The organism is Mesorhizobium sp. M1078 (assembly GCF_040318615.1).
In the GTDB taxonomy this organism is placed as follows: Bacteria; Pseudomonadota; Alphaproteobacteria; order Rhizobiales; family Rhizobiaceae; genus Mesorhizobium.
Map to the genome: position 1 here is coordinate 673,461 of NZ_JAMYMP010000001.1, position 112,643 is coordinate 786,103.

The 112,643-nt window shown below is 62.1% G+C and carries 116 protein-coding genes and 1 tRNA gene (2 of these 117 cut by a window edge); 71 read left to right on the forward strand and 46 right to left on the reverse strand.

Going from position 1 to position 112,643, the window contains the following annotated elements; translation table 11 throughout:
• The 7 genes in view from NKH38_RS03395 to NKH38_RS03425 are tightly spaced (each overlapping or abutting the next) and all read left to right on the forward strand, a layout consistent with a single transcriptional unit that may run on beyond the window.
• A protein-coding gene (locus NKH38_RS03395; protein WP_023833686.1) for a hypothetical protein crosses the window boundary here: on the forward strand, nt 1-629 show its 3' portion. Its footprint begins 232 nt before the window's first position; the window shows 629 of its 861 coding nt (coding positions 233-861); its start codon lies off the left edge, out of view; it ends in the stop codon at nt 627-629.
• The gene (locus tag NKH38_RS03400; RefSeq protein WP_023831672.1) at nt 622-975 is read left to right on the forward strand and encodes a hypothetical protein; all 354 of its coding nucleotides are present in this window, start codon (nt 622-624) and stop codon (nt 973-975) included. The genes NKH38_RS03395 and NKH38_RS03400 overlap by 8 nt, the downstream gene beginning before the upstream one ends.
• Nucleotides 972-2,558, forward strand: coding sequence for a DEAD/DEAH box helicase (locus tag NKH38_RS03405; protein WP_352759088.1), 1,587 nt, complete (start codon nt 972-974; stop codon nt 2,556-2,558). Before NKH38_RS03400 ends, NKH38_RS03405 begins: the two co-directional genes overlap by 4 nt.
• Nucleotides 2,555-3,484 carry a primase/helicase family protein gene (locus NKH38_RS03410; RefSeq protein WP_023807208.1) on the forward strand — a complete coding sequence of 310 codons (930 nt, stop codon included), beginning with the start codon at nt 2,555-2,557 and terminating at the stop codon, nt 3,482-3,484. The genes NKH38_RS03405 and NKH38_RS03410 overlap by 4 nt, the downstream gene beginning before the upstream one ends.
• Nucleotides 3,481-4,074 (forward strand): hypothetical protein, encoded by a 594-nt coding sequence (locus tag NKH38_RS03415; protein ID WP_023807207.1) that lies wholly within the window; start codon nt 3,481-3,483, stop codon nt 4,072-4,074. Before NKH38_RS03410 ends, NKH38_RS03415 begins: the two co-directional genes overlap by 4 nt.
• Nucleotides 4,071-4,358, forward strand: a complete 288-nt coding sequence (locus tag NKH38_RS03420) for a hypothetical protein (protein ID WP_023831670.1) — start codon at nt 4,071-4,073, stop codon at nt 4,356-4,358. The genes NKH38_RS03415 and NKH38_RS03420 overlap by 4 nt, the downstream gene beginning before the upstream one ends.
• Nucleotides 4,325-4,957 (forward strand): DUF6456 domain-containing protein, encoded by a 633-nt coding sequence (locus tag NKH38_RS03425; RefSeq protein ID WP_245266145.1) that lies wholly within the window; start codon nt 4,325-4,327, stop codon nt 4,955-4,957. The genes NKH38_RS03420 and NKH38_RS03425 overlap by 34 nt, the downstream gene beginning before the upstream one ends.
• Nucleotides 4,958-5,054: 97 nt before the next feature.
• Here the strand turns inward: NKH38_RS03425 and NKH38_RS03430 are convergent, their stop codons facing one another.
• Together NKH38_RS03430 and NKH38_RS03435 are read right to left on the reverse strand one after the other, a co-directional pair.
• The gene (locus tag NKH38_RS03430) at nt 5,055-5,339 is read right to left on the reverse strand and encodes a helix-turn-helix domain-containing protein (RefSeq protein WP_031195517.1); all 285 of its coding nucleotides are present in this window, start codon (nt 5,337-5,339) and stop codon (nt 5,055-5,057) included.
• A 292-nt stretch (nt 5,340-5,631) separates the two neighbouring features.
• Nucleotides 5,632-5,832 (reverse strand): hypothetical protein, encoded by a 201-nt coding sequence (locus tag NKH38_RS03435; protein ID WP_245266144.1) that lies wholly within the window; start codon nt 5,830-5,832, stop codon nt 5,632-5,634.
• Nucleotides 5,833-5,977: 145 nt separating this feature from the next.
• Between NKH38_RS03435 and NKH38_RS03440 the strand changes: the two genes are divergently transcribed.
• From NKH38_RS03440 to NKH38_RS03535, 20 genes are all read left to right on the forward strand, one after another.
• Entirely contained in the window at nt 5,978-6,484 is a 507-nt protein-coding gene (locus tag NKH38_RS03440) for a terminase small subunit (protein WP_245274121.1), read from the forward strand.
• Nucleotides 6,459-7,991 (forward strand): terminase large subunit domain-containing protein, encoded by a 1,533-nt coding sequence (locus NKH38_RS03445; RefSeq protein WP_031195513.1) that lies wholly within the window; start codon nt 6,459-6,461, stop codon nt 7,989-7,991. The genes NKH38_RS03440 and NKH38_RS03445 overlap by 26 nt, the downstream gene beginning before the upstream one ends.
• Nucleotides 7,988-10,219, forward strand: a complete 2,232-nt coding sequence (locus NKH38_RS03450; protein ID WP_023831666.1) for a hypothetical protein — start codon at nt 7,988-7,990, stop codon at nt 10,217-10,219. Before NKH38_RS03445 ends, NKH38_RS03450 begins: the two co-directional genes overlap by 4 nt.
• A gap of 13 nt (nt 10,220-10,232) precedes the next feature.
• The gene (locus NKH38_RS03455; protein WP_023833692.1) at nt 10,233-10,484 is read left to right on the forward strand and encodes a hypothetical protein; all 252 of its coding nucleotides are present in this window, start codon (nt 10,233-10,235) and stop codon (nt 10,482-10,484) included.
• Nucleotides 10,485-10,534: 50 nt separating this feature from the next.
• On the forward strand, nt 10,535-10,810 hold the full coding sequence (locus tag NKH38_RS03460) for a hypothetical protein (protein ID WP_352759096.1): 276 nt from the start codon (nt 10,535-10,537) through the stop codon (nt 10,808-10,810).
• A complete protein-coding gene (locus NKH38_RS03465; RefSeq protein WP_023831663.1) occupies nt 10,807-11,028 on the forward strand; it encodes a hypothetical protein in 222 nt (73 codons plus the stop codon). The genes NKH38_RS03460 and NKH38_RS03465 overlap by 4 nt, the downstream gene beginning before the upstream one ends.
• Nucleotides 11,029-11,056: 28 nt before the next feature.
• Nucleotides 11,057-12,220, forward strand: a complete 1,164-nt coding sequence (locus NKH38_RS03470) for a hypothetical protein (RefSeq protein ID WP_023831662.1) — start codon at nt 11,057-11,059, stop codon at nt 12,218-12,220.
• Between the two features lie 24 nt (nt 12,221-12,244).
• Nucleotides 12,245-13,261 carry a phage major capsid protein gene (locus NKH38_RS03475; RefSeq protein ID WP_023831661.1) on the forward strand — a complete coding sequence of 339 codons (1,017 nt, stop codon included), beginning with the start codon at nt 12,245-12,247 and terminating at the stop codon, nt 13,259-13,261.
• Nucleotides 13,262-13,277: 16 nt separating this feature from the next.
• Nucleotides 13,278-13,793 (forward strand): hypothetical protein, encoded by a 516-nt coding sequence (locus tag NKH38_RS03480; protein WP_023831660.1) that lies wholly within the window; start codon nt 13,278-13,280, stop codon nt 13,791-13,793.
• An 81-nt stretch (nt 13,794-13,874) separates the two neighbouring features.
• A complete protein-coding gene (locus NKH38_RS03485; RefSeq protein ID WP_023833693.1) occupies nt 13,875-14,696 on the forward strand; it encodes a hypothetical protein in 822 nt (273 codons plus the stop codon).
• A gap of 5 nt (nt 14,697-14,701) precedes the next feature.
• Nucleotides 14,702-15,403: a phage adaptor protein gene (locus tag NKH38_RS03490; protein WP_023807195.1), complete on the forward strand. Its 702-nt coding sequence runs from the start codon at nt 14,702-14,704 to the stop codon at nt 15,401-15,403.
• On the forward strand, nt 15,400-16,983 hold the full coding sequence (locus NKH38_RS03495; protein ID WP_023831658.1) for a hypothetical protein: 1,584 nt from the start codon (nt 15,400-15,402) through the stop codon (nt 16,981-16,983). The genes NKH38_RS03490 and NKH38_RS03495 overlap by 4 nt, the downstream gene beginning before the upstream one ends.
• Nucleotides 16,980-17,423, forward strand: coding sequence for a GNAT family N-acetyltransferase (locus NKH38_RS03500; RefSeq protein ID WP_031195509.1), 444 nt, complete (start codon nt 16,980-16,982; stop codon nt 17,421-17,423). The genes NKH38_RS03495 and NKH38_RS03500 overlap by 4 nt, the downstream gene beginning before the upstream one ends.
• Nucleotides 17,416-18,429 carry a hypothetical protein gene (locus tag NKH38_RS03505; protein ID WP_352759104.1) on the forward strand — a complete coding sequence of 338 codons (1,014 nt, stop codon included), beginning with the start codon at nt 17,416-17,418 and terminating at the stop codon, nt 18,427-18,429. The genes NKH38_RS03500 and NKH38_RS03505 overlap by 8 nt, the downstream gene beginning before the upstream one ends.
• Nucleotides 18,430-18,432: 3 nt before the next feature.
• Nucleotides 18,433-18,630: a hypothetical protein gene (locus NKH38_RS03510; RefSeq protein WP_352759107.1), complete on the forward strand. Its 198-nt coding sequence runs from the start codon at nt 18,433-18,435 to the stop codon at nt 18,628-18,630.
• A 27-nt stretch (nt 18,631-18,657) separates the two neighbouring features.
• Nucleotides 18,658-20,958: a glycoside hydrolase family 24 protein gene (locus NKH38_RS03515; protein WP_352759110.1), complete on the forward strand. Its 2,301-nt coding sequence runs from the start codon at nt 18,658-18,660 to the stop codon at nt 20,956-20,958.
• Complete coding sequence (locus NKH38_RS03520; RefSeq protein ID WP_352759113.1) at nt 20,958-23,078, forward strand: hypothetical protein; 2,121 nt, start codon at nt 20,958-20,960, stop codon at nt 23,076-23,078. The genes NKH38_RS03515 and NKH38_RS03520 overlap by 1 nt, the downstream gene beginning before the upstream one ends.
• A gap of 206 nt (nt 23,079-23,284) precedes the next feature.
• A complete protein-coding gene (locus tag NKH38_RS03525; protein ID WP_155923523.1) occupies nt 23,285-24,439 on the forward strand; it encodes a pyocin knob domain-containing protein in 1,155 nt (384 codons plus the stop codon).
• Nucleotides 24,440-24,487: 48 nt separating this feature from the next.
• Entirely contained in the window at nt 24,488-25,411 is a 924-nt protein-coding gene (locus NKH38_RS03530; protein ID WP_348524518.1) for a glycosyltransferase, read from the forward strand.
• A 295-nt stretch (nt 25,412-25,706) separates the two neighbouring features.
• Nucleotides 25,707-26,069 carry a hypothetical protein gene (locus NKH38_RS03535; protein WP_023831649.1) on the forward strand — a complete coding sequence of 121 codons (363 nt, stop codon included), beginning with the start codon at nt 25,707-25,709 and terminating at the stop codon, nt 26,067-26,069.
• Here NKH38_RS03535 and NKH38_RS03540 read toward each other — a convergent pair.
• Together NKH38_RS03540 and NKH38_RS03545 are read right to left on the reverse strand one after the other, a co-directional pair.
• On the reverse strand, nt 26,053-26,838 hold the full coding sequence (locus tag NKH38_RS03540) for a hypothetical protein (protein ID WP_023833699.1): 786 nt from the start codon (nt 26,836-26,838) through the stop codon (nt 26,053-26,055). The genes NKH38_RS03535 and NKH38_RS03540 overlap by 17 nt on opposite strands.
• Nucleotides 26,835-27,401 (reverse strand): CatB-related O-acetyltransferase, encoded by a 567-nt coding sequence (locus tag NKH38_RS03545; RefSeq protein WP_023807183.1) that lies wholly within the window; start codon nt 27,399-27,401, stop codon nt 26,835-26,837. Before NKH38_RS03545 ends, NKH38_RS03540 begins: the two co-directional genes overlap by 4 nt.
• Before the next feature lie 68 nt (nt 27,402-27,469).
• Between NKH38_RS03545 and NKH38_RS03550 the strand changes: the two genes are divergently transcribed.
• The 5 genes from NKH38_RS03550 to NKH38_RS03570 all read left to right on the forward strand — a co-directional run bounded on the left by NKH38_RS03550 (nt 27,470) and on the right by NKH38_RS03570 (nt 31,390).
• Complete coding sequence (locus tag NKH38_RS03550; RefSeq protein WP_352759119.1) at nt 27,470-28,282, forward strand: glycoside hydrolase family 108 protein; 813 nt, start codon at nt 27,470-27,472, stop codon at nt 28,280-28,282.
• Between the two features lie 112 nt (nt 28,283-28,394).
• On the forward strand, nt 28,395-28,637 hold the full coding sequence (locus NKH38_RS03555) for a hypothetical protein (protein ID WP_023831646.1): 243 nt from the start codon (nt 28,395-28,397) through the stop codon (nt 28,635-28,637).
• A complete protein-coding gene (locus tag NKH38_RS03560; protein ID WP_031195501.1) occupies nt 28,619-28,813 on the forward strand; it encodes a hypothetical protein in 195 nt (64 codons plus the stop codon). The genes NKH38_RS03555 and NKH38_RS03560 overlap by 19 nt, the downstream gene beginning before the upstream one ends.
• A 1-nt stretch (nt 28,814) precedes the next feature.
• A complete protein-coding gene (locus NKH38_RS03565) occupies nt 28,815-29,216 on the forward strand; it encodes a DUF1515 family protein (RefSeq protein ID WP_023831644.1) in 402 nt (133 codons plus the stop codon).
• A gap of 170 nt (nt 29,217-29,386) precedes the next feature.
• Nucleotides 29,387-31,390 (forward strand): acyltransferase family protein, encoded by a 2,004-nt coding sequence (locus tag NKH38_RS03570; protein WP_352759121.1) that lies wholly within the window; start codon nt 29,387-29,389, stop codon nt 31,388-31,390.
• 17 nt (nt 31,391-31,407) lie between these two features.
• Here NKH38_RS03570 and NKH38_RS03575 read toward each other — a convergent pair whose 3' ends face one another.
• Nucleotides 31,408-31,581, reverse strand: coding sequence for a hypothetical protein (locus NKH38_RS03575; protein ID WP_023833702.1), 174 nt, complete (start codon nt 31,579-31,581; stop codon nt 31,408-31,410).
• Between the two features lie 197 nt (nt 31,582-31,778).
• Here NKH38_RS03575 and NKH38_RS03580 point away from each other — a divergent pair, with 197 nt between their 5' ends.
• The 5 genes from NKH38_RS03580 to NKH38_RS03600 all read left to right on the forward strand — a co-directional run bounded on the left by NKH38_RS03580 (nt 31,779) and on the right by NKH38_RS03600 (nt 34,180).
• Complete coding sequence (locus tag NKH38_RS03580; protein ID WP_023831641.1) at nt 31,779-32,039, forward strand: metal-sensing transcriptional repressor; 261 nt, start codon at nt 31,779-31,781, stop codon at nt 32,037-32,039.
• Nucleotides 32,040-32,064: 25 nt separating this feature from the next.
• Nucleotides 32,065-32,751: a cation diffusion facilitator family transporter gene (locus tag NKH38_RS03585; protein ID WP_352759125.1), complete on the forward strand. Its 687-nt coding sequence runs from the start codon at nt 32,065-32,067 to the stop codon at nt 32,749-32,751.
• A gap of 39 nt (nt 32,752-32,790) precedes the next feature.
• Nucleotides 32,791-33,504 carry a HoxN/HupN/NixA family nickel/cobalt transporter gene (locus tag NKH38_RS03590; RefSeq protein WP_023833703.1) on the forward strand — a complete coding sequence of 238 codons (714 nt, stop codon included), beginning with the start codon at nt 32,791-32,793 and terminating at the stop codon, nt 33,502-33,504.
• Between the two features lie 95 nt (nt 33,505-33,599).
• Entirely contained in the window at nt 33,600-33,833 is a 234-nt protein-coding gene (locus NKH38_RS03595) for a hypothetical protein (protein ID WP_023670915.1), read from the forward strand.
• A 98-nt stretch (nt 33,834-33,931) separates the two neighbouring features.
• On the forward strand, nt 33,932-34,180 hold the full coding sequence (locus NKH38_RS03600) for a hypothetical protein (RefSeq protein WP_023831638.1): 249 nt from the start codon (nt 33,932-33,934) through the stop codon (nt 34,178-34,180).
• 43 nt (nt 34,181-34,223) lie between these two features.
• Here NKH38_RS03600 and NKH38_RS03605 read toward each other — a convergent pair whose 3' ends face one another.
• From NKH38_RS03605 to NKH38_RS03615, 3 genes are all read right to left on the reverse strand, one after another.
• A complete protein-coding gene (locus tag NKH38_RS03605) occupies nt 34,224-34,445 on the reverse strand; it encodes a hypothetical protein (protein WP_348625636.1) in 222 nt (73 codons plus the stop codon).
• A 392-nt stretch (nt 34,446-34,837) separates the two neighbouring features.
• Nucleotides 34,838-34,928 (reverse strand) — tRNA-Ser (locus tag NKH38_RS03610).
• A 111-nt stretch (nt 34,929-35,039) separates the two neighbouring features.
• A complete protein-coding gene (locus tag NKH38_RS03615) occupies nt 35,040-36,233 on the reverse strand; it encodes a porin (protein WP_352759130.1) in 1,194 nt (397 codons plus the stop codon).
• Between the two features lie 326 nt (nt 36,234-36,559).
• Here NKH38_RS03615 and NKH38_RS03620 point away from each other — a divergent pair, with 326 nt between their 5' ends.
• Nucleotides 36,560-37,282, forward strand: coding sequence for an antitoxin Xre/MbcA/ParS-like domain-containing protein (locus NKH38_RS03620; protein ID WP_155923608.1), 723 nt, complete (start codon nt 36,560-36,562; stop codon nt 37,280-37,282).
• A gap of 345 nt (nt 37,283-37,627) precedes the next feature.
• Here NKH38_RS03620 and NKH38_RS03625 read toward each other — a convergent pair whose 3' ends face one another.
• The 5 genes from NKH38_RS03625 to NKH38_RS03645 all read right to left on the reverse strand — a co-directional run bounded on the left by NKH38_RS03625 (nt 37,628) and on the right by NKH38_RS03645 (nt 40,559).
• On the reverse strand, nt 37,628-37,774 hold the full coding sequence (locus NKH38_RS03625) for a hypothetical protein (RefSeq protein WP_023686592.1): 147 nt from the start codon (nt 37,772-37,774) through the stop codon (nt 37,628-37,630).
• Nucleotides 37,775-37,828: 54 nt separating this feature from the next.
• Nucleotides 37,829-38,083 carry a GlsB/YeaQ/YmgE family stress response membrane protein gene (locus tag NKH38_RS03630; RefSeq protein WP_023704219.1) on the reverse strand — a complete coding sequence of 85 codons (255 nt, stop codon included), beginning with the start codon at nt 38,081-38,083 and terminating at the stop codon, nt 37,829-37,831.
• 105 nt (nt 38,084-38,188) lie between these two features.
• Entirely contained in the window at nt 38,189-38,395 is a 207-nt protein-coding gene (locus NKH38_RS03635; RefSeq protein ID WP_023683046.1) for a hypothetical protein, read from the reverse strand.
• An 80-nt stretch (nt 38,396-38,475) separates the two neighbouring features.
• Nucleotides 38,476-39,096 (reverse strand): ribonuclease D, encoded by a 621-nt coding sequence (locus NKH38_RS03640; protein WP_023698188.1) that lies wholly within the window; start codon nt 39,094-39,096, stop codon nt 38,476-38,478.
• 77 nt (nt 39,097-39,173) lie between these two features.
• Complete coding sequence (locus tag NKH38_RS03645; RefSeq protein ID WP_023728545.1) at nt 39,174-40,559, reverse strand: M20/M25/M40 family metallo-hydrolase; 1,386 nt, start codon at nt 40,557-40,559, stop codon at nt 39,174-39,176.
• 444 nt (nt 40,560-41,003) lie between these two features.
• On the opposite strand from NKH38_RS03645, the gene polA reads away from it, so the two are divergent.
• Together polA and NKH38_RS03655 are read left to right on the forward strand one after the other, a co-directional pair.
• Nucleotides 41,004-43,931, forward strand: a complete 2,928-nt coding sequence (polA, locus tag NKH38_RS03650) for a DNA polymerase I (protein ID WP_352759301.1) — start codon at nt 41,004-41,006, stop codon at nt 43,929-43,931.
• 7 nt (nt 43,932-43,938) lie between these two features.
• Entirely contained in the window at nt 43,939-44,427 is a 489-nt protein-coding gene (locus NKH38_RS03655) for a macro domain-containing protein (protein ID WP_023728547.1), read from the forward strand.
• A gap of 8 nt (nt 44,428-44,435) precedes the next feature.
• Here the strand turns inward: NKH38_RS03655 and NKH38_RS03660 are convergent, their stop codons facing one another.
• Complete coding sequence (locus NKH38_RS03660; protein WP_023669789.1) at nt 44,436-44,840, reverse strand: Fur family transcriptional regulator; 405 nt, start codon at nt 44,838-44,840, stop codon at nt 44,436-44,438.
• Between the two features lie 295 nt (nt 44,841-45,135).
• On the opposite strand from NKH38_RS03660, the gene NKH38_RS03665 reads away from it, so the two are divergent.
• The 5 genes from NKH38_RS03665 to amrB all read left to right on the forward strand — a co-directional run bounded on the left by NKH38_RS03665 (nt 45,136) and on the right by amrB (nt 53,448).
• Nucleotides 45,136-47,355, forward strand: coding sequence for a caspase family protein (locus tag NKH38_RS03665; RefSeq protein WP_023728548.1), 2,220 nt, complete (start codon nt 45,136-45,138; stop codon nt 47,353-47,355).
• An 89-nt stretch (nt 47,356-47,444) separates the two neighbouring features.
• The gene (locus tag NKH38_RS03670; RefSeq protein WP_031202409.1) at nt 47,445-47,837 is read left to right on the forward strand and encodes a hypothetical protein; all 393 of its coding nucleotides are present in this window, start codon (nt 47,445-47,447) and stop codon (nt 47,835-47,837) included.
• Nucleotides 47,834-48,547 carry a DUF4760 domain-containing protein gene (locus tag NKH38_RS03675; protein ID WP_023728549.1) on the forward strand — a complete coding sequence of 238 codons (714 nt, stop codon included), beginning with the start codon at nt 47,834-47,836 and terminating at the stop codon, nt 48,545-48,547. The genes NKH38_RS03670 and NKH38_RS03675 overlap by 4 nt, the downstream gene beginning before the upstream one ends.
• A 12-nt stretch (nt 48,548-48,559) precedes the next feature.
• Nucleotides 48,560-51,583: a hypothetical protein gene (locus tag NKH38_RS03680; RefSeq protein ID WP_352759141.1), complete on the forward strand. Its 3,024-nt coding sequence runs from the start codon at nt 48,560-48,562 to the stop codon at nt 51,581-51,583.
• A gap of 149 nt (nt 51,584-51,732) precedes the next feature.
• Nucleotides 51,733-53,448 carry an AmmeMemoRadiSam system protein B gene (amrB, locus tag NKH38_RS03685; RefSeq protein ID WP_352759144.1) on the forward strand — a complete coding sequence of 572 codons (1,716 nt, stop codon included), beginning with the start codon at nt 51,733-51,735 and terminating at the stop codon, nt 53,446-53,448.
• A gap of 29 nt (nt 53,449-53,477) precedes the next feature.
• Here the strand turns inward: amrB and NKH38_RS03690 are convergent, their stop codons facing one another.
• Complete coding sequence (locus tag NKH38_RS03690; protein WP_352759147.1) at nt 53,478-55,280, reverse strand: MORN repeat-containing protein; 1,803 nt, start codon at nt 55,278-55,280, stop codon at nt 53,478-53,480.
• 188 nt (nt 55,281-55,468) lie between these two features.
• Nucleotides 55,469-56,548, reverse strand: a complete 1,080-nt coding sequence (locus tag NKH38_RS03695) for a trypsin-like serine peptidase (RefSeq protein ID WP_023691993.1) — start codon at nt 56,546-56,548, stop codon at nt 55,469-55,471.
• A 402-nt stretch (nt 56,549-56,950) separates the two neighbouring features.
• Between NKH38_RS03695 and NKH38_RS03700 the strand changes: the two genes are divergently transcribed.
• The gene (locus NKH38_RS03700) at nt 56,951-58,042 is read left to right on the forward strand and encodes a S1 family serine peptidase (protein ID WP_352759150.1); all 1,092 of its coding nucleotides are present in this window, start codon (nt 56,951-56,953) and stop codon (nt 58,040-58,042) included.
• A gap of 80 nt (nt 58,043-58,122) precedes the next feature.
• Here the strand turns inward: NKH38_RS03700 and mgrA are convergent, their stop codons facing one another.
• The 8 genes from mgrA to NKH38_RS03740 all read right to left on the reverse strand — a co-directional run bounded on the left by mgrA (nt 58,123) and on the right by NKH38_RS03740 (nt 65,823).
• On the reverse strand, nt 58,123-59,169 hold the full coding sequence (gene mgrA / locus NKH38_RS03705) for an L-glyceraldehyde 3-phosphate reductase (protein ID WP_023691995.1): 1,047 nt from the start codon (nt 59,167-59,169) through the stop codon (nt 58,123-58,125).
• A 114-nt stretch (nt 59,170-59,283) separates the two neighbouring features.
• Nucleotides 59,284-60,369 (reverse strand): Gfo/Idh/MocA family protein, encoded by a 1,086-nt coding sequence (locus NKH38_RS03710; RefSeq protein ID WP_352904329.1) that lies wholly within the window; start codon nt 60,367-60,369, stop codon nt 59,284-59,286.
• A gap of 11 nt (nt 60,370-60,380) precedes the next feature.
• Nucleotides 60,381-61,127, reverse strand: a complete 747-nt coding sequence (locus NKH38_RS03715) for a sugar phosphate isomerase/epimerase family protein (RefSeq protein ID WP_352759153.1) — start codon at nt 61,125-61,127, stop codon at nt 60,381-60,383.
• Between the two features lie 118 nt (nt 61,128-61,245).
• Nucleotides 61,246-62,346: an ABC transporter ATP-binding protein gene (locus tag NKH38_RS03720; protein ID WP_352759156.1), complete on the reverse strand. Its 1,101-nt coding sequence runs from the start codon at nt 62,344-62,346 to the stop codon at nt 61,246-61,248.
• Between the two features lie 5 nt (nt 62,347-62,351).
• Nucleotides 62,352-63,287, reverse strand: coding sequence for a carbohydrate ABC transporter permease (locus NKH38_RS03725; protein ID WP_023669802.1), 936 nt, complete (start codon nt 63,285-63,287; stop codon nt 62,352-62,354).
• Complete coding sequence (locus tag NKH38_RS03730) at nt 63,280-64,173, reverse strand: carbohydrate ABC transporter permease (RefSeq protein ID WP_023704232.1); 894 nt, start codon at nt 64,171-64,173, stop codon at nt 63,280-63,282. The genes NKH38_RS03725 and NKH38_RS03730 overlap by 8 nt, the downstream gene beginning before the upstream one ends.
• A gap of 81 nt (nt 64,174-64,254) precedes the next feature.
• Nucleotides 64,255-65,493: an ABC transporter substrate-binding protein gene (locus tag NKH38_RS03735; protein ID WP_352759161.1), complete on the reverse strand. Its 1,239-nt coding sequence runs from the start codon at nt 65,491-65,493 to the stop codon at nt 64,255-64,257.
• Between the two features lie 48 nt (nt 65,494-65,541).
• Complete coding sequence (locus NKH38_RS03740; RefSeq protein ID WP_352759163.1) at nt 65,542-65,823, reverse strand: hypothetical protein; 282 nt, start codon at nt 65,821-65,823, stop codon at nt 65,542-65,544.
• Between the two features lie 63 nt (nt 65,824-65,886).
• Here NKH38_RS03740 and NKH38_RS03745 point away from each other — a divergent pair, with 63 nt between their 5' ends.
• Complete coding sequence (locus tag NKH38_RS03745; RefSeq protein WP_352759166.1) at nt 65,887-66,930, forward strand: LacI family transcriptional regulator; 1,044 nt, start codon at nt 65,887-65,889, stop codon at nt 66,928-66,930.
• A gap of 33 nt (nt 66,931-66,963) precedes the next feature.
• Here NKH38_RS03745 and gnd read toward each other — a convergent pair whose 3' ends face one another.
• A complete protein-coding gene (gnd, locus tag NKH38_RS03750; protein ID WP_352759169.1) occupies nt 66,964-68,391 on the reverse strand; it encodes an NADP-dependent phosphogluconate dehydrogenase in 1,428 nt (475 codons plus the stop codon).
• Nucleotides 68,392-68,597: 206 nt separating this feature from the next.
• Here gnd and NKH38_RS03755 point away from each other — a divergent pair, with 206 nt between their 5' ends.
• Nucleotides 68,598-69,035 carry a VOC family protein gene (locus NKH38_RS03755; protein ID WP_023692002.1) on the forward strand — a complete coding sequence of 146 codons (438 nt, stop codon included), beginning with the start codon at nt 68,598-68,600 and terminating at the stop codon, nt 69,033-69,035.
• Nucleotides 69,036-69,060: 25 nt separating this feature from the next.
• On the opposite strand, the gene NKH38_RS03760 is transcribed toward NKH38_RS03755, so the two are convergent.
• The 5 genes from NKH38_RS03760 to NKH38_RS03780 all read right to left on the reverse strand — a co-directional run bounded on the left by NKH38_RS03760 (nt 69,061) and on the right by NKH38_RS03780 (nt 73,409).
• Complete coding sequence (locus NKH38_RS03760) at nt 69,061-70,686, reverse strand: copper resistance CopC/CopD family protein (protein ID WP_352759172.1); 1,626 nt, start codon at nt 70,684-70,686, stop codon at nt 69,061-69,063.
• Nucleotides 70,687-70,739: 53 nt separating this feature from the next.
• Entirely contained in the window at nt 70,740-71,258 is a 519-nt protein-coding gene (locus NKH38_RS03765) for a YcnI family copper-binding membrane protein (protein ID WP_352759175.1), read from the reverse strand.
• 36 nt (nt 71,259-71,294) lie between these two features.
• Nucleotides 71,295-71,834, reverse strand: coding sequence for a copper chaperone PCu(A)C (locus NKH38_RS03770; protein WP_023728561.1), 540 nt, complete (start codon nt 71,832-71,834; stop codon nt 71,295-71,297).
• Nucleotides 71,835-71,939: 105 nt separating this feature from the next.
• The gene (locus NKH38_RS03775) at nt 71,940-72,296 is read right to left on the reverse strand and encodes a DUF2946 family protein (RefSeq protein ID WP_352759178.1); all 357 of its coding nucleotides are present in this window, start codon (nt 72,294-72,296) and stop codon (nt 71,940-71,942) included.
• Between the two features lie 210 nt (nt 72,297-72,506).
• Nucleotides 72,507-73,409, reverse strand: coding sequence for a GntR family transcriptional regulator (locus NKH38_RS03780; RefSeq protein ID WP_023700141.1), 903 nt, complete (start codon nt 73,407-73,409; stop codon nt 72,507-72,509).
• Between the two features lie 255 nt (nt 73,410-73,664).
• Between NKH38_RS03780 and NKH38_RS03785 the strand changes: the two genes are divergently transcribed.
• From NKH38_RS03785 to NKH38_RS03815, 7 genes are all read left to right on the forward strand, one after another.
• On the forward strand, nt 73,665-75,170 hold the full coding sequence (locus tag NKH38_RS03785) for a UxaA family hydrolase (RefSeq protein WP_023728563.1): 1,506 nt from the start codon (nt 73,665-73,667) through the stop codon (nt 75,168-75,170).
• Between the two features lie 52 nt (nt 75,171-75,222).
• Nucleotides 75,223-76,221, forward strand: a complete 999-nt coding sequence (locus NKH38_RS03790) for an aldo/keto reductase (protein ID WP_023714138.1) — start codon at nt 75,223-75,225, stop codon at nt 76,219-76,221.
• A 73-nt stretch (nt 76,222-76,294) separates the two neighbouring features.
• Nucleotides 76,295-76,510: a hypothetical protein gene (locus NKH38_RS03795; protein ID WP_023733620.1), complete on the forward strand. Its 216-nt coding sequence runs from the start codon at nt 76,295-76,297 to the stop codon at nt 76,508-76,510.
• 12 nt (nt 76,511-76,522) lie between these two features.
• Entirely contained in the window at nt 76,523-77,515 is a 993-nt protein-coding gene (locus tag NKH38_RS03800; RefSeq protein ID WP_023728566.1) for an ABC transporter substrate-binding protein, read from the forward strand.
• A gap of 147 nt (nt 77,516-77,662) precedes the next feature.
• Nucleotides 77,663-79,186 (forward strand): sugar ABC transporter ATP-binding protein, encoded by a 1,524-nt coding sequence (locus NKH38_RS03805; RefSeq protein ID WP_023700145.1) that lies wholly within the window; start codon nt 77,663-77,665, stop codon nt 79,184-79,186.
• A 23-nt stretch (nt 79,187-79,209) separates the two neighbouring features.
• Entirely contained in the window at nt 79,210-80,175 is a 966-nt protein-coding gene (locus NKH38_RS03810) for an ABC transporter permease (RefSeq protein ID WP_023692012.1), read from the forward strand.
• A 70-nt stretch (nt 80,176-80,245) separates the two neighbouring features.
• Nucleotides 80,246-81,262: a zinc-binding alcohol dehydrogenase family protein gene (locus NKH38_RS03815; protein WP_023704240.1), complete on the forward strand. Its 1,017-nt coding sequence runs from the start codon at nt 80,246-80,248 to the stop codon at nt 81,260-81,262.
• Between the two features lie 288 nt (nt 81,263-81,550).
• On the opposite strand, the gene NKH38_RS03820 is transcribed toward NKH38_RS03815, so the two are convergent.
• From NKH38_RS03820 to NKH38_RS03830, 3 genes are all read right to left on the reverse strand, one after another.
• Nucleotides 81,551-82,402, reverse strand: a complete 852-nt coding sequence (locus tag NKH38_RS03820) for a sugar phosphate isomerase/epimerase family protein (RefSeq protein ID WP_352759183.1) — start codon at nt 82,400-82,402, stop codon at nt 81,551-81,553.
• 126 nt (nt 82,403-82,528) lie between these two features.
• Entirely contained in the window at nt 82,529-83,716 is a 1,188-nt protein-coding gene (locus NKH38_RS03825; RefSeq protein ID WP_352759186.1) for a Gfo/Idh/MocA family protein, read from the reverse strand.
• Nucleotides 83,717-83,734: 18 nt separating this feature from the next.
• Entirely contained in the window at nt 83,735-84,790 is a 1,056-nt protein-coding gene (locus tag NKH38_RS03830) for a sugar phosphate isomerase/epimerase family protein (protein ID WP_023683011.1), read from the reverse strand.
• 399 nt (nt 84,791-85,189) lie between these two features.
• On the opposite strand from NKH38_RS03830, the gene NKH38_RS03835 reads away from it, so the two are divergent.
• The 5 genes from NKH38_RS03835 (at nt 85,190) to NKH38_RS03855 (ending at nt 89,475) form a co-directional block, all read left to right on the forward strand.
• The gene (locus tag NKH38_RS03835) at nt 85,190-86,077 is read left to right on the forward strand and encodes a sugar phosphate isomerase/epimerase family protein (protein WP_023692016.1); all 888 of its coding nucleotides are present in this window, start codon (nt 85,190-85,192) and stop codon (nt 86,075-86,077) included.
• Nucleotides 86,078-86,086: 9 nt separating this feature from the next.
• On the forward strand, nt 86,087-87,256 hold the full coding sequence (locus NKH38_RS03840; protein WP_023700157.1) for a mandelate racemase/muconate lactonizing enzyme family protein: 1,170 nt from the start codon (nt 86,087-86,089) through the stop codon (nt 87,254-87,256).
• Nucleotides 87,257-87,258: 2 nt separating this feature from the next.
• Complete coding sequence (locus tag NKH38_RS03845) at nt 87,259-87,975, forward strand: FadR/GntR family transcriptional regulator (RefSeq protein ID WP_023740800.1); 717 nt, start codon at nt 87,259-87,261, stop codon at nt 87,973-87,975.
• Nucleotides 87,976-88,060: 85 nt separating this feature from the next.
• Nucleotides 88,061-89,038, forward strand: coding sequence for an NAD(P)-dependent oxidoreductase (locus NKH38_RS03850; protein WP_023669839.1), 978 nt, complete (start codon nt 88,061-88,063; stop codon nt 89,036-89,038).
• 68 nt (nt 89,039-89,106) lie between these two features.
• Nucleotides 89,107-89,475 carry a hypothetical protein gene (locus NKH38_RS03855; RefSeq protein WP_245260504.1) on the forward strand — a complete coding sequence of 123 codons (369 nt, stop codon included), beginning with the start codon at nt 89,107-89,109 and terminating at the stop codon, nt 89,473-89,475.
• 3 nt (nt 89,476-89,478) lie between these two features.
• On the opposite strand, the gene NKH38_RS03860 is transcribed toward NKH38_RS03855, so the two are convergent.
• The gene (locus tag NKH38_RS03860) at nt 89,479-90,777 is read right to left on the reverse strand and encodes an amidase (RefSeq protein ID WP_023820498.1); all 1,299 of its coding nucleotides are present in this window, start codon (nt 90,775-90,777) and stop codon (nt 89,479-89,481) included.
• Between the two features lie 116 nt (nt 90,778-90,893).
• Between NKH38_RS03860 and NKH38_RS03865 the strand changes: the two genes are divergently transcribed.
• Both NKH38_RS03865 and NKH38_RS03870 read left to right on the forward strand, forming a co-directional pair.
• Entirely contained in the window at nt 90,894-91,241 is a 348-nt protein-coding gene (locus tag NKH38_RS03865; protein WP_023735150.1) for a GFA family protein, read from the forward strand.
• 218 nt (nt 91,242-91,459) lie between these two features.
• Nucleotides 91,460-91,870: a DUF4437 domain-containing protein gene (locus NKH38_RS03870; protein WP_031249035.1), complete on the forward strand. Its 411-nt coding sequence runs from the start codon at nt 91,460-91,462 to the stop codon at nt 91,868-91,870.
• 27 nt (nt 91,871-91,897) lie between these two features.
• Here the strand turns inward: NKH38_RS03870 and NKH38_RS03875 are convergent, their stop codons facing one another.
• The 8 genes from NKH38_RS03875 to NKH38_RS03910 all read right to left on the reverse strand — a co-directional run bounded on the left by NKH38_RS03875 (nt 91,898) and on the right by NKH38_RS03910 (nt 99,959).
• The gene (locus NKH38_RS03875; protein WP_084023725.1) at nt 91,898-92,716 is read right to left on the reverse strand and encodes an ABC transporter ATP-binding protein; all 819 of its coding nucleotides are present in this window, start codon (nt 92,714-92,716) and stop codon (nt 91,898-91,900) included.
• A gap of 53 nt (nt 92,717-92,769) precedes the next feature.
• Nucleotides 92,770-93,210, reverse strand: coding sequence for a hypothetical protein (locus NKH38_RS03880; protein ID WP_352759192.1), 441 nt, complete (start codon nt 93,208-93,210; stop codon nt 92,770-92,772).
• A complete protein-coding gene (locus tag NKH38_RS03885) occupies nt 93,207-94,295 on the reverse strand; it encodes an ABC transporter ATP-binding protein (protein WP_352759194.1) in 1,089 nt (362 codons plus the stop codon). Before NKH38_RS03885 ends, NKH38_RS03880 begins: the two co-directional genes overlap by 4 nt.
• A 1-nt stretch (nt 94,296) precedes the next feature.
• Entirely contained in the window at nt 94,297-95,235 is a 939-nt protein-coding gene (locus NKH38_RS03890) for a carbohydrate ABC transporter permease (RefSeq protein ID WP_023728572.1), read from the reverse strand.
• Nucleotides 95,236-95,238: 3 nt separating this feature from the next.
• Entirely contained in the window at nt 95,239-96,300 is a 1,062-nt protein-coding gene (locus NKH38_RS03895) for a carbohydrate ABC transporter permease (protein WP_023835039.1), read from the reverse strand.
• Between the two features lie 80 nt (nt 96,301-96,380).
• The gene (locus NKH38_RS03900; RefSeq protein WP_023728574.1) at nt 96,381-97,814 is read right to left on the reverse strand and encodes an ABC transporter substrate-binding protein; all 1,434 of its coding nucleotides are present in this window, start codon (nt 97,812-97,814) and stop codon (nt 96,381-96,383) included.
• Between the two features lie 46 nt (nt 97,815-97,860).
• A complete protein-coding gene (locus NKH38_RS03905; RefSeq protein ID WP_031237758.1) occupies nt 97,861-98,973 on the reverse strand; it encodes an ABC transporter ATP-binding protein in 1,113 nt (370 codons plus the stop codon).
• Between the two features lie 302 nt (nt 98,974-99,275).
• Nucleotides 99,276-99,959 (reverse strand): TetR/AcrR family transcriptional regulator, encoded by a 684-nt coding sequence (locus NKH38_RS03910; RefSeq protein ID WP_023704248.1) that lies wholly within the window; start codon nt 99,957-99,959, stop codon nt 99,276-99,278.
• A 111-nt stretch (nt 99,960-100,070) separates the two neighbouring features.
• On the opposite strand from NKH38_RS03910, the gene NKH38_RS03915 reads away from it, so the two are divergent.
• The 3 genes from NKH38_RS03915 to NKH38_RS03925 are packed head-to-tail and all read left to right on the forward strand — an operon-like array spanning nt 100,071 to nt 102,554.
• Entirely contained in the window at nt 100,071-101,264 is a 1,194-nt protein-coding gene (locus NKH38_RS03915) for a Tm-1-like ATP-binding domain-containing protein (protein WP_023728576.1), read from the forward strand.
• A 13-nt stretch (nt 101,265-101,277) separates the two neighbouring features.
• A complete protein-coding gene (locus NKH38_RS03920) occupies nt 101,278-102,141 on the forward strand; it encodes a phosphoenolpyruvate hydrolase family protein (RefSeq protein ID WP_023728577.1) in 864 nt (287 codons plus the stop codon).
• A complete protein-coding gene (locus NKH38_RS03925) occupies nt 102,138-102,554 on the forward strand; it encodes a cupin domain-containing protein (protein WP_023669853.1) in 417 nt (138 codons plus the stop codon). Before NKH38_RS03920 ends, NKH38_RS03925 begins: the two co-directional genes overlap by 4 nt.
• Nucleotides 102,555-102,724: 170 nt before the next feature.
• Here the strand turns inward: NKH38_RS03925 and NKH38_RS03930 are convergent, their stop codons facing one another.
• Nucleotides 102,725-103,915, reverse strand: coding sequence for a M24 family metallopeptidase (locus tag NKH38_RS03930; protein ID WP_023820487.1), 1,191 nt, complete (start codon nt 103,913-103,915; stop codon nt 102,725-102,727).
• A 361-nt stretch (nt 103,916-104,276) separates the two neighbouring features.
• Between NKH38_RS03930 and NKH38_RS03935 the strand changes: the two genes are divergently transcribed.
• From NKH38_RS03935 to NKH38_RS03960, 6 genes are all read left to right on the forward strand, one after another.
• Nucleotides 104,277-105,881 carry an ABC transporter substrate-binding protein gene (locus tag NKH38_RS03935; protein ID WP_081731209.1) on the forward strand — a complete coding sequence of 535 codons (1,605 nt, stop codon included), beginning with the start codon at nt 104,277-104,279 and terminating at the stop codon, nt 105,879-105,881.
• Between the two features lie 110 nt (nt 105,882-105,991).
• Entirely contained in the window at nt 105,992-106,978 is a 987-nt protein-coding gene (locus tag NKH38_RS03940) for an ABC transporter permease (protein ID WP_352759202.1), read from the forward strand.
• Nucleotides 106,975-107,805 carry an ABC transporter permease gene (locus NKH38_RS03945; RefSeq protein ID WP_352759204.1) on the forward strand — a complete coding sequence of 277 codons (831 nt, stop codon included), beginning with the start codon at nt 106,975-106,977 and terminating at the stop codon, nt 107,803-107,805. Before NKH38_RS03940 ends, NKH38_RS03945 begins: the two co-directional genes overlap by 4 nt.
• Entirely contained in the window at nt 107,802-108,803 is a 1,002-nt protein-coding gene (locus tag NKH38_RS03950) for an ABC transporter ATP-binding protein (RefSeq protein WP_023830117.1), read from the forward strand. Before NKH38_RS03945 ends, NKH38_RS03950 begins: the two co-directional genes overlap by 4 nt.
• Nucleotides 108,800-109,585 carry an ATP-binding cassette domain-containing protein gene (locus NKH38_RS03955; RefSeq protein ID WP_352759207.1) on the forward strand — a complete coding sequence of 262 codons (786 nt, stop codon included), beginning with the start codon at nt 108,800-108,802 and terminating at the stop codon, nt 109,583-109,585. The genes NKH38_RS03950 and NKH38_RS03955 overlap by 4 nt, the downstream gene beginning before the upstream one ends.
• A complete protein-coding gene (locus NKH38_RS03960; protein ID WP_023712283.1) occupies nt 109,582-110,091 on the forward strand; it encodes an L-2-amino-thiazoline-4-carboxylic acid hydrolase in 510 nt (169 codons plus the stop codon). The genes NKH38_RS03955 and NKH38_RS03960 overlap by 4 nt, the downstream gene beginning before the upstream one ends.
• Before the next feature lie 10 nt (nt 110,092-110,101).
• Here the strand turns inward: NKH38_RS03960 and NKH38_RS03965 are convergent, their stop codons facing one another.
• The 3 genes in view from NKH38_RS03965 to NKH38_RS03975 are tightly spaced (at most 7 nt apart) and all read right to left on the reverse strand, a layout consistent with a single transcriptional unit that may run on beyond the window.
• On the reverse strand, nt 110,102-110,884 hold the full coding sequence (locus NKH38_RS03965; protein ID WP_023712282.1) for a DeoR/GlpR family DNA-binding transcription regulator: 783 nt from the start codon (nt 110,882-110,884) through the stop codon (nt 110,102-110,104).
• A 2-nt stretch (nt 110,885-110,886) separates the two neighbouring features.
• Complete coding sequence (locus tag NKH38_RS03970) at nt 110,887-111,690, reverse strand: HAD-IIB family hydrolase (RefSeq protein WP_023830118.1); 804 nt, start codon at nt 111,688-111,690, stop codon at nt 110,887-110,889.
• Nucleotides 111,691-111,697: 7 nt separating this feature from the next.
• On the reverse strand, nt 111,698-112,643 hold the 3' portion of the coding sequence (locus tag NKH38_RS03975) for an iron-containing alcohol dehydrogenase (protein WP_352759211.1). Its footprint extends 347 nt past the window's final position; 946 of the gene's 1,293 nt are visible here — the last part of the coding sequence; the start codon falls outside the window, past its right edge — the gene reads right to left on this strand; the stop codon is at nt 111,698-111,700.

Consider the following 112,643-nt stretch of genomic DNA (forward strand, 5'->3'; position numbering starts at 1 on the left):
GCCGCGTCGTCCGCGAGATCGAAGATTTTGTGCCGCATGCGGCACAAATCACGCAGCGCGACGCCGCTGCGATCAAGGACGATTTGCCGGCTGTGAAGGCCGAGATAGTCGCACGCATCGATAGGGGTGCTGAGCCTGCAAAGGCCGCCACCGATGTCATAGCGGAGAAGCGCGCCGCGAAGGATAAAGCGAAGGTCGACCATGACCGCCAACGGGAACAATCCCGCGCTGCCCTGCCCGATGCAGTCAAGCAGCACGTTACCACTCGCGGAGTCGCTAAGACCAAAGCCGACGGCTCGAATGTCGAGACTGTAGACCGTGTGTCTGAACTGGAAGAACGGGTGCGCGGCCTGGAAGCGGACAACGCATCGCTCAAGGCTGAAAACGCAAAGTTCGCCGACATGTGGGTGCAGTATCAGCAAGGCGGCTTCGAAGCTGTGATCGCTGGGAAGGACGAAGAAATTCGCACCCTCAACGCCCGGCTGATCCAGGAGAGCGAAGACAAGGCCGGATGGATGAAGCGGGCAAAGGGGTGGCAGAAGCGCGCCACTGATCTCGGCTGGTCCGGCGACGTGGTCATTCCCCTTGATCCGCGATCTTCGGATGATGAGGTCATTTCCCTTGGCTGACGTGGCCGATCTCTTCAGCAGAGTGCGGTCGTTTGGCGCAAACATCGTGCTGGACGGCAACTCCCTGCGGATCGTGAACCCGAAGAAGCTGCCTGCATCCGCGAAAACGTACATCACCAAGAACAGTCAGGCCGTCGCCGAATATCTGCGCTCGGACGAGAACATCGAATTCGAAGAGCGTGCCGCGATCGTCGAGTTTGAAGCTGGCGCGCCTCGCGAATGGGCCGAACAGTTCGCCCGCTATCTGTCCCTGACCAAGCCGGCCGGGGTTTCGGAAATGGACTGGTCCTGGTTCCTGACGACGTGCGGTCGCATGATCGACGAAGCGCCGGGGGTAGCGGTATGAACGCGCTTCCGCCAGCCCATCACCAGATATCGCTCCGTCCTCACCAGATCAGAACGGAAGAGCTTTTGCGGCAGCGTATCCGCGAAGGCGCACGCCGGATCATCTTGGTGGCGCCGACGGCGTTCGGGAAGACAGAGACCGCAATCGATCTCGTGACCAAAAACCAAGCCAAGAATTCTCGAGCCTGGTTCATCGTGGATCGCGTCACGCTGATCGACCAGACCAGCGAGCGCTTCGCAAAATACGGCATCGACCACGGCATTATCCAGGCCGATCACTGGCTGACCGATCCGACGAAGCCTGTGCAGGTGGCATCGGCGCAAACGCTAGGACGGCGCAAATATCTGGACAGCGAGCTGCCGAAGCTCATCATCATTGATGAGGCTCATTGCGAATACCAATCCAATCTTGAGCTGGTCGAACGCGCCAAAGACGCCATCGTCGTCGGTTTGACCGCGACGCCTTTCACCGACGGTATGGCCGACCACTGGGACGCCCTCGTCAACGGCGCGACGACAAATCAGCTTCTCGCGGATGGTTGGCTGACCCCGCTCAAGATCAAAGCGTGCGTCGCGCCTGACATGAAGGGCGCGAAGAAGGCGTTCACCGGCGAGTACGACGAAACCGACGCCGGCCAACGCGGGATAACAATCATTGGCGACGTGATCCATACATGGGTTCAACAGACACAAAAGCATTTCGGGGGTCCGGTGAAGACCCTCGTTTTCTCACCGTCCGTTGCCCACGGTGAAGAGCTTTGCCGGCAGTTCGCCGCGGCTGGCTTCAACTTTCAACAAATCAGCTACCTGGACGCCTCGGACAAAGAGCGGCGCGACAAAATCGAAGAATTCCGCAAGCCGGACAGCGCGATCCACGGGCTCGTTTCCTGCGCGGTACTGACCAAGGGCTTCGACGTGCCGGACGTGATGTGCGGCATCTCCTGCAGGCCCTACAGAAAATCCTTCTCGTCCCATATCCAAGAGCTTGGGCGCGTGATGCGCATTTCCGAAGGCAAAGATTTCGGGCTGTGGCTGGATCACTCCGGCAACTGCGTCACGTTCGCTGAAGACACTGCCTGGCTGTTCGAACATGGCGTCCACAGCCTGTCGAGCGCTCAAAAGAAAGACGACGAGGCTCGGGAGCCCAACCAGAAAGTCAAACAGAAATACTTTTGCGGCGAGTGCGGGCTTCAAATGGAGCCCCACCACGCTGCTTGCGTTTCCTGCGGCTGGCAGCGGCCGAAGTATGGCGAAATTCAAGTCGTTGAAGGCGAGCTGATCGATGTCGATTTCAGCATCAAGAACGCCTTCACGCCGCGCAAAGGTCTGCGCGCGAAATGCCTGGAAGATCCGAAGTCGATCTGGAACACGGCGCTGGCCTATTGCCTGTCCAATGGGCGCAAGGGGGAGGAATCGTCTCGCAAGTGGGCCTATGGCGTTTGGCGCGGCATCTACCCCGGCAGCAAGCTGCCCTATGGCCTGTTCGATGCGGCCTGCGAACACAGCCAGGTGAAGGTTGACGAGTGGCAGCTTGTCGAACGCGAAATCAAACGGTTCCGCAACAAGCCGAGGCGCGCCGCATGAGCATCGAAGACGCGATCGACGACGCATGCTCTTCGGTCGGCATCATTCCGCCAAAGGAACGCAGCTACGGCAAGTGGCTTCACACCGACACGCTGTCCGGGAAGAACGGCAAGGGCGACGGGCGCGTCATCATCAACGAAACACACGTCACGGCCTTCAACTGGCAAACCGGTGAGACTGTAACCGTCGGGATGGGTGGGGAGGTCGAGAAACGCGATCGGCAGAAAATCGCAAAGCAAATCGAGTTTTCAAAGCGCAAGAAGCAGGCCGACGCGGCACGCGCTGCCCGACTAGCGTCGGACATGATCGCCACGGCCAAGATCGCCGCGCACCCCTACCTGGCCGCGAAAGGGTTTCGTGACGAAAAGGCCATGGTGATCCGGGTGGAAGATGTGCGTCGGATCGGCGGCGATTACCTCGTGCCCGATGCCGGCTGTTCTTCCGCGATGGTCATACCGGCCCGCATCGGCGGCCAAGTGGCGTCTGCACAATTGATCTGGGAAGACGGCACCAAGAAGTTTCTTTTCGGCGGGGCCACATGGGGCGCTGCCCACCGGATCAGCACCGGCGTCGATACCTGGCTCTGTGAAGGCTATGCAACGGGCCTCTCCGTCCGCGCCGCTCTGCAGGGGATGAAGATCAAACCGACCGTCCTCTGCTGCTTCTCGGCCGCCAATATCGTCACTGTAGCTGGCCACAGCGGCGGGCGGGTTTTCATCGCGGCTGAGAATGACAAGCCGCTGAAGCAGTTCGATGGCCTCGGCGCCAGCGAATACTACGCCCGCAAAACGTCGCTGCCCTTTGGCATGCCGCCCGATATCGGGACGGACTTCAACGACCTTCACCAACGATCAAGCATCTTTGCCGTGCAGCGAGCCCTGACAGCCGTCATGGCGAACGCAGCGCGCAAGAAAGGCACTTCATGAAAAAGGAACTCGACACCTCGAAAGCTTCTTTCAAACTTGACCTCATCGAGACAGCCAACGCGGACCCGGTGATGACTGCTGCCGACTTGAAACTGTTGGCGGCATATATGTCGGTCATGGAATGGCCTTCGGGTAAAGCATGGCTTTCCATCACGCTGGGTTGCGCAAAAACCGGACTGAGCGAACGGCAATATTGGACAAGCCGAACGCGTCTCGCCGGCAAGAATGAAGCCAAAAGGCCGTACATGATCGCTGCCGGCGGCTCCGGCACCGTTGACGCGTTCAAGCTGATCAATCCCTGGCGGGATGAAGCAATCGAGCACGTCGCGGCCATGACGGCTTTCCATCGAGAGCGCTTGAGGCAACAAAAGGCCAAATCTCGGCTGAAGAAGATAACGTCGCAAACAAGCGATGTGTCACTGCAACCATTGCAGGGACATAACCCCGGTTGTCACTGCAAAATTTGCAGTCCTGTCACTGCAACCATTGCAGACAAGTACCCCTCAGATAGTACCCCAAGGAAAGAAGGGGCCGGTAAGAATAATCCTGGCTCGAACGTTCTGCCCTTCGGCAAGCGGAAGGCGTCATGATGCAAACGCTCTCCCAGGCTGAACTTGATGACGCGTACCATCACGCGATCTTCGACTGTGACCAGGCGCTGTCCGATTACATCCGTCGCGCCTTCAAGCTGCGGCAAGAGCAAATGGCATGGAAGGGTGTAAGCCCGATCCTCTGGGACACGATCCGCAACGATCTGCACGAGATGCTGGCGCAAGCTTTCCACGAATGTGAGTTCAAGCACCTCGGGCCGGAGCGGTACGATCAACTGATGGACAGACTATGGAAGCGCAACCCGGAGCAACAACCAGTATGACGAAAAGCAGGAACAGCAAGCTGACCGTTCCGAAGATGCGGAAAGGCGAAGCGGAACAGGCGAAGATTCGGCGAGACCTTGGCCATGACTTCGCTGTCCAGAAGGACGATCACGGTCGCGACCGGCTCATTGCCGGCACCGCCGACGCAAGGCGCGTCTACGATGTCAGCAATGGCGGCTATATCAGCACGGGTGGCATAGCCCGGGTTCGCAATGTCGATCCCCTCAAGGGCATTTCGAGCCTGACATACAAGCAGCGGGACGCGGGTACTCGCTATCGCGCTGACTTCGAATTGGCGACGCGCGAGGGCCTGAAGACCATGGGCATGGGCGAGCGCGTCGACGGCGGCCGATCCGGTGCGAGTGTCCCGGCCAAGCTGATCGACAACCACGCGGTGATGGCGCGGGCGCGGCAAGCTCTGGTCTATCCCGAGATCCTGGCTGTAATCGATGCGGTATGCGGTCTCGGGATGTCGATCAAGGAAGTGGCGCAGCGGGAGAACGTGGTCCGAGACATTCCGGCCCAGCTCTTGCGCATGGGTCTGGAACGTCTCGTTTTTCACTACGGGTCGCAGTCCGCAACCCGTCACAACAGTTGAAACGTGCCGTCACGTATGGTAGAGATTTGGGCACGGTGACGATTTGCGCCGGAACCCGCCCGAATGAGGCGGGTTTTTTGTTGCGCATCGGTTTTTATCACACAAGCGGATCGGTAAAGGCCTTCGCGTCTGCCATCAGCTGTTCATACCAGTCGAATGACACAATATCCGACATCGATCCTTCCCCGATCTTTCCTTTCGCGCCGTGCGCCAATGCAACCCGTTCTGCAGCAAGGATATGCATCCTACGAAGGGTCGCCTTGCCCCCCTCGATTTCTTGGTAGGCACGCAGTTTCAAACCCAACTCTTCGGCCATCTGTGTTTGCGTCAAGCCAAGATCATTGCGGAGCCATTCCAATTGTTGTGCGTTCATCGCTTCCATTGAATTGAGCCCTGCGTTGCGCTATATCGGGACCGGGTGAGGTTTGGACCCCCACCCGGCTCCGGTGTTACCGGCCTATGGAGAGAGCCAATCTCCATCTGCCGAACCGGACGTGGAAGGTGAGCTTGAAGCTCATGGTGTCCTCCAGTCCGTTGCCGAAGCGGGATTGCTTCGGCGAAATGAATATACGCAGAAACTGCGCATCGCGCAACCGAAAAGCGCAGAAACTGCATATTATTTAGAGCCGCTTCGGGTCCAACCGGGCGGCTTTCGCTTTAGAGGTGCGGCGCACCTACGAATCGCTGGGTAGCTCCTGCCTGCGCTTTGGCTGGATAGGCGGGGAGTTAAGCCTTATCAGCTGACCGGCCGCAAAATTCCTGGCAAATTCTTCGTTCTCGAAAAGATGCTGGGTGGTTTCGCCGTTCTCAAAGATCTGCACCGCCCATTGGCCGTCGATCCTTTCGACACGAACACCATTTGTACTCTCGTCCACGGTCGCCACTCCCAAACACGAGCCCCAACGAACCATTTCAGTCGCAAGGTTCAAACGTATAATTCCGCATGCGCTCAGACCGCAAGGTGCCTCAATGCCCGCAACAGAGCTGACCCCGAAGCAAGCGCGCTTCATCGAAGAATTCATGATCGACCTGAACGCCACACAGGCGGCAAAGCGGGCCGGCTACAGCGAATTGACAGCCCAGGTGCAAGGATCGCGCCTATTATCGAATGTTATGGTTGGCGAGGCCATCGCAGCGCGGCAAGCAGCCATCGCTGAAAAGCTCGGCGTCACTCAGGAACGCATCGTGGCCGAGCTGGCGAAGATTGCCTTTTCCGATATTCGCAAGGCGGTGCAGTGGGGCCGCAGCCCGATCGACACGGAATCGGAGAACGCCAAGCCGAATGGTCTCGGCATCTATCCGGTCGAGTTGGTCGGCAGCGACAAGATTGACGACGACACGGCCGCCGCGGTCTCTGAAGTCTCGCTTACCCAGACGGGCATCAAGATCAAGATGCACGACAAGAAATCGGCGCTGGTCGACCTGGGCAAGCATTTTGGCATGTTCAAGGAACGCGTCGAGCTCACTGGCAAGGACGGCGCCGCGCTCGTCCCGGTGGTCAATGTCCGCCTCCGCAGCCGCAGCTGAAATCAATCTCGACCTGCACGACAAGCAGGCGCTGGCATTCGAGACGGAAGCAACCGAAGCGCTCTATGGCGGTGCTGCCGGCGGTGGCAAGTCGCACCTGATGCGCGCGGCCGCCATAACCTGGTGCGCGGAAATCCCAGGCCTTCAGGTCTATCTCTTCCGCCGCATCCGCGACGACCTGATCAAGAACCACATGGAAGGCCCCCAAGGCTTTCGCCAGATGCTCGCCGGCTGGGTGGAATGCGGGTTCGTCACCATCGTAGAGGATGAAATTCGGTTCTGGAACGGATCGAGGATCTATCTCTGCCACTGCAAAGACGAGAAGGACCGTTTCAAATATCAGGGCGCTGAAATCCATGTGCTGCTGATCGACGAGCTGACCCACTTCACCGAAGTGATTTACCGGTTCCTCCGCAACCGCGTGCGCATGGTCGGGATCAAGGTTCCGCCGCAATACGCCGGCCGCTTCCCGCGCATCCTCTGTGGAGCCAATCCGGGCGGGATCGGTCACCAGTTCGTCAAGGCAACGTTCATTGACGGCGTCCTGCCGCTGAAGGTGTACAAGGCCGAAGTCAGCGAAGGCGGCATGCAGCGGCAGTTCATCCCTGCGCAGCTCGAAGACAACCCATCAATGAACGACAACGATCCCGGCTATGAAAGCCGGCTGATGGGTCTCGGTTCGGAGAGCCTGGTGCGCGCAATGCGCTATGGCGACTGGGACGTTGTTGAGGGCGCCTATTTCGACAACTTCGAACGACGCCGGCACGTCGTCAAACCATTCGCCATTCCAGACCACTGGACACGCTTCAGGGCGGGCGACTGGGGCAGCGCCAAGCCGTTCTCTTTTGGTTGGTATGCGGTGGCGTCCGACGATACGATTGTGCCGTCTGGCGTGGCTGGCGCGCCCGGCATCGTCATTCCACGCGGCGCGCTCATCAAGTACCGCGAATGGTATGGCGTGAAGATCGACAAATCGGGTCGCTATCTGCCCAACACTGGTCTGAAGCTGCATGCAGAAGCGGTCGGGGCCGGTGTCCGCCAGCGCGATTATGACGACACGATCAGTTACGGCGTCCTTGACCCTGCTGCGTTCAGCCAGGACGGCGGGCCATCGCTGGCCGAGAGGATGGCGAACGGGACGAACGCTAACGGATCGACCTTCCGGCGCGCGGACAACAAGCGAACGGCTGGACGCGGCGCAATGGGCGGCTGGGATCAGTTGCGCGGCCGACTGACTGGCGACGAGGACGGCCGGGCGATGCTGTTCTTCTTCGAAACCTGCATACACACGATTCGGACCCTGCCGGCGCTGCAGCACGACGAGGCGAACCCGGAAGACCTCAACAGCGACCAGGAAGACCATGCGGCCGACGAGACGCGCTACGCGTGCATGTCGCGGCCATGGGCGGCCAAGACCAAGACGCCGGCTCCCAAGGTGCCCCAGGGCCATGTCCAGCTTCCCGGCGTGCCTGACGACGGCAACGGGCGTCGAAGGATTCGCATATGATCAACGACACTGAAGACGAGATCGACAACACCGCAGATGATGCGGTCGACCCGTCGCTGAAGCCGAAGGCCTCCAAGGGCTGGCTGAAGCTGATCACGGATCAGGAGAAGGCCGGCTTTGCCGACTATCAGACACGGTGCACCAACATCCAGAAGCGGTATGCCGATCTGGAGCGCCTGGCGAACGTCACCCGCGACCGCGAGTTTCAAATCTTCTGGGCCAATATCGAAGTCCTGAAGCCTTCCATGTATTCCCGCCCACCGGTTCCGGTGGTCGCGCCGCGCTTTCAGGACAGTCGGCCGCTCCCGCGCACGGCATCGGAGCTTGTCGAGCGCTCGACGGCGGTGACGTTCGATCGGCAGAACATTGACGGCGTGATGCGGCTGGTGCGAGACGACCTGGCCACGATTGCGCGCGGCTGCATGTGGATCCGGTACGAGACCAAGAGCCGAGAGAACGGCTACACCGAAACCGTCTGCATCGAGCACAAGAACCGTCGCGACTTCGTGCATGATCCCGCCCGAAACTGGAAGGAAGTGGACTGGGTCGCGGGCGGCGCATGGATGACGCGCAAAGAGATGCGCAAGCGCTTCAAGGCGACGTCAGGCAACGCCTATCAGGATGCCGAGTTCGCCAAGCGCAAGGACGACAAGAACAATACCGACGGCAAGCTGAAGGCGCGGGTCTGGGAACTGTGGTCGAAGTCCGAAAACAAGGTGGTGTGGCTGTCACCGGGCGTTGATGTCGTGCTGGACGAGGGCGCGCCGCACCTCACGTTGGAAAACTTCTTCCCGTGTCCGCAGCCGGCCTATGGCACGTTGCAGCCGGAGAGCCTTATCCCGGTTCCCGATTACGTCTTCTACAAAGACCAGATCGAGGAAATCAACGACATCACCAACCGCATTTCGGCATTGACCGAAGCGCTTCAGGTGCGTGGTTTCTATCCGGCCGGCGCCGGCGAAATCGGCGATGCGATCGAGGCCGCGGTTAAGACGCGCGATCCGCGCCAGATCATGGTCCCGGTCAGCAATTGGGCCGCGTTCGGCAATGGATCGGCCAAGGACACGGTTGTCTGGCTGCCGACCGACATGGTGGCGTCGACCATCACGCAGCTGATCGCGCTTCGCAAGCAGCTCATCGAGGACATTTACCAGATCAGCGGCCTGTCGGACATCATGCGGGGCGAGAGCAACCCGAACGAAACGCTCGGCGCGCAGCAGATCAAGACGCAATACGGCTCTGTCCGCATTCGCGACCGGCAGAACGAGCTGGTGCGCATCGCTCGCGACGCGGCGCGCATCATCGCCGAGGTCATGGCAGAGAATTTCCAGTCGAAGACGCTGCTGGAAATGAGCCAGATGGAACTGCCGAGCGAGGCCGATATCGCCAAGCAGGTAAAGCCGCTGGAGGCCCAAGCCAAAAGCATCGAGAAGGAATTGCAGGGCGCGTCGCGTGATCCCGAAATCGCCGCGATGGCGAAGCAGAACCCGGAAGCCGCGCAGCAGATAATGCAGCAGGCTCAGGGCCAGATTGCCGAGATCACGAAGCAGATCGAGGAGCTGAAAAAGACCGTCACCATCGACCAGGTGATGGACTTCCTGCACGATCAGAAAATCCGGCCGTTCAGTCTCGACATCGAGACCGACAGCACCATCCAGCCCGACGAAAATGCCGAGAAGCAGCGCCGCAGCGAGTTCCTGACTGCGCTTGCTGGCACGCTCGCCCAGCTTGGCCCGATGGTGCAGGCACAACCTGAGACGGCTCCCTTCGCTGCCGAGGTGCTGAAATTCGCCATGGCGCCGTTCCGTCCCGGTCGCAGCATGGATGCGACGATTGACGAGTTTGCGGAGCAGATGAAGGCGATGGGTTCCCAGCCTAGGCCAGATCCCAGTGCCGGCAGAGCGGAAGCTGACGCCAAGGCCAACGAAGGCAAGATGGCGGTGGAAAAGGCCAAGTCTGACGCCGCAATGGCCAAGTCACAAAGCGACGCGGAAATCGCCAGAACCAAGGCGGAGGCCGATATCGCCCGGATCAACGCTGATGCCGCGCAAAAGCAGCGCGAGGCCGATATCCGCATCCGCGAGATCGAGGCCAACGCGGCCGCCGCAGCTCAGAAGCACGAGCAGGACATGCAGAAGGGTCAGCTCGAAATCGAAAAGCTGCGCCTTCAGGTGCTCGGCCAAGCACAGAAGAACGCCGCGCCTCAGCCAGCTGCTGCTCAACTTTGAAAAGGACAATGCCATGCCAGTCAGTGCTGATGAACTCTGCCGGGGCGGCATGAGCTATCCGGTGGCAATCGAGGTTGCCCGCCAGATGAACGCGGGCCTCACCAATGGCAACGTCGACCGGCTTATGTCCGTTGGGGTGCCTGGCGAGCAGGCAAAGGAACTGGCCAAGCAGATCAACGCCGGTGTCTTCGATGCGCACAAGCTTGCTTTAAGCAATGTGAACCCGGGCGTTGCAACTCTGCTGAAGCGGACCAGCGGCCTGTGATGGCTTACACGTGGATCAATCTCGGCGACGGCCGGCAGGTTTTCCACAAGGTGGATACCGCCAAGCCGAAGCGCTCGCATCTATCGGCGCCAATGATCAATTCGGACACCATGTCCGAAGTCCAGTCGATGCACGACGGCAAGGTCTACACCTCGAAATCGGCTCTTCGCGCGACTTACCGCGCCGCCGGGCTCGAGGAAGTTGGCAACGATCCGGCACGGCTGCGGCCCCGCAAGCGTCCGAAGATCGACCGTAAGGCGATCAAGGAAACAGTGCTGAAAGCAAAAGCCCGATTTGACCGCGGCGAACGGGTCCGGGCGCCGTGATTAGCGCCGGCCTCGCCAACGCGATCGAGGCATCATTCAAAGCCAGTCGCCTCGATATTGGCCAGCAGGCTGTCTTGTGTGTCGCCATGCTTGAGGGCGCGCTGTCCCTCATCATCCCGAACGACATTCGGGCGAAGATGGAAGAGAAATTGCTGCGCGGAATCACGCGCGAGCACATCGACCAGGCGCTGGAATTGATGCGCCAGGACCACCAGTAACCAGCAATCCCTCAGACGGAGCAATCCCATGGAAGACTTGAACGGAGGCGCTTCGGCGCCCGCCGAAATCTCGACTGTTGCCGACGACGCGCAGACGCCGAATCCGATCAGCACCGAACCCAACACCGCCGAGCCCAAGCCCGAACCGGAAGCAAAGAAGGCGCCGACCGCTCGCGAAGCGCTGAAGGCTGCGGCCGAAAAGGTCAATGAGAAGGCCAAGGCCGAAGAGACCGACACCGGCAAGAAACCAGTGGAGGCCCAGCCCAAGCCGGGCGAGAAGGCTGCTGACAAGACCGACAAGACGCTTCCCGATCCGAAGCCGACCAAGGACCCGAACACCACCCAGCAGCCTGCCAAGACGGCAGAGACGGCCAAGACTGAGCCCGGCAAGCCTGCCACTCAAACCAGCCATGCCGAGGCTCCCGCGCGCTTCAAGAGCGACGCCGCTGCGATGGCCGAATGGGAGAAGGCTCCCGACCCGGTCAAGGCGGCCGTTCACCGCTCGATCCGCGAGCTTGAAGCCGGCATCGAAAAGCACCGCGTGCCAGCGGAGGAATTCGAGAAGGTCCGGGACTTCCACGAACTGGCCACCAAGAACAACACGACCATGCGCGATGCGATGACGCGCTACACCAATCTGGAGCGGACGCTACTCTCGGACCCGCTGAAGGGCATTGAGGCCGTCTGCGACTATGCAGGCATCTCGCTTCGCCAGCTCGCTGCGCATGTCATGGGCCAGAAGCCCGACGAGGTGCAGGGCCAGAATGACGCGACGATCCAGCAGCTCAAGCGCGAGATCGAGACGCTGAAGCATAGCGTCGGCGGCGTCACCAACACGATGCAACAGCAGCACGTCGCAACGATCGATGCGCAGGTGCAGAAGTTCGCGGCTGACAATCCCCGTTTCGAGGACCTGGCCGAAGACATCGCCTTTTTCCTGAAATCAGGCAAAACCGCCGATCTGGCCGAAGCTTACAAGCTTGCGGAAATGCTCAATCCCGACCCGGCCGCATCGACCACCACAGTTTCAGCAGCGCCTCAGACGCGCACCGCTCAAGACCCCCAGGCTCAGACCCTGAAGGGCCAGAAATCAATCACAGGCGCGCCCTCGGCTGGCTCAGACCCGGCAACGAAGCGGGCTTCAACCTCAATCAAGGATTCGCTCCGCCGAGCTGTCGCTCAGGCCGGGTGATCCCCGTCATAAAGGAGGGCCGACATGGCTCTTACTTCCGTAGAAAAGAACCAGGAGATTTTGTCTCTGGCGCTTGAGGATCGAGCCTCGGGCTACCAGGACCTGGTCTCCAATTCCAACGCCTTGCTCAACGTGCTGAAGCGCAAGGGCAAGTTCAAGGAATACTCCGGCCCGAAGATCCGCCAGCGCCTGCTCTATACCAAGACGGGTTCGGCGGTCTGGTATAACGGCTTCGACTTCCTCAACCCGGTTCCGGCCGAGTTGTTCAACGACGCCGAATACTCGCCGAAAATGTGCGCCGTCGCCGTCACTCTCGCAAACGAGGACATCCTCAACAACGAGGGCGAAAACCAGCTCATGGACATTCTGGAGTCTCATATCGAGGCTGCGGAAGGTGAGCTGCAGGACGAGGTCGACATCTCGCTCCACGGCAACGGCACCCGCTTCGGCGGCAAGGAACTGGGCGGCCTCCAGCTGGCGGTTCCGACTGTGGTCAATTCCGGCGTCTATGCCGGTATCGATCGCGGCGCCAATGCGATCTGGCGCACTTCGGTGTTCGACGCGAATTCTGCCTTCCCGGCTATCGGAACGCAGGTCACGGCGACCACCATCCGCCCGATGCTCAACTCGATCATGACGCAGCGCTCGCGTGGCACCAGGGCCGCCGATCTCCTGCTGATGTCGCCGGAGCATTACGCGGCCTATGATGCGGCCACCGTGGCAATCCAGCGCGTCAACGATGTCTCTGGGCTCGGCAAGCTCGGCTTTACGTCGCTGAAATACTTCGGCGCCGGTCGCTCCGCTGAAATCGTCCAGGAAGGCGGCATCGGCTCCAACATGCCGGCGAACACGACCTATGGTCTGGACACCGACACGCTCTGGCTCCGCTACCACCCGGAACGCAACTTCAACAAGATCGGCAAATCCATGATGCCGATCAATCAGGACGCGAATGTCCAGTACATCGGCTTCATGGGCGAACTGACGATGAACAATCCGCTGTTCCAGTGGAAGCTCATCGACAGCAACCCGGCCGCGTAAAGGAGGATCCAGAAAAATGGCTTACGTTCCTCACACTCCGCATCTCGGCCTTCCGCCGATCGCCGCAACGCTGCCGGCCTCTACGGCGGCCGGGCGCTCCACTCCTGGCCCTTGGCTTGGTCAGATCATCCAGGCGCAAGATCCGGTCTACGGCGTCGGCGAGTTCATCTATCTCGCTGGCGTCGCCACCACCGGTCTCGGCTCGTGGGTGCTCTACAATCCTGACGATTGGTCGACGGTGCTCCTCGGCCCCGACATGATCGGTTCCGTTGCTGTCGCCATGTCCGCGAATGTCGCCAGCCAGTTCGGGTGGTATCAGATCAAGGGCAAGGCGATCGGCAAGGCTCTGGTCGGCTTCCTCGACAATGCCAACGTCTACGCCACGGCAACCGCCGGCAGCGTTGACGATGCTGTTGTCGCGGGGGACCGCGTCAAGAACGCCAAGGGCGCTTCTGCGGTCGGCGTACCGTCTGCCGGTCTCGCCGAGTTCGAGATCGATCGACCGTACGTGGACGACGCTCTGGCCGCGTAACCCGGCCAATTCCAACAGGACACTGAAACGGGGGCTTCGGCTCCCGTTTTTCTTTGCACCCTCTCAGACAGGAGTTTCGCCATGAGCGCGAACCAGAACATCGTCAACGTCGTTTTCCGAAATCACGTCATTCCCAACGAACAGGCCAGCAGGTCCGCCGGCCGGCCGATCTTCACCGATATGGAGGTCTGCGACCTTTCATTCCCGGCAAACCGCCAGACCAAGGCGACCTATCCGGCACATGATGCCGAACCGAACGCCACGCGCGAGAGCATCGCGGCCGGCGGCGGTCTCATCACCTATGCGCAGCTCTACAACAAGCAGTATCTCGCCTTCAAAGACGGCACCTCTCAGCCGCTTTCCGGCACGCCGCTTTCCGAAGCGCCGTTCCTGAAGGAAGGCAAGCGCCGCGAACTGAAGGCTCTCGGCGTCCACACAGTCGAGCAGCTGGCTTCGCTGGACGGCACCCCGCTCAAGCAGCTCGGCATGGGCGGCCGCGAACTGAAGAACCAGGCGCAGGCCTATCTCGACAATGCGGCCGGCAGCGCCGACATCGTCAACCTTGCGGCCCAGGTCGCGGCCCTGACCCAGCAGTTGGCGGATGAACGCCGGCTGCGCGAGGAGTTCATGCAGGCAGGAAAGCCACTGGAGGGCGCCACTGCGACGGCCAAAGATACCGCCGCCGACGATGAACCCGGCGACGAGGATGAGGAAACCAGCGAGGACGAGGACGGCGACGAAGAGACCGAGCAGACCACGCCGCCAACCGCTGCCGAGATCGAGGCGATGGATGATGAAGCCCTGAAGGTCTACATCGCCAAGGAAACCGGCTCCCGGCCACGCGGCAATCCGAACCACGACACCTTGGTCGCTGCGGCCAAGGAACTGGCGATGGTGGACTGATCGCAATGACGATCCTCAGCGTCATCAAGGATGTCTGCACGGTCATCGGCTTGACCGTGCCGACCGCCGTCTTTTCGTCGACCGACCGCGAGCATATCGAATTGCAGTCGCTCGCGAACGAGATGGCGCAGAGGATCGCATTCGACACACGGGACTGGACGAAACTCAAGACGCTTGCCACGCTCACTGGCGACGGCGTTTCGACCGGCCTCAATCTCCCGGCCGATTACCAGCGCATGCTGAAGAAAGCGCGTGTCTGGCCGTCGGCAAGCCCTTACACGTCGCTCACGCACTATCCCGACAGCGACGAGTGGCTGGGCCTGGCGGTGCAGAATTTTCAAATCCTTGTTGGCGCATGGACGATGATCGGGGATCAGATCCAGATCAAGCCCGCCACCCCCAACCTGGCCACGGCGCAATTCTATTACCTGACCAACAAAATCGTGAAGGACAAGGACGGCGCCACAAAGGCAGCTTTCACGGCTGACGATGACGTGTTCCGCCTCGATGAGCGCGTTTTGAAGCTCGGCATCATTTGGCAATGGAAGGCCAACAAAGGGCAAGCCTATTCCGAGGACATGGCGACCTACGAGGATGCCATCGCGGTCTCAGCTGGCGCCGACAAGGGCTCCAACATCCTGGCCGTCGGTCGGCGCCGCTCGACGATTGACGCCGACTTTGCCTTTCCGGGAGTAATCACGCCATGAGGGCCGGCTTCAGGCGCGTTCCTGTTGCTGCCCAATCGCAGCAGCGTCACAGCACGCTTACATTTCCGGCACCGATCCGGGGCAAGATTTCGAACGAAAACCTCGCTGCGTCGAAGCCGCAGGGTGCCCGCGTCCTCGAGAACTGGTTTCCTACGACAACCGGCATCCGATTGCGTGGCGGCGAGAAGAAGAAGGCGACGATCGGCACTACCGCAGTGGTCAGCATGATGTCCTATGACGCGTCGCCGGGCCGCTTCATGTTCGCGGCGGATGGCACGAAGATTTTCGATGTCACGAACCCTGCCAACCCCAATGTAGCGCCGGCTCCCGTCGTTTCCGGGCTGACCAGCGGCTATTTCTCCTATGTGCAGTTCGAGACCGCTGGCGGCGACTATCTGTCGGCGGTGAACGGCACGGACAGCATGCGCCAATTCGACGGCACGGCATGGACCACGGTGGCCGCGCTGGGCACCATTGCCACGAACAAGCTCTCGCACGTCTGGACCTATCGCAACCGCGAATTTTTCATCCAAAAAAACAGCCTTACGGCGTGGTTCCTACCAGTCGATACCATTGCCGGCGCCGCCGTCGATCTCTCACTTGCCGGTGTCTTCCAGAAGGGCGGATCGCTGCTTTTTGGCGGCACCTGGTCGCTTGATGCCGGCGACGGCGTCGACGACAAATGCGTATTCGTTTCAACCAAGGGCGAGGTAGCGGTCTACGAGGGTGCAAACCCCGCCGATCCGAATGGCTGGTCGCTCGTCGGCCGCTATGACATGTCGCCGCCTCGCGGCAAGCGCGCAGTGATGCAAGCCGGTGGCGAACTGCTGATCGGCATGGATGATGGTATCATTCCGATTTCCCAAGCTATCCAGAAAGACCGTGCGGCGCTTTCGATGATCAGCGTTTCGCGCAACATCGAGCCGGACTGGCGCAGGGAAGCTGCAGCTCGCGCCAACCTGCCTTGGGAAATCCTGAAGTGGCCGCTGTTCAACATGGCAATCGTCTCGCTGCCGGCGGATGTCGGACAGGATGCGAGGTGCTTCGTCGTCAACCTGCAAACCGGTGCATGGGCGGACTACACAGGCTGGGATACGCGATGCCTAGTCCTGCATGACGGCTGGGCGTATTTCGGGACGTCGGACGGCAAGATCATGCAGTGCGAGGTCAGCGGCAGTGATGATGGCTCGCCTTATACCTGCACCTATGTTGGCCTGTTCGATCACATGAAGTCGCCGGCGCGGAGCAAGATCGTTCACATGGCGCGGACGGTCTTTCTGGCCAGCCGCAAATTCATCGCCAAGCTTTCAGTCTCGAAGGACTATCAGGTCTCGCTGCCGTCGGCGCCGTCGTCGGTTGCCGACGATGTCGTTTTCGATGAATGGGATCTGGGCCTCTGGGATGTTGCGAAGTGGGACGCCAGCGCAACGAAGACGGTTTCCACGAAATGGGTCTCTGTCGGCCTGACGGGCTTTGCCATCGCGCCTCAGGTGCAGGTCACATGCGGTATCACTCCGACCCCTGATGCCGAGCTCGTCGCGATCGACATGACCTATGAAGTCGGTTCGGTGGTCGTTTGAAACTGATTTTCGGCCATAGCGAAGCGATCGCTCGGTTCGTGGCCGACATGACGCCGGGCTGCGAAACCGGCTTCGGCAAATGCCAGGCGATCGGCGTGGGCGATGACGAAACCGGCGAACTAGTCGCCGGCATGGTGTTTCATGACTTTCAACCAGGACCGGGCCTGATCCAGATTTCGAGCGCTTCGAAAACGCCGCGATGGCTGACGGCGGATGTCCGCCACATCATGTTTTCGTATCCGTTCGACCAGATCGGTTGCCAGATGGTCGTTCTGCAGGTTTCCGCAAAGAACGAGCGCATGGTTCGGATCGCGAAGGCCTTCGGCTTCACCCCTTACCTGATCAAGCGCATGCGCGGCCGCGACGAAGACGGCTACGTTTTCACGCTCACTGAAGAAGACTGGCGCAACGGCCGTTTCACGAGGAAGACAAATGGGTAAAGCCTCAGCACCTAAGCCGCCAGATCCCAAGGAAACTTCCGCGGCGTCGACCGGGACGAACATCTCGACCGCTATTGCCAACTCATATTTGAACAATGCCAATCAGGTCGGGCCTGATGGCACGATCACCTATACGAACAGCGGCACGCAATCGATCACTGACCCCTATACGGGCAAGACCTATCAAATCCCGACGCGCACCGCGACGACGACGCTTTCCGCCGCGCAGCAGGCGATCAAGGATCAAACCGACAAGGCCCAGCTGAACCTTGGGACGCTGGCCAATACTCAATCCGCGTTCCTGCAAGACTATATGTCGAAGCCGTTCGACGGCTCGAACGACGCCACCGAAGCACGGCTGCTGCAGCTTGGGAAAGCGCGCCTCGATCCGATCTTGGCTCAACAACAGGATGCCTTGGCAACAAAGCTCTCAAATCAGGGCATCAAGCTCGGCTCGGCCGCCTATGACCGTGCGATGGCCCAGCAGGGCCAGAACGTCAATGACGCCAACAACCAGCTAATCCTTTCGGGGCATGGGCAGGCGTTCGCGGAGGGCCAGGCAATCCGCAACCAGCCGATCAACGAAATCACGGCGCTGCTTTCCGGATCGCAGGTCAGTTCGCCACAGGCCGCCGGCTATACCGGCAGCACCATTCCGACAACCGACAACGCTGGGCTGATCAACCAGAATTACCAGCAGCGCGTCGACGCAGTGAATGCAAAAAACGCGCAGACCGGAAGCTTGGTCGGTGGTCTTTTTGGTCTCGGCAGCAACCTCATCGGACTGTCCGACGACGACGCAAAAAAGGACAAGGAACGGCTCGCCGACATCACCCCGGAAATGGGGCTGTGGAAGTTCCACTACAAAGGCGAGGCGAAGGGCGCTCCGATGCGGCTTGGGCTCATGGCCAGCGAAGTCGAGAAGGTCCGACCCGATGCTGTTTCGCGCCGGCCTGACGGTTATCGCCAGGTCGACTACGGCAAAGCTCTGTCGCTGGGGGCCTGAGACATGGCGTTGTCATTCATCTTCGATGCCGAGAAGGGCGAGACGCCTGCGTCAGTCGCCAAGAAGCGGGCAATTGTCCAGGCGCTGATGTCTTCTCAGCGCGCGCCGCAGAACATCGGCGAGGGCTTGAATGCGCTCGGCGATGGCATCGTGCAGAATGTGCTCAACAGGCGCGCCGACGCGGCAGAGACCGCTGGATAAGCCCATGCGACCGATGCTTTTGGCGGCATGATCAACGCTGGCACATTCCCGGCGGCTCCGGGCTCTCCAGTTGCGGCCTCCGCGAGCGGCGCGGCCGACTACGGCGGCGACCAACTCGCATGGCAGGACGCAAAGCCTTACCAGAAGGCGCTGCTCAACACGATTTCCGGCCCAGAAAGCGGCGGTCGCTACAACGTCATCTATGGCGGCGGAAAATTCGATGATTTCTCCCACCATCCGAACCAGGCGGTGCGCATCCAAACAGGGCCGAATGCTGGCCGCACCTCGTCGGCCGCTGGCAAATATCAGTTTCTGGGCTCCACATGGGACGATGAGGCGAAGGAACTTGGCTTGCCCGACTTCTCGCCAGTCAACCAGGACAAGGCGGCATGGAACCTCGCCGCCAAGACCTACAAGGCCAAGACGGGCCAAGTGCTTGATGACGTTCTTCAGTCCGGCGATCCTGACGCAATCGCCAACGTCGGCCAGGTCTTAAGCGGGACGTGGACGAGCCTTCCCGGTGGTATCGAACAGGGGACAAACACGAACAGGTTCGTTGCGACCTATCAGAAGGCGCTTGGCGCCGGCGCTACGCCCGCACAGGCAACGCAGGCGGCCCAGCAGGAGCAGTCACAAGACCCAGTTCAGGTTGCCTCGCTCGATCGCTCCGCTGGTATGACACCGGCCCCGAGCCTCGCCACCATGTCGCCCGGCACCACGGCTCCTGCGTATGATCCCAGCGGCCTTCCTCCGCTCGATCCTAACGACCCGATGGCACCCGCAACGCGTCCGACTTATCCCGGCGCTCCGCAAGGATCTGGAAAAGCTGGTGAAGTTCGCCGCGGCGCCGACGGCAAGACCTATCAGTTTGTCGAAACGACCGGCATGGCCGGCGCGACTGGTGATCAGGGATGGATCCCGGTCAATGCCGATGCGCCGCTGCCCAATCCCGGCCCCGGTGATCCTGCCGCGACCACGCCGGCCGGCCAGCGCGTCCTGTCAACGATGATGAGCTCGGAGCCCCTCAGCGGTCGCGGTGGCGTCGTGCAGGCCCTCAGCGCGGCTCAGCAGCCCGGTCCGGCGGCAGCGGCCCCGTCGCCGGTCGTTGCGGCTCTCGCCGGCGCTCAGCAGCCCCAGCAGGCTGCACCAGCCTCTCCCGGCGTCCAGAAGGTCGCTCAGGCGATGTCTCCGCAGGAAGACCTGTCCAGCATCCCGGTAGAGGCTGGCGGCACTGGCGGCGCTATCCAGCCCGGTCAGGGCGGTCCGTCTTTTCAGCAGATCATGCAGGTTGCCGCTGACCCTTGGGCATCGCCCGAACAAAAGGCGATGGCCAACATGATGCTCCAGCAGAAAATGCAGGATGCCGATCCTCTGCGGCAGCTGCAAATTCAGGCTGCGCGCAAGTCTCTGGCCGTTCCGCCGAAGCAGTGGCAGAAGCTGGACGACGACACTCTGTTCGATGCGGCCAGCGGCGAGACGAAAAGCATTTCAGGCGGCGGCCCGACGAAGTTCGAAGGCAACGGCCTCGATGCCCAGGCTTGGAACATCCTCTCGACCGCCGATCCCGCTTCGCGAGAATATGCGACTGCCTACGCCATCATTTCGCAGCCAAAGACGCAGATGGTGCAGACGCCTGATGGCATGGTGCCTATTCAGGTGCCGCCCAACCTTCCGGCATGGCTACAGGCTCCCGGTGGTGGTGCCGTGCCTGCCGCACCAGCCGCACCAGGAGTGACTTCGCCCGCTCAGGTAGCGCCTCCTGCTGCTGGGGCACCGGCTCCCGCCGTCGCTGCGCCGCCTTCGGCCGCTCCTTCTGCAGGAGCCGTCATCCCCGGCACAATGAAGCCGACAGAAACACAGCGGAACCGGGTTTCCTCGGTCAACCAGGCGTTCGATGCCATCACCGGCGAACTCGACCGCTATTCGGAGCTGGTCGCCAAGACCGGCATCGAGGTAATGCCCGGCGCGTCCAAGGACAATCTGAACACCGTCCGTCAGGGCATCATGTTGCAGATGAAGGAACTCTTCAATCTGGGCGTCCTCAACGGGCCTGATCTCCAGTTGATGGAAAACATGATCTACGACCCGGTTGTCGACGTGACCAAGGACGGCGGCGCATGGAACCTTCCGAGCCAGGTCTACACCGCCGCAATTGGCGGTGCTGGTGATAGGGCGGCCAACAGCGTCAAAGAGCTGAAGCGCATGCTGGAAGGCATCAAGGCTTCCGTCGACCGGACGACGGCCGAGCCGAACGCTCCGGCACCATCGTCAAATCCGGATGGCTGGAAAGATGTAGGAAACGGCGTGCGGATCAGGGTGAAACCATAATGGCAACATTCGAAATTCAAGGCGCAGACGGCAAGACTTACGAAGTCGATGCGCCCGACGAGAAGACCGCACTGAGCGCCCTCGGACAGGCGGGCGCATCCTCGGGTCCGGATGCCCGCGCTCAAGCGGGCATTGGGCTCGCCCAACAGATGCATGCGCTGTCACCCGAGCAAAAGCGCGCGATTGCCGGGGTCGATCAAGAGACGTTGCAGCCGAACCGCGTTCCTGCCTTCGCACCACCTGGCTACAATGCGCTCACCGACAGGATCGAGGGCGACGATGCTCTGAGCAAACTGCGCACCACCTCGGGCGGGATTCTGGAGGGCATCCCGATCTTGGGCCCAATGATCCGGGGCGGCGTCGATCGTGCAGCTGCTGCGACAATCGCGGGAGCGTCTGACGAGACCTATGACCAAGTTCTGAAGCGCATCCAAGCGGGCACCGTCGCCGAAAAGTCGATGAACCCAAACCTCGACAAGGCGTCACAAGTCACGGGCGCTGTCGCGGGCACTATCCCGGCGATGGCGGCAGCGCCTGGGGCCTTCGGTATTGGCGTGGCGTCGGCGCCGTTGCGCTTCGGCGCCAGTGCCTTGACCGGCGGACTTATCAACGGAACCGATGCGGCAATCCGTTCTGGTGGAGATCCTACGGCAACAGGCATTGGCGCGGTTACTGGAGCCGGCCTCGGTGTGCTCGCCCCGGCTATCGGGCCTCTCGTCGGCCGAGGCGTCAAGTATGTTGCCGATGGCTGGAACCTCGGCGGTGCAGCCAAGGAACTTGGCATCGACAAGGTTGCCGCGGCGATGCTGTCAAGGGCGGCAGGGCGCGACGCGCTCGATGCCGGCGCGCTGGGTCAGATGGACAAGCTCGGCCCCGGCGGAATGATCATGGATCTGGGCGAAAATCTTCGTTCGCAGGCCGGCGGCTTGGCAGCGTTGCCCGGAGAAGGCAAAGCCATTGTTCGCGGGGCCGTCGACGCGCGCAATGCCGGTGCAAACCAGCGCATCACCAGCACGATCGACCAGGAACTTGGCCCAGCCCCTATCCCATCGCGCATCAATGCCGGCATCGACGTGAACCAGGCCAACCTGTCACCGGAATATCGGGCGGCCTTTGCCAACGCTTCGCCGGTCAATCCGCGACCGATCGCCACCTATCTTGATCGGGAACTCCAGACCCTTCGCGGTGAGGCGCAGCGCGGTCTACAGCGTGTTCGCACGATGCTGAACCGCACCGGCACCCAAGAACTGGAAAGCAATCCCGTTACGTTGCTTGAAACCCGCAAGGCTATTGATGGCATGCTGGAAACGACGGTGGAAACGAACGCCCGCAACGCGCTTCAGACGGCCAGACAGGCTGTTGATGACGAGTTGCGCGCTTCCGTGCCCGGCATCAAAGAAGTCGACAGCAAATTTGCCGAGCTGGCCCGCCAGCGGGAGGCGGTCGGACGCGGCCAACAGGTGCTGTCCAGCGGCCGGGAAGCGCCGAGGCCCGCCGAGCTCGCCCAAGAAGTGCAGGAAGGTGCGTTGCCGCAAGGCATGCAGATCGGCCCGTCTGCTGTCCCTATGCGGCTGCGCGAGGGGGCGCGTGCCGAGATTGAGCGCATCGTGGGGACTAACGCAAATGACCGCGTTGCCCTTCAGCGCCTCATCAAGGGCGAAGGCGATTGGAACCGCAGTCGTCTTGCAACGCTTTTCGGTAAGGACCGAGCCGACCGCATCATCGGTCTTCTCGATCGCGAGAAACACTTCGCCGATACCACGGACATCGTGACGCGGAATTCACTCACCGCCGCCCGCCAGGCTTCCCAGCAAGAGCTTACCGGCTCAGGTGCCGAAGCCTTTGGCGTGCCGCAAGCATTCATGGCTGGCGGAGTAGCGGGAGCGACCCGGGCCACTGCCATGAAGGGTGTTGATGCCGTTGTCGAAGCTCTTCGAGGAATAAAGGATGAGTCTATGCGCACCGCCATGGCCCGCATCCTGACCAGCAACAATCCGGATGTGCTTGAAGCCCTTCTTCGTGCTGGGCGTGGTTCCGGTGTGTCAGGCTCAGAGGTCGATAAGGTCGCGCGCTCTCTGCTCCTCTCGCAAGGCCAGCGATCGGCGCTCCCACAGCAATAGCGCAACGAAAACCGCCGTCGTTCCCATAACGCCAACGGCAAGACCGATGACGAATTGGGGCTCCAAGCTTCGGAGAAACCCTCCAATCACGTCGTGCAGCACGACCATAATGCCGATCGTGACGACGGCGGCGATGATCTGAAGAATTCTGACGCGCATAGGCGCGGAACATACGAGCAAACCCCAAATATTAAAAGGTGCTGCCAATGCCTATGAATGGAGCCGGCGTCACGTCATGGCCGCCGAACACAACGGCGATTCCGAACACGACGATCGAGAGCGGGAAGTACAACGCCTTCTTGGCCGATCTTCTGTCGATCATGAACACGCCGCGCCCAATCACGATGGGCGGCACGGGCGCGAGCTCGGCGGTCGGTGGCAATGATGCTCTGCACACGACCAGCAGTGTCATCGCATCAGCTGCGACGACTGATCTGGCCGCGGCAACCGGTGTCTCCGTCACGGTGTCGGGCGCGGCGGTGATCACCGCTTTGGGCGTGCTGCCCAGCGGCGTCTTGCGTTTCCTGACCTTCTCCGGAGCGGCGACGCTTACCCATAATGCCGCCACGCTCATCCTGCCGGGGGCCGCCAACATCGTTGCCGCAGCCGGTGATACCGCCGTGGCGCAGTCCCTGGGTGGTGGCAACTGGCGTGTTCGATCCTACATCCGCGCGTCTGGCCAACCAGTCGCAGTAATCTCTGATGCCAACCTCCCCGCGCGCCTCGGTGTGGTGGCTAAGACGATCACCGACTGGAACACTGCGCTCGACAACGGCTGGTATATGGGCAGTGGGGCGGCCAACGCCCCTGCGGCAAACACCGGGTGGAATATCGGCACGGTCGAGGCACACGGGGCGGCCGGCTACCGAACCCAAACGGTTTACGATTTTGTGAATGCCACGGCGGCCAACACCACCATCTGGCGCCGTTACCAGAACGGCGGCGTGTGGGGTGCTTGGTTTAAAATCCAGTGGTCTCAGGCCGAGCAAGACGCCCGCTACGTTCAGTCGAGCACGGCGCTTCTGCAGAAAGCCTACGAGAGCGCCCAGCAGACCATCACGGCCGGCGGCACATTGACGCTGGCGCATGGGCTAGGGGTGAAGCCGAAGCTCTACATCGCCGTCATCCAGTGCACGACTGCGGACTTGGCGTATTCGATCGGCGATGAAGTCGCCATCAATCCTATGCTGAACACTACTGACGCTACCGTGCAGGCCATCAGCATGGTTCCGGATACAACCAATTTGAATGTTCGAATTGGCGCCAATTCCAGTTCACTTCGAATTATGGCCAAAAGCGGAGCAAGCCTTACCAACATAACGAACACAAGCTGGAGGCTGGTATTCAGGGCGTGGGCCTAGCTTGCTGAATAGGAATCCGTCTAAACCTGCGAAATGCATGCTACTGTCGTGGTTCAAGGCGAAATACCCTGCAAAGGCTACGGTGGCACTCAGCGCCAAGTAGACTGGCTGGCCACCACGCTGGTCGGTCTGGGGCATCGGGTCACGCTGATTGCCGCCCATGGCTCTACACATCCCCTCTGTGAGGTTCGACACGCTGCATCTGCGCCCGAAAGCGTGGCGGCAATCCCGCCAGATACCGACATTGTGCACTTCAACGGCTGGTACGAGGCCGAGACCAGTCACCGAGCGCTCTACACGCTGCACGGCTATGTGCCGAATACGCCAAGGGAAGGGCTGAACTGGAGTTTCGTTAGCGCCAGCCACGCCCGGCACCAGGGCCGGCAGACATTCGTCTACAACGGGTTCCCGGTGGATGCCTACCGGCTCACCGACAAGAAGACCGGTCGGCTGTTGTTTCTCGGCGGTATCGCAAGAGCGGGAAAGGGTCTCGGTCGCGCCGTCGACCTCGCCAAGAGATTTGACTTCGATCTCGACGTTGCCGGCGGCTCTCGCTGGAAGTTGCTCGGGCGTAGCAAGACTCGGGGCGTGTTCCTCAAAAGCCTTTCGCGTCGTTTCAATTTCACGGGGACTGTCGACGGTGACGAAAAGCTGCGGCTGTTGGGCGAGGCAAAAGCCTTCCTCAACCCGATTTCTTGGGATGAGCCGTTCGGCATGGCGCCGGTCGAGGCAATGCTATGCGGAACTCCAGTACTGACTACTCGACGCGGCGCGCTACCTGAAACAGTTAACGCAGAGACCGGACGCTTTTTCGACAGTAACGATGAATTCGCGACCGGCCTGAACGAGATCAGCGGGATGTCCGCACTCCGCTGCCGCGAATCGGCTGCTGACCGATTCCCAATCGAAAAGACCACTAAAGCCTACCTGGCCCTCTACCAGCGCGTTCTTGACGGCGAAACGCTTCCGTAAGTTTCCGGACGGGCGGCAATGCCCAAACCGGAGGTTTCCCATGACAAAATACTTCGCCAAAGCTCAAGGCGTGCGCCGCTAGCCGGCGGAAGGCCTATGCTGCTAACGCTCTTCCCCCCGCCTGATCTCAAAATCATCATGGTGCGTCCAATAATAAACGGCAGCTGACATTGCCACGATGCCCAACGCAAAGCCGACCGCCAACCCCAAATAAAACATCTCTGCCTCACGGCGAAAACCATGCTTGGCGAAGGCATACACCTATCACAAATTCTGAGTAAAGGGATCGGCAGATATGACCAAATTCTTCGTCGACGCGGATGGCGTCTATCTCGGCGGCTTTGACGGTGAAAACGTCGGTCTGCCTCAAAATGGCATTGAGGTCTTGGAGGCCCCGGCAGATGCCCGCCAACTCTGGGATGGCAAAGCGTGGAGCGCGCCGCCTGCTGAGCGTCGCATGGTGCCAAAATCGGTTGTGCAGGCTCGGATTATTGAGGCTGGCAAGATGTCGCAGGCCTATGCCGCCCTGGCGGGCAACCCAATCTATTTTGCCCGCTGGTTCGCGCCGGATCGGCCGGAAGTTTACAGCGACGATCCTGACGCAGTCGGGCTAGTCCGTGCTCTTGGGCTTGATCCTGCAGTCATCCTCGCGCCTTGAGTTTTTGGCGAATGATATCCACCGGCGTCCGCCACACTCGATATCGGCCAGCTTCGACGATTTGCCGTGCAACGGGCTCGGCAGCGTATGCATCGAAGAAGCGATGTACACGAGGTTCTGCGAACGCCTTCTTCCCTCGCGTATTATAGTCCCTGATCTTGAGCTTATGCGGGCTGATCGTCCGCCCCCCCAAGGACAAGGCTATGCCGATGCAGAACTGCTCCGCAGCGTCAATTTTCGATATCTGATGCACAGCAAGCATCGGTGGATACGCGTCCATCAGAGCGGGAAGATTGTCTCGATGCACTCCGAGAATGCCACTTTGCCACATAGGTTCGCGGCCCGTGATAACATGTTCGCCGATTCGAAGGCCTTCCCCTTCCAGCACAGGCGTCCATTTGTGGGGTTTCTCTAGGCGTCGCATCACTGAATGCTTAGGCGAAATGCTTTCGAAGCCAAGGGATAGAAATCCTGCTGGGTAGTGGTCTGAGTCCATGAAGATGAGGCGGTCGGTCATCCTCAGCAGTTTGATCAGCGCCCGGGCCTTGATGCCAAAATGATATTGACCGCTGAAGGACCAAGCCTCTTTCTGCATGTCAGTCAGAAGCAACGTCTCCATGGGATAGCCGACAAACAATTCGGGCCTATCCGTCGCAACAATGATCTTTGCTTCTGGACAATGATACAAAAGCTTGAGTGCGCTCAGCAACGCGCCGCGATGGTACAATTCGTTTTCGCCATACGCGATATAACCGAAAACGTCCCTCATCGAGTGGCGTGCTTTGCAATGAAAGTCTCGATCGGACCGCTGAGAGTAGCTGCCTCGCTCTTGATCTTATCGTCGTCCCACAACCACCACTGTATTTCCAGCAATTGCACAACGGTATCAGCAGGGAACCGGCTGCGGACAACTTGCGCGCGATTGCCGGCCACTATCGCATAGGGCTCGACAGACTTGGCGACGACGGAGCCGGCACCCACAACAGCGCCGTCGCCGACTGTCACGCCTGGCAATATGATGGCACCGTGGCCAATCCAAACATCGTTGCCGATCGTGATGCCCCCAGGCTTCCCAGCGTTGGGTAAAGGCTCAGGCTGCTTCAGGACGCGGCTATAGATCGGGAATGAAGTGGCACTCTTCGTCTGGTGTTGGCCGGTGCACATGAACAGCACTTGGCCAGCAACAGAGCAGAAGCTACCGACATTTAGGGGGGCTTCATTAGTCGGGAAAAGCACCTTCCGCCAAGTGACGCCATAGGTGTGGCGGCCGACGGACACATTATCGGGCAGTTTCGCGCGCGCGTCTTTGAACCACTTAGAAAATACTGACATTTAGACATCCCGCCCTGCCGCTAAATAGCGGTTACCTTCTTTCAAATGCAACCTCAAGAGGCTTACACATGGACCGCAATTTCGCGCGGGCGCTTACGCTCGTCCTAAAATCCGAAGGCGGCTGGTCGGACAATCCGGCCGATCCGGGCGGCGCCACCATGAAGGGCGTGACGCTGGCGACCTTCCGCGCCTACATCAAACCCGCCGGCACCAAGGCCGACCTGAAGATTATCACCGATGCCCAGATAGCGACGGTCTACCGCCGGCAGTTCTGGGATGCGGTGCACGGATCCGAGCTTCCGGGCGGTGTCGACTATGCCGCATTTGACTTCGCGGTGAATTCCGGCCCTAAGCGCGCCGCCGAATACTTGCAGCGCGTGGCTGGTGCAACGGTTGACGGCCGACTGGGACCAGACAGCCTCAAGGCGATCAGCGCCAAGCCCGCCGGCGTCATCATCGACGCCTATTGCGATGCGCGTCTGGCCTTCATGAGGCGGGCCAAGAACAAGAAGACCGGCAAACTGCTGTGGCCGACCTTCGGCAAAGGCTGGACGGCCCGCATGGCAGCCGTGCGTCGCGATGCAATGCTGATCTCTTCACTGCCCGCAGCGCCGCCGCCGATCAGGGTGCCGGTAGAGGTCCCTAAGCCTGTTGTCCCCGAAAAGGTGGAGCAGAAGGTCAAGGAGAAATCCGGATTCCTGTCCTGGCTGACTGGCCTCTTTGGCTCCGGTGCGCTTGGTCTTGGCTGGCTTGCCGGCATCGACTGGAAGGCCGTTCTTGCGGGCGGCGGCGTCCTCATCGTCTTCATCCTGATCTTGCTCCTGCTGCGCTCCCAGATCGTCGCGGCGGTGCGCCAGATCAAGGAAGAGGTGGCTGAGTGATGGAGGGCTTCCGCGAACTGCTCATCCCGGCATTCGATCGGCTGCTGCGCACCGTCGGCGCTGTCAGCCTAGCTATCATCGCCGGGTTTGCCGTCTGGTTCTGGTGGCCGCTATGAGCGCGGTCATCGCATGGTTCCTGAGCAACCCGACCGTCCTAGCCATTGGCGCGGCCATCATCGGCGCGCTTGCCTTCGGCTTTCAACAGCGGCTTGCCGGCGCCAAGGCCGAACGCAACAAGCAGGCGGCCGACAACGCAGCTGCGGCAACCGAAGGCCAGAAGATCGATGATGCTGTCGCCGGCCGCGCGCCGGACGTCAACCGGGAGAGGCTGGGCAAATGGTCACCAAAGCAATAGCTCTTGCGGTTTTCATGGCGATTGCCGGCTGCACGACGATAGGCGGCTCGTTTTGCGCGGTCGAGCACCCGATCCGCCTGTCCGCCGAAGCAATCGCGGCGCTTTCGGACGGCGAGGTGAATCAGGTCTTGGCCCACAACGAAAAGGGCGCCCAGCTCTGCGGCTGGAAAGCCTGACATGCCAACATCGGCGACGAAGAGCCTAGAGATGATGGTAGGCGGCCTCGTCGCCGCTATGGAGGGCGTCCAGCGGGACGTCACCGAGATCCGGCGCGATATCAAAGATAGCGACGCCCGGGCCGCGCTGAGCTACGAGCAATCCGAACAGCGCGCCGCCGCCAGCCGATCGAAGATGTACGCCAAGACCGACGAGTTGGTGGAGCGTCTTTCCCAGACCGAAGGCGCGGTGAAATCCCTCAGTGAAGACATGACCGAGGTGAAGGCCGTGACAGCGGAGGTCACCCGGTGGAAGCTGATGGGGCTCGGGGCGCTTGGTGTGACCGGCATGGCCGCAGCGGCGCTAGCCTCCCTTGTCACCGCGTACTGGTCGGATATCTGGCGGGCGCTGCGCGGCGGCTGATTGGCGACGACATGAAACCAATATCCGACTTCGCCCCGGCGCCTAACGGTGTCCGGGGCTTTTCGCTTTTCTGGTCCCAGCCGATGCCATGAGGTTGTTATTGGGGGCTACTTGTTCCATTCGTTTCATTCTGTATAAGCGCGAGCCTAGCAGCAACCGGAAGCAAGTATTTGAGCAAGTCGAATTTCCGGCCTGAGATCCAGGGGCTGCGTGCTATCGCTGTCTGCTCAGTCGCTTTGTTCCATGTCTGGCCGTGGCTGGTCCCCGGCGGCTATGTCGGCGTTGACGTGTTTTTTGTCATTTCTGGGTTCTTGATCACCGGCGTCTTGCTGCGGGAGGTGGAGGACACCGGAAGAATCGACCTACTTGGTTTCTATGTTCGCCGGGCGCGGCGCCTCTTGCCTGCCGCGATGCTTGTGCTTCTGCTGGTGGGCTTGGCGACCCCGCTCTATCTACCCTCCGCGCTATGGAGGGACGGCACGAATGAACTGGTGCATAGCGCCTTTCAATTGGAGAACTGGCGGCTCGCAGCGAAGGCGATTGATTACCTGGCGATGACGAGCGCGCCGAGCCCCGTCCAACATTACTGGTCGTTGTCGATCGAAGAACAGTTCTACGTTGTCTGGCCGGGACTGATCATCGGCGTCCTGTGGCTTTCTCGAAAGTTCCGCAGGCCCTGGCGGCCCTTGCTCGTCGCCGTCCTAGGCGCAATCTTCATCATCTCGATTGCCGCCTCGGTATGGCTCACGCTTGTCGACCCGGCGCGGGCTTATTTTGTCACCCACACCCGCATATGGGAGCTGGCGCTGGGCGCTCTGCTGTGTGTCATGGTGCTGGGATCAGCCGACACACGGATCGGGGAACGAGCGCGGCGATTGCTTGGGTTTGCCGGCGTCGGCTCGATTCTCGCAGCCGCCTTTCTGTTCTCGACCAAGACACCCTTCCCCGGCTATGCGGCGCTGTTGCCGACCGTTGGTACCGCGTTGGTGATCGTCTCTGGTCAAAGCCAGTCGTCGTTCAGCGCCTTTGCTTTGCTCAAGTCACGACCGTTCCAATTCCTCGGCGACATCTCTTACTCGCTCTATCTTTGGCATTGGCCAATCATCGTTTTTTTCACCCAGCAAAGTGGCGAAGCGATCGGCCTTTGGGGCGGCCTGGCCATCCTTGCAGCAAGCGTCGGTCTAGCCGCCATCACCAAGGTTCATGTCGAGGATCGTTTCCGCCACCGCGCATCGTTGCCATCACGCGCCCGACTGGTCGAGTGGCTGGCCGTTTTTGCCCCGGTTCCCTTGGTGCCTCTAATCGCATTTTGCGCTGTCTCGATAGAAATTGCCCGGCAACAAGCATTGATCTCGGAAAACCCGAATGACTATCCAGGGGCTAGATCGTTGTTCACCAACAGGCCGGTGCCGACCGTAGCGGCCTATGCTCCTTCGCTGCCGACAATAAAGCAGGATAAGCCACAAACGGACATCTGCCGCCCGCCTCGTGAAAACGGCGAACCTGTCGGTTGCCAGTTTGGCGATCCAAATGGGCGGCTCAAGGTGTTCCTGGTTGGCGATTCGCACGCAGAGCACTGGCTTCCGGCGTTTCAGGTGGCGGCGTCGGATCGAGGTTGGAATGCGGAGAGTTTTACCAAGCCCGGATGCCCGCTATTTCCTACCATGATCATGGTGTCTGACAGCGACCGTCCGTTTCCAGATTGCCTGACCTGGGGTCAGCATATGCTGCGAATTATTCAACAACAAAGGCCAGACATCATCATTTTCGGGCAGAGAGATGTTTTACGTGCTTATCCCGACGACGGAAGCCAGATGCCCGTGAGCGATACGTTGGTGCAGCTATGGCGCCGCATCGAGGCATTGGGCATTAAGGTGGTGGTAATAGCCGACACACCAGCTTGGGGAACGAACCCGGAGCGATGCATGGCTCGGGACCGCCACTGCTCCGTTCCATATAAATCGGTACGTGATCGGGATCCCGTGGTAGTTGCCCAGCGCCTCTACCCGCATGTGCCGCTCGTGGACTTCAGCGACATTGTATGCCCCGGGGACGTATGCCCCGCGGTTATCGGCAATGTTTTTGTCTGGCGCGACACGGACCACCTGACCGCCACGTATTCGCGTTCAATGGCCGACATTTTCGGCAAACGCATCGACGCGGCAATCAATTAGCCGCGTGCGGCCGGCGCTCATTGGTCGAACTGCAGGGGCTCGTGGTCCGGTTTCTCGTGCCACATCACCTGACGGAAGTCGCGCCGGTCGACCTGCTGGCGGCAGATGGGGCACACATAGAAATGCTCCTGCCAGTCAGGGTCATGAGGTTTGCCGGGGATAGCTGGCCCAAGGTCCGCAATTCTGGTCATGATTTCCGCAGCGCCTTCGCTTCCCGCTCCAGCGTCTCGCGTTGGTTGCCGTGCTTCGCGATCAATTCCTTCATCTGCTGCGGGGTGATGGACGATTTCAGCGCCATGGATACACGTCCTGCGGGGTGGCTGATCAAGAGCCGATCTGCGCTCACATCATACTTGACGCATCCTACCGGGGGGGATACCGGTGGGGCATGTCCGAAGGCATCCATAGTTCTCATCCGGCTATCGTGAAGCGCTTAAAGCGCGCACAGGGGCATCTAGCATCCGTGCTTGGCATGTTCGAGGCGCAGCGATCCTGCGTCGACCTAGCGCAGCAACTCCATGCAGTGGAGAGCGCCATCAGCAGCGCAAAGCGAGAACTGATCCACGATCATATCGAACATTGTCTGACCGACACGAAAGCGGGAGGCAACTCGCTGGCAGAGCTCAAGCAACTGGCGAAATACCTATGACCAGTATCGGCGCACGCGTCCTGGGTTGGTTCTGGCCGGTATCATTATCGTGCTGATCATTCTGTTCAGCGCCATCGTCGCCGGGTACCAGGCTATCGAGCGCTTGGTCAATCCGCAGGCAGTGACTCATCTCGGTTGGCTGACCGCGGCGGGCATTGTCGGCTTCCTCGGGAATGAGGCCGTCGCGGTGTTTCGCATCCGTATCGGCAGGGAAATCAACAGTGCGGCCCTCGTCGCCGACGGCTACCATGCCCGCACCGACGGGCTTACCAGCCTTGCAGTGGTCATCGGCGCCATCGGCGTCTGGCTCGGATTTCCGCTGGCCGACCCGATCATCGGGCTTCTCATCACGGTCGCTATATTCGGTATCGTCTGGCAATCGGCGCGCTCAGTGCTCACCCGCATGCTCGACGGCGTCGAGCCGGGCGTGATGGCCGAAATTCAGCATGCCGCTGCGCATGTGCAGGGTGCTCGCATCGTCGACGCCAAGGCCCGCTGGATTGGCCACAAGTTGCATGCCGATATCGCTATTGCGGCCGACGGAACCTTGCCTCTCTCAGAGGCGAACAAGATCACGGCGGCGCTGGAGAACGAACTGTTCGAACACATGCCGGCGCTCGCAGCTGCCAATATCCGGTTTTCGACCGACCAAGGTGAGCACGAGCATCCGCACTCTCATGATCATGGCGAACATCACGGCCACCAGCACTGACAGCTGCCGGAAACCACTCGCTTCTGCCGGTCTCGGCTGATGTTCCAGGCGCTTGTCGAATTTCAGCGCTCCATATACCTGGCGCTCGCAGATCAGATAAAGCTGCTTTCAGTTGGCGGTGATTGGCTTGCGTTCCTTGCCTTTCTGCCGATGGGCGTCCTGTTCGGTGCGGCACATGCTCTAACGCCCGGCCACAGTAAGGCTGTCTTGGCGACGTACCTTGCAGGTTCGGATGCGAAGGTTTCGCGCGGCCTCCTGGTGTCGATTACGCTGTCCTTCACTCACGTGGCGACAGCGGTGCTGATCGCCGTATTCTCCCTGCCGCTCGTCTCGATTGCATTGGGCAGCGTTGGACGCGCACCACTGCTTGAGGGTGTGAGTCGCGGTCTGCTCGGGCTGATCGGCGTCTGGATGCTTTGGCGTTCGGTGAGCCACGGCCATCATCACAAGCATGAGGGCGAGGCCGTTGGAGTCATGGCCGGTTTGATTCCGTGCCCGCTGACCCTTTTTGTCATGACCTTCGCGATTTCCAGAGGGGTGCTGGGAGCTGGCATTCTGTTCGCAATCACCATGATGGTGGGCGTGGCCCTAACGCTGTCCAGCGTGGCGGTACTGTCGATCTTGTTTCGGGAGCGCCTGGTGCATTTTTTCGACAGCAGGCCACGGCTGTTCGATACCATATCGCGAGCAATCGAAGGCGCAGCGGGCCTTGCCCTCGCCAGCGTAGCGGTCTGGCAACTTACAGCCGGATAGAGCCACAGCTGTCCACAGACCCTCTCCTTTCTTAGGAAAAGGCGATGAGAAGCTGCGGCACGCAAGGCTGCTGGATTTCCGGGAGGATGATGCAAATGGCCATGCCTAAGAAAGATCAGGAACGCGCCACCTACGCCTGGATGTACGGCGCCCAAGCGCGCAAGGATGGCAAGGAGCGTGAGGTGCCAGCTTACTGGCAGGAACATGCCGACGCGTGGCTGCAGGGCTTTGACGGTGTGGCGATGGACGGTTTTGGCAAGACCAAAACCGTCAACAACGAGATGGAGGCCGAGGTCGACGAAGCTGCCGTCGAGCGCCCCGACGAATAGCCATTTTGCCGTATGCCGTATGGTTGTTTTTAATTGGAGAAGTGTTTCGTTGGGCCTATAAAGATTGCGTTTACCATTGCCTTTTTAGGGAGAATGCGATGGTTGCAACGCCCATAGAAATCGCTCAAGCCGCTACTGCGACTACGGCCACCTTGCTGAAGTGGCAGAAGTCCATGGAGGAACGCGCCACGTTTCGCCAGAACATGGATCAATCGCGCAGGGCGATTCAAGCCTCACGCGATCTGCTGAAGCGCCTTCGCCAACGTCATCGCGACGACATGGCGGAAAGTTGGGAAGATGCCGACCCATCGCCGGCAGCTAGCGCGAGGCGACCAGAGCCGATGTGAAGGGGAAAGTTTCAGTGGCCTGTGCCTTGGGTCGGCAGTGCCGTTAGGCTTTGCCAACAAGCGGCCTTTTCCGCTTCGGCGCCACATAGCTCTCAACCAGCCGCACATGCTCGGCGTCCACAGTCACCAATGGCCGGAGGCTCACGGTCACTTTGTCGCCGTCGATGCGCGTGACCGGGCCGATTAATTCCATATGCTGGCCGATCACGGCCTTCGAAGTCGAATCGACAACCGAATGCGGGAAGTCATAGGAGGGGATCGTCACGCTTATGCGGTCGCGTGACACGCGATCGCGCACAACCGCCGTGACGGCGACCTCGTCGCCAACTTTGATATTGCCCCGAGCTATGTGCAAGACTCTGGAGCGGGCGGCTGCGGCGTCAAGATGAGAGGTTGCTAATTAATGAGCACACGCGGCCTGAAGTTTCTCGATAAGTGGGTGGCCAAGCAACTGCCTATCATAGCGAGGGGAGATCCGATCGCCGCCAGCGACTTGGCGGAGGACTTGATGACAGCAGCAGAGAGTGGGTATCGGCGAGCATGAAATCGCTGGCGAGGCCGCAAGCGTCTTCGACCTGCTCTTGGAGGTGATGCGGAGGCGAGAGGTGCGCGAGACCGGGCATTATGGCCGGACAAAACGTCTCTCAGAAGGGCAATTGGCGGAGAGGATGGGATTCGAACCCACGAGAAGCTTTTGACCTCTACTCCCTTAGCAGGGGAGCGCCTTCGACCACTCGGCCACCTCTCCATAACGCCGCAGCTACAGCGACTTCTGCACCCAATGGGGCTTGGGTAAGGTTTGATAAAAATGCGAAACCCGGCGGTTGCCCGCCGGGTTCCATTTCCAATCGAGCGCCTATTAGAACGAGCGCTGGAAGCGGAGCATGCCGCCGATGGCGTCGTCGCCATCAGTGATACCGGTCCAGTTGTGGTTCGTGCCAAGGGTGTCGACATCGTCGATCTTGCCTGCATTGACGTAGTCAACTTCGGCAGTGATCGTGAACCCGGGAACGACGTCGTAGGCGATGTTGGCGGCGATGCCGAGGTTCTCACCTTCGTCATACGAGACCTGGGCGTTGAACGAGGTCTTCTCGTTGATGGTGTAGGTGCCACCACCCCAGACTGCCCAGTTGCCGTCCCACTGCTTGTAGAAGCCGCGACCGCCGGCCGGGAACGCGTAGGTCACGTCCGTGTAATTGTCGTCGGTTCCATAGCCGCCCATGATGAACAGCGACAGGTTCTGCATCGGGGTGATGTCCAAACGAACCTTGCCGGCGACTTCTTCATAGTTGCTGTCGTAAGCGATGACGCCGGTGATGGCGCCCCAGCCCTGCGTGTACTTCAAGCCGCCGACGACATGCGGAACGTAGCTGTCGATCGTGCCCACGCCGTAGGAACCGACCGTGGAGCCGCCCGCGCCCGAGCCTTCTTCGAGAGAGATCACGGCCGAGAAGCCGTTGCCCGCGTCGAAGTAGTACTGGATGACGTTGGTGTCGAAATCGCCGTAGGGAACGAGCGTATCCTGGATGACGTTGCCGGCGTAGCCGATGAACGTGTTGAAGGCCGATTCGTCCTTACCGACGCGCAGACCACCAAGCTGGATCCAGGCGAAGTTCAGCGAAGCACCGGTGTTGCCGGCAGGATTGACGTCACCAAGCGCGCCCGCATCACGGTTGTTGTTCTGGAAGTTGAAGCGGGTCTCAGTGTAGGTCTTCAAGGTGCCGAGCTCGGTTTCCTGGCCGGTCCAGGTCTTCAGCGAGAAACGGGCCTTTTTGAACCAGGTGTCGTTGCTGCCGCCGTCCTCAACGTCGGCGGACGTCGCGCCGTCGAACGAGCCGACATCACCACCGCCGATGTCGTAGCGGACATAGCCGCCGATGCGCAGGCAGGTTTCGGTGCCGGGGATGTAGAAGTAGCCCGAGCCGTAAACGTCGCAAATCTTGACGTATTCAGCCGGTTCCGGCTCGGCGACGACGACGGCGTCGGCGGCGCGCGCACCGGAAACTGCGATCAGGGCCGCAGCGGAGCCGAGAAGAAGGCTCTTAATGTTCATTTTCTGACCTCCAGTCAAAAGTTAAAAAACGGGTCTGGGTATTCTTTAGCTGAAGGACAGCGTTCCCTGCCCCATCCCCACTACCGAAAAAGATGCGCACCGCGCCGCTCCTTCGAAATCGACATTACGCATCGGACTGCGGTGAGCAACCAAGATCGTCGCGCCAAAAGGCCAATCTGGCTTCTATGACAGCCCCGTGTTGCAGAAACGTCACGTTTTTGCCACTTGAGAAACAATTTGGTAACGAATTGGCGTTGCCTCGGCCCGCCTTTATGATCTTTGTATGGCGCTGGGATGCCTTGCTTAGCAATAGAATCGAGAGCGCAATGACAACCAAAAGACGTTTTTCCAAACTGCGGCACAGGGAAAAGCTTGAAAGCCGCGAAGGCCTGCAGGAGACCCTCTACCTAGCCATTGAGAGCGTGCTCCAAACGGATGGACCGAAGATTCGACTGCCGGCGATGAGGGCTGCGTCTGAGATAGCGGCCATCATCGTATCCCAGATAGTATGTCAGCCAGACGCTATTCAGAGGGCCTTCAAAACCATTGAGGAAGACATTCCAAATTACGCGACGGAGTTTGCGACCGAGTTGACACAGATCGCCTTGGGACAAGTTTCTAGGCGCCTCGTTCGTCTCAAAGCCAGCCGTTCCGAACCGGCAGCAACTCTGAAACTGGCGGACGATTGGGCCGGGCCGGTGGCTGGCCCAACGGAGATCGAGCGTTTCTTCGGAATTCCGCGCTCCACATTATATCGTTGGCAGAAACGAAATGAAGCCGTCGCTCTAAATACCCGGAGCAGCAGCAAGCCCGTATTCCCTTTAAGGCAGTTTGCTGATGGACGGCCGGTCCCTGGCATCGCCGAGGTAATCTCGATCGTTGGTAGTCCACGTCAAGCATGGGAATGGCTCATATCGCCAAACTTTCAACTTAAGGAACAAAGTCCAATCGATGTTCTTCACGCTGGCGACATAAAGGGGGTGGTTTCGGCTGCTCGGAACCTCGCACCGAACGACACCACAGTTATCCCGTTCAAAATCTCAACGTAAGTTTTGGTGGTGCCAACACGAGACTTGGTTGGTCGCGAACAGCTCGCACTCGCCCTCGCCCCTGAGTGCGTTTCGCACAGCGCGCTCCATCGCGACCTGGAATTCATTGGGGTGTAGTTTTTTACTAAATTTCTCTCCCCAACGCCCCGAACGATCGCAACCAACGGTAACCACTTCAAGCAAAATCAAGGGCTTAGTCTTAAGGGCGCGTTAAAGCAGGGTTTATGCACCCTTCTGAAATTCCTTAAGAATTTCTAAAATACGCTGCCGCCAACTGGGTCCGAAAGCCGCATCCTCGCGGCCTGTCTGCCGCAAAAGGCAGAGGCCCTGGCTACCCCGAATATTTCAATTCTGCTGGATCGAAATGCCCTTGTCGTCGATCTTCAGTTCGACGCCCTTGGGCTTGGTCTGTTCGTGATAGACATATGCACCGAGCGCGATGACCACGACAACGAGCGCGCCGACAAGGAGATAGAGAGTGTTCTGTTTCACGGCGCGCTCCTGTGGCAGCAATTCCGGAATTGCGTTGAATGAAAACTTAGAGCGTCAAGCTCGCTTCAGAACCTTGACCAGCACCAGCAGGATGACGGCGCCGATCGTGGCGTTGATGATGGCAGCCAGAATGCCGCCGCCGATAGCGAAGCCGAGCCTTGGAAATAGCCAGCCGGCGATCAGGGCGCCGATAATGCCGACGATGATGTTGCCGATGAGGCCGAAGCCGAAGCCCGAGACGATGAGGCCGGCGAGCCAGCCGGCAATGGCGCCGATGATGATGAAGATGAGAAGGCTTTCGATGCCCATGACGCGTTCCTCCAGGAAGAGAGGCTACGGAGCGGAAGGCCCCGAATCGGCCTCGATATCAACGACTTCAGGCTATGCGAAAGCAGTTGCACCCGCCAGCGACGCTCATTGGTCGTCGTCATCGTCGCTGGAGACTGGCCGCCAGCTGGTCGGGTCGACCTTTTTCTGGGTATCGCTGTCGGTGTAGACCCACCAGGCGCCGTCGCGATATTGCCCGACGGATTCGCTGACGACGCCGGCGCCGTCCTTCCACAGGACAGTGACCTTGGATCCATCCGTCGGGGCGGTCGCTATCGGTTTGCGGTCTGCCACGTCATCCCCCTCATTGAGTCGACAGAACGCCACGACGCGTGTCTGGTTGCAAGGCTGCCGGAAGAGTTATCCGAAGGCCATCAGCTGTGGGCAAAAATATCCTCTTCGTCCCAACCCATCAAATCGAGCTTGGCACGCGTCGGCAGGAAGCGGAAGCAGGCGTCGGCTTCCTTGGTGCGCCCGTCCCGCGCCAGGCGTCCAGCCAGCACCTCGCGCAGACGGTGCAGATAGAGAACGTCGGAAGCGGCATATTCGAGCTGTTCGGGCGACAGGGTCTCGGCCGCCCAGTCCGACGATTGCTGCGCCTTCGACAGGCCGACGCCAAGCAGTTCGAAGCAGATGTCCTTCAAGCCGTGCCGGTCGGTATAAGTGCGGGTCAGCCGCGAGGCGATCTTGGTGCAGAACACCGGCTCCGGCATGACGCCGAAGGCGTTGTAGAGCACGGCGAGGTCGAAACGGCCGTAGTGGAACAGTTTCGATATGCCGCGGTTGCGGAGCAGGCTGACGAGGTTCGGCGCTTTCTTCTGGCCGGGCGCGATCTGGATCACGTCGGCGGAGCCATCGCCCGGAGAGATCTGCACCACGCACAGCCGGTCGCGGTGCGGGTTCAAGCCCAGCGTCTCGGTATCTATGGCCACCGCGTCGACATTGTAGTGGGCGAGGTCGGGCAGATCGTTCTTGTGGAAGCGGATGTCGGGCATAGTTGTCTCCGGATCGCGGCGTAACTCGTCCTCGCCGCGATCCGCTGAAAAATCAACAAGAAAACTTCCCAGCCTCCTCAGCGCGTCAGCGCATCGAGAATGCGCGCCCAGGAGCGCTGGCCCTTGTGGAAGGAGGTCAGCTCGTATTTCTCGTTGGGCGAGTGGATGCGGTCGTCGTCGAGGCCGAACCCGACCAGCAGCGATTCCATGCCGAGATAGGTCTGGAAGTCGCCGACCACCGGTATCGAGCCGCCGCTGCCCGTCGTCACCGCTGGCTTCGGCCATTCATCCGACAGCGCAGTCTTGGCCTTGGCCAGGAATGGCGAGTCGTAGGAAAGCTGAATTGCCGGCCCGCCGCCATGCGGGTGGAATTCGACCGAACAGTCCCCGGGAATGCGCGCCTTGACGAATTTCCGGAAAGCCGCGCGGATCTTCTCGGGGTCCTGCTTGTGGACGAGGCGGAAGGAGATTTTGGACGACGCTTCCGCCGCGATCACCGTCTTGAACCCCTTGCCGGTATAGCCGCCGATGATGCCGTTGAACTCGGCCGTCGGCCGCGCCCAGGTCAGTTCCATCACCGAGCGGCCTTTTTCGCCCGACGGGATCGAGAGGCCGATCGGTCCGAGGAAGGTCTCGGCTGTCTCGCCCAATGTCTCCCAGGATTTCAGGATCTGCGACGGCGTCTCCTCGACCCCGTCATAGAAGCCGGGAATGGTGATGTGGCCGTTCTCGTCATGGATGTCGGCGAGGATTTTCGCCAGGATGCGGATCGGGTTGGCGGCGGCGCCGCCATAGAGGCCCGAATGCAGGTCGCGATCGGCGGCCTTGACGGTGACCTCCTCGCCGACCATTCCGCGCAGCGAAACGCAGATCGACGGCGTCTCGCGGTCCCACATGCCGGTGTCGCAGACCAGCGCGAAATCGGCCTTCAGCTCATCGGCATTGGCCTCGAGGAACGGCTTCAGCGACGGCGAACCGGACTCCTCCTCGCCCTCGAACAGGATGGTGATGCGGCAGGGCAGATTGCCATGCACCTGCTTCCAGGCGCGGCAGGCCTCGACGAAGGTCATCAGCTGCCCCTTGTCGTCGGCCGAGCCGCGGCCGGTGATTACCTTGTGACCGGGCTCGATCTCATTGACCGCCGGCGCAAACGGGTCGTTCTCCCAAAGCTCGATCGGATCGACCGGCTGCACGTCGTAATGGCCGTAAAACAGCACATGCGGCGAACCGGCGGGGCCTTCATGGTGCGCAACCACCATCGGGTGTCCCGGCGTGTCGCGCACCGAAGCGTCGAAGCCGATCAGCTTGAGGTCCGCCACCAGCCATTCGGCGGCCTTGCGGCAGTCGGCGGCATAGTCTGAATCGGTGGAGATCGACTTGATGCGGAGCAGGCCGAACAGGCGCTCCAGGCTCTGGTCGAGATTTTTGTCGAGACGGTCGAGGACGGAGGAAATGGTGGACATTACTGCGGGCCTTTCTTTTCGGTGCCGGGACCGTAAAGGCAGCGCATCAAAACGAAAAGCCCGCGATCGTTGGACCACGGACCGTAAACACTTGTCAGAAGGCAAAAAAGAACCGCCGTGGTGGAGGGGAACCACGGCGGTCTTTTACTCGAAACGATGCGGCAGCCCGGAGAGGGGGGATAGGCTGCCGCAATTGTCCGGGATAGGCGGGGGACGGGCCTTGCTCCGGACTCGGCGAAAACTGCCGATGACCTTTATCTGTGTCTCGGATCGTGGCGTTTCAAGGGCACAAAAATTACACTTTTGTAACATAGCCGTGAGCGCCGAGGCAAACAGCAGCAGGACCTATCGGCAGGCAGGCTCTGTCAGCATGTCGCCGCAACACCTGTTGGAAGCCCGCCTTTGCCATGGACCGCGCCGTCCTGCCGCGCTATCCCTGCCGGCATGAAAAAAGGCGACCATCTCTTCCTTATCGACGGCTCCGGCTACATCTTTCGCGCCTATCATGCGCTGCCGCCGCTGACCCGCAAATCCGATGGGCTGCCGGTCGGCGCGGTCTCCGGCTTCTGCAACATGCTGTGGAAGCTGATGCAGGACGCCCGCAACACCGATGTAGGAATTGTACCGACGCATTTAGCGGTCATTTTCGATTATTCGTCGAAAACCTTCCGCAATGATCTCTACCCGGAATACAAGGCCAACCGCAACGCACCGCCCGAAGACCTGATCCCGCAATTCGGTCTGATCCGCCAGGCAACCGTGGCCTTCAACCTGCCTTGCATCGAGATCGAAGGCTACGAGGCCGACGACCTCATCGCCACTTATGCCAGGCTGGCGTGCGAGGCCGGCGGCGACACCACTATCATCTCCTCCGACAAGGATCTGATGCAGCTGGTCGGACCCACGGTCGGCATGTACGACCCGATGAAGGACCGCCAGATCGGCATCCCCGAAGTCATCGAGAAATGGGGCGTGCCGCCGGAAAAGATGATAGACCTGCAGGCGCTGACCGGCGACTCCGTCGACAATGTGCCGGGCGTACCCGGCATCGGGCCGAAAACGGCGGCGCAGCTTCTGGAACAGTTCGGCGACCTTGACGGGCTGCTCGCCCGGGCCAGCGAGATCAAGCAGGACAAGAGGCGCGAATCCATCATCGCCAATGCCGACAAGGCGCGCATATCGCGCCAGCTGGTGACGCTGAAGAACGACGTGCCGGTGACCGACGGGCTCGACGATTTCGTGCTGCATGCGCCGGATGGGCCGAAGCTGATCGGCTTTCTCAAAACCATGGAATTCACCTCGCTGACCCGCCGTGTGGCCGAGGCGACCAGCACCGAAGCCGGCGATGTGCAGGCTGTCGCAGTCACCGTCGAGCGCGCCGACACCGCGCACGGCCCCGATGTCGGCTCCGGCACACCGGTGCCTGCGGCAACACAGGATGAAGCCAAAACCGAAACCGCCAGGGCCGGGGACGCGCCTTCGCTGCTTGCCGCACTTCGCCTGGAAACGGCCGCCGCGGCCAAAATCGATCCTGCCGCCTATGTCGCCATCCGCGACACGGCAAGGCTCAAGACCTGGCTGGCCCAAGCCAAGGAGACCGGAACCGTCGCCTTCGACACCGAAACCACGTCTTCCGATCCGATGCTGGCCGACCTCATCGGTTTCTCCCTGGCGATCGGCCCCGGCCGCGCCGCCTATGTGCCGCTCGCCCACAAGAGCGGCGCCGGCGACCTGCTCGGCGGCGGCACGCTGGAGAACCAGATTCCGGTCCGCGAGGCGCTGGCGCTGCTGAAGCCGCTGCTGGAAGACAAATCGGTGCTCAAGATCGCCCAGGACGCCAAATACGACATCGTCGTCATGAGCCGCCACGGCATCGATATCGCACCCTTCGACGACACGATGTTGATTTCCTATGTGCTCGACGCCGGCACCGGCCACCACACTTTGTCCTCGCTTGCCGACAAATGGCTCGGCCATGCCACGACGCCGCTCAAGGATCTCGCCGGTTCAGGCAGAAGCTCGGTCGGCTTCGACCAGGTCGACATCGACCGGGCGACCGCCTACGCCGCCGGCCATGCCGACGTGACGCTGCGGCTATGGCAGGTGCTGAAGCCGCGGCTGGCCGCCAAGGGCCTGGTCTCGGTCTATGAGCGGCTGGAGCGTCCGCTGGTGCCGGTTCTGGCGCGTATGGAGCAGCGCGGCATCTCGGTCGACCGCCAGATTCTGTCGCGGCTCTCCGGCGAGCTGGCGCAAGGCGCGGCACGGCTGGAAGAGGAAATCTACGGCCTTGTCGGCGAGCGCATCAACATCGGGTCGCCAAAGCAACTCGGCGACATCCTGTTCGGCCGCATGGGCCTGCCCGGCGGCTCCAAGACCAAGACCGGGCAATGGTCGACCTCCGCGCAGCTTCTGGAAGACCTCGCCGCCGAAGGCCACGAACTGCCGCGCAAGATCGTCGACTGGCGTCAGCTGACCAAGCTGAAATCGACCTACACCGACGCGCTGCCCGGTTTCATCCATCCCGACACCAGGCGCGTGCACACATCTTATGCGCTGGCCGCAACGACGACGGGCCGGCTGTCCTCCTCCGATCCCAATCTGCAGAACATCCCGGTGCGCACCGCGGAGGGACGCAAGATCAGGACGGCCTTCATCGCCGACAAGGGCCAGAAACTGGTCTCGGCCGACTACAGCCAGATCGAACTGCGCGTGCTTGCCCACGTCGCCGAGATCCCGCAGTTGAAGCAGGCCTTCGCCGATGGCGCCGACATCCACGCCATCACCGCCTCGGAAATGTTCAACGTGCCGGTCGAAGGCATGCCGTCCGAAGTGCGCCGCCGCGCCAAGGCGATCAATTTCGGCATCATCTACGGCATCTCGGCCTTTGGGCTCGCCAACCAGCTGTCGATCCCGCGCGAGGAGGCCGGCGCCTACATCAAGAAGTATTTCGAGCGTTTCCCCGGCATCCGCGACTATATCGAGGCAACAAAGGCCTATGCGCGCGAACATGGCTTCGTCGAAACCATCTTCGGCCGCCGCATCCACTATCCTGAGATCCGGTCGTCAAACCCGTCGATCCGTGCCTTCAACGAGCGCGCCTCGATCAACGCCAGGCTGCAAGGCACCGCTGCCGATATCATCCGCCGCGCCATGGTGCATATGGACGAGGCGCTGGAAAAGGCCGGCCTGTCCGCCCGCATGCTCTTGCAGGTGCATGACGAATTGATCTTCGAGACGGTTGAAGCGGAAGTCGAGGCGACGATCCCCGTGGTGCGCAGGGTGATGGAGAACGCGCCGATGCCGGCCATATCGATGTCGGTGCCGCTGCATGTCGATGCGCGGGCGGCGAACAACTGGGACGAGGCGCATTGAAGGTGCGATGATTGTCTTTGTCACGGGAGACCTGCTGGCCGCCAAGGAAAGCTATATCGCTCAAGGCGTGGCAGAGGGCAATCAAGAGGGCCTTGGCACCGGACTTGCGCTGAAGATTTCGAAAAAGTGGCCGAATGTGCAGGCTGCGTTCAAGAAATATGCTCGGACCGGCAGGTTTATTGGCGGTCATATCTGGACATTGGAGCCAGACGGCAATCGGCCGGGCTTCATTTATCTGGCAACCCAGCCAGATATGTATCACGCCACGCTTCCCTATTTACGGAAAGCAGTTCGCGGGCTTGTGAAATGGGCCGACAAAAACCGGGTAGAATCCATCGCCTTGCCAAAAATCGGGTCTGGCCTTGGCAAATTATCTTGGCTCGACGAGGTGAAACCCCTGCTTATGGAGCAGCTAACACCTGGGCCTACGCGGTACGTCGTCTATGAGACATTCTTGAACGAATTCGAGAATAGCGCACCGCCTCGGCTCAAGTAGGAAGCAAGCTAAGCCGCCTCAGCCAGGCACTTGGCACACGTCCCTCGAAACTCGATCACCGCCTTCTTCGCAGCAAACCCGGTCGAGCGCACCCATTCGTCCAGCCGATGGTCGACGTCATGGTCGGACATCTCCATCACCTGCCCGCATGTGTCGCAGATAGCGAAGGCTGTCATCGAATGCGTATGGTCGTGCGGTTCGGCGCAGGCGACGAAGGAGTTGAGGCTTTCCAACCGGTGCACGAAGCCTGACTTCACCAGGCTGTCGAGCGCCCGGTAAACCTGTAGCGGCGCGCGGAAACCGCGCTCGCGCAGCTGGTCGAGAAGCGTATAGGCGCTGAGCGGTCCGCTGGCGGCCTCGAGCTTTTCGAGCACGCTCAGCTGATTCTTCGTCAGCACATCCCTTGCCGCCATGATCCCGTTTTCCGATCGTTTAGAGCATGATGCCGAAAAGTGTGGAGCGGTTCTCGGACGACATCACGTTCCATCTGTTTGATCCAGCGCCGCTCGCAAATCATTTCTGCCATGCGACGGTCTCAATTCCCTTGAGATAGCGATGAAGCAGGCTTTTTGCCACTGTTTCCGTTATCGCCATCGACACCATGACCACCACCGCCGATTGACGGCACCGACCACATTCAAAATACTGACAAAATTCGCGACGAAAGGTGCCGCACTTGCAAATTCGATCGGGCTTGGGGAAGCAATTATGATCAAACTGACACGACGGACGCTGCTCGTCGGCACGTCGGCGCTTGTGGCTGCCGGTACGGTTTCGTTCCGCGCTCTCGCCGCCTCACGCACCTATCACGCGCTGCTGGTTGCCTGCACCGACTATCCGAACCTGCCGCAGAAGAACTGGCTGATCGGGCCGAAGAACGATGCCGGCCTGGTGCGCGACTATCTCCTGAAGAACACGCCCGATCCGGTGAAGTTCTCGGCCGAGAATGTGATCCTGCTCGCCAAGGACGTCGAAGGCGCCAACGGCCCGCCGACGCATGCGGCGATCAAGGCCGCCCTTGCCGACCTCGCCGGCAAGGTGCAACGCGACGATTTCGTCTATCTGCATCTGTCGGGCCACGGCGCCCAGCAGCCGCAGGCCAAGGCCGGCGACGAGACCGACGGCCTCGACGAGATTTTCCTGCCCTCCGATATCGACAAATGGATCAACCGCGAAGAGGGCGTGCCGAACGCGCTGGTCGACAACGAAGTCGGCGCCGCACTCGACGCCATCCGCGACAAGGGCGCCTTTGTCTGGGTGGTGTTCGACTGCTGCCATTCCGGCACCGCGACGCGAGCCGCGGAAGTCGATGACGAACTGGAGCGCAAGGTCGAGTTCGCCGACCTCGTCGGCGGCGACGACGCGGCGAGAGCAGCCGCGGTGAAGGCCTATGACGACATCTCGGCAAGCGCATCGCGCGGTTTCGACGAGAATGGCGGCCGCAAGCCGGCCTTCAACCTGACGCCGACCGGCGCAGAGCCAATCGCCCGGGGCAAGCTGGTCGCCTTCTATGCCGCGCAGACGGTCGAGACGACGCCGGAAATGCCGCTACCCAAGGGCACGCCCGACGCGCCGCGCTTCGGCCTGTTCACCTTCACGATCCTCTCGAAATTGGCCGAGAACCCCAACGTCACCTATCGCCAGCTCGGCCAGGCCGTGCTGCAGCAATATTCGGCCGATGGCCGCACAAGGCCGACGCCCCTGTTCGAGGGCGAACTGGACGCCCGCGTGTTCGGCACCGACAAGACCGACGCCGTCATGCAATGGCCGATTGCCGTCAAGGACGGCGATGCCGCGATCGGCGCCGGGCTGCTGCAGGGTCTGACCCCCGGCAGCAAGCTCGCCATTTTGCCTTCGGCGCTGTCGAATCTCTCCGACGCCGTCGGCTATCTCGAAGTGAAATCGGCAAAAAACCTCGAAAGCCAGCTCGCACCGGTCGAATTCGACGGCAAGCCGGCGCTTGCGCCGACGGCGGTGCCCGCCGGCGCCTATGCGCGCGTTGCCGAACTCGCAGTCGACTACAAGCTGCTGGTGGCAAAGCCGGCGCCGACCGCAGGGCTCGAAAAAGAAACCGAGCTGGTCAATTCGGTTCTGGACGAATTGGTGGCGAAGCCGAAGTCCGGCTTTCACATCGCGCTGGTCGAGCCCGGCAAGAGCGCCGATCTGCGGCTTGCGGTGCTGCGCGAAAAATCCATGGACGGCGCTGCCGCCAACGCCAGCGACGAACCGGCGCTGTGGTTCCTGCCGGCGTCCGGCGACATCAGCTTGAAGGACGGCAGCAAGCCGCCGCGCGTCGTCATCCATCAGGATGGCCGCGACAAGCTTGCGGAAAACACAGCCAAGACCCTGACCACGATCTTCCGCGCCACCGGCCTGTCGCGGCTCGCCGCGGCGTCCGACTACCGGCCGGACGAGGTCAGCGTCCAGTTCCTGATCAAGCGCCAGGACAGCGATGCGCTGGAGCCGATCGAATCGTCAACGGTGCCGCGCGTTTCGCCGGGCGATCAGGTACACATTGCGGCCAAGAACGGGTCCGACGAGTTCGTCGACATCAACGTGCTATATATCGGCAGCGACTATTCGATCACCCACATCGTCGCCGAGCGGCTGGCCCCGATCAATCAGCAGGCCGATCAGGGCCTGAAGGAAGGGCTGCTCGCCTTCACCGACACCAGCTTCGGCATGGAGCGAATGATTGCCGTGCTGACCGAGGCGCCGCCGCAAAGCGAGAAAGAGGATCTGAGCTTTCTTGCCCAGGAAGGCGTGCGCGCCGTGACGCGTGCCGCATCGGGAACGCCTGGTTTTTCCGACATGCTGGCCGACATCGGCATGGCGCCGGCGACGCGCTCGGTGATGCGGCTTGCCGACGAGAGCGGTCCCAAAGGCGCGGTGATGATCTTCCCGATGGAGACGGTGCCCCGCGCCTGACCTGACATCGCTTCGCCGGCTCTTGCCGGCGTGATATATGAACATTCCCGGCTCGCGACACTTCTATGCGCCGCGGCTGGATGCAACAGATGAGGACATCAGTGACTATCCCCGTGCTCTCCTGGCGTGCAGCGACGGTCGGCCTTGCCGGCAGCCTGTTGCTGGTTGCCAGCGCCTCGGCGGACGAGAATTGCGGCCTGTGCGCCAAGCAGATCGTCACCAATTCCGAGCTCGCCACCTGCTTTCTCGACCAGTACGACCAGATCGCCAAGACCGGCAACACGGCCGTTGTCGTCGATCTCTCCAGCTGCGCCTCGCGCGGCGTGGTCGAGCCCTTGCCGTCACCCAGCAAGGCGGCTGCCGAACCGGACGTGCAGTTCATGATTTCGCGCACGCAGCTCGATTGCCTGAAAAAGAAGCTGGAGACACCCGGCATCGTGCTCGACCCCACCGCCACCATCCAACTGGACAGCTGCGGATGAAAAAGCCGGGGGGCACTGCAACGCAGAAATCGCCGGCCACATCGGCGCCTCCGCCGGCCAAGAAGCCGGCGACCTTGCCCGAAACCACCGAAGGCTTTCCGTGGCCGAGCAGTCACGAGATCAAGAAGGAAGCCAACCCCTTCACCGAACGCGACTGGCGCATGCTGATCTACGCCTGGTCGGGTCTCGCCGTGCGCCTGGCGATCATCTTCACCCTGGCCTTCTCGGTCTTCCAGTTTCTCGCAAACCAGGAACAGAAGCGCGTCGAGCAGACGATGTCGCTGGTCGAGCTTTGGGAAAGCAAGGATTTTCAGCAGGCGCAGCGCGCGCTCAAGGAGCGCCTCTCGTCGCTCAACGCCAAATACGACAATCTGCTCAGCGCCACGCCGTCGCCGACCGAGGAACGGGTCTTCCGGCAACGCATTGGCATTCAGGCGATGACTGCCGGCGGCGGCACAATGCCGATCGCCGATTTCAACGACAATTTTGATCGCATCGTCTATTTCCTCAATCGTCTCTCCATCTGCGTTGAGGGCAAGCTCTGTTCGCGCGATGTCGCCGATGCCTATTTCCGCGACTATGCGGTGTCGTTCTGGAGCTATTTTGCCGGCTACATCGAAAAAGAGCGCAAGGCCGGTTCCGCCAGTTATGCCCAGGCGATCGAGAATTATGTGCGTCACGGGTCGCCGCCGCCCGCCGACTCCAAATAGCGGCGCAACAAGGTGCCGGGCAGCTCCCATCCCTTGCGTGCTATCCGGTGGCTAATCCTGGTCGGTCTTCTGGCGTTAACGTCAACCGCCGGTGCCGAGGACCTCGATTTCCACCTCGATCTCAACACCGGCGGCCACAGCGCCAGGGTCACCGACCTTGCCTTCACGCCGGACGGCGAGGAACTGGTCTCCGCATCTGACGACAAGACCATCCGCATCTGGGACTGGCAGAGCGGGGTGACGCTCCGCACCATCCGCGGTTATCTTGGCAATGGCAATGACGGCAAGGTCTTTGCGATTGCCGTGTCGCCGGATGGCAAGACGATCGCCGCCGGCGGTTATTTCGGCGCCGGCATCGGCGACAAGCCCCCTTATGGCGATGTCAGGCTGTTCGATTTCACCACCGGCAAGATCAAAACCGTGCTCAAGGCCGCCGACTATGCCATCTATGATGTCGCCTTTTCACCCGACGGAAACACGCTCGCCGCCGGCGGTGGCGATGGTTTCGTCTACCTCTGGCGGGCGGACGACAAATCCGCGTCGGGCTGGACGCTGACGGAAAAACTCGATGCCGATTCCTGGCGTGTGGAAAAGCTCGCCTTCGCCGCTGCGGGAACCCGGCTGGTGGCGACGACCACCGACAACGGCATAAGGCTCTGGGACATCGCCAAGTCAGAGGAAATCGCTTTACCCGCCGAGGCCGAACCGCTGCGCGATGTCGGCGTCGCCGCACTCGCCGTGTCATTGGATGGCAGCCTGTTCGCCACCGGCAGCAAGGACGGCGACGTCCAGCTCTGGCAGGCCAGCACCGGCAAATTCGTCCGCGCCATGCCGAAGCAGGATTTCCAGATCGGCGCTCTGAGCTTCGCCACGGGTTCGCGGCTTGTTGCGTCATGCAGCTATCGCTGCGCCGACAAGCATCGCTCGGCGGTCTGGAATACCGACAGCGGCGAGCAACTGCTCGATTATAACGGCCATGACGGCACGGTCTTTGCTGGCGCCGGCAATGCCGACGGCTCGCTGGTGGCGACAGCCGGCGGCACCCGCAACGCCATCCAGGTCTGGAACCCCATGACCGGCGAGCGCAAGGCGCTGCTGCAAGGGGTCGGCGAACCGGTGACGGCGATCGGGATCGATGCGGCGAGCAGCTCCATCGCTTGGGGCAACACCAACCCCTGCCCTGAACGCGTGTCCTGTCCCGAGCTGCAGGGCACGCTGGACAAGGTGCTGGCGCTACCGACGGCCGAGCGGTTCTTCGAGGACCCGGTGGCGTTTGCGGAACAGGGCGCCTATGCCCGCGCGGCACTCGCAGAGGGTGAGTGGTCGCTCCGTGCTGCCCCCGGCGGCAAGGACGGCCTGGAGAATGCCGTGCTCGAAATCGCGAGCGGCGGAAAGGTGATGCGCAGCATCGAGAATTCCGCCACCAATGGCTTCGTCCATTCGGCTTACACGCTGATCGGCAATGGGCTTGGCCTGATCACCGGCGGCAGCGACGGCACGCTGTTGGAATACAAAACCGCGACCGCCGAGCTATCGGGTGAATTCACCGGCCACACCGGCGAGATCAACGCCATGGTTGCCGCCGAGAAGGAAGGGCTGTTGGTCACCGGCAGCGCCGACCAGACCGTGCGGCTGTGGAATTTGAAGACACACAAACTGATAGTGTCGATGTTCTTCGCCGGCTCCGAATGGATCGCCTGGATGCCGCAGGGCTACTATTATTCCTCCGCCGACGGCGACAAGTTGATCGGCTGGCACGTCAATCAGGGTCGCGACCACGAAGGGCGTTTCATCAGCGCCGGCCAGCTGAAAAAATATCTCTGGAGCCCGGAAATGGTGCGCCGGGCCATCATCCTGCGCAGCGCCGAACAGGCGGTTCAGGAAATGCGCCCCGGCGTCGACCGCGAGCTGGAAAAGCTGCTCGAGCGCAAACCGCCGGAATTCGGCATCAAGCTTGCCGCCGACCAGAGCAACGTCCGCGAGGGCTATGTCGCCGTCGAGATTTCGGGCGCGCAGGAAGCCGGCGCCGATGTCGCCGGATTTTCGATCCTGTCGGACAGCCGCAATGTCGGCGATGTCACCGCTCGGTCAATCGATGGCGGCAAGAGCACCATCGTCGAAGTGCCGGTCGAGAATGGCGAAAATACCATTCGCATCACCGGCACCAACGAGTTCGGCTATCTGACCGAGCGCAGTGTCACAGCACTTGCCAGGAAAACCGAAAATCCAGCCAACAAGGGCAAGCTCTACGTCGCCGTGATCGGCGTCGACAAATATCCTTTCCTCACCGATGCATGCGCCGGCCACGCCTGCGATCTGCGCTATCCCGTCGATGACGCCACCGAATTCCTCAAGGTGATCTCGCAGAAATCCGCGCCCTTGTTTTCGGCGATGGAGACGCTGGTTCTGGTCAACCGCGAAGCGCTGGATGAGGCGCCCGATTCCGGCAAGGACGTGTTCAAGGTCGCCAGCGCCGACACCATCCTGGAACCGGATTCCGACACCATCGACGACCAGCTCGCCGATTTCCTCGACAAACCCGGCGAGAACGACACCACCATCATTTTCGTCGCCGGTCACGGCATCAACATCGACGAAGACTATTATTTCATCCCCACGGACGGCCGCAAACAGGATCCCGACCGCTGGAAGCGCTCCTCGCTGGTCGACTGGGGCGACATCCAGAAATCGGTTGAGCGGGCCAAGGGCATGCGCTTCATGCTGCTCGACACCTGCCACGCCGCCAACGCCTTCAACCCGCGCCTGGAAAAAGACGCGCAGGACGCACGCATCGTCGTCTTCTCGGCCACCGCTGCCAACAACACCGCCGCCGAACTGCCCGAGCTCGGCCATGGCGTCTTCACCTATTCGATCCTCGAAGGCCTGCGCGGCCGGGCCAAGACCTCCGACGGCGGCGTGACGCTGTTCGGCCTCGCCGACTACATTTCGCGCGAAGTGCTGCGGCTGACCGCGTCCAAGCAGAAGCCGTTCTACTATGTCGGCGGCGTGGAGAACATTGTGCTGGCTGAGCCGTGAGAGGTCGGCGCCCAGGCACCCCCCTCTGTCCTGCCGGCCATCTCCCCCTCAAGGGGGGAGATCAGCTGTCATCAGCGACTTCGCCAATTGTCAGCGTTTTAAACGAAGAGCCGGCGACCAAGCTGCCAATCTCCCCCCTTGAGGGGGAGATGTCCGGCAGGACAGAGGGGGGCGCCTTGGCGCGGACCATCATTCTGCTGGTCTTTGCAGTTGCCTTCCTATTTCCGCTTCATGCATCCGCCGCCCCCATCACCTGCCCGCGGGGGGACACAAATTTCTCCTCCTTCTACGACGACCCCACACTCTTCACCGACGCCATCGCCGCCGTCGCCAAAATCGAGCCGTCCAACCAACGCCTCACCGGCATCACGGTCCCCCACCACCTGCTCGTCGCAGATCTCATCGCACTCGGTTTCCACGCCGCGTCCAGCTTCCGCTACAAGCGCATCGTCATCCTGTCGCCGGACCATTTCCACAAGACGCAGAAACTCTTCGCCACCACGACGCGCGGCTTCGACACTGTGCTTGGCCCGGTCCTCGCCGACACGGCAGCCCTGCGCCTTATCCAGGCGAACAGCGACATGGTCGAGGACTCCTGCCTCTTCGCCAAGGAGCACGGCGTTCAAGCCATGCTGCCCTTCCTGCACCATTATTTTCCGGAGGCAACCATCGTGCCGGTGGCGATGTCGGTCAAGGCGAAGCGCGGCGACTGGGACCGGCTGGCGCAGGCGCTGAAAGCGATCGTCGACAAGGACACGCTGATCGTCGAATCCACCGATTTCTCGCATTATCTGCCGCAGCACGAAGCCAGGCGTTTCGACCAGCAGACGCTGAACATGCTCGCCGCCGGTTCGCTCGACGGCATCGCGGCGCTGCGCCAGCCGGATCACGCCGATTCGGTCGGTGCGCTCTACATCCAGACCAGGCTGCAGCGCGAACTGTTCGGTGCTGCGCCCCTGGTCGTCGCCAACGAGAACTCGCAGGCGCATTCGAGCGACTATGTCGAGCGCACCACCAGCTATGTCGTGGCGCTGTTCGGCGCCTTCGGCCCCGGCTTGAACAATCCTGCCCGTCCCGACGACAAGCTCTATTATTTCGCCGGCGACGTGAATTTCGGTCGCGCCATGATGAGGATCCTGGTCCGCGACGGTGTTGCCGAGAAGATCGTCGACAGCGTGCTGGCCCTGACCCGCTCGCGGCCGCTGATCGTCAATCTCGAAGGCGTCATCCTGCCCAACGTCCCTGAAGCGATCGGCGACATGACGCTGGCGATGCCAACCGATCTCGCCATCGGCATGCTGAAGAAATTGCATGTCGCCGCTGTCAGCCTTGCCAACAATCACGCCTATGACCTCGGCCCGTCAGGCTATGCCGAGACGCTGGCCGCTCTGGACGCCGCCGGCATCGCCCATTTCGGGCAGGGCGAGACGCTGGCGCTTGCCGATCTCGACCTGGTCGGGCTGACCGACATCGATACCAACGGCTCCAGGAACACCGACCTTCTGACGCCTGCTTTGCTCGACCGGCTGCTGCACGACAATGCCGAGCGGCCGGTGATTGCCTTCGTCCATTGGGGCCGCGAGTACAAGACGGAGCCGTCGCCGCGCGAGGAGATGCTTGCCGACCAGATGCGGCTGCGCGGTGTCACGGCAATCGTCGGCGGTCATCCACATGTATCGAGCGAGGCGATCCTGCCGCTCGGCGGCGGCGATGTTGCGGAGATCTATTCGCTCGGCAATTTCCTGTTCGACCAGAAAGCCGAACGATCGTCCGGGTCGATGCTGGAACTCAGGGTGTTCAGCCAGGGCACGATCTTTGCCCGGCTGATCCCGCTGCCCAATTTTTTCGAGATGGGCTCGAAATGACGCGATTCCCGAAAGGACGTGACAGGACCTCAACAGCCTTGCAGATCTTCCGGCAGATAGCAGACCGCCGGCTTGGTGCTGGTTTCGAACAGCGACTGCTTCGGCCTGAAATAGAAGAACGTGGCCGGCTTGCTCTCGCGTGTGCTGCCATCGGCGAAATGGGCGGCGATGCTGAAGCGATGGATCGACGACATTGACGACCACATTTTCAGCCGTGCCGTGTAGGCGCTGAGGTTCTTGTTGCCGCGCACCGGCATGGGGATGCTGTAATCGGTCTTGCCGATCGGAAATTCGATGTTCTGGTAGCGCAGCGCTTCGGGCGACGCGCCGCCGCCATCGCCGCATTCGGCGAGCGATTCTGGGACCTCGATGCTGACCAGCGAGACGATGACGCGAAACGGCTCGTTCTGCTGGTAGACAGCGCCCTGATCGTCCGCCCAGGAATAATCGAGCTTGCCAATCCCGGTCACGCTCATTTTCTCGACGCTGCCGCTGATGTAATCGGCAACGTCGCCGAACTTGACCTTGTTGGCCACCTGGGCGCGGCAGACATCCAGGCTGTCCCTTGACGGGCAGGTGAAGCGCTCGGTCTCGAGCGTGGTTGTGTCGACGCCGGCTTCAGTCAGCACGTCCTTGATCGAGACGTCGACGCCATCGCCGAAAGTGCCGATGTCCTTCGTGAACATGCGGCTCGGCTCGCCGGTCGCGTTGTCCTCCTCGTCGGTCCTGGTGAACTGGATGGACATCTTCATGTCTTTCACGTCGCCCCAGCCGTTGTTGACGATCGAGAAGTCGGGGCGGAAGCCGACGCAGCCATAATGCTCGCTGATCGACAGCATCGGCTTGCGGTAGGCCTCGCTCGCGGCCACCTTCATTTCCAGGCTGTCGATCTTGACCCTCGACTGGTCGGTGGTCTTGAGGTCGACTTCGGCGAAGGCCGGCGCCGTCTCCCAGTCCATGCCTTCATAGACATTGCCGGTACGAATCTCTCCGGTGCCGTTCCAGGCATCGTTGTACTGGTCCGACACCGGATAGATCGCGATGTCTTCGTCGCGCACCAGATGCTGGTACTGCATGTCGGCCTGCTGCGTCATGCGCTGGTCGACGGCAATGCCGATCTCGACCTTGTCGGCGGAACCGCCGCCGGTCTGCGCCTTGAGCAACCCGCCCACTCTGGCATCGGCCAGCACGTCGGGGCGCGCACCGCCGATCTCCTTGCCCATCGCCCATTGCGACCAGTAGACGGTGCCGCCGGGCAGCCGGGTGCGGCCCTTGCCGTCCTTCAGCCCATCGGCAAAAGAGCCGACGAATATCTCGCCTGTCTTCGTCTCCAGCCTGCCCTCGCCATTCGGCACACCGGCCCTGAATTGCCCTTCATAGCGATTGCCGTCGGCATCGACGTGGATCGCATGGCCGTCGAGCTGGCCGGCGACCCAACGGCCGTCGAGAATCTCGCCTGAACGCAGCTCCAGCCGGCCTTGGCCTTCGGGGCGGCCATTCCTGATCTCGCCGAAATAGCTGGAATAGATCGTCTTGGGGTCATAGCTCGCCGAGCCGCGTACGCGCCAGACCAGCCTGCCCTTGCCGTTGACGGTGCCGTCGGCTGCGACGGTGCGGTCCGGCGACACGCCGGCTGCCGGCTCCCAGGTGAAATCAAGACCCAATTCCGGGTGGGAATCCCAGACCCGTACATTCTTGCGCAGCACCGAACGTGTTTCGCTTTTATAGAGGATTTGCACCCGCTCGGCCCAGGCGCCATCGGGTGTGGCACCGCCTTGATCGGCCATAGCGGAAAAGCATGTCAGTGCGGCCAGCATGGATGCAGCCGCCATCGCTTTGACTCCGAAGATCATTCTTGCCCGCGCCATCTTACCCAACCCCTTGGATCGCCTAGCGTAAGCACCGCTGTAACACAGTGCAAGAGAGGTGTTTCGATACAAAAAAACCGGCGGCAGGAACGTCCCGCCGCCGGTTTGGTAGTGCTGGTTATCGCCGCTGTTTGCCGGCGAAAGATCGGGCCTTATTTGTACAGGCTGTTGATCCACGCCACGTTAGCAGCGTTCAGGCGCACCGCAGTGTTGGCGTTGGGGCTTTCGGCCACGTTCACGCCGGTGACGACACGCTGCTTGGCGCCATTGTCGTAGGCGTAGACCGAGCTGCCGCTCGACCCCGGATAGGTGTCGCAGTCGTACTGGAAATACTCCGCGCCGACGTTTTCGGCTTTCACTTCGCAGGTCGCCTTCCACATCGTTCCCATCGGCTTGTCGCCGGGATAGCCAACGATGTTTGCGGTGAAATCGCCGAGGTTCTCATAGTTGGCATAACCCAGCCAGCCGAGATTGGTGCCGACATCCTGCTTCAGCGTAATGATGCCGAGGTCCCACGGAATGACCGAGCCGTAGTAACCCTGATAATTGTCGATGAAGCCCTGCAGGATATAGACGCTCTCGTAGCTGAAAGCGCCAAACGGTGCATCGTCGGCGGTGTTGCCGTTGAGCGACGGCACGAAGATGACGTCGTCGAGCCAAGCCTTGTCTTCATTGCTGTAGAGGCAATGCGCGGCGGTGAGCACCGTGCGCGGACCGATCAGGGTTCCCGAGCAGCTGCCGTAACCGCTCTTGGCTTTGCCTTCGATATACCCGATCGCGGTGAACGGGTAGGTCTTGGTGTTCTTGATCTGCTCGCGATCGTCGGCCCCGAACACCTGGCGGCCGGCTTCGTCGCCGCCCGTCAATCCGGTCTTGTCGGCGTTCGGTGTGTTGGCGGGCGCGTTCAATTCCTTGATGACAAGGTCCTTCAGCGTCTCGCCTGCATCGATCTTGATGTCCTTGCCATCGGCGGAACGTCCGACGATGCCATAGGATTTGACCGCCGTGCCCTCGTCGGTCAGCGGCGCTGCCCGGCTGGCTTCATCTTCGGTCAGTTTCGGCGGCGCGATCGGCTTTGCACGGCCGGGCTGGTAGTCGCCCGTTCCGAGATCGCGCATGCTTTCGCCATTGCCGGCATTCGCTGAGCCGGGATCGGCGGCGAAGGCAGGCATCGTCCACAGTGCGGTGGATAGCAGTGCGGACGCAATGATAGTGCTTGTCAGTTTCGTCATGGTGAGACTCTCCCAAAAGTCAGCAAGGAGTGGAGCAAAATACAGAAATATTGTCGAGATCGTGGTGGAGTTAAAAAATTAGTTTGGTTACCCGCCCGTATCGGATCATCGGGCCGGGCGGCCTCGTTAAAGCCCTCCGCCAAACGCACCCGCGTCGATATACTGCCTAAAATAATCCAACATTGGCAATGACAAATCGCTTCCACGTAGCCCGTGGGGGGCTATAGGGTTTGGGTGGGCTCTGCCCGATGGGGCACGATTAGCAAAAGTCGTATTTCGGTTTTATGACCGCGCGGATGTCGTTCGTTCTGGCAGAAGGCGATCGAGGTACCGGTACCGCTTCTGTTGGTTATGCGTCATGGCGGCATGGCTCGGCATTTTTCATCTCAGGAGGGTTTCAAGGTGAACATTATCCATCGGTTCAGGCCGCTTGCCGCTGCATCGCTGCTGGGCATCGCGGCCGCTTTCCCCGCCGTCAACGCGCTCTATGCAGCCGACGACGCCGCCAGGCCGGAAGCGGCGGTCTCGCCGATGCAGCGCGTTGCCGAAGCCCGGGACAAGGCCAAGGCCGAGAATCCCGACGGCGCCGACCGCGTCTATGGCGGCAAGGAAGCCGATAAGGGGGCCTATCCGTTCCAGGTGGCGCTGCTGACCAGCGCCCGGCTGGACCCCAGCCCGGCCTCGCAGCCGAACGCGCAATTCTGCGGCGGCAGCCTGATCGCGCCGCAATGGGTGCTGACGGCGGCGCACTGCCTCAACGACAAGGGCCGGCCGATTTCGCCCGATACGGTGACCGTGCTGACCGACGCCACCGATCTTACCGAAGGCAAGCGCTACAAGGTGGTCGAGGTTATCGTCAACGAGGGCTACAGCGAACAGACGCTGGACAATGATCTCGGCCTGCTCCGGCTGGCGGAGCCCGCCGACGCGCCGGTCATCAAGATCACCAATGAGCCGACGCCAGACAGCGGCAAGACCACGGTCATCGGCTGGGGCAAGATGCAGGACGGCACCTTCCCGACCGCGCTGATGGTGGCCGATCTCGATCTCGAGCCGAGCGCTGCCTGCAACAGCGGCATCAAGTCGATCTATGCGCATGACCTAAAGGCGGCACTTGGCGATCTCTCCCACCGGATGCGTTATTCGGAAAAGGGCATCGATGCCGCCGCCAATGCGATCGCCGCCGATATGTCGGATCCGCTGACCAAGAACATGATCTGCGCCGGCACCGACAGCGGCGAACGCGACGCCTGCAACGGCGACAGCGGCGGTCCGCTGTTCATGACCGGCGCCAACGGTCCGGTCCAGGTCGGCGTCGTCTCCTGGGGCGAAGGTCCGTCCGACGGCACCGCCGCTTGCGGCCACAAGAATGCCTATGGCATCTACACGCGATTGACCAACTATACGGGTTGGATCGAAGCCAAGATGAAGACCCCGGCTCCGGCAGCCGCGGCGGCGCCCAAGGCCGGTCTCGGCACGGCCAAGAAGCCCTGAACGGGCCCGAAGCTTGATAAACGCAAAACGGCGGGATCTTTCCCGCCGTTTTGATTCATGTCCGGTGCCGGCTGTTCCGCTTACTTCCGTGGCGGTCCCTTGCGCTCCGCCGAAGCCGCCCACAGATTGATGTCGGACTCGCGTGCGTAAGTGTCGATTTCGGCGAGCTCGGCATCGCTGAAGTCGAGCACCTTGAGCGCGCCGACGCAGTCCTCGACCTGTTCAGGCCGGCTGGCGCCGATCAGCGCCGAGGTCACCCGGCCCTTGCGCAGCACCCAGGCCAGCGCCATCTGCGCCAGCGTCTGGCCACGCTTGCCGGCGATCGCGTTCAGCGCCTGGATGTTGGCGATTGTCTTGTCGTTGATGAAGGCGGGCCGCAACGACTTGCCTTGGCTGGCGCGGCTGCCCTCGGGGATGCCGCCGAGATATTTGTCGGTCAGCATGCCTTGCGCCAGCGGCGAGAACACGATCGATCCGACACCGAGCCCTTCCAGCGTATCGAGCAGTCCGTCCTCTTCGACCCAGCGGTTGAGCATCGAATAGCTCGGCTGATGGATGATGCAGGGCGTGCCGAGCTGCTTCAATATGTCGGCCGCCTCGCGCGTGCGCTGCGAATTGTAGGACGAGATGCCGGCATAGAGCGCCTTGCCGGAACGCACCGCATGGTCGAGAGCGCCCATCGTTTCCTCAAGCGGCGTATCCGGATCGAAGCGGTGCGAATAGAAGATGTCGACATAGTCGAGCCCCATCCGCTTCAGGCTCTGGTCGAGGCTCGCCAGCACATATTTGCGGCTGCCCCATTCGCCATAAGGCCCTGCCCACATCTCATAGCCGGCCTTGGTCGAGATGATCAGCTCGTCGCGATAGCCGGCGAAGTCGGTGCGCAATATCTCGCCGAAGGCGATCTCGGCCGAGCCCGGCGGCGGGCCGTAATTGTTGGCGAGATCGAAATGGGTGATGCCGAGATCGAAGGCCTTGCGCGCGATCGCCTGCTTGGTCTTGTGCGGCGTGTCGTTGCCGAAATTGTGCCACAGGCCGAGCGAGATCGCCGGTAGTTTCAGGCCGGATCGCCCACATCTGTTGTAGAGCATTTTCTCATAGCGGTGTTCAGCCGGCTGCCAGCGCATGGGTACAGATCCTGGATTGTATGGGTGTCGGCGCGAGCGCGCCGACACCCATCTAACACATTTATGCTTAGCCAACATTTCTTTTTCGTCCTTTACGCCGAGTTCAGCTGGCCCCTAGCAGCTGGTCTGCATGGCGCCGAACATTCCGGTCTCGCCCGACCGCAACAGGCCGGTCATGACGTCGACGGCATGCAGCGCGAGCTCCATCGAGCAACGATGCGGCCGGCCCTCGGCGATCGCCAGCGCCATGTCGGCAAGGCCTGCGGTGCGGTAGTTGGCCATCATGCCCTGGCCGTGCATTTCGTTGGGCACGCCGAACGGATGCTGCCATTTCGGCAGTTTCTTCACCGGTTTTGCCGCCTTGGTTATGCGCACGTCGCCACCGAAGAAATTCGGATCCGGCACGAACACCGTGCCCGTTTCGCCATAGAGTTCCATCGGCGCATGACCATGCGCCCAGACGTCCCAGCTGGTGTTGAGCGTGACCACGGCGCCGTTCTCGAACTCCAGCAGGCCGTGGATCGTCGTCGGCGTGTTGACCGGGATTTTTTCGCCCGCGCGCGGTTTCGACGAGATCGTGCGTTCCTTGGCAGGCGTGGTCGCGAAGGCCGCCGCCTGCTTCACCGGCCCGATCAGCTGGATCAGGTTGGTGATGTAGTAAGGCCCGATGTCGAGCACCGGCCCGGCGCCCGGCTGGAAGAAGAAATCGGGATTGGGGTGCCAGTGCTCCATGCCGTGGCCCATCACATGACAGGTGCCGCTGGTGATCTTGCCGAGCGCGCCGGTGTCGATGAGGTTGCGCACCAGCTGGTGCGCGCCGCCGAGGAAAGTGTCCGGAGCCGAACCGATGCGCAGCCCTTTCTTCTCGGCCCGGCTCTTGAGGTCGAGGCCTTCCTTGACCGACAGCACGAACGGCTTTTCCGAATAGACGTGCTTGCCGGCATCGAGGATCTGCTTCGACACCCCGTAGTGCACCGCCGGGATGGTGAGGTTGACGATGATGTCGATCTCGTCATCCTTGAGCAGTTCTTCGACGGTCTCGGCGCGCAGCTTGAACTCCTTCGCCCGTGCCTTCGCCGCGTCCATGTTGATGTCGGCGCAGGCGCGCATCTCGATGCCGCGAAACAGCGGCGCCAGCGAGAAATATGCTTTCGAGATGTTGCCGCAACCGATGACGCCGATACCCAGTTTCTTTGCCATGATGATTGTTCCTAGTAAGCCTTGACGGATGCGAGCGAGCGGCTGGCGAAGCGCTCGATGTCGTTGGGGTTGTCCTGTTCCATCACGTAATATTTGGCCGCGCTCTTCGCCCGAAGTGTCTTGATCAGGCCGGCCCAGTCGATGGTGCCGTGGCCGACATCCGCCCAGCCGTCCTCGTCAAGGCCTTCGCCTGACTTGGCCATGTCCTTGACATGGACGGCGCTGATGCGCTTGCCGTGCTTTTCGATCCACGGCAGCGGATCAACGCCGCCGCGGACTACCCAGGCGACGTCCATCTCCCAGCCGATGTCGGGCGCAGCCGACAGGATGTGATCCTGCGGCACCGAGCCGTCGGCGAGTGTCTTGAACTCGAAATCATGGTTGTGCCAGGCAAAGCCGTAGCCGGCTTTTTTTGCGGTCTCGCCGACCTTGGCCAGACGCTCGCCAAAGCCGCGCCAGCCGGCAGCGTCGGCCGGCCGCTGCTCGGCCAGCAGATAGGGACAGATGACGAGCGTGATGCCGAGTGCGTCGGCTGTTTTGCGTACGCCGTCGAAATCATTCTCCAGCGCATCGATCGAGAAATGTCCGGTCGGCATCGAAAGCCCGTTCTTGTCGAGTTCGGCGCGGAACGCCTTGGGGTCGTCATAGACGCCGCCGAAACCTTCGACTTCCTTGTAGCCGAGCTTGCCGAGCATTTTCAGGATGCCGTCCCACGGCTGGAAATTGCGGGCGCTGTAGAGTTGGAATGACCAGTTCATCGTCTCTGTCCGTTTCTTGGGTGGTTAAGGCTTGGGGATGTTTTCGGGGGATCGTTTTCGCGAGATCGTTTTAGGGGGATCGTTCTTGGGAGGATGGTTTGCGGATGATTCTAGAGGGTCACAGGCGATCGCCGGTCGCAGCGTCGAACAGCGAGGCGCGCGCCGGATCGAAACCGAACTGGATCGGATCGCCGCTGCGCAGCGTCCGTTCCGCCTCGACGCGGAAGGAGAGGTTGCGGCCGGCAAGCTTCGTCCACACCAGCGTGTCGGAACCCATCGGCTCCACGATCTCGACCGAACCGCGGGCGGAAAACGGCATCGACTTCGCCGCGTCACCGAAAGCGATATGTTCAGGCCGGATGCCCAGCACGCAAGCGCCGGCCGGGCGCTCCGTGCCGTCAAAGGTATAGCGATCGAGCGGCACCGAAACACCGTCGGTCCTGAACACTGGAGCAGCACTGGCCTCCAGCTCCCCTTCGAGGAAATTCATCGCCGGCGAGCCGAGGAAGCCGGCGACAAACCGGTTGACCGGCCGGTTGTAGATCGTCTGCGGCGCGTCGAGCTGCTGGATGACGCCGCCGCGCATGACCGCGATACGATCGGCCAGTGTCATCGCCTCGATCTGGTCGTGGGTGACGTAGATCATGGTGTTCTGCAGCTTGCGATGCAGAAGCTTGATTTCGACGCGCAGTTCCGAGCGCAGCTTGGCGTCGAGATTGGATAGTGGCTCGTCGAACAGGAAGACGTCGACGTCGCGCACCAGCGCCCGCCCGATCGCCACGCGCTGGCGTTGGCCGCCGGACAAGGCCGCGGGCTTGCGCTGCAAAAGCGGCTCGATCTGCAGGATCTCGGCGGCGCGGGCGATGCGCTTGGCGATCTCGTCCCTGGGCACGCCGGCAACGCGCAGGCCGAACGACAGGTTCTTCTCCACCGTCATTTGCGGATAAAGCGCATAGGACTGGAACACCATGCCGATGCCGCGATCCTTGGGCTCTTCCCAGGTGACGTTCTTGCCCTTGATGAAGATGCGGCCTTCGGAAATATCGAGCAGCCCGGCGATGCAGTTGAGCAAGGTCGACTTGCCGCAGCCCGAGGGACCGAGCAGCACGATGAACTCGCCCTCTGCGACCTCGAGATTGAGGGTCTGCAGCACCGATACAGAGCCGAAATTCAGGGACAGGTCCTGGATCGAAACGCTGGTGCCGTTGGCTGCCGTCATCGCCATCACCCTTTCACCGCACCGGCGGCGATGCCGCGCACGAAAAGCTTGCCGGAAATGAAGTAGACGATGAGTGGCACAAGGCCGGTCAGGATGGTGGCGGCCATGTTGACGTTGTACTCCTTCACGCCTTGCACCGAATTGACGATGTTGTTGAGCTGCACCGTCATCGGATAGGTGTCGGGGCGGGTGTAGACGACGCCGAACAGGAAGTCGTTCCAGATGCCGGTCACCTGCAGGATGATGGCGACGACGAAGATCGGCAGCGACATCGGCGCCATGATCCGCAGGAAGATGCCCCAGAAGCCGGCGCCGTCGACCCGTGCCGCCCTGAACAGCTCTTCCGGCATCGAGGCAAAATAGTTGCGGAACAAAAGCGTGAGGATCGGCATGCCGAAGATGGAATGGACGATCACCAGGCCGCTGAGGCTGCCGTAGAGGCCGATCTCGCGCAGGATGATGACGATCGGATAGATCATCACCTGATAAGGGATGAAGGCGCCGACGATCAGGATGACGAAGAATGTGTCGGCGCCCTTGAAGCGCCAGTTGGCGAGCGCATAGCCGTTCACCGAGGCGATGGCGATCGACAGCAGCACCGACGGAACGGTGATGCGCACCGAATTCCAGAAGCCGCGCGAAAGCCCGTCGCAATTGAGGCCGGTGCAGGCCGTCGCCCACGCCTTCACCCACGGTTCGAACGTGATTTCAAGCGGCGGCGAGAAGATATTGCCCATCCGTATCTCGGGCATGCCCTTAAGCGAGGTGACCACCATCACATAGAGCGGCAGCAGATAGTAGACTGCCACCACGATCAGCGTGCCATAGAGGAAGATATTGCGGCGCGAGAAGACATGCCGCGGCTTCGGCCCGCGCGGCCCGGAGGCTTCGCGCTCGGCTGCACCCGCGCTGGCGGGCAAAGGGACGGCCGGGTCAGCCACGCTTCCTGCCTCCAAATTCAAGGTAGGCCCACGGCACGACGACGATCACCACCGAGAGCAGCATCATGGTCGAGGCGGCAAAGCCCTGGCCAAGATTCTGTGCGAAGAACATGTAGTCATAGACATATTTGGCCGGCACTTCGGAGGCGATTCCGGGGCCGCCGCTGGTCTGGGCGACAACGAGGTCGTAGACCTTGACGATGCCCGACGCGATGATGACCAGCGTGGTGATGAAAACCGGCCGCATCATCGGGATGACGATGAACAGATAGGTCTTCCACATGGGGATCCCGTCTACCCGCGCCGCCTTCCAGATGTCCTCGTCGATGCCGCGCAGGCCGGCCAGCATCAAGCACATGATGAGCCCGGTGCCTTGCCACAGCGCCGCAATCGAAATGCCGTAGATGACGATGCTGGAATTGTATAGCGGGTCGAAGTTGAAGCTCGTCCAGCCGAGGTCCCGCACCACATGCTGGATGCCGAAATCCGGATTGAGCAGCCACTGCCAGACCAGGCCGGTGACGATGAAGGAAAGCGCGAACGGATAGAGGAAGATGGTGCGGAACGTGTCCTCGAAACGGATCTTCTGGTCGAGAAGCGCTGCAAGCAGGAAGCCGATGACCAGTGAGAACACCAGCGAGATCGCGCCGTAGATCAAAAGGTTCTCGATCGAGATCAGCCAGCGCGGCGTCACCCACAGCCGGTAATACTGATCGAGCCCGGCGAAATTCAGCCGTGGCAGCAGCTTCGAATTGGTGAAGGAATAGAATACCGTCCAGACGGTGCCGCCGACGAAAACCACCGACGCGGTGAGGATCATCGGGATCGAGGCGACCTTCGCATTGAGGTTGCGGAACAGCGGGTTGGGGCGTTCGCTCTTGCTCATCTCGTCAGCCGGCTGGGTAAGGGCGGTGCGATCCCGGCCCTGCTTTCGCAAGACCGGGAGCGAGGTGTATTGCCTCCAACGTCAGTCTGCCGAAGCGATGAGGTCGGCGAAGCGTTTCTGCGCGTCTTCGATGGTCAGGTCCGGCTTGGCGAAGAATTCGGCGAAGAGATCTTCCTTCTGCTTCTGGGTATCCTGCGAAAGCAGTTGGTCCGTCCACGGGATGACGGCGCCCTTGGCGAGGATGGCCAGACCCTTCTTCATGCAGTCGTTCGCCGCATTGAGATCGACGTCACCGCGCACCGGCAGCGAGCCCTTCTTGAGATTGAAGGCGACCTGAGTCTTAGGGTCGAGCAGCGTCTCTGCCAACACCTCCTGCGCCTTGGACTTGTCGGCATCCTTGAGCAGCGGGAAATAGAAGGCGTCGCCGCCGGTGGCGATAACTTCGTTCAGACCGAGGCCCGGCAGGCAGGCATAGTCCTTGCCGGCGACCTTGCCGGCAACCTGGAACTCGCCTTGCGCCCAGTCACCCATGATCTGGCCGCCGGCCTTGCCGGTGATGACCAGATTGGTCGCCTGGTTCCAGTCCTGCACATTGGTGTTCTTCGCCATCTTGCGGGCATCGTCGGCGGCCTTGAAGACCTTGGCGACCTCGGGCCCAGCGGCGAACTTGGCGTCCTTGTCCTTGTAGACCTTGAGGAATGCATCGGTGCCGCCGACCGCCGCCAGCAGCACATCGAAGGCGCCGGAAGATTGCCAGGCCTGTCCGCCGACAGCGAGCGGGATGATGCCCGCCTTTTCCAGAGCGGGCGCTGCCGCCACGAATTCATTCCAGTCCTTCGGCAGCGGCACGCCGGCCTTCTCGAAGGCTTCGTTCGACAGCCACAACCACTGCCAGGAGTGGATGTTGACCGGCACGCAATAGATCTTGCCGTCGATGGTGCAGCTGTCGAGCAGGCTCTTCGGCCGCACGATTTCCGTCCACTTGCCCTTGGTGGCCACATCGGTGAGGTCGCGCATCAGGCCGGCCTGCACCAGTTCTTCGGCCTGCCGGCCGTGATTGAACTGGGTGGCGCCCATCGGATCGCCGCCGGTGATGCGGCTGATCATGATCGGCCGTGCCGTGCCGCCGGATCCGGCAATGGCGCCGTCGACCCAGTGATTGCCGGTCGCGTCAAAAGCCTTCGCGAATTCCGCAACCGCCGCCGCCTCGCCGCCCGACGTCCACCAATGGGTGACTTCCAGGTCGGTGGCGGCCGCCGGGCCGGCAAGCTGAAGCGCGGCCGTCGCGGCAAGGGCAGCGGTCAAAAGTCTATAGCGCATTTCGGTTCCTCCCAGAATCTGAAACGTTACAGATTTTCGATACGGCAATTATGCGGTGCGTGCAACCCCTGAGATAAACGCGCTCGAATGTTTTTTCGAGGCGCGAACAAATTCGTTGCGAGCAAACCGGCAAACTCCGCGCAAAACCGGGTGCTGCGCTGCAAAATCATGCTGCAGCGCAAGAAAACCGTCTCGAACCTGATTGTCGCGCAACGTTTCTGGCCGCCAAAACCCTGCCAAAACCATGGCTTGAGAGACACCACGCGCTGCGATGTTGGAAATCTGTAACGTTTCAGTATATTGAGGCCTGACGGCGAAGAACCGTGCCACATCGTCATCGAAGCGATTGTCGGCTGGTCCGGCGGCTGCTATGCGCCTGACGGGGCGGGACGAATGGACAGGGACCAGACGGAGAAGGACGACGAGGCGTCGGCGCATGAGCGGCCGACGCTGAAAACGCTTGCCTTCATGACCGGGCTCGGCGTCACCACCGTCTCGCGCGCGCTCAAGGATGCACCCGAGATCGGCGCCGAGACCAGGCGGCGGGTTCAACTCGTCGCCAGGCAGATCGGCTACCGGCCGAACCGCGCCGGCGTGCGCCTGCGGACTGGCAAGACCAATGTTATCAGCCTCGTGCTCAATACCGAGCGCGAGATCATGAGCTTTGTCTCGGACATCATCTACGGCGTCTCGGAGGTCATTGCCGACACACCCTATCACCTGATCGTCACGCCCTACTCGCGCTCGCAGGATCCGCTGGACCCGGTAAAGTATCTGGTCGAGTCCGGCTCGGCCGATGGCGTCATCATCTCACGCACGCAGCCCAACGATCCGCGCGCCCGCTACATGCTGGAGCGTGGCATTCCCTTTGCCACGCATGGCCGCACCGATATGGGGCTTGTCCACCCCTATCACGACTTCGACAATTACGCCTTCGCCGCCGAAGCGGTGCGCCATCTGGCCAGCGTCGGCCGGCGCCGGCTGGCGCTGGTAGCGCCGCCGGTCGGGCTCACCTATTACGACCACACGGTCAATGGCTTTGCCGACGCACTGAGCGAGGTCGACGCCAGCGAAGTGCCGTTCAACGCTGTTTCGATCGACCAGTCGATCGATCAGATCAGGACGCGGACCGCGCAGTTGATGCGCCGCGACGTCAGGCCGGACGGTTTCGTCAGCAGCGCCGCCGCAGCAACGCTGGCCATCGTCGCCGGCATCGAGGATGCCGGCCTGAAACTCGGCCGCGACGTCGATGTCGTGTCCAAGCAATCGTCGGAACTGCTGCATCTGTTCCGCCGGGAGTTGCTGATCGTCAACGAAGACTTCCGCCTCGCCGGCACCGAGCTTGCCCGCGCCGTGCTGGGCTGGATAGGCGGCGCGGCACCTGGCTCTTTGCAGACTGTGGTCAAGCCAGGCGACGTCGCCGCGTATCAGGGCTGACTGGCACGACCTGAGAGGCCGCCTCACCTGACCCTAGCCGGCAGCGCCGCTGCCCCATGGGCCATGGAAAGCCCCCTGCTCGCCGATGCGCTCGAAACCATGCGCGCCGAAGAAATCGCGCTGCGCCTGGATCAGGTTCGAGGTGCCGCGGCCCTGGCGGTAGCTGTCGAAATAGGCAAGCGCCGACGCCAGCGCCGGCACGGGCGAACCGGCCTCCGACGCTCTTGCGACCATGCGCCGGAGCGACGGATGCGCCTCCTGCATCATGGTGGTGAAAGCCGGCGCCATCAAAAGGTTGGTGGACGCGCCGCCCGAGCCGAAGGCTTCCGCCATGGTGTCGAGCATCTGCGAGCGGATGATACAGCCGGCACGCCAGATCTTGGCGATGGTCGGCATCGGCAAGTTCCAGTTGAACTCCTTCGAGGCGGCGCTCATCACCGCGAAACCTTGTGCATAGGCGGCGATCTTGCCGGCGAGCAGCGCCAGCTCCAGGTCTTTCAGAAGTGCCGCCTTGTCGCCGGAGATCTTGGTGACGCCGATATTGCCATAGGCTTTTTCGGCCGCCTGCCGCTCATCCTTGATCGAGGACAGCACGCGGGCCGCCACCGCCGCCTCGATGGCCGTCGCCGGAATGCCGAGCTGCTGCGCCTCGATGACAGACCATTTGCCGGTGCCCTTCTGGCCGGCACGGTCGAGGATGATGTCGACCACCGGCTTGCCGGTCTTTGCATCGTCGGCGGCCAGCACCTTGGCGGTGATCTCGATCAGATACGAATCGAGCCGGCCCTTGTTCCAGTCCTCGAAGACCTTGCCGATCTCCTTCGGCCCCATGCCGAGACCGTCACGCAGGATGCCGTAGATCTCGGCGATCATCTGCATGTCGGCATATTCGATGCCGTTGTGGATGGTTTTCACGAAATGCCCGGCGCCGTCTGTGCCAAGCCAGGCAGCGCACGGTTCATCCTTGAACTTAGCCGAGATCGCGGTCAGCACGCGTTCGACGCGCTTCCAGGAGTCTTCGGTGCCGCCGACCATGATCGACGGTCCATGGCGCGCGCCTTCCTCGCCGCCGGATACGCCCATGCCTATGAAGGTGAGACCTGAGCCCGACAGTTCCGAAAAGCGCCGCATCGTATCGCGGAAATTGGCGTTGCCGGCATCGATGACGATATCGTTGTCAGACAACACGCCGCGCAGCGCTTCGATCTGTTCGTCGACCGGCTTGCCGGCCAGCACCATGATGATGACCGGGCGCGGCGGCTTGATCGCAGCTGCCAGTTCCTCCAGGCTGTAGCAGGGCACCACCATGTCCCTGAGCGAACCGGCGCCTTCGAGGAAGGCATCGGTGCGCGCCTTGGTGCGGTTGAAGACGGCGATGCGGTGCCCGTGCTCGGCAATGTTGAGCGCGAGGTTGGAGCCCATTGTGCCAAGGCCGATCAGGCCTATTTCGGCTTTTTCCATCGTTTCTTCCCTGCTTTCGGATTTTGTTGAGGCCGCGTTTTTCGGGATGCCCATTTTTCGGCGAGATGATTGACGGGCCTTTCGCGCCACGTCAACCGCCTCGCCGAATTGTGTTGCGTCTGCGTTGTGTCAGACCGAGTCAGGAAGGGTCAGTTGGTGACCAGGCGACGCCTTGCCGATCGAACATATGACGTTAGGTTGAACTTATGGCAGTCAAACGGATGGACAATGTCGGAATCGTCGTCGATGACCTCGACGAGACGATTGCCTTCTTTCGCGAGCTCGGCCTCGAACTGGAAGGGCGGGCGACGATCGAAGGCGAGTGGGCCGGACGTGTCACCGGGCTCGGCGATCAGCACGTCGAGATTGCCATGATGCGCACACCGGATGGCCATAGCCGGCTCGAGCTCTCCCGCTTCCTCACGCCGACGGTCGTCGCCGATCACCGCAACGCCCCGGTCAATGCCCTGGGCTACCTGCGCGTCATGTTTACCGTGGACGACATCGACGACACGCTTGAAAGGCTCCGCAAGCGTGGCGCGCAGCTGGCCGGTGAAGTCGTCCGTTACCAGGACGTGTATCGGCTCTGCTACATCCGCGGGCCGGAAGGGCATCTCATCGGGTTAGCCCAGGAACTCGGCTGAGCGCCCTTCGCAGGCGGGCTGAATATCACTCGGCGCGGATATCGATCGGCGCTTCGATCTTTACCACTTCGAAATCCGAAACCAGAATATCGAGCCGCGCCGTCCAGCGGCCTGGAATCGGAATGACGAGATTATCGACGCGCCAGGTGCCGTCGCCTGGCTTGGTCGCCGGACGCTTGATCGGCTCGATCCCCGAATCGGGCTTGGACAGCACCAGCGTCACTTCCTTGGCGTCGAGCGGGCCGAAATCGCCATCCATGATGACGATGGAGGCGGTGACCTCCCCGGTATGGCCGGGCGTGATGTCGATGTCGGCCATCGCCTTCATAGTGTGGATATGGGTCGACGTCGGTTGTGCCGCGGCGATTGCCAGGGCCCGTGGCGGCGGCGTGAAGCGCCAGCCGGCGGCAACGCCGAAGATCAGGAGCACGATCAGCATTTCGACTGAGATCGAGCGGCTAAGCCGTCGCCGCACTTCCGTCGCTCCGGCCTCGGCCAAGGCGGTGAGCCGCCATCGATTGACCGCCGCCAGCGTGAACAGAAACACCAGCAGCGCCAGCTTGATCAGCAGCAGCCGGCCATAGGCGGTGTTGACCAGTGCCGCCGGTGTCTGCACCTGGATGATGGCGAGCACCACACCGGCGGCGGCAAGCACTACCACCACGGGCATGATCGCGCGCGAAAACCGCCGCAGGAACGCCCCGGCTTCCACCGATTGGCTGCTCAACGCCAGGCCGAGCGGCAGCAATGCTCCAGCCCAGAAAGCGATGCCGGCGCCATGCAGGAACACCATAGGCCGCGTCAGCCATTGCGGTTCGGCTGCACTGGCATGGCCGCTGGCGGCAAAGGCTGCACCCACACCGGCCAGCCCGGCGAGCGCCAACGGCCTGGCGCCAGCACGCGATCCGACCAACGACAGCAGGCCAAGCCCGAGCGCCGCCAGCGAAATCAGCACCGTCCAGCCGAAGCTGGTGCCAAGCGCCGTCCGCCAGACCACCGGTTGCGCCAGCCGGGCGAGTGGCGCGCCCAGCGCGTCCAGCCCCTGGAACCCGAGCGACAGGGGTGCTGCGACCAGCCCGCACAGGATGGCGGCAATGACGAAGCGCTGGCCTGAGCGCTGGCCTTGCGCCAGCCATGTCAGCGCGAAGGCGCCGCCAATGCCGAGGAAAAGCCCGATGTAGAGAAGAACCTTGCCGGTCCAGATCGCTGACCGCAAATCTATATCGACAGCTTCCCCCACCGCCGGCGCCGCACTTGGCGCGCCAATGGAAAACAGCACCGAGCCGCCGACCGGATGGCCATCGGCGGAAATCACCCGCCAGCTCAAGACATGGGTGCCCGGCCCGAGCTTTTGTGGATTGTCGATCTCAACCGTTTGGTCGCTCAACCGAAACGAGGTCAAAGCGACAGGCGTACCGTCGGGCCGCACCAAGGTCAGCACCAGCGGCGACACAGGCTCGCTGAAGGTCAGCGAAAATTGCGTCGGCGCTCGCTCCAGAACCGCGCCGTCGGCAGGCTCGGCCTTGATCAGCGCCGCATGGGCAAAGGCCTGGTTTGGCGAGGCAAGGACGGCAAGCAGCAGGATCGCGGCCAGCAGGCCGAAGCACCTGCCGGCTGTCCGTTCTATCCGCTGAAAACAGGCCACGTTCATGCCATCCACCAAAACAGTGGCGCGCCGCTTCGAAGCAGCGCGCCGCCATTGCATCATTTCTTCGGCAGCAGGTTGAGGCCGGGCGCCGGATCTTCCATCGCATCCTCATCCTGACCAGCCGCCGGAATCTCTATCCAACGCGTGGTGGCCCCATCGCATTCCTGCACCACCGGAAAATAGAGTTTTTGCCCGGCCGGCAGATCGGCGGCCAACGTGCCGCGGAAGACGAACTCGTCATAAAATTCATCCGGCAGGCTGCCGCCGCTCCAGTCGACTTCCTTGACGCCCGAGGTCACCGCCTCGCCATAGAGCTGGTAGGATTTCTCGTACTTGCCTTTCTTGACCTGCAGCGTCCAGCCGGGCTTGGGCATCGGCTTCACCCCGATCACCCCTTCCGGGATCTGCACGCGCACGGCAATCGTCGCCTTTCCTTCACAGCCATGCGGCACGCGCAGCACGGCCTGGTAGGTCGAACCGACAGGCGCTTCCTGGGTTTCGAGGGTGATATGGGCGAAGGCGGCGCTTGTCCCCAGGACGAGGAATGCAGCGGCGGGCAAAAGATACTTGTTCATGATGGGTCCCTCTCGAAAAACGGTTGGCAATATTGGTCAGTCGTTGTCTTCCTCTGGCGGTGCGCTGCCTATGGCTTGCACCGCGAACTCGACGGTCACCGCTCCGGCCTTCTCGAAAGTCAGCGTGGCGGCAAACATCTGGCCTTCTTTAGGCGGCTGCTTCAAATCCATGAACATCACGTGGTAGGCGCCGGGACCCAGCGTGATCTTGCCGCCCGCCGGAATGTCCAGGCCGCCACTGACCGGGCGCATGGTCATGACGCCGTCTTTGACTCCCATTTCATGCAGTTCGGCCTTGCCCGAAATATCGGAGGCAATCGACAGCAGCCGGTCTGGTGCGCTGCCCTTGTTGACGATGGTGAAATAGCCGCCGGCAACCTTGGCGCCGGCCGGCGTGGCGCGCGACCAGGGATGCTTGATCTCGATGTCACCGGCCTTGAACTCATGCGCAAGGACGGAATGGGGGCCGGCGAACAACAGTGCAAAGGCGAAGAGGGCGCTGCCGAGACGCTGCTCGATAGTGGTGGAGAAAGGGGCACTGCGGCGCAACGCGCCGGCACGAAGAAAAAGGAACATGGGTAGGCTCCATGAATATGAGGTCGCGCCTTTGTCCGGCTGCGAACGTGTTTATCATTGGATGATTATCGCCTGCGCAGGTTACGCGAAGCGAGCGGCGGTTTTTCAGCCCGCAAGCGGCGGCGCGCGCGGATTGGCCGGAGAGCGCTCACGCGTGACGTCGGGATGCCTGACTGCCGGCGGGGCAAAAGCGACTGTTTCCAAGTACTGGCTGACCGGCGCCAGGCCGACGCCTGCCGGCGGCGCATAGGCGACGGAGGCCATGCTGCAGCCGAGCATGCAGCACGCCAGCATATGCTGCTGGTGCGGATCGCCGCCGGGAAGCTTGACCGCTCCCTCATGGCTGCAGATGACATTGCCGAAAGCGTCGAGTTGCGAGGCATCCGGCGCAATGCCGAAGGCAAACACGCCGAGCGTCGACTGGAGCAGCAGCACACAGGCCGCGACAAAGGCGGCCGTCATGCTCCATCTCTTACGCCGGAAGTCCAAAGACCTGCCTCTTCACGCAGCAACGCGTGGATATCTAGCACGCGGCATGTCGGCGGAAAATCGCCAAATCATCGCTGCGGCAACGCGGCGCGTTCGATCCATGTCGCACAAAAGTGCGCAGCGGTTTGGGATAACGCATGAGGCAGAGATCTTGTGCGCATAACCTCCCTTCGGAAGTCGCGCTCAGGAAGCCGGGCGGCCGCCGATTTCCGGAATCGACGTCAACAGCGTGTGGCGTGCCGACTTCAGATGCTTGCGGCAGGCGGCGTCGACCTTGCCGAGATCGCGCGATTTCAGCGCCGCGATGTAGGCGAGATGCTCGCCAACCGCGACTTCGTTGCGCTCGCGCTCCTGCGCCTTGTTCCACTGGTAGTGGTAGTGAAAGATCATGGCGATGACGTCGTAGAAATCGACGATGAAGCGGTTGTGCGACGCCCGGTGGATCAGCCGGTGGAAGCGCTCGTCTAGCTCCGAGAATTCGTTGAAGCGGATGGCGATTTCGCTGGCCAGAAGCCGGTGCTCGTCTTCCAGCCGGTCGAGATCCGCCCAGACCGGACTATCCCCAGGCAAGGCGGCAAAGGCCGCCGCCGAGCGTATCTCGAACATTTCGCGGATTTCAGTGAGTTCGAGCGCAAAGGCACGGGTAAATCCTTTCAGCACCCAGTGGCTGTTGCGCCGCTTCTCGATCAGGCCGAAGCGGGAGAAGCGGATCAGGAACTCGCGCACGCTGGTGGTGCCGACGCCGATCTCGCGCGCCAGTTCGAGCTCGTTGATCTGCATGCCGGCCTCTGCACCGCCGGCCAGCAACCTGCGCATAAACGACCGCTCGATGATCTGGGCCAGTGTGTCTGTCTCCTCCTCGGGGAAGAAATCATCCGGCTTCGGCGTCCTGAGCACTGTCTTGCTGCGTTTGTTCCACGCGATCAGCCCGGTCTCTTCCATGCGCGCCAGAATGGTGCGCACGGTGGTACGGCTGACGCCAAGCAAAGTGCCCAGCTCCGGCTCCGACGGCAGGCTCTGCGTCTCATCGAGCAGCCGCAGACCCCTATTGTAAGCGTCCTTGTAGACGTTGTTGCTCTTCGACATCCCTGCCCCGTTGCGCGCCGGCGCTTGCTGTGGCTGGCTTGAAGCGCGATATCATATGTCCTGGCGCTCACCCGGCTAAGCAAAACGCTCTGCGTGTCAGACGCCGCTCCCCACAAGCCAAGCGTCCATCGGACGCATGGTCTCCTCCTGAAAAAACAATTGACGCACAAATGTTTTTTCACGATAAAAGACATTATATGTAAACAGACGCGTGTCAATCCGCGCATCCCCAGGAACAGACCCAGGAAACTGCCCGTGAACGCTTCGAACAGCATTCTTCTGTCCCCCGCCGACAATGTCGCGGTCGCCAATGGCCGCATCGAGATCGGCACCCCTCTGCCCGGCGGCGCCGTCGCCACGGCCTTGATCGAGCCCGGCCACAAGGTGGCGATCAAGCCTATCGCCGCCGGCGAGGCGGTGGTCAAGTATGCCCAGGCCATCGGCCGCGCCACCCAGGACATCGCGCCCGGCGACCACGTCCATTCGCACAATCTGGTCTTCGAGTCCGGCCGTCTGCCGGTCGTGCCGCCGAGCGAAGCGGAGCATGCCACCGAAGCTGACCGCGCCCGGACATTCATGGGCTATCGTCGCGCCGATGGCCGTGCCGGCACGCGCAACTTCATCGGCATCATCGCCAGCGTCAATTGCTCGGCCACCGTCTGCCACGCCATTGCCGACGAGGCCAACCGCGTGCTGTTGCCGAAATATCCGGGGATCGACGGCTTCGTCCCGATCGTCCATGGCCAGGGCTGCGGCATGAGCGGCACCGGCGACGGCATGATGGTGCTACACCGCACGCTCGCCGGTTACACCCGCCATCCGAATTTCGGCGGCGCGTTGATGGTCGGCCTCGGCTGCGAGGTCAACCAGCTCACCCTTTACGGCCAGAAGGGTGCGGCGGCGGGAAAACGCCATTTCAACATCCAGGACGCCGGCGGTTCGCGCAAATCGGTCGCAAAGGCGATGGGCGTGCTCGCCGAAATCGCCGAGGAAGTCGGCCAGTATCAGCGCGAGCCGATCCCGGTCTCGGAGATCGTCGTCGGCCTGCAATGCGGCGGTTCCGACGGCATGTCGGGCATCACCGCCAATCCCGCGCTGGGAGCGGCGGTCGACATCCTGGCCGGCGTCGGCGGCATCGGCATCCTGTCGGAGACGACGGAGATCTATGGCGCCGAACATCTGCTCGCCTATCGCGCGGCAACGCCGGAGATCGCCAAGAAGCTCGACGGTTTCGTCAAATGGTGGGAGGACCATGTCGCCAAGCACGGCGCCTCGATCGACAACAACCCCTCGCCCGGCAACAAGCGCGGTGGCCTGACCACCATCCTGGAAAAGTCGCTGGGCGCCGTGGCCAAAGGCGGCCAGACTCCGCTCAACGGCGTCTTCGGTTATGCCGAAAAGGTCACCGGCAGTGGCCTGGTGTTCATGGACACGCCCGGTTACGACCCGGTCTCGGCGACCGGTCAGGTGGCGGGCGGCGCCAACATCATCGTCTTCACCACCGGCCGCGGCTCCTGCTTCGGCTGCCGGCCCACGCCGTCGATCAAGGTCGCCACCAACTCGACCATGTACCACCAGATGGAAGAGGACATGGACGTCAATTGCGGCGTCATCGCTTCGGGTGAGAAGACCATCGCCGGCATGGGCCGGGAACTCTTCGAACTCATCGTCGAGACGGCATCGGGCCGCAAGACCAAGAGCGAGGCGTTCGGCTACGGCGACAACGAGTTCGTGCCGTGGCACCTCGGCGCGACGCTCTAACCACCGACGAAAAAAGCGGGCTGCAAAGACGGCTCACAAGGGGAGGCTGTGGATGGACAAACGCCGCATCGGCACGACTGCGCTCGAGGTCACTGAGATAAGCTTCGGCGGGGCGGCGATCGGCGGGCTCTACCGGGCCTGTCCGCGCGAAGCGGCGATGGAGACGCTGCAGACAGCCTGGGATGCCGGCCTGCGCTATTTCGACACCGCGCCCTTCTATGGCTTCGGCCTGTCGGAGCGGCGGACCGGCGACTTCCTGCGCTACAAGCCGCGGGATTCCTATGTGCTGTCGACCAAGGTCGGCCGCCTGTTCCGCCCGGTGCCGGAAGACCAGGTTCCCGATCATTCCTATGTCGACCCGCTGCCTTTCGCGCTCGACTACGACTACTCCTATGACGGCATCATGCGCTCGGTCGAGTTCTCCTATGCCCGGCTCGGGCTGAACCGGATAGACATCCTGTTTGTGCACGACATCGGCACCTACACACATGGCGTCGAGAAGACGAAGCTGCACTTTCGCCAGCTGATGGACGGCGGCTTGAAGGCGCTGGAAGAGCTTAAAACGTCGGGTGTAATTTCCGCCTATGGGCTCGGCGTCAACGAGGTGCAGATCTGCCTCGACGTGCTGCGCGAAGCACCGCTCGACTGCATCCTGCTGGCCAGCCGCTATTCGCTGCTCGACCGCTCGGCTGAAGCCGAGTTGCTGCCGCTGTGTCGTGAGCGACAGACTTCGCTGATCATCGGCGGCGTCTTCAACTCCGGCATCCTGGCGACCGGACCGGTGCACGGTGCGCATTTCGACTATCTGCCGGCGACGCAGGACATACTCGAGCGTGTCGGCGCGATGGAGAAAATCGCTGATGAGGGCGGATATCCGCTGGCGGCGGCTGCATTGCAGTTTCCGCTGCAGGAGCCTGTCGTGGCCAGCGTGCTGACCGGAACGGCCAAGCCTGCCAACCTGACGCGCAACCTCGACCTGTTCGACGTCCAGGTGCCGCAAGCGGAATTCGCCCGCTACGCTCCCTACACCATCGTGCAGGAGCTCGGCTGACGAAACGCCACGATCACGGTTCTCAAGAAGGAATAAATATTCCATATTGACTCAACGGTGGAATTAATATTCCATGATGATCAAGGAGGATCGGGAGCGTCTGGACGTGGCACTGAGGATCGGCAGGGAGGTTTCCCCGCCAAGCCATGCGCAGGCCGATATGAAACACCGCTTGCGTCGGCCGGACCGATGCACTATCAAAAAGCGGCAACTGTTTTTTATTGATAAAGTTCTGTTTGGGCAGCGCCTATCCAAATGGAGCTTCCGTAACCTTCACCGGGCGATCTAGGGAGGATTCCTAATGAAATTCGTGACCAGCATTCTCAACCGCCGTTCCCTGGTGGCACTTGCTGCCGCCTCGATGCTTGCAGGCACGCTGCACACGGCGCCGGCTTCGGCGGCGGACGTGACCATTCCGATCATCGTCAAGGACACCACGTCCTTCTACTGGCAGATCGTCCTGGCCGGCGCCCGCAAGGCCGGCAAGGATCTCGGCGTCAACGTACCCGAACTCGGCGCCCAGGCTGAAACCGACGTCAACGGCCAGGTTTCGATCCTCGAGAATGCCGTCGCCGGCAACCCGGCCGCGATCGTCATCGCGCCGACCGAATTCAAGGCGCTCGGCAAGCCGATCGATGAAGCGGCCAGCAAGGTCAAGGTCATCGGCATCGACTCCGGCGCCGACTCCAAGGCGTTCACCTCGTTCCTGACCACCGACAATGTGCAGGGCGGACGCGTAGCCGCTGACGGTCTTGCAGCAGCCATCGGCGAAGCCAATGGCGGCAAGATCGAGGGCGACGTCGCCCTGATCACCAACGCGCCGGGCGCCGGTTCGCTGGAGCAGCGCAAGCAGGGCTTCACCGAGCAGCTGGCCGCGAAATATCCGGGGCTGAAGCTCGTCGCCGACAAATATGCCGACGGCCAGGCAACGACCGGTCTCAACATCGCCACCGACCTGATCACGGCCAACCCGAACCTCAAGGGCATCTTCGCGTCCAACCTGATCATGGCGCAGGGCGTCGGTCAGGCTGTCGCCGAGAACAACCTTGGCGGTAAGCTGGCGCTGGTCGGCTTCGACAGCGACGAGAAGCTGATCAAGTTCCTCAATGACGGCGTCATTTCCGCGCTCGTCGTCCAGGATCCGTACCGGATGGGCTATGACGGCATCAAGACCGCGCTCGCCGCCTCGAAGGGCGAGAAGGTCGAGGCCAATGTCGACACCGGCGCCAACCTGGTGACCAAGGCAAACATGAAAGACCCCAAGATCGACGCCCTGCTCAACCCGAAGCTCTGAGCCCGTCAGGCAAAAATCCTTTCCGGGGCCTCGCGCCCCGGAAACACCGGATACAAGCTTGAATATCCACCGGCTTGAATCACCTCGACGATGCGGCTTGACTGCATCGCGACGTGCCAATCGTAAGGCCAATCTGGGAGGATTGTCATGACGCCCATGGCGCAGGAACTGCACCCGGCCCCAACGCTAGCGCCCGGCAGGACGATCCTCGAACTGCACGGGCTGGAAAAGCGCTATCCCGGCACGCATGCGCTGAAGCCCGTTCACCTTGCCTTCAAGGCAGGTGAGATCCACGCCATCGTCGGCGAGAACGGCGCCGGCAAATCCACCTTGATCAAGCTTCTGACCGGCGTCATGCCGCGCACCTCCGGCGATGTCATCTGGGAGGGCAAGCCGGCAGCGCTGGCAACCCCGCACGAGGCAATGGCGCTGGGCATCAACGCCGTGCATCAGGAGGTCGTGCTCTGTCGCCATCTCACCGTCGCCGCCAACATGTTCCTCGGCGAGGAGAATTCGCGCTTCGGCATCCTGCAGCAGCGCGCCATGGTCAAGGAAGCGCAGAAGATCATCGACGGTCTCGGCTTCGACCTGCCGGCGCATGTCATGCTGGGTGACCTCACCATCGGCCAGCAGCAGCTGATCGCCGCCGCCCGCGCCACCGTGCGCGGCACCAAATTCCTGATCTTCGACGAGCCGACCGCCTATCTCACCCGCAAGGAAGCCGACCAGCTGTTCACGCTGATCCGCAGGCTCAAGGGCGAAGGCGTCACCATCATCTACATCAGCCATCGCATGGAAGAGGTGTTCGAGCTCGCCGATCGCGTCTCGGTGCTGCGCGACGGCACACTGGTCGGCACCCGCAACATTGCCGAGACCAATGACGCCGAGCTGGTCAAGATGATGATCAACCGCTCGATCGAGCAAGTCTACCACAAGGAGCATTTCACCCCCGGTGCCGTGATCGTTGAAGCGAAAAACCTGTCGGGCAAGGGTTTCGAAGACGTCTCGATGACGGTGCGCGCCGGCGAGATCGTCGGGCTCTATGGCCTGATCGGCGCCGGGCGGAGCGAGTTCGTCACCACGCTCTATGGCCGCCACAAGAAGTCGGCCGGACAGGTCCTTTGGCAAGGCAAGCCGGTCCACATCAATTCCGAGCACGACGCGATCAAGCTCGGCATGGCGCTGGCGCCGGAAAGCCGCCGCGACCAGGGCCTGTGCCTGAACCTGCCGGTCGGCCTCAACCTCAACCTGCCGATCTACAAGCGCATCTCCAACAACCTGCTGATTTCGAACACGAAGGAAAAGGCTGAAGCCGATCGCCAGATCGCCGGCCTCCGCATCAAGACGCCGACACGCGGCGCACTGGCCTCCAGCCTGTCCGGCGGCAACCAGCAGAAGATCGTCATCGGCAAATGGCTGGCGCACGGCGCCAAGCTGTTCATCTTCGATGAGCCGACCGTCGGCGTCGATGTCGGCACCAAGGCCGAGATTTACCGCCTGTTCGGGGAACTGTTGTCCAAGGGCGCCGGCATCATCCTGATCTCGTCCTATCTGCCCGAGGTTTATGAACTCGCCGATACGCTGCACGTGTTCCGGCGCGGCAAACTGGTCGCCAGCCATGGCTTTCGCGCCGCCAGCCACGAAGACGTGCTGACACAGGCGATCGGCTGACAAAACAAGAAACGGGAGGAACCATGAGCATCGAAACCATCGCGATCGAAAAACCGAAACGGAACTACAACGTCCTGTTTGGGCTGACGCTTCTGGCGTTGCTGGTTCTGCTCTGGATCGTGCTGTCGGTGGCGACGCCGAGCTTCGCCTCCTCCAACAACATCGCCAATCTTTTGCGGCAGGGCTCGATGATCGCCATCATGGCGGTCGGCCAGACCTTCGTCATCATCACCGGCGGCATCGACCTCTCGGTCGGCGCCGTGGTCGGCTTCGCCACCGTCATTGTCGCCATGATGATCAATGCCGGCTTCCCGATCTGGGTCGCCATTCTGGTGACGCTGCTGGTCGGCGTTGCCATCGGCCTGTTCCATGGCTTCGGCATCGTCAAGATGGGCCTGCCGCCCTTCATCATCACGCTGGCGACGCTGACCTCGTTGCGCGGCATCGGCCTGTTGATGACCAACGGCAACTCGATCAACATCAACAGCGACAGCTTCACCGCGTTCTCGCGCAGTTCCTTTGTCGGCATCCCCAATCTGTTCTGGATGGTGATCCTGGTCGGCATCCCGGCCTACATCTTCCTGCACCACAGCCGCTGGGGCCGCTATCTCTTCTCTGTGGGATCCAATGCCGAGGCCTCGCGCCTCTCGGGCGTCAATGTCCAGCGCACCATCTACATGGCCTACACGCTGTCGGGCCTATGCGCGGCCTTCGTCGGCGTGCTGCTGGCGGCGCGCATCGGCATCGGCAACCCGACCCAGGCCGAAGGTTGGGAGTTGCAGGCGATCGCCTCATCGGTGATCGGCGGCACTTCGCTATTCGGCGCCGTCGGCTCGGTGCATGGCCCGCTGCTCGGCGCCTTCATCCTGGCCACCATCAACAACGGTGCCAATCTGCTCAACGTCAACTCGTTCTGGCAGCGCATCATCACCGGCGCGTTGATCATCATCATCGTCTATTTCGACGGGCTGCGCCGTCGCGGCAAGTAATCCTCCCTGACCTTCCGTGTCGGTCCGCTCAACAACGGACCGGCGCCTTTTTGAACACTGGAATTGCCGAATGAAAGCTGTTGTCTGCCGCTCGCCCGGCGAGCTTGTCCTGGAAGACCGGCCGGCGCCAGGAGCGCCGCCTGCCGGCTGGGCGCTGGTTGCCGTCAGCCATGTCGGCATCTGCGGCACCGACTACCACATCTTCGAAGGCAAGCACCCGTTCCTTGCCTATCCCCGCATCATGGGCCATGAAGTGTCGGGCACCGTCGTCGAGACCGGCGAAGATGTCGACCTTGCCGTGGGCGAGCCCGTCATCATCAATCCCTATCTCGCTTGCGGAAAATGCATCGCCTGCCGGAACGGCAAGCCGAATTGCTGCGTCAGGATCGAAGTGCTTGGCGTGCATCGCGACGGCGCCATGGCCGAGCAGATCCTGGTGCCGGCGCAGAATCTTTATCCGGCAAACGGCTTGTCGCTGGCCGACGCGGCGGCGGTGGAATTCCTCGCCATCGGCGCGCATGCCGTGCGGCGTGCCCGCGCCGAACCAGGCGCCCGCACGCTGGTCATCGGCGCCGGGCCGATCGGCCTTGGCGCAGCGCTGTTTGCGCGCATCGCCGGGCTCGATGTCAGCCTGCTCGACATGAGCACGGAGCGGCTGGATTTTGCAAAAGGCGAACTCGGCTTCGCCACGCTCGACGGTTCACAAAAAGCGGCAGCCGAACTGGTGCGCGAGGCAACCGGCGGCGAAGGGTTCGACGTCGTCTTCGACGCCACCGGCAACACCGCCTCGGTGCAGTCGGCCTTCGCCCATGTCGCGCATGGTGGCACGCTCGTGCTGGTCAGCGTCGTCAAGGACGACATCGTCTTTTCCGATCCGGAATTCCACAAGCGCGAAATGACATTGATCGGCAGCCGCAACGCGCTGAGAGTCGATTTCGACCACGTCGCTGCCTCGATCCGCAACGGCGCCGTGCCTCTGGCAAAACTCGTCACCCACCGCACCACGCTGGCCGGCACGCCGGATGATCTCGCCCGCTGGGCGCATGAGAAATCGGGGTTGATCAAGGCTGTCATCGAGGTGGGGTAAGACATCCGAAAAATTTGGTGGAGCGATAAGTGCCGAGTTAAGGCAGATCGCATACCTCGGCGATTTGCGAAAAGGCCCGTCGCTTCCTCATCCACGGGCGGAGCAAGGAGCGAAGCGACGCGGCGCAGACCCGAGGTTTCATTCGGTGACGTCTGCGCTAGAATCCAGCGGTGCAAAAAGAGGCGTCCATTCGCATCTCCTACCTGCACCGCTGCGGCGCGCGACAGTCGCGGCATGGGTCCTCGAGTCTCCGCGTCCGCTGCGCCCGTGGATGAGGGAAGTGAGCGGCTAAGCCGCCCGCTTCCACCCATCCCTGATATGCCTGTATCCCTCGCGATAAACTGCCTCCGGCGTCTCGGAAAAATCCCGCCACACCTTGGTCGCCGCCGTCAGATCCTTCAGCGATCTGCCAAACGCCTCGATCGTCAGCCAGTCGTCATAGCCGCTCTTGCGGATGGCCGCGAAAGTCTCTTTCCACGGAATGTTCCCGCGTCCCGGCACGCCGCGATCGTTCTCTGAAATGTGGATGTGCACGACATTCCTGCGGTGCTTCGTATAGGCGCCGATCGGGTCGGCTTCCTCGATATTGGCGTGGAAGGTGTCGTACATCGCCTTGATGTGCGGCCGGTCGATGGCATCGACGTGCTCGGACAGATCGGCCATCGTGTTCAGCAGATAGCACTCGAAACGGTTGAGCGCCTCCAACCCGATGGTAACGTTCCGCTTGCCGGCATGATCGCCAATGGCGCGCTGCGAGGCGATCGAGCGCTTCTTCTCGGCAGCGGTCGGCCCGCTGCCGGAGAAGGCGCCGAGCGTCGAATGCAGCGGCCCGCTCAGCGTACTCGCGCCGAGCGCCTGGGCGCAATCGATCGCCCATTTCATGTAGCCGATGCCGCCCTTGCGGGTCGCGGCATCCGGCGAAATCAGATTCATCGCCGGGTCGCCCATCGCCGTAACAGCCGTGCGCTCCAACCCGATGCGGTTGAGCAAATCGCCAAGCTTCTTGTAGTCCTCTGGCGTGCCTGAGAAGATCGGTATCTCGACGCCGTCGAAGCCGGTCGCCTTGATGTCGCGCAGCAACGGCTCGTGTTTCTTAGACACGGAAGTCGTCCACAAAAACATGCACATGCCGATTTTCATCGACAGCCCCTCCCCGTTTGACGGCGCGCGCTGGTTTCTTTCGCACCTCGCACCATGCGCCCTCATTCGGCCGCTTCGCGGCCACCTTCTCCCCCGAAGGGAGAAGAGACTTGGCGCCGGCGTTCCCTAAAGTTTCGTCCACGCCCCGTTCTTCTTCGATGACTTCACGCAGGCCTCGATGAACGCCATACCTTCGACGCCGTCCTGGATGGTCGGGAACACCACGTCCTTGCCCGGTCTGCCGCCCTTCTTGCGTGCCGCGCGGATCGCCCGCGCCGCCTCCTGGTAGATGTTGGCGAAGCCTTCGAGATAGCCTTCCGGATGGCCAGACGGAACGCGGCTGACTCGTCCCGCAACTGGCAGCGCGCCGGCGCCGTTGCGGGTGAGCAGCTGCTTGGGCTGGCCGAACGGCGTGTACCAGAGATAGTTCGGATCGGCCTGCACCCATTCCAGCCCGCCTTTCGAGCCATAGATGCGCAGCTTCAGCCCGTTCTCGTGGCCGGGCGCCACCTGGCTTGCCCAGATCATGCCCTTGGCCGGATGCACCTTGCCGACCGGCTTGAAGCGCAGCATGACATTGACATTGTCGTCGAGCAGTCGCCCCGGCACGAAAGCGTCGAGATCGGCCGACAGGGAATCGAGCTCCAGACCCGAGACGAAGCGCGCCAGATTGTAGGCATGCGTGCCGATGTCGCCGAGCGCGCCGCCCGCGCCCGCCTGCTTGGGGTCGGAGCGCCACGCCGCCTGCTTCTGGCCGGTGGCGGCAAGATCCTCGGTCAGCCAGTCCTGCGGGTACTCGGACTGAACGATGCGGATGTCGCCAAGCTGCCCCTTGGCCACCATCTCGCGCGCCTGCCGGATCATCGGATAGGCAGTGTAATTGTGCGTCAGCACGAACACCTTGCCGGTCTTTTCAACCACGGCCGCGAGCTTCTTGGCCTCGGCCAAAGTCGTCGCCAGCGGCTTGTCGCAGATGACGTGGATGCCCGCCTCGAGGAAGACCTTGGCCGCCGGCACGTGCACATTGTTGGGGGTGACGATCGCCACCGCCTCGATGCCGTCCGGGCGCTTGGCCTCGGCCTTGGCCATCTCGGCATAGGAGGCGTAGCTGCGCGCCGGGTCGAGACCGAGTTCGGCGGCGGAAGCCTTGGCGCGCTCGGGATTGGCCGACAGGGCGCCGGCCACCAGCACGAAGTCATTGTCCATGCGGGCCGCGATCCGGTGCACCGCGCCGATGAAGGCGCCTTGGCCGCCGCCGACCATACCATAGCGGATCGGGCCGCCCCCCGCTTCCGACTTCGATGCGCCGACCATGTCTTTCTCCTGCTTGTCTCAAATACCCATCATGGCGCGCAGCATCTTCTTGTCGGTGGTGCCGCCGGCGAAATCATCAAAGGCCTTTTCCGTCACCCGGATAATGTGGTGCTGGATGAAGGGCGCGCCTTCGGCCGCGCCGTCCTCCGGATGCTTGAGGCAACACTCCCATTCCAGCACCGCCCAGGAATCGTAGCCATACTGGGTAAGCTTGGAGAAGATGCCGCCGAAATCGACCTGCCCGTCGCCAAGCGAGCGGAAGCGGCCGGCGCGATTGGTCCAGCTCTGATAGCCGGAATAGACGCCTTGCCGCCCCGTCGGATTGAACTCGGCATCCTTGGCATGGAAGGCCTTGATCCGCTCGTGATAGATGTCGATGAATTCGAGATAGTCGAGCTGCTGCAAAAGGAAATGCGATGGGTCGTAGTTGATGTTGCAGCGCTTGTGGCCGCCAACCGCATCGAGGAACATTTCGAACGTGGCGCCGTCGAAGATGTCCTCGCCAGGATGGATCTCATAGCCGACATCGACGCCGTTCTCGTCATAGACGTCGAGGATCGGCTTCCAGCGCTTGCCGAGTTCGGCAAAGGCCTCCTCGATCAGCCCGGCCGGCCGCTGTGGCCAGGGATAGAGATACGGGAAGGCCAGAGCGCCGGAAAACGTCACCGAGGTTTTCAGGCCAAGATTCTTCGAGGCCTTGGCGCCGAACTCCATCTGTTCGACCGCCCATTTCTGCCTGGCCTTGGGGTTGTTGTGCACCGCAGGCGGTGCAAAGCCGTCGAACTGGGCATCATAGGCCGGGTGCACCGCCACCAGTTGCCCTTGAAGATGCGTCGACAGCTCGGTGATCTCGACGCCGGCATCAGTGCAGACGCCTTTCACCTCGTCGCAATAGGTCTTGGAAGACGCCGCCTTCTTGAGGTCGAACAGGCGTGCATCCCAGGTCGGGATCTGCACGCCCTTGTAACCGAGACCGGCCGCCCATTTGGTGATCGAGGCCAGCGAATTGAACGGCGCGGTATCCCCCGCGAACTGCGCCAGAAACAGCCCCGGACCCTTCATTGTCGACGGCATCGGCATCCTCCCAATTCATTTTTCCAAGGACCCAGCATAGCGTCTGATGAAAGCAGGGCCAGCCTCTTTGGTCTCTCGTGATGTGCATTCTCGTATCGGCATTCTGGTATTACCAAATACCGAAAATGGGTCAAGCCATTTGACTCACGCACAAAGCTGCTAGGGCATTCCATTTTTGGCGATATATACCAGCATAATCAATACGGTACACAGATGCCGATATCGCATGGCGGCGGTTCTTGCCGCGCGACAAAAATTGCTGTAGACCTCCATTAGGGCCCAATTGGTCGAACCAGTTGCGCAAAAACGCTGGAGCGCCTTGGGGAGGAAACACGCGACGCGCCTTGTGGGGCGCATCGCAGGCGAACTGGCACAGACGAATTCTGGGAAGGATAGACCATGCATCTTTCGACGCACAACTGGATGCGCGCGGAACCGTTGGAGGTGACGCTGAAGCGCATCAAGAAATTCGGCTACGAGTCGATCGAGATTTCCGGCGAGCCCGAGCAATACAAGACCAAGGAGACCCGCGCGCTGCTGAAAGAATACGGCATCCGCTGCTGGGGGTCGGTGACGCTGATGCTGGGCGAACGCAACCTTGCCGCCAGGGACCAGGGCCAGCGCGAACGCTCGGTGCAGTACGTCAAGGACGTGCTGACCATGGTCAGCGAACTTGATGGCGAGATCATAACGCTGGTGCCCGCGACCGTCGGCAAAGTGGTGCCGGACGGCACCGAGGAAGAGGAATGGAAGTGGGTGGTCGACGCCACCCGCGAATGCTTCACCCATGCCAAGAAGGTCGGCGTCAAGATCGCGGTCGAGCCGCTCAACCGCTTCGAGACCTATCTGTTCAACCGCGGCGCGCAGGCGTTGGCCCTGGCCGATGCGGTCAGCCCCGAATGCGGCGTCTGCCTCGACGCCTATCACATCCATATGGAAGAATTTAACGTCCATGACGCGATCCGTCAGGTCGGCAAACGGCTGTTCGACTTCCACGTCGCCGACAACAACCGCTTTGCCGCCGGCCTTGGCCAGATCGATTGGCCACGGATCGTGCAGACGCTGAAGGAAGTCGGCTATGACGGCGCGCTGACGAACGAATTTGTCGCGCCCGTCGACCGCACACCCGCCGCGCCCTATCCCGACATGGTCGAGCGCAATCCGGTCGACATTTCTCCCGAACAGCTGAAGTTCATCCAGGATCACGGCTCCAGCGTGCTGACGGAGAAATTCTACACCGACCAGATGCGCATCACGGCCGAAACGCTGCTGCCGCTAATCAAGTAGCCGATCGGGATGCGCATCAAAACGGTCCAGGCGTGGTGGGTCCGCGTGCCGATTGAGGCCGCGAAGCAGCATCGCAGCGACTTTGGCCAGGTGACGACGTTCGACGCCGCCATCCTGCGCATTGAGACTGACGACGGGCTGATCGGCTGGGGCGAGGGCAAGAACGCCGCCGGCAGCGCCGGCAGCTATGGTGCGCTGGTCTACATGCTGAATCACGAGGTCGGGCCGCAGCTGATCGGCCGCGACCCCGCCGACATCGGCATGATCTGGGAGATGCTCTACAACGGCGTGCGCCATGACAGTGCCGCGCGCGCCGGCCATGCCATGCCGCAGCTGGCGCGGCGCGGCATGAGCATTGCGGCAATCAGCGCCGTCGATATCGCGCTCTGGGATATTCTGGGGAAGTCGTTGGGACAGCCGGTGTGGCGGCTCATCGGCGGCCGCAAGCTCGACCGCATGCCGGCCTACGCCTCCGGCGGCTGGGCTGCCGCCGAGGCTATCGGCGAGCAGCTCAAATCCTACATCGCCAAAGGCGGCTTCAGGGCGCTGAAGATGCGCGTCGGCGCCATGGACGGCGCCCCGCACATTTCCGCCGCCCGCGTCCGCGCCGCACGGCAGGCGCTCGGTCCTGACGTCGAGTTGATGGTCGACGCGCACGGCACCTATACGGTGGCCGAGGCCAAGCGCTTCATCAGCCTGGCCAGCGATCTCGACCTCGCCTGGTTCGAGGAGCCTGTTATCGCCGACGACAAGGCTGGTATGGCCGAGGTGCGCGCCTCGGGTTCGATCCCGATCGCCACCGGCGAAAGCGAAGCGACGCGCTACGCCTTCCGCGATCTCGCGGTGCTAAAATCCGCCGATATCTTCCAGCCGGATCCGGCCTTTTGCGGCGGTATCAGCGAGGCGATGAAGATCGGCACCATCGCCAGTGCCTTCAATCTGCGCTTTGCCCCGCATCTGTGGGCCGGCGCGCCATGCTTTTTCGCCGGCCTGCATGTTTGTGCGGCCTCGCCTGCCAGTTTTACTGTCGAATATTCGCTCGGCGCCAACCCTATGATCCACGATCTTATCGAAGAGACTGTCGAAGCAAGGGACGGTATGATAGCGATCCCTGAAAAGCCGGGTCTGGGATTCACCATTTCGGAGCGGTTCCTGGAGGCGCACGCGCAACGCGGTTGACGATGAAAGAAAAGAACCTTCTCGCCGAACTCGCCGCCTATCTGTTCGCCCATTCGGACAAGGAGAGCGGCCGCACGCCCTCGGAGCGCGAGCTGGCGGAGCATTTCGGTGTCAGCCGCGGCCAGATCCGCGAGGCGCTGGCCATTCTGGAGGCCATGCGCATCGTCGAGCGCCGCGCCAAATCCGGCATCTATGTCGACACCAGGCAGGCCAGTGTAGAAGCCTTGGCTCTTTTCGCCCGCGCGGGCCTGCCGCTCGATCCGGTGCAGATCTACGAGACCGTCGAACTGCGCAAGATCCACGAGATCAAGGCTGCCGAACTTGCCTGTTCGCGTGCCACCGAAGAGAATTTCGAACGCCTGCGGGAGATCCTGAAAGCCTCGGAGGAGTGCATCGCCGCCGGCGAAGGCCTCGCCAAGGAAGACCGCGAATTCCACCTCGAAATCGTGCGGGCGACCAAGAACGGCGTCTTCCACAATATCTGCAGTGTCTATTACCTGATGGGCGAGCAGCGGCTGCCGATTTACTTCAACGATCCCGAGCGCTCAGTGCGCTCGCATGCCGAGCATATCCAGATCTACGAGGCGCTGCTGCGTCGCGACGGCAATCTCGCCCAGGCGCTGATGAGCGCCCATCTGCAAGGCGCGGAAAGCTACTGGAAGGGGATCATTGAGGGCCGGGAGGCGCAAGCGCAAAGTCTGGCACTTGAGAAGGTCTAGTGCAATTCCAGGAAAGGTGTGAAACGGTTTTTCTGGGAAAAGCGCGCGGCGCTTTCCTTTGAGAATTGCGACTAGCGAGAGCCCCATGCCCAGAATCCTGTCGACGCACACGCTGCATCCGCGTGCCTCCGCAATGCTGGCGGGCGCCGGTGAACTCGTCGTCGCCTCAGCGCTCGATGCGGCAACGCTGACCGCCGAGGCGAAGCATGCCGACGTCATCATCGTTCGCGCACCGCTGCCGCCGTCGCTGTTCGAAAACGCCACGAAACTCAGAGCCGCGGTCCGCCACGGCGCCGGGCTCGACATGGTGCCGATGGAGGCCGCGGCCGCGGCCGGCGTGCTGGTCGCCAACGTGCCGGCGGTCAATGCGCGTTCGGTCGCTGAATATGTGATGTTCGCGGCCCTTGCCCTGCTTCGGCGCTTCCGTTCGGTCGACCGCGACTTGCGCGCCAAGGGCTGGAATGCCGGCCGCGACCACGCCAGCCATGCCAGCGAGCTTGCCGGCAAGACCATCGGCATCATCGGCTTCGGCGCCATCGGTCAGGCAGTCGCCCATATCGCCGCGCACGGCTTTGGCCTCGACGTCGTGGCGACGACCCGCAGCATGCAGCCGGCACCCGACAGGATCGGCTTCCTGTCGATCGATGCGCTGGTCGAACAGAGCGACATCATCGTGCTCTGCTGCCCGCTGACGGAAGAGACGCGCGGCTTGATCAGCCGCGAACGCATTGCCCGCATGAAGCCCGATACGCTTTTGATCAACATTTCGCGCGGACCGGTGATCGATGACGAGGCGCTGATCGAGGCCTTGCGCAAGGACCGCATCGGCGGCGCCGCGCTCGATGTCTTTGCCACGCAGCCGCTGCCGCCGGCTCATCCCTATTTCAGCTTCGACAATGTCATCGTCACCCCGCACATGGCCGGCATTACCGAGCAGTCGATGATGCGCATGGGGGTGGGTGCTGCCGGCGAGACCTTGCTGGTGCTGGCCAACCGGCTGCCTGTCAATCTGCGCAATCCCGACGTGGTCGAGCATTACCGCAGACGGTTTCCTGCCGACTGACGTTTCTGCAAGCCGCCTCAATTTTCGCGGATTTGGCGTCGACCTTCGCCGATATGGTCAAGAGCGTCGTGAGAGTTCTTCTTCTGATTGCCGGTACAAGCGTAGGGACAGCCAAGGCTCAGGCCGAAAGCAGCTACGTGCCTTGCGACAACGGCCTGCGCTGCGTGATGGCGCCCTGCCCTTCTACCAGCGCGCTCGACCTCGCCACCGGAAAGGTCGTCAAGGGTGTGTGGGTCGACATCGACGGCTTGCCGCAGCAGGACAAGTGGCTTGACCTTTCCGACAAGCTCTATGCCGGCAAGCTCGTTGTCACAGGAACAATCGAGAACCGGCCACACAGCTTCAACGGCAAGCAGCACGACGTGCCGACATTGTTCGCGACGGGCATCCTGCGCACCGCCAAGGACAGCGAACGCAAGCACTGCTCGTCGGGTTGACTATTACCGACCAAGCAGCCGCTCGATTTCAGCCGCGATGCGCAGCAGATGGTGGTCATGGCCATTGCGCGCCACCAGCATCAGCCCGGCCGGCAGCGTCATGCCGGGCATCGGTAGCGAGATCGCGCAGAGGTCGAACTGGTTGGCGACCTGGGTGTTGCGCAGCAGCAGACCTTCAGTGCGTTCACGCAGAGCCGTATCCTCGGCCATCGAAACGATAGTCGGCGCTGTCACCGGCGTGGTCGGCAGAGCCAGCACATCGACCGAACCCAACCGCTCGTCCATGGCTATGCACAGTGCCGCGCGACGACGCATTGCCCTGATATAAACCGGCGTCGGTATGGCCGCCGCCCGCGACAGCGGCCCGCTGACATGGGGATCGACCGGCATCGATGCGCCCGTCGCCAGCCAGTCGGCATGGATTTCAGCACCTTCCATGGCCGCGATCGAGCCGCGTTTGGTGGCCAGGCGCAGATCGGCAATGAGGTCGTCGATCGAAATGTCCGTGAGCCACGCGCCTGCCTGCTCGATCCCGGCAAGGCTGCGATCGAACGCGGCGGCAATCTCCGTTTCCGTGTCTTCGAAAAGCAGGCCGCGCGGAATGCCGACACGAAGCCCGGCAAGCGCTAACGGCAGGTGCAGTTGCGGCATCTGCTCGCCCGTCATCGCGGCGTCAGCCAGGGCACACGCAGCAACACTCAGCGCCAGCGGCCCGATCGAATCCAGCGTCGCAGAAAGGGGATAGGCACCAGTCAGCGGCACGCGCCGCGCCGTCGGCTTGAAACCGACGACGCCGTTCAGCGATGCCGGGATGCGCACCGAACCGCCGGTGTCGGAGCCGATGGAAATGTCGCTCGTCCCCTCGCCAACGGACACGGCGGCGCCCGACGACGAACCGCCCGGAATGCGGCTGGTGTCGGCGGCATTGCCCGGTGTGCCGTAGTGCATGTTGTCGCCGATGGCGGTGAAGGCGAATTCGGTCATGTTGGTCTTGCCGATGATGACGGCGCCGGCCTGGCGCAGACGGTTGACGACCGCAGCGTCGTGCCGACGGGGCGCGGTGTCCCTCAACATCAGCGAACCGGCCGTGGTCGATTCACCGGCGACATCGAACAGATCCTTGATCGAGATGATGGCGCCGTCGAGCGGCCCGAGCGATACGCCGGCCTTCTTGCGCGCATCGGTGGCCTCGGCCGCTGCGCGCGCCGCCTCGGCATAGAGTTTGGTGAACACCTTCTCGCCTGCCGCGCAATTGGCAAGACGTGACAGGATGATCTCGAGACGATCGCGGATTGATTGCATGTCGATGTCGGATTCCGTCAAGGTGGAGCGTCTTTAAGGCATATGGGCCGCTAGGTCAGCGGAAGGAATAACCCGGACAGCGTGCCTTTGCACCTGCCAGCGATAGCAAGAGACTGATGCTGTACAAAGGCAGCTGCCACTGCGGCAAGGTAGCGTTCGAATTCAAAGCCGAACTGACCGGCGCCGTGCGGTGCAATTGTTCGATGTGCAGGCGCAAGGGCGTGCTGTTATGCGCCATCCCGCATGACAGCCTGAAGGTGCTCGCATGGGGCGATGATCTCGGCACCTATACGTTCAACAATCACGTGTTGGCGCATCGCTTCTGCCGGACCTGCGGCATCCATCCCTTCGCCGAGGATGTCAGTCAGGGCAACGAACGCAGCGCCTACATCAACCTCAACTGCGTCGCCGATTTCGATCCCACCGGCCTGCCGGTCTTCGACTTCGACGGCCGCGCGGTCTGACCCTACGGTGGCCTCTCACCACAAAAGCAACGCCCCGAAAACCTTGATAGTTCTCGGGCCCGCTGCTTTAGCCAAGGATGGCTATCGGCTATTCGACGCGCTTAGGGCCGCGCGCGAACACAACGATCGCCGCCAGCAAGGTCGCAGCGCCACAAGGAGGCGAAGGCGCTGGCCACACCGGCATTGTCGACCACCAGGCCGCCGAAGACGGCGCGTTTCTGGCGCTCGCCGTTTCTTGCGTCTTTCCCGCTCGCGCCTTTGCCCTCGAGGACAGCTATCTCCCGGCCGACAAGTTCCCCTATGTCGCCGAAGTGCCAGACCAGCCGCATCGCCTTGGCCCGTTGTGGGGTGACCGGGCCAAAGGCCCGGCGGGCACCTTGCTGAAAGTTCCCGGCAACTGGCGCGCGCCGGTTCATGCGCACACCGCCGACTATCGCGCGGTGGTCATCAAGGGACTGTGGGCGCATTGGCAAATGGACGGCGGCGAAGCGACGAAGGTCAAATTGCCGCCGGGATCCTACTGGACCCAGAAGGCCAACGAGATGCACGACGACGCCTGCCTCTCGGAGACGGAGTGCGTGATCCTTCTGATCAACGATACGCCTTACGAGACCTACTTCCAGAAATAGTCAGGCGGCGCCGTCGTTCGACCGCAACTAGCTGGCGTGCCGCAAGCTCACGCCGCTGCCCTTGTCGAACAGCACCACCTTGTCTTGATTCCAGGCAAAGCGCACCGGCTGCTCGATCTGGACATCGGTTCTGGCCGGCACCGTGGCGCGCAGCGTCGTGTCGCCGACCCGCAGAGTCAGGATCTTTTCCACGCCATGGTTCTCGACATCGTGGACGCGTGCCTCGACCGGCGCACCGCTTTCAAGATACACATCCTCAGGTCGAATACCGAAGACGAGCGGGCGACCGTCGGTCGCACCGCCCGCCTTGGCACCCCCAGAGAAAGGCAGTTCGAAATTCAGCGGCGCCATCACCGCGCGGCCGTTGACCAGCTTGCCATCGATCAGGTTCATCGGCGGCGAGCCGACGAAGCTGGCCACATAGGTATCGCGCGGATTGTTATAGATCTCGTGCGGCGTGCCGGTCTGGATGATGCGGCCATGGTTGAGCACGCCCACCTTGTCGCCCATCGACATCGCCTCGATCTGGTCGTGGGTGACGAACAGGAAGGTGGCGCCAAGCTGGATCTGCAGGTTCTTCAGTTCCGTGCGCAGCGCCTCGCGCAGTTTGGCGTCGAGCGCCGACAGCGGTTCGTCCATCAGGAACACGCGCGGCTTGCGCACGATGGCGCGGCCGATCGAAACGCGCTGCATCTCGCCGCCGGACAGACGATCGGTCTTGCGGTCGAGCAGATGTTCGATCCTGAGTGTTTTGGCGGCGCGGTCGACACGATCCTTGATCTCGGCGTCGGGTCCTCCGGTCAAGCCGGAGGATGACGGCGTGAGAGTTGAGAGGGCGACGCACACCGACCGTCGCGGACGGGCGCGAGCGCGACCTGCCGGATAGCGTCAGCTGCTGATCATCGCGCTGTCTTGTTGAGAGCGGTGACGATCAGCGCGAGAATCACCGCCGCGGCGGCGATTTCCCACACGAAAGCCTGCTTGTAGAAAGGCGGCGTGGCGAGCTGCGCCTTGCCGGCGAGAGTGCTGGGGTCCGGTGGATTGAGGAAGAAGACGCCGTAGAGATGCGCCGCCGTGATCGATACCAGCAGCGCAATGCAGAAGACCAGCGCCACGACCAGCGCTACGGTCACCACACTGCGCACCTTGACGCCCGGCTGGGCCAACGGCAGCAGGTTGTTGATGAGCCCGGCAAGCACCACGAGACCGCTGCCGACCGCGTACAGGCCGATGGAAAAGGGTTGAAAGATCAGCACCAGCGCCAAGACGCCGAGGCCAATGATGAAGAGCTCGAGGCGGAACGCGCCGGCGCGGCTCATGCCGGAAGAACTGTCGCTCATGACCGCACCGCCTTTCCGGTGCCATCGAAGACATGGGTTTGCCTGGGATCGGGGCGTAGATTCAGCGCCTCGCCGACCTTGACCCACTGGCTTCTCGTCACCACGACGCGGATGTCGGCGCCTGCCGCCGTGCGGGCATGAATAAGGGTTTCGGCGCCCATGGGCTCGATGAGCTCGGCTCTGGCGGAGATGGTGCCACGGTCCCCCGTATCGGTCACGGTGAAAGCACGGGGGCGGACACCGATCGTCACCTTGCCGGGCTGCAGGCGCGCGACCGCCGCGTCCGTGCGGATCGCCAGACTAATGCCGGCCACGGTCATGTCCGCCGTGCCATCGGCGAAGGCCTTGAGGTCGGCCTCGAGAAGATTCATCTGCGGCGTGCCGATGAAGCTCGCCACGAAAGCATTGGCGGGCTTGGCAAATACCTCGTGCGGTGACCCGACTTGCTCGATCAGGCCGTCCTTCATGATGGCGATGCGGTTGGCCATGGTGAGCGCTTCGAGCTGGTCATGGGTCACGATCACGGTCGCTTTGGAGAGGCCCTGCAGCACTTCCTTGATCTGGCCACGCATGGTTTGGCGCAGTTCGACATCGAGACGCGACAAGGGCTCGTCGAAGAGGAAGCAATTGGGGTCGCGGACGATGGCGCGGGCCATGGCGGCGCGCTGCTTTTCGCCCTCGGATATCTGGTTCGGCAGCCGGTCGAGAACGTGCTCCAAGTGAAGGATCGCCGCGACGCGGTTGACGCGGGCAGTCCGCTCAGCCCCGGAAATGCCGTCATGATAGAGCGGGAAGGCGATGTTCTCGGCGATCGATGCCGACGGGTAGAGCGCGTAGAACTGGAACACCATGGCGATGTCGCGCTTTTCGGGCGGCAGTTTGTTCATCACCTTGCCGGCGACGACGACCTCGCCGTCAGTGACGCTTTCCAGCCCGGCGATGACGCGTAAGGTCGTCGTCTTGCCACAGCCGGACGGGCCGAGAAGGCAGACGACCTCACCGGCGGCCACCGACAGGTCAACGTCCTTGACCGCGGTGAAGGAGCCGAAGCGCTTGGTGACTTTGCGGAGTTCGATGGTTGACATCTCAGCGCTTCACCGTGCCGAAGGTAACACCGCGCAACAGATGGTTTTGCAAGAAGAAGGTGACCAGGAAGACTGGGACGAGGAACAGGGTTTCGATGGCGGCAAGCAAAGTCCAGTCGGTGCCGCGTCCACCCGACGACACGGCCTGGTTCATGGCGACCGGGACCGTCCTCGTGTCGGGCCCCGAGAGCAAGAGGGCGAAGAGGAACTCGTTCCAGGTGAGGATCAGGCCGAACACGAACGTGGCGGCGAGCCCGGCAATGACCTGGGGCAGGCAAATCTTGAAGAACACCCGCATTCCGGACGATCCGTCGAGGCGGGCGGCATCCTCGACGTCTGGCGACAATTCATCGAAGAAGCTCTTCATCATCCAGATGGTGAAGGCCAGGTTGAAGGCGGTGTAGAGCATGATGATGCCGAGATACGAGCCCGACAGGCCCACTACGCGGAACATCAGGATCACCGGAATGATCACCACAATCGCCGGCAGCATGCGCGTGGTCAGGATGATGAACAGGTAGGTGTCATTGCCTTTCAGCGGATAGCGCGAGAAGCCGAAGGCCGCCAGGGTGCCGATGACCAGCGCCAGCAGCACCGAAGCCGAGGCGATGAAGATCGAGTTGAAGAAATAACGGTCGAATCCTGTCGCTTCCGGGGCACCGCCCGACGTCATCGAGCGAGAAAAGACGGACCCAAAATTTTCGAGCGTGGGCTTGAACACAAAATGATCCGGAATCAAGCCGAACAGCGACGTGGGCGACAGCGTCGGAGGCACCAGAAGCGCGTCGCCCTGCGGTTTGAAGGCGGTGAATATGATGAACAGCACCGGCAGAAAATAGATAAAGGCGACGACGGCCACGGCGAGCGTCCGCCCCCAGCCGGCCTCGTCTACTCCGCTGGCCCTGCGGAAGCCGAGCTTTCCCAATATCGATTCGGTCACGGGTTAGGCTCCCTGCGTACGGCGGTTTGCGAGGTACAGGTAGAGGTTGGTGAGAACGATCACCATGAACAGCATCAGATAGGAGATCGACGCGCCCTCACTCGTCTTGTTCTGCTCGTTGGCGATGCGGATCAAGTGATAGGAGATCGTCAGCGTGTCGTTGCCGCCCTTGGTGAGGAGGATGACGAGATCCGCCAGCTTGAATGCCTCGATGGTGCGGAAGAGAAGGGCCAACATCAGAAGGCCGCGGATGTAGGGGAAGGTGATCATCCAGAATTGCCGCCAGCTGGAAATACGGTCGATGGCAGCGGCCTCGTAAAGGTATTTCGGCACCGAGACGAGGCCCGCCAGCACAAGGAGCATGACGAAGGGCGACCACATCCATGCGTCGGCGAAAACGATTCCCGCCACGGCACCGACTTTGTTGCTCATCAGGATGAACTGGTTGCCGGAGATGGAATTGATGACGTAGCTGAGAATCCCGAATGTCGGGTCATAGTAGTAGGTGAAGAACACGCCAGAGGCGACAACCGAAAGCATCATCGGTGTCAGCACCAGGATCAACAAATACTTGCGCAGCGGAAATTGCTTGGCGAACAGGATGGCCAGCAGAAAGCCGACGATCATCTGCGCGGAGACGGTGAACACGACGAACATGGCGGTATTGATCAGCGCGCCCCAAGTCGCGTGAGCAGCGAGATCGTTGGTAAGGATCCGGATGTAGTTCCCGAGTCCGACGAAGCGGATCGTCTGCTGGTTTGCCTGGTAGGCGAAGAACGAAAGGCCCAGCGACCACAGCAGGGGGAAGATATTCATCACAAACAGAACGGCGATTGCCGGAGCGACCAGCAAGGCGCCGAAGTAGTGGCGGCGATACGCGTTGACGGTAAATGCGGCCGCGACCAACGCCACCGCGGCGCCCACCACCCAGAAGGAGACAGCCGCAGGCAAGCCCGCCATTGATATGGCCGACACGACGACAGCGACAGCGATGGCGAGTTTCCAGTTGTGGGCAACAACCGCGGTAAGGCGTGGTGTCAGCAGCGTGCTTGAAACAGCGGTCATGGGAGTCCGAAATATGGAGCGCCTGAAGTGGCAATGACGGGGAGCGGCTTTTGCCCGCTCCCCGCAGCTATGTCGGAAGGTTACTGGATAAGACCATCGTTCTTCAGGAGGTCCTCCTGGAACTTGGCGATGTTATCCAAGGTGGTCTTGGCGTCCTGCTTGCCAGTGATGGCCAGGTCGTACTGGTCCTGCTGCTGGGTGAGCAGTTCGAAGAACTGCGGCACGTGCCACATGTCCTTCTGCCAGTCGAGCGAGTTCGCCCAGGCGCGGTCCCACGGACGATAGGTCACATACTTCGGATCGCTGTAGACCGACTTGATCGCGGACTGGCCGCCGCCGGCGGCGAACTGGTGCTGGATATCAGGCGAGAGCCACCACTTCACGAAGCCAACCGCTTCCTTGATTTGCTCAGGCGTCGTCCAGGTGGTGAGAACGAAAGGCTGTCCGCCGATCTGTGACGTACGATTCACCTTGCCGTCGGCACCGCGCAGGCCTGGCGCCAATCCGAACACCAGCTTGTCGGCAACCTTCGACGTCTTGGGATCGAGCGAGGCTTCGGCGAGACCGATCCAGTCGATGTTCATGGCCACCTTGCCTTCACGGAACAACTGGTCCGAGACGAAGATGTCCATGGTGCCGGTCTTGACCACCGGCGGCATGAACTTCAGCAATTTGAGGAAATGCTCCATGCCCTCGATGGACTTCGGGGAGTTTACGACGCCTTCGGCATGTCCGGTCGGGGCCTTGGTTTCATCCCAGATGCCGCCGCCATGCTCCCAGACGAACGTGTGGACCGAGCTCGTCGAGAAGTCGTAGCCTTTGCCTGCCTGATAGGCGATGCCATAGAAATCGTCATCCAGCACCTGGCCGGCGAGCTTGTCGCCCTTCTTGCGCTGGAAGAATTCGCCAACATGCTCGAACGTGTTCCAGTCCATGGCGTCGATTTCTTCGCCGGTGCAGGGCAGCTTCTCATTGTACTTCGCCTTGTAGGCGGCCTGCTCGTCGTTGTTGCAGAGCACGTCCTTGCGGCCGTAGGTGACCAGCACGTCCGGGAACTGCGGGAAGCCGTAGTAGTTCGGCGTGCTGTTGGGATAGGTCGAGTAGGCGTTGAGCACGGCGGGATGCATCGACTCCATCGTCGCCTTGAGTTCCGGGTCGGCATCGATGAGATCGTTGATCTTGCGGAAGTAGCCGCCTTCGACGAAGGCGCCCAGCCACTGCGAGTCCGACACGATGAAGTTGTACTTCTTTTCGCCCGAGGTCAACGAGGCGTTGACGCGGGTGTAGAAATCCGGCCACGGAATGAAGTCCACATCGAGCTTCACAGTATTGCCAGACTTCGGCTTGTACTGCTCGTCGAAGAACTTCTTCATAATGCGGGTCGGGGGCCAATCCGGCACCGCCATCGTCAACGTCACTTCTTCGGCAGAGGCATAGGTCACGCCTCCCACCAGTAGTGTGGCAGCGAAGCTTGCGGCTGTCGCTAGCCCTTTCAGTTTGGTCATCGCCGTCATTCGCGTTTCCTCCCTTGGTTAACCGGATTGCTTCTCGCCGTTCGAGTCAGGTCATTGCCTGGCCGCTCGCGGCGCGGAAGACGTGGATTTTCCTGTTATCGATGGCGATCGATGCCGAATCGCCGGTCCTGATGCTGGCGGCGATCGCTTCCGGCAGCACCATGCGCAACATCTCGCCGCCGGCCTCGACCGAGACGATCGTTATGTCGCCGAGCGGTTCGACCAGATGCACCTTCGAGGCAACCCCGGCTTCGCCCTTGGCGGCGAGCCGAATGTCGCTCGGGCGAATGCCGATCAGCGCGGCCTCGTTGGCATCGGCAGTCTTTGGCGCCGTCGCCGGAACCAGAGTCCCGAGCGGCGTGTCGAAAGATCTGGTGTCGGCGCGCACCGAGGCCGTGAACAGATTCATGTGCGGCGAGCCGATCTTGCTGGCGACATAGGTATTGATCGGCTGCTCGTAAAGCTCGTCTGGCGTGCCGATCTGGACGATGCCCCCATCGCGCATGACGGCGATCGTCTCGCCCATCGAGAGAGCCTCGAGCTCGTCGGGCGTGGCATAGATCACGGTCATGCCGAACTGGCGGTGCAGCCGCTTCAGCTCGGCGCGCGTCTCGTGCCGAAGCTTGGCGTCGAGATTGGTGAGCGGCTCATCGAGCAGAAGAATCTTTGGCCGGCGGATCAGGGAGCGGCCGAGCGCGACGCGCTGCTGCTCTCCGCCGGACAGGGTTGCCGGCTTGGCCTTCAGGCGGTGTGTCAGCTTCAGGATCTCGGCGGTCTCTTTCACCCGCTTGTCAATCTCGGCGCGCGCGGCTTTCTCCTCGCGCAGCGGGTAGGCGAGATTGTCATAGACCGTGAGGTGGGGGTAAAGCGCGAAAGACTGGAAGACCATCGAGATGCCTCGGCCGGCGATCGGCGCATGGGCCATGTCGCGGCCGCCGATCTCAAGCGTGCCGGAGTCGGCCTGGACGAGGCCGGCGATAGTGCGCAGCGTCGTCGTCTTGCCAACGGAGCTCGGCCCGAAGAGTACGAAGAAGCGGCCTTCGTCGACGGCGAAGCTCAGGTCGTTGATGGCGCGCACGGATCCATAGGCCTTGCTGAGCCCATCGAGGCGCAGCGCAATCCCCTTGCCGTCACTGGCGCGAGGCGACGTCTGCGTCACGATGCGCCACCTCGTGCGGACGGAACACGCGCCATCCGTATGATTCTCCTCGCCCTGCCGAAATGGACTGCGGCTGTCATTCTCGATCCGCCTTTTCTTTCCTGATCTGGTATTACCAATTTTGGATAGCCGTCAAGCTCTTTCTTGGATCACCACCGGACCTTGTATAACCGGATTTTTCATGTATCCGACTGTTTTCCCTGAATTTTCCTACTCGTTCATATAGGAGAGCCTTGTTTCGGCACTGCCATCCCGGTTAACATCAATAGTGGGCATCCAAATCTGGTCGAACCAGATTGGCGCTATTTCGCCAATGCCGCTGTCGGGGCCGCATCGATTTCAGCCGTTGATTCCGCCACCGCGGCGCGCACAAGGGCGCCCGCCGCCCATTGCGCGACCGACCGCATGCCGCGGCTATCGAGCCCCCATATATCCTTCAGCACGATCAGCACTTCGACGCCGAACATCATCGACAGCGCCTGCGCCAGGCGCTTGAACTCGCGCGGCGGCAGCCGGCCCTTGAGCGGTGCGATGGCATCCTTCAGCAGCTGGACGCGATGTCCGCGCGTGAATTGCGGCTCGCCGCCCAGCGTGCCCGCCTGCCGCTGCGCCCATTGGTCGAGCGACAGTTTCAGCGCTGCCTTGAAAGTTGCCTCGAAAGCTTCGATGCGCGGCATGGCGGTATCGAACAATTCGGCAACGCGGCGCCCGGCATCGGTGGACGTCGATTGCCAGGTCAGGATCGGCCCAAGCCCCTCGTCGACCACCGCCTGCACCAGGGCTGCCTGGCTGGGGAAATAGCGATAGGCGGTGGCGCGCGACACTTGCGCCGCCTCCGCGACTTCGCTGACCGACGGGGTGACGCCCGCCTGCATCAGCCGCGTCGCCGTCTTCAGCATCAGCCGTTTTGTGCGGGCCCGTGGGCCGCGTTCTGCAGCCTCGTTGGCGTCGTCGTTCCCAGCGGCTTGTTGACGTGAGACTTCCATGTCAATACGATACGCGCGTCTCAAAAAATTGCAATGACCTTTGCCTACCGAAAGGCCGGCAAAGGGCGACAGGCGGCCCGGCGCCGGTCGGCCGGTGACGGGAGAAACGCGATGAAGCGCATCTACGTGGTGGGCACAGCCGACACCAAGGGCGAGGAACTTGCCTTCCTGGCCGATGCTATTGCCGCCACCGGCAGTTCGGTTGCCCGTGTCGACATCGGAACGCGCGGCGCCACCGTGCCGGTCGATATCCCGGCCAGCGAGGTCGCGGCGCATCATCCGGATGGAGCCAGTGGCGTGCTCGGCATCGATGATCGCGGCACGGCAGTGGCCGGCATGGGCGCCGCCTTCACCAGTTTCATTCAGTCGCGCGACGACATATCAGGCGTGATCGGCATTGGCGGCGGCGGCGGCACGTCGATCATCACTGCCGGCATGCGCGCGCTGCCGCTTGGGCTGCCCAAGATCATGGTCTCGACGCTCGCCTCCGGCGACACCGCGCCCTATGTCGACGTCTCCGACATCATCATGATGCCATCGGTCACCGATATGGCGGGACTGAACCGGCTCTCCCGCACGGTGCTACACAACGCGGCGCAAGCGATCGCCGGCATGGCCACAAAGCCGGCGCCGACTGCCACCGGCAAGCCGGCACTCGGGCTCACCATGTTCGGCGTCACCACGCCTTGCGTGACCGCCATCGCGGATCAGTTGCGCGCCAACTATGACTGCATGGTTTTCCACGCCACCGGCACCGGCGGCCGCTCGATGGAGAAGCTCGCGGACTCGGGCCTGCTCGCCGGCGTCATCGACATCACCACGACGGAAGTCTGCGACCTGCTGCTCGGCGGCGTGCTGCCTGCGACGGAGGACCGCTTCGGCGCCATCGCCCGCACCAAGCTGCCCTATGTAGGCTCGGTCGGCGCGCTGGACATGGTCAATTTCTGGGCGCCGCCGACCATTCCCGAGAAGTTTAGGGGCCGGCTGTTCTACGAGCACAATCCCAACGTCACACTGATGCGCACCACGGTGGATGAATGCCGCGGTATAGGCGAGTGGATCGGCACCAGGCTCGCTCGCTGCGAGGGCCCTGTGCATTTCCTGATCCCCGAAAAAGGCGTCTCGGCACTCGACATCGAGGGCGGCGCCTTCTTCGACCCCGAAGCCGACGCCGTGCTGTTCGATGCCGTCGAGCGCACCATCAAGCCGAACGCCGCGCGCCGGGTCTCACGCCTGCCGTTGCACATCAACGATCCGGAATTTGCCAAAGCCGCAACCGCGGCCTTCCTCGACATCGCCAGATAGTGAGAGCCAACAAATGCCCGCAATACCGCGCAAGGACATATTGAAGAAGTTCAAGGCGATGATCGCCGACGGCGTGCCCATCGTTGGGGGCGGCGCCGGCACTGGCCTGTCGGCCAAGGCCGAGGAAGCCGGCGGCATCGACCTCATCATCATCTACAATTCCGGCCGCTATCGCATGGCCGGGCGCGGCTCGGCTGCGGGCCTGCTCGCCTATGGCAACGCCAACGAGATCGTCAAGGAAATGGCCTATGAGGTGCTGCCGGTGGTCAAAAAGACGCCGGTGCTGGCCGGTGTCAACGGCACCGATCCCTTCGTCATCATGCCGCTGCTGCTTGCCGAGCTGAAGACGATGGGCTTTTCCGGCGTGCAGAATTTCCCGACCATCGGCCTGTTCGATGGCAGCATGCGCCAGAGTTTTGAGGAAACCGGCATGGGCTTCGGGCTGGAGGTCGACATGATCGCCGAGGCGCACAAGCTCGATCTTCTGACCACGCCCTATGTCTTCAACCCCGACGAGGCGCGCGCCATGACAAAAGCCGGCGCCGACATCGTCGTCGCCCATATGGGGGTGACGACCGGCGGCTCGATCGGAGCCACGTCGGCCAAGTCGCTCGACGACTGCGTGGTCGAGATCGACGTCATCGCCAACGCGGCGCGCTCGGTGCGCAAGGATGTCATCCTGCTTTGCCATGGCGGGCCGATCTCGATGCCGGATGATGCCCGCTACATCCTCGACCGCTGCAAGGGCCTGCACGGCTTTTATGGCGCGAGTTCGATGGAACGGCTGCCGGCTGAAGCCGCGATCGCCAGGCAGACGGCGGATTTCAAGGCCGTCATGCCGCACGACCAGAAGAAAAAGAAGGGGATGAGATCATGACCGACAAGAGCAAGGTATTCGTATACCCGAAGGACGTGAGCGCCTTCGGCTTTGACTGGGGCAAGCTGTCGCTGACGGTCGCGCCTGAAGTGAATGGCGCTGAGCGCTTTTCCGGCGGTGTCGTCGACCTGCCCTCAGGCAAGGGCCATACGCGCCACAACCATCCCGGCGCGGAAGAGATCATCTTCGTCATCTCAGGCAATGGCGAGCAGATGGTCGAGGACGAGGAGGGCAATCCGGTCGTCGCCAAGGTCGGCCCCGGCTGCACCATCTATGTGCCGGAAAGCCGTTTCCATTCGACGCTGAATACCGGCGATGGGCCGATGCAGCTCTTCGTCGTCTATTCGCCGGCCGGACCGGAACTGGTGCTGCGGGAGCTGCCGGATTTCAGGCTGATCCCGGCGGGGAAGTAATCGCGAAGGCCCCCTTCATCCGGCCGCTTCGCGGCCACCTTCTCCCCGAGGGGGAGAAGAGGCAGAAGCCAGCGCCGGCGCAAACTCCTCTCCCCTCGGGGAGAGGTCGGATAGCCCCGAATTGCCCTTCGCAATTCGGATGGCAATCCGGGTGAGGGGGTAGCGCCGAGCTAGGCTATCCCACCTCTATTCCACCCCCGTGCCCGATCCCCAAACATCACATACCCCGCATCCGTCACCGCCAACGTGTCCTCCAACTTGATGAACCCCCGCGTCGGGTGAAGCATGGTCGTCTCCACCGACAGCACCATGTTTGTCTCCAGCGGCTTGGCGGCATAGGTGCCTTCATAGGTCACCGGATGGTTGGTCATCAGGAACGGCGCCTCATGCGTGATCAGGCCCATGCCGTGGGCGAAGAAATCCGTGTAGGGCGCGACCTTGGAGGCCTTCAGCACACCCTCGGCATGCGAAATCATGTCGCCGCCGATGGTGCCCGCCCTCACCTTCGAGAACGCCGCCTGCTGCACCGTCTCGACCTCGGCCAATAGATCCTCAAGCTCGGCATCCGGTTCGCCCAGAATGCCCATGCGGCAGAGATCGCCAATATAGCCGTGATAATTGCCGCCGGAATCGATCGACAGCACTTCGCCCTTTTTCCACGCCTGCGGTGACGCCGCGCGGTTGTGGCTGGCGCCCAACGTCAGCAGGCAATATTCGAAATGCGCGCCGCGATTGGTTTCCTCACGCCGCAGCTGCTCGATGATCTCCGCCTTGGTCGTGCCTTCATGCGCCCACCGGATGGTCGCCAACATGGAATCGGTGATCAGCTCGGAGGCGATACGCAGCTTTTCCAGCTCGGCGTCCGTCTTGATGGCGCGCATGCTCTCCAGCATGCCGGTCGCATCGATCAGCCTGGCATCCGGCAACGCCTTGCGGATCAGCGCATAGGCGTCCGACGGCAGGAAGGCCGGCTCGATGCCGAGGCGGGCGCCGGCCTTGCCGATCTTGCTGATGTGCTCGACCGCAAGATTGGCAGCATCGAGCGTGCCCCAGCAGGCGGCATGCAGCGTCGGCGTCCAGAACGGCCTGTTCTGGTGCTCGGCGCCTTCCATGCGGTTGCCGATATAGGCGGCATGACCGGGCCCGCCTTTTTCATAGAGGACGATAGGCAGGTAACGGCTATGGCCGATCGCATCCATGGCGGCAAAGAAGATGAACTTGTAGCCGCCAAGCAGATACTGCGTGTTGTGCTTGGAGGTCGCGAGCAGAACATCGATGCCGGCCTCTTCCATCAGCCGGTCGACCCTCACCTGATCGAACGGGATATTGCTGACGGCGCTCTTGCCCGGGGCGATGTTCATCTTTCTCTCCGTGATATCAGTGGGATCGCCGGCCGTACTGCGTCCAATCCCTTGGCTTCGATCAAATCTGCACCATTTCGTTAACTCTGGTCCAGCCAGAAACAGGTTAAATTGCTTCGGCAGGCTGTCACCACTCGTCATTGCTGCACACTAAGGCAATCTGGTCCTACCAGAATTCCAGAATGAAAGGGCCACCTAAAACTGGTCCAGAGGACGAAAATTTCAAAGCCAAGCAAAGATGCGCCAATTCCGTCTCTGGCGAAACCCTTGGCAAGGGCCATAATCGCCGCCAGGATGCTGGCGGGTGCCGCCAGATCCGAGGGGTGCGCCCATCTGGTCGCGGAGAGGACGGAGTTTGATCATGTCGGATATTTCCAGACGCACGCTGCTTGGCGGCTCAGCTTTGCTGCTGGCCTCCACCGCCATGCCCACATTCAGCTGGGCGCAGACGCCGAAGAAGGGCGGGCGGCTGGTGCTCGCCGCCGATTCCGAACCGCGCAATCTCAATCCGGCCATCGTCGCCTCCAACGGCGTCTTCTTCATCTCCAGCAAGATCGTCGAAACGCTGGCCGAAGCCTCGTTCGAAGGCAAGGACGGACTGGAACCCCGCCTTGCGCTCTCCTGGGAAGGTGCTGCCGATGGGCTGTCGGTGACCTTCAAACTGCGCGACGGCGTCAAGTGGCATGACGGCGAGCCGTTCACCTCGGCCGACGTCGCCTTCTCCGCGCTGCAGATCTGGAAGCCGCTGCAAAATCTCGGCCGCACCGTGTTCAAGGATCTGGCCAGCGTCGACACCCCTGACGATCTGACCGCCGTCTTTAAATTCGCCAAGCCAACGCCGTTCCAGCTGATCCGCAACGCGCTGCCGGCGCTGTCAAGCGTGGTGCCGAAGCACATCTACGAGGTCGGCAAGATCGAGGACAACCCGGCCAACAATGCACCCATCGGCACCGGACCGTTCAAGTTCGGCGAATACAAGGCCGGCCAGTATTACAAGCTGACCAGGAATGCGGATTACTGGGCCAAGGACGAGCCGTATCTCGACGAGATCATCTACCAGGTGCTGCCCGACCGCACGTCGGCTGCAGCGGCGCTCGAGGCCGAAGAGATCCAGCTCGCCGCCTTCTCCGCCGTGCCGCTCGCCGATCTCGACCGCATCTCCAAGGTGCCGGGCCTGAAGGTCATCTCCAAGGGCTATGAGGGGCTGACCTATCAGCTTGTCGTCGAGATCAACCATCGCCGCAAGGAACTGGCCGACGTGAAGGTCCGCCAGGCGATCGCGCATGCCATCGACAAGGATTTTGTCGTCAAGACGGTGTTCCTCGGCTATGCCGCTGCCGCCACCGGCCCGGTGCCGAAGAACGACCCGCAATTCTACACCGCCGACGTGCCGACCTATCCCTTCGACGTCGCCAAGGCCAACGCCCTGCTCGATGACGCGGGCTACAAGCGCGCCGACGACGGCAAGCGTTTTGCGCTAAAACTCCTGCCGGCACCCTATTTCAACGAGACCAAACAGTTCGGCGACTATCTGCGCCAGGCGCTGGCGGCAATCGGCATCGACGCCGTGATCGTCAACAACGACTCGGCCGCGCACATCAAGGCCGTCTACACCGACCACGCCTTCGACCTCGCCGTCGGCCCGCCGGTGTTCCGCGGCGACCCGGCGATCTCGACCACCATCCTGGTGCAGAGCGGCATTCCCGACGGCGTGCCGTTCTCCAACCAGGGCGGCTACAAGAACGCCGCGCTCGACGCGCTGATCGCCAAGGCTTCGGAGACGCTGGATACGTCAGCGCGCACCGACCTCTACAAGGAATTCCAGAAACAGGTCGCGGCGGACCTGCCGCTGATCAACGTCGCCGAATGGAGCTTCATCAGCGTCGCGCGCGATACCGTGGGCAACATCGCCAACAACCCGCGATGGGCGGTGTCGAACTGGGCGGACACCTATCTGGAATCGTGACACATTTGCGCGGATGAAAGTTCGCAAAGAAATTGGTGTGAAGGCATGGCGTAGGGCCGCGTTTCGTCACACCGCACCTCTCCCGACTGGCGCAGCGCTATGCCTTTCCCATGACCCGCGCCCTCACCCTCATCCGCCGTCGCCTCGTCGGCAGCATCTTCGTGCTGCTGATCGTCATCATCGGCACATTCCTCCTCCTGGAAGCTGCCCCCGGTGACGCGGTCGACGCCTACATCGTCTCGACCGGCGGCGACGCCGGCATGATCGAATTGCTGCGTCATCGCTGGGGCCTCGACCAGTCCGAGCTGACACGGCTCGCGAACTATCTCTGGGCGCTGCTGCATTTCGACCTCGGCCAGTCCGTTACCTTCTCGCGGCCAATTCGCGATGTTATCCTGGAACGCCTGCCGACGACACTGCTCCTGATGGTGACCGCCACCGCGCTCTCCTTCGGGCTCGGCTCGGCGCTCGGCATGTATGCCGGCGCCAGACCCGGCAGCTTTCGCGACCGCTTCCTGTCGATCGGCTCGCTGGCGCTTTATGCCGTGCCGGGTTTCTGGCTTGGCCTGGTGCTGATCGTCGTCTTTGCCGTCGACCTGCGCTGGCTGCCGATCGGCGGCATCGAGAGCCTGGCCTCGGACAAGACCGGTTTTGACCGCGCCACCGACATCGCCGTCCATCTCATCCTGCCGGTTTCCGCGCTCGGCTTCATCTATCTCGCCCTCTATCTGCGCATGATGCGCGCCGGCATGGCCGAGGCGTGGCGGCAGGATTTTGTGCTCGCCGCCCGCGCCAGGGGGTTGTCGCGCCGCCGCATCGTGCTCGCCCATGTCGCCCGCAACGCGCTCTTGCCGCTGGTCACCATGCTCGGCCTGCAATCGGCGCAGATGCTGGGCGGCAGCGTCGTCATCGAAAGCGTCTTTGCCGTGCCCGGCCTCGGCCGGCTGGCGCAGGAAGCGGTCGCCTCGCGCGACACGCCGCTGCTGCTCGGCATCATCCTCACCAGCGCCGTCCTCGTCATTGCCATCAACCTTGCAGTCGACATCGCCTACGCCTTCCTCGACCCGCGCGTCGGTGCCAGCGAGGCCAGCGCGTGAGCGCGCTGCCGCGGTTCCTGCGCCGGCCGGAAGCGGTCGCCGGCGCGATCATCCTGGCGCTTCTGTTCGCCATGGCGCTGTTTGCGTCGCTGCTCTTCCCCGGCGACCCGCAGGCCATTGCCGGACCAGCACTGCTGCCGCCGTTCCAGGACTGGTCGCTGCCGCTCGGCACCGACCGGCTCGGCCGTGACGTGCTGGCCGAACTGTTCCACGGCGCCCGCACCTCGCTGGCGGTCGGCCTGGCGGCGGCGGCGGCGGCACTCTTCGTCGGCGCGATCGTCGGCACGCTGGCCGGCTTTGCCGGCGGCCTTGTGGACGAGGGGCTGATGCGCATCACCGATGCCTTCCAGACCGTGCCGAGTTTTCTCCTGGCGTTGGCCTTCGTCAGCGTCGTCGGGCCGTCGGTCGGTGTCGTCGTCACGGCAATAGCGCTTGGCGCCTGGACCGGACCGGCGCGTGTAGCGCGCGCCGAAGTGCTGTCGATCCGCGAGCGCGATTACGTCGCCGGCGCTCGCGTCATCGGCATGCATCCGCTTGAGATCGCTTTTCGCGAGGTGTTGCCCAACGCGTTGCCGCCGGTGCTGGCCTTGTCCTCGGTGATCGTGGCGGCCGCGATCCTCACCGAGGCAGCGCTGTCCTTCCTCGGTCTCGGCGACCCCAATCGCGTCACCTGGGGCGGCATGATCGCCGAGGGCCGCACTGTGCTGCGCACCGCGCCCTTTCTGTCGATCGTTCCGGGCATCGCCTTGGTGCTGACCGTGCTTGGCGTCAATCTCACCGGCGAAGGCGTGGTCGAAACGACGGCGGTGCGGAGGAGCCTGTCGTGACCGCACTGGCTGAGATACGCGATCTGTCTGTGCGCTATTTCAGCGATGGCAGCGAGGTAACGGCGCTGAAGGGGGTCAGCCTGGATGTTATTGCCGGCGAGCGGCTGGCGATCATTGGCGAAAGCGGTTCGGGCAAGAGCACGCTGGCGCTGGCGGTGGCTAGACTGCTGCCGGGGTCAGCCAAGATTGAAGGGCATGTCAAGTGGCGATTTCAGGCGCCGCGATCCTTCCCACCCCCCTCTGTCCTGCCGGACATCTCCCCCGCAAGGGGGGAGATCAGCAGCTTTGCCGACGGCTTCCCTTCTGCAACGTTCGTGGTTGGCGAAGGCGGAGATGAGAGAGCAATCTCCCCCCTTGCGGGGGAGATGTCCGGCAGGACAGAGGGGGGTGTGACGGAACGCCGACCTCTCAAATTAACCGAGCCCAGTACGCTCCCCCTTCCCGGCCGCGACATTGGTTTCGTCTTCCAGGACCCCTCCGCCAGCCTCGACCCCGTCATGACCGTCGGCAAACAGATCGCCGAAGTCGCCTGCACCCACCTCGGCCTCGACTGGCCACAAGCTTACGCCAAAGCCAAAACCCTGCTCCAACGTGTCCGGCTGCCCGACCCACAAACCGCCATGCGTGCTTTCCCGCACCAGCTCTCCGGCGGCCAGAAGCAGCGCGTTGCAATTGCCGCGGCCATTGCAGCCGGTCCGAAACTGCTGATCGCCGATGAGGCGACCAGCGCGCTGGACACCATTGTGCAAGCCGAAATCGTCAGCCTCATTCGGCAACTGGTGGCGGAGGACGGCATGACGCTGCTGTTCATCAGCCACGACATCGCGCTGGCCGCCGAACTCGCAGAGCGTATCGCTGTATTCCGGAACGCCGAACTGATCGAACTCGGCCCGACGGAGCAAATCATAAACGCCCCGCGCCATGCCTATACGCGAACGCTGCTCGACGCCCATCTCGGCCTCGACGCCGATCCGCTGCTACGACGGGCGCCGGCATGAACTTGCTCACCGTCTCCGGTCTTACCAAGCGATACCGTCGTGGCGGCAAGGCCATCGCGGCCGTCGACGGTGTCTCCTTCGCCATCGAACCCGGCGAGACGCTGGCGCTGGCCGGGCCCTCCGGCAGCGGCAAGTCGACGATCGCGCGGCTGGTGCTTAGGTTGATCGAGCCCGACGCCGGCACCGTCCAGTTCGAAGGCGATCACTTTCTGCTCTTGAAGGGTGCGGCCCTGCGCACCAAGCGCGCGCGCCTGCAAATGGTGTTCCAGGATCCGCTCGCCGCGTTCAACCCGCGCGCCACGGTGGCTCGCGTGCTTGACGATCCCTTGCGCATCCATGCCATCGCTTCCCGCGCCGAGAGGCCGGCCCGCATTGCTGCCTTGCTGGATCGCGTCGGGCTGGCAGCCGATCTCGCCCCGCGCGCCATTCACGAAATCTCCGGCGGCCAGCGCCAGCGCGTCGCCATCGCCCGAGCCATCGCGACCAAACCGTCGCTGATCGTGCTCGACGAGGCGGTGTCGGCGCTCGACGTTTCGGTCCGCGGACAGATCCTTGAGTTGCTGCTCGACCTGCAAGCCAGGGAACGGATCGCCTATCTCTTCATTTCGCATGATCTCGGCGTCGTACGGGCCATCGCCCACCGCGTCGTTCTTCTCAACGCCGGGCGGATCGCCGAGAGCGGCGACGCCCGCAACGTAGTCGACGCGCCGCAATCGGCAATCGGCAAGGCGCTGGTTGCGGCGGCGCCAAGATTGGACAGAAGCAGCAGGCAAGTACCATGACCGAACCAGAAGCCAGAGCCGAAAAACTCTCGCGCGAACTCGATTCCGCCTTCCGCAACCGCGCCGATCTCTACCGTCTGTTTCTCGACGAGCTGACCGGCGAACTCGGCGCGGAAAAGGCCGAGGCGATCATGATCCGCACCATCGAGCAGCGCGGCAAGGAGGTGGCGGCGGCCGCCTTCGCCCGTTTCGGACCTAACGACGCGCCGGCCATCGGCGAGGCATTTTTGGCCGTCAGCCCGGATGGCGGCCTGATGTATCCGACCGATGTCGAGCGCGGGCCGGACCACATCGCCTTCAAGGTGAAGCGTTGTCCGCTGAAGGACGCCTGGGTCGAGGCCGGTGTCGGTGATGAAAAACTCGCCACGCTCTGCCGCATCGCCGGCGCTTTCGACCGTGGTCTGTTCGAGGCAACGGGCGTGCGCTTCGACAATGTCACTTGGACGCCGGGCCACGGCTCCGGCTGCTGCCACATCGCGCTGACCAACCGGGATGCCGCCGGATAGCCAATGCTGATCAGTCGGCGGCAAACACATGCATCTCCGTGCCCGCCTGTTCGGCAGCAGTGCGCAGGTCGGCCTTCGGTTCGCTGTCGGTGACGATATCGGCAATGTCATCGAGCCCGCAGATGCGTTCCAGACTGCTGCGGCCAAACTTGTCGTGGGTCACCACCAGCACCGTCGACAGTGAACGCGATATCATTGCGCGTTTAACGGCCGCGGCGCCCGAGATCATGTCGCTCGGACCATCGGCGCTTATCCCCGATGCGCCGATAATGGCGACGTCGGCATTGTAGCGGCGCAGGAACTCGACGGTGTCTTCGCCCAACACGCTGCCTTCCCGGCTATCATAGGTCCCGGGGCAGAGCAGCACCCGAAAGGTCGGATTGGCGCCCGCCACCGAGGCCACGCCGGTGGAATTGGTGATGATGGTCAGGTCGCGCTTCAGCTGCGAAAGGTTGCGCGCCACCTCATAGGTGGTCGAACCGCCATCGATCATCACGATCTGGCCCTTCTCGACAAGGCTTGCCGCGCCGCGGCCGATTCGGGCGCGCTCCTCGATCAGGGTCAGGCCACGCTCCGAAATCACCGGTTCTGATGTCACCAGCGAGATCGTCGCACCGCCATAGGTGCGGTTGATCAGCCCGGCATCGCCGAGTTCGATGAGATCGCGGCGGATGGTCTCGCCGGCGACGCCGATGCGCCGTGCGAGCTTGGAGATGCGTATCGACGCCGACCGGCGCACTTCCGAAAGGATAAGCGCGTGCCGCTCCTTCTTCGTCAGTCGGCCTTGGTCCATGACTATTCCATTCCCTTTGCAGCAATCAGCGCGTCGCCAAGCTCGGCAAATCCCTCCGCGCCGCGCCCTCTTGTGACGAAGGCGGGAGACGCAGGAAGCTCGCCGGCGAAGTCCAGCACATTAGCGACGCCGACGCTGTTGGGGAAGAAGCCGAACATTGGTGCATCGTTTGGACTATCGCCGACGAAGACAATGCTGTCCTTGTCGTGGTCGATATCTATACCGAAACAGTCCCGCAAGAATAGCCGGCTTGTCGACAGTTTGTCGTATTTGCCGAACCAGCCATTGACGTGGATGGACGAGATTTTCGCCGTCGCGCCATAGCGCTGGAAGATGCCGACGATCTTCAGAACCTCGGTTTTGGGCAGCGGCGCCACGTCCTCGCAAAAATCGATCGCCAGATCGGCCTCGCGATAGGCCTGGTCGGCCGCGACCGCCGCACCCGGAACTTCGCGCAGAACGGTTTGCTCGATCTCCTTGAGGCGCGCGGCATCGGCCTGCCGTTCGGCAGCGCTCTTGGCGTAGTGGCGAACAATCCGCTTTTTGGCGTCGTCGTAGCGGAAATAGAAGGCGCCGTTCTCGCCGATCACGCCGTCCACCGGCCATTGCCGGGCGATCAGGTCGCACCAGCCGGCAGGGCGGCCGGTAACCGGCGCGACAATGAAGCCGGCCTGCTTCAGCCGCTCCAGCGCCACATAGGCCTTTGCCGGCAGCCGTCCCTTGTCGGTCAAGGTGTCGTCTATATCGGTCAGCACGACGGCGATGTTGCGCCGGTCCAGCGCGGTGAAGTCGGCAAGCGGACGCAGCACCCGCTCAGGCTCCCGCCGCAACCGTTTCGAGCGAGGCAGCCGCGACGTCGAGCATGGTGAACCTGTCGCGGATCAGCCGGGCATTGGCGACCGCCTCGTCGTAGAAGCCAGCCGGTATGGCAACCTCCTGCGGCGTGGTCGGCGCGCCGGCGGCGCGCAGTGCTGCCGCGATCTCGCGCGCCGGGCGTGCCACCCGCACCAGCCTTTCACGATGCGAGCGCCATTGCCTGGCCAGCATGGTGTTGATGACGTCTGCCCGTTCGCGGTCCAGCAGCTTGGGCTTGAATGCCGCCCAGCAGGAACGTCCGAGCGTTTCGCCGAAGATTTCGATGAAGCGGTCTGGCGTATCGGCGGAGGGCGCGAGCTGCAATTCCCGCAGCGCCAGCACGCGTTCCTGCAGCCGCGCCATCGTCAACGTCGTCACCGCTATGTGCTCGCCGTGATGCGCTTCGGGCAATCCCTGGCCCCGCATGTCGATATAGTGGGCGATGAGATGTTCGCCCTGACTGGCCGGATAGGAGCCGCCGCACAAAGTCATGCCAAGGCCCGACATGACCAGCGTGCGCACCAGCACTTCCATCGCCTCAATGTCGCCGGTCCCGAGTTCGCCGGCTTTGGCGATAAGCGCCTCCTCGTCCTCCGCCAGAAGCATGAACGGCGCCTCCCGGTAGGGCGTGCCGAGCAAAAGATGCGCCATCAGCCAATCGGTCTGCGCGGTCGGCCGCGCCATCGAATCGCCGAAGCCGGCAGCGATCAGCCGGTGCGGCGCTCGCGCCATGACATCGAGATCGAGGAAGACACCGACCGGCAGGCTCGCCGTCAGCGATTTCTTCAGGCCGTCCTCTGTGATTGCCGCAGACACCGAGGTGTAGCCGTTCATCGACGGCGCGGTGCCGAACACCGCATAGGGCTTTTGGGTCAGATGGGCGGCATATTTGGTGATGTCATTG

Coding starts and splice junctions, on each gene's coding strand:
- NKH38_RS03900 (WP_023728574.1), bottom strand. CDS start 97,814: ATGACGGCGATGACCAAACTGAAAGGGCTAGCGACAGCCGCAAGCTTC.
- NKH38_RS03660 (WP_023669789.1), bottom strand. CDS start 44,840: ATGGCGGCAAGGGATGTGCTGACGAAGAATCAGCTGAGCGTGCTCGAA.
- NKH38_RS03430 (WP_031195517.1), bottom strand. CDS start 5,339: ATGGAAGCGATGAACGCACAACAATTGGAATGGCTCCGCAATGATCTT.
- NKH38_RS03810 (WP_023692012.1), top strand. CDS start 79,210: ATGAGCATCGAAACCATCGCGATCGAAAAACCGAAACGGAACTACAAC.
- NKH38_RS03575 (WP_023833702.1), bottom strand. CDS start 31,581: ATGACCAGAATTGCGGACCTTGGGCCAGCTATCCCCGGCAAACCTCAT.
- NKH38_RS03920 (WP_023728577.1), top strand. CDS start 101,278: ATGCCCGCAATACCGCGCAAGGACATATTGAAGAAGTTCAAGGCGATG.
- NKH38_RS03930 (WP_023820487.1), bottom strand. CDS start 103,915: ATGAACATCGCCCCGGGCAAGAGCGCCGTCAGCAATATCCCGTTCGAT.
- gnd (WP_352759169.1), bottom strand. CDS start 68,391: ATGGAAAAAGCCGAAATAGGCCTGATCGGCCTTGGCACAATGGGCTCC.
- NKH38_RS03790 (WP_023714138.1), top strand. CDS start 75,223: ATGGACAAACGCCGCATCGGCACGACTGCGCTCGAGGTCACTGAGATA.
- polA (WP_352759301.1), top strand. CDS start 41,004: ATGAAAAAAGGCGACCATCTCTTCCTTATCGACGGCTCCGGCTACATC.
- NKH38_RS03720 (WP_352759156.1), bottom strand. CDS start 62,346: ATGACGGCAGCCAACGGCACCAGCGTTTCGATCCAGGACCTGTCCCTG.
- NKH38_RS03590 (WP_023833703.1), top strand. CDS start 32,791: ATGTTCCAGGCGCTTGTCGAATTTCAGCGCTCCATATACCTGGCGCTC.
- NKH38_RS03805 (WP_023700145.1), top strand. CDS start 77,663: ATGACGCCCATGGCGCAGGAACTGCACCCGGCCCCAACGCTAGCGCCC.
- NKH38_RS03840 (WP_023700157.1), top strand. CDS start 86,087: ATGCGCATCAAAACGGTCCAGGCGTGGTGGGTCCGCGTGCCGATTGAG.
- NKH38_RS03540 (WP_023833699.1), bottom strand. CDS start 26,838: ATGAGGGACGTTTTCGGTTATATCGCGTATGGCGAAAACGAATTGTAC.
- NKH38_RS03835 (WP_023692016.1), top strand. CDS start 85,190: ATGCATCTTTCGACGCACAACTGGATGCGCGCGGAACCGTTGGAGGTG.
- NKH38_RS03935 (WP_081731209.1), top strand. CDS start 104,277: ATGTCGGATATTTCCAGACGCACGCTGCTTGGCGGCTCAGCTTTGCTG.
- NKH38_RS03965 (WP_023712282.1), bottom strand. CDS start 110,884: ATGGACCAAGGCCGACTGACGAAGAAGGAGCGGCACGCGCTTATCCTT.
- NKH38_RS03815 (WP_023704240.1), top strand. CDS start 80,246: ATGAAAGCTGTTGTCTGCCGCTCGCCCGGCGAGCTTGTCCTGGAAGAC.
- NKH38_RS03440 (WP_245274121.1), top strand. CDS start 5,978: ATGATCGACCTGAACGCCACACAGGCGGCAAAGCGGGCCGGCTACAGC.
- NKH38_RS03880 (WP_352759192.1), bottom strand. CDS start 93,210: ATGAGCGACAGTTCTTCCGGCATGAGCCGCGCCGGCGCGTTCCGCCTC.
- NKH38_RS03420 (WP_023831670.1), top strand. CDS start 4,071: ATGATGCAAACGCTCTCCCAGGCTGAACTTGATGACGCGTACCATCAC.
- NKH38_RS03860 (WP_023820498.1), bottom strand. CDS start 90,777: ATGCAATCAATCCGCGATCGTCTCGAGATCATCCTGTCACGTCTTGCC.
- NKH38_RS03845 (WP_023740800.1), top strand. CDS start 87,259: ATGAAAGAAAAGAACCTTCTCGCCGAACTCGCCGCCTATCTGTTCGCC.
- NKH38_RS03480 (WP_023831660.1), top strand. CDS start 13,278: ATGGCTTACGTTCCTCACACTCCGCATCTCGGCCTTCCGCCGATCGCC.
- NKH38_RS03630 (WP_023704219.1), bottom strand. CDS start 38,083: ATGGGCATCGAAAGCCTTCTCATCTTCATCATCATCGGCGCCATTGCC.
- NKH38_RS03795 (WP_023733620.1), top strand. CDS start 76,295: ATGATGATCAAGGAGGATCGGGAGCGTCTGGACGTGGCACTGAGGATC.
- NKH38_RS03915 (WP_023728576.1), top strand. CDS start 100,071: ATGAAGCGCATCTACGTGGTGGGCACAGCCGACACCAAGGGCGAGGAA.
- NKH38_RS03600 (WP_023831638.1), top strand. CDS start 33,932: ATGGTTGCAACGCCCATAGAAATCGCTCAAGCCGCTACTGCGACTACG.
- NKH38_RS03645 (WP_023728545.1), bottom strand. CDS start 40,559: ATGTCCACCATTTCCTCCGTCCTCGACCGTCTCGACAAAAATCTCGAC.
- NKH38_RS03515 (WP_352759110.1), top strand. CDS start 18,658: ATGATCAACGCTGGCACATTCCCGGCGGCTCCGGGCTCTCCAGTTGCG.
- NKH38_RS03655 (WP_023728547.1), top strand. CDS start 43,939: ATGATTGTCTTTGTCACGGGAGACCTGCTGGCCGCCAAGGAAAGCTAT.
- NKH38_RS03850 (WP_023669839.1), top strand. CDS start 88,061: ATGCCCAGAATCCTGTCGACGCACACGCTGCATCCGCGTGCCTCCGCA.
- NKH38_RS03445 (WP_031195513.1), top strand. CDS start 6,459: ATGTCCGCCTCCGCAGCCGCAGCTGAAATCAATCTCGACCTGCACGAC.
- NKH38_RS03770 (WP_023728561.1), bottom strand. CDS start 71,834: ATGTTCCTTTTTCTTCGTGCCGGCGCGTTGCGCCGCAGTGCCCCTTTC.
- NKH38_RS03765 (WP_352759175.1), bottom strand. CDS start 71,258: ATGAACAAGTATCTTTTGCCCGCCGCTGCATTCCTCGTCCTGGGGACA.
- NKH38_RS03415 (WP_023807207.1), top strand. CDS start 3,481: ATGAAAAAGGAACTCGACACCTCGAAAGCTTCTTTCAAACTTGACCTC.
- NKH38_RS03955 (WP_352759207.1), top strand. CDS start 108,800: ATGAACTTGCTCACCGTCTCCGGTCTTACCAAGCGATACCGTCGTGGC.
- NKH38_RS03485 (WP_023833693.1), top strand. CDS start 13,875: ATGAGCGCGAACCAGAACATCGTCAACGTCGTTTTCCGAAATCACGTC.
- NKH38_RS03615 (WP_352759130.1), bottom strand. CDS start 36,233: ATGAACATTAAGAGCCTTCTTCTCGGCTCCGCTGCGGCCCTGATCGCA.
- NKH38_RS03555 (WP_023831646.1), top strand. CDS start 28,395: ATGAGCGCGGTCATCGCATGGTTCCTGAGCAACCCGACCGTCCTAGCC.
- NKH38_RS03865 (WP_023735150.1), top strand. CDS start 90,894: ATGCTGTACAAAGGCAGCTGCCACTGCGGCAAGGTAGCGTTCGAATTC.
- NKH38_RS03670 (WP_031202409.1), top strand. CDS start 47,445: ATGAGGACATCAGTGACTATCCCCGTGCTCTCCTGGCGTGCAGCGACG.
- NKH38_RS03470 (WP_023831662.1), top strand. CDS start 11,057: ATGGAAGACTTGAACGGAGGCGCTTCGGCGCCCGCCGAAATCTCGACT.
- NKH38_RS03895 (WP_023835039.1), bottom strand. CDS start 96,300: ATGACCGCTGTTTCAAGCACGCTGCTGACACCACGCCTTACCGCGGTT.
- NKH38_RS03885 (WP_352759194.1), bottom strand. CDS start 94,295: ATGTCAACCATCGAACTCCGCAAAGTCACCAAGCGCTTCGGCTCCTTC.
- NKH38_RS03565 (WP_023831644.1), top strand. CDS start 28,815: ATGCCAACATCGGCGACGAAGAGCCTAGAGATGATGGTAGGCGGCCTC.
- NKH38_RS03495 (WP_023831658.1), top strand. CDS start 15,400: ATGAGGGCCGGCTTCAGGCGCGTTCCTGTTGCTGCCCAATCGCAGCAG.
- NKH38_RS03405 (WP_352759088.1), top strand. CDS start 972: ATGAACGCGCTTCCGCCAGCCCATCACCAGATATCGCTCCGTCCTCAC.
- NKH38_RS03830 (WP_023683011.1), bottom strand. CDS start 84,790: ATGCCGTCGACAATGAAGGGTCCGGGGCTGTTTCTGGCGCAGTTCGCG.
- NKH38_RS03535 (WP_023831649.1), top strand. CDS start 25,707: ATGACCAAATTCTTCGTCGACGCGGATGGCGTCTATCTCGGCGGCTTT.
- NKH38_RS03940 (WP_352759202.1), top strand. CDS start 105,992: ATGACCCGCGCCCTCACCCTCATCCGCCGTCGCCTCGTCGGCAGCATC.
- NKH38_RS03960 (WP_023712283.1), top strand. CDS start 109,582: ATGACCGAACCAGAAGCCAGAGCCGAAAAACTCTCGCGCGAACTCGAT.
- NKH38_RS03505 (WP_352759104.1), top strand. CDS start 17,416: ATGGGTAAAGCCTCAGCACCTAAGCCGCCAGATCCCAAGGAAACTTCC.
- NKH38_RS03510 (WP_352759107.1), top strand. CDS start 18,433: ATGGCGTTGTCATTCATCTTCGATGCCGAGAAGGGCGAGACGCCTGCG.
- NKH38_RS03525 (WP_155923523.1), top strand. CDS start 23,285: ATGCCTATGAATGGAGCCGGCGTCACGTCATGGCCGCCGAACACAACG.
- NKH38_RS03425 (WP_245266145.1), top strand. CDS start 4,325: ATGGAAGCGCAACCCGGAGCAACAACCAGTATGACGAAAAGCAGGAAC.
- NKH38_RS03820 (WP_352759183.1), bottom strand. CDS start 82,402: ATGAAAATCGGCATGTGCATGTTTTTGTGGACGACTTCCGTGTCTAAG.
- NKH38_RS03550 (WP_352759119.1), top strand. CDS start 27,470: ATGGACCGCAATTTCGCGCGGGCGCTTACGCTCGTCCTAAAATCCGAA.
- NKH38_RS03780 (WP_023700141.1), bottom strand. CDS start 73,409: ATGTCGAAGAGCAACAACGTCTACAAGGACGCTTACAATAGGGGTCTG.
- mgrA (WP_023691995.1), bottom strand. CDS start 59,169: ATGCGCTGGCAGCCGGCTGAACACCGCTATGAGAAAATGCTCTACAAC.
- NKH38_RS03715 (WP_352759153.1), bottom strand. CDS start 61,127: ATGAACTGGTCATTCCAACTCTACAGCGCCCGCAATTTCCAGCCGTGG.
- NKH38_RS03695 (WP_023691993.1), bottom strand. CDS start 56,548: ATGACGAAACTGACAAGCACTATCATTGCGTCCGCACTGCTATCCACC.
- NKH38_RS03675 (WP_023728549.1), top strand. CDS start 47,834: ATGAAAAAGCCGGGGGGCACTGCAACGCAGAAATCGCCGGCCACATCG.
- NKH38_RS03580 (WP_023831641.1), top strand. CDS start 31,779: ATGTCCGAAGGCATCCATAGTTCTCATCCGGCTATCGTGAAGCGCTTA.
- NKH38_RS03755 (WP_023692002.1), top strand. CDS start 68,598: ATGGCAGTCAAACGGATGGACAATGTCGGAATCGTCGTCGATGACCTC.
- NKH38_RS03745 (WP_352759166.1), top strand. CDS start 65,887: ATGGACAGGGACCAGACGGAGAAGGACGACGAGGCGTCGGCGCATGAG.
- NKH38_RS03640 (WP_023698188.1), bottom strand. CDS start 39,096: ATGCCCGACATCCGCTTCCACAAGAACGATCTGCCCGACCTCGCCCAC.
- NKH38_RS03735 (WP_352759161.1), bottom strand. CDS start 65,493: ATGCGCTATAGACTTTTGACCGCTGCCCTTGCCGCGACGGCCGCGCTT.
- NKH38_RS03775 (WP_352759178.1), bottom strand. CDS start 72,296: ATGACGGCCGCCTTTGTCGCGGCCTGTGTGCTGCTGCTCCAGTCGACG.
- NKH38_RS03410 (WP_023807208.1), top strand. CDS start 2,555: ATGAGCATCGAAGACGCGATCGACGACGCATGCTCTTCGGTCGGCATC.
- NKH38_RS03910 (WP_023704248.1), bottom strand. CDS start 99,959: ATGGAAGTCTCACGTCAACAAGCCGCTGGGAACGACGACGCCAACGAG.
- NKH38_RS03730 (WP_023704232.1), bottom strand. CDS start 64,173: ATGAGCAAGAGCGAACGCCCCAACCCGCTGTTCCGCAACCTCAATGCG.
- NKH38_RS03710 (WP_352904329.1), bottom strand. CDS start 60,369: ATGGCAAAGAAACTGGGTATCGGCGTCATCGGTTGCGGCAACATCTCG.
- NKH38_RS03800 (WP_023728566.1), top strand. CDS start 76,523: ATGAAATTCGTGACCAGCATTCTCAACCGCCGTTCCCTGGTGGCACTT.
- NKH38_RS03620 (WP_155923608.1), top strand. CDS start 36,560: ATGACAACCAAAAGACGTTTTTCCAAACTGCGGCACAGGGAAAAGCTT.
- NKH38_RS03760 (WP_352759172.1), bottom strand. CDS start 70,686: ATGAACGTGGCCTGTTTTCAGCGGATAGAACGGACAGCCGGCAGGTGC.
- NKH38_RS03925 (WP_023669853.1), top strand. CDS start 102,138: ATGACCGACAAGAGCAAGGTATTCGTATACCCGAAGGACGTGAGCGCC.
- NKH38_RS03560 (WP_031195501.1), top strand. CDS start 28,619: ATGGTCACCAAAGCAATAGCTCTTGCGGTTTTCATGGCGATTGCCGGC.
- NKH38_RS03690 (WP_352759147.1), bottom strand. CDS start 55,280: ATGGCGGCTGCATCCATGCTGGCCGCACTGACATGCTTTTCCGCTATG.
- NKH38_RS03455 (WP_023833692.1), top strand. CDS start 10,233: ATGCCAGTCAGTGCTGATGAACTCTGCCGGGGCGGCATGAGCTATCCG.
- NKH38_RS03450 (WP_023831666.1), top strand. CDS start 7,988: ATGATCAACGACACTGAAGACGAGATCGACAACACCGCAGATGATGCG.
- NKH38_RS03490 (WP_023807195.1), top strand. CDS start 14,702: ATGACGATCCTCAGCGTCATCAAGGATGTCTGCACGGTCATCGGCTTG.
- NKH38_RS03825 (WP_352759186.1), bottom strand. CDS start 83,716: ATGGTCGGCGCATCGAAGTCGGAAGCGGGGGGCGGCCCGATCCGCTAT.
- NKH38_RS03520 (WP_352759113.1), top strand. CDS start 20,958: ATGGCAACATTCGAAATTCAAGGCGCAGACGGCAAGACTTACGAAGTC.
- NKH38_RS03545 (WP_023807183.1), bottom strand. CDS start 27,401: ATGTCAGTATTTTCTAAGTGGTTCAAAGACGCGCGCGCGAAACTGCCC.
- NKH38_RS03595 (WP_023670915.1), top strand. CDS start 33,600: ATGGCCATGCCTAAGAAAGATCAGGAACGCGCCACCTACGCCTGGATG.
- NKH38_RS03665 (WP_023728548.1), top strand. CDS start 45,136: ATGATCAAACTGACACGACGGACGCTGCTCGTCGGCACGTCGGCGCTT.
- amrB (WP_352759144.1), top strand. CDS start 51,733: ATGTCCGGCAGGACAGAGGGGGGCGCCTTGGCGCGGACCATCATTCTG.
- NKH38_RS03475 (WP_023831661.1), top strand. CDS start 12,245: ATGGCTCTTACTTCCGTAGAAAAGAACCAGGAGATTTTGTCTCTGGCG.